Genomic DNA, 96,110 nt, shown 5'->3' on the forward strand with positions numbered 1-96,110 from the left:
GAGATCTCACCGGTGTAGGCACCCGACTGGTACGCCGAGACGTCCTGCGCGCCGTAGACGAGCTCGAGCTTGTCGGCGTCGACCAGCGTCTGCACGCTGCGCAGGTCGGTGAAGGGCGGGAGAACCGCGACCTCGACCTTGGAGAAGTCGTGCTTGCCGTCGCGCAGCGCCCACGCGAGCTTCTGCACGGTGTGCGTGGCCTGGTGGTGGTCCAGGTTCATCTTCCAGTTGCCCGCCATCAGCGGGATGCGAGTCGCCACGATCAGTCCTCCAGAACCGCGATGCCGGGGAGCGTCTTGCCCTCGAGGAACTCGAGGCTCGCGCCACCACCGGTCGAGATGTGTCCGAACCCGGCCTCGTCGAAGCCGAGCGTCCGCACGGCCGCGGCGGAGTCGCCACCGCCGACGATGGTGAAGCCGCCGTTGGTGCCGGCGTCGATCAGGGCCTGCGCGACCGCGCGGGTTCCGCCCGAGAACGCCTCGAACTCGAACACGCCTGCCGGACCGTTCCAGACGACCGTCTTGGCGTCCACGATCTTGCTCGCGAACAGCGCGCTCGACTCGGGACCGATGTCCAGACCGATCTTGCCGTCCGGGATGGCGTCCGCTGCGACGACGAGCGCCGGCGAGTCCGCCTTGAACTCATCAGCGACGACGATGTCCGTGGGCAGGACGATCTCGACGCCGGCCGCCTCGGCCTGTGCCAGGTAGCCCTTGACGGTCTCGATCTGGTCCTGCTCGAGCAGCGAGTTGCCCACCGAGTAGCCCTTGGCCGCGAGGAACGTGAACAGCATCCCGCCGCCGATGAGCAGACGGTCGGCCTTGGTCAGCAGGTTCGCGATGACGCCGAGCTTGTCCGACACCTTCGAGCCGCCGAGCACCACCACGTAGGGACGCGCGGGGTCGTCGGTCGCCTTGCGCAGGGACGCGACCTCCTTGAGGACCAGCTTGCCGACCGCGTGCGGGAGCACGAGCGCGACGTCGTACACCGACGCCTGCTTGCGGTGCACTACGCCGAAGCCGTCGGACACGTACGCGTCCGCAAGAGCCGCGAGCTCGGCGGCCAGCTCGGCACGCTCGGCGTCGACCTTGGACGTCTCGCGCGCGTCGAACCGGATGTTCTCGAGCAGCGCGATCTCGCCGTCCTGCAGTGCCGCGACCGTGGCCTTGGCGGACTCGCCAACGACGTCCTCGGCGAGTGCGACCGGCTGGCCGAGCAGCTCGGACAGACGCTCGGCGACGGGCTTGAGCGAGTACTTGTCCTCGGGCGCACCCTTAGGGCGGCCGAGGTGCGCGGTCACGACGACACGCGCGCCGGCGGACAGCAGCGCCTGCAGCGTCGGCAGCGCCGCGCGGACGCGGCCGTCGTCGGTGATGGTCGTCCCGTCGAGCGGCACGTTGAAGTCGGATCGGACGAGCACGCGCTTGCCGCGCAGGTCTCCGAGGTCCTCGATGGTCTTCATGGGGCTCCTAGCAGAAGGTGAGCAGGGGTGAACACAGCAACGTCCGCGCGGTCCGGGCCCGTGAGGACCCGGACGCACGCGGACGTATGACCGTCACTGCAGCAGCAGCGGAAACGTCAGAGACGCTCGCCGACGTACTCCGTGAGGGCCACGAGGCTGTTCGAGTAGCCCCACTCGTTGTCGTACCAGGCGATGATCTTGACCAGGTCGCCGCTCACCTTGGTGAGCTTCGAGTCGAAGATGCTCTGGTGCGGGTTGGTGACGATGTCGCTCGAGACGATCTCGTCCTCGACGTACTCGAGGACGCCCTTGAGCGGACCCTCGGCGGCTGCCTTGACGGCGGCGTTGACCTCCTCGACCGTGACCTCGCGCGAAGCGGTGAAGGTCAGGTCGGTGGCGGAGCCGGTGATCGTCGGGACGCGGAGCGCGAACCCGTCGAGCTTGCCCTTGAGCTCCGGGAGGACGAGCGCCACGGCCTTGGCCGCACCGGTCGACGTCGGGACGATGTTCTGCGCGGCCGCACGGGCACGACGCAGGTCCTTGTGCGGACCGTCCTGGAGGTTCTGGTCACCCGTGTAGGCGTGGATCGTGGTCATGAGACCGCGCTCGATGCCGATCGCGTCGTTGAGCGCCTTGGCGACGGGGGCCAGGCAGTTCGTGGTGCAGGACGCGTTCGAGATGATGTGCTGCGTCGCGGAGTCGTAGTCCGTGTGGTTCACGCCGACGACGAACGTGCCGTCCTCGTTCTTGGCGGGCGCGGAGATGATGACCTTCTTGGCGCCGGCCTCGATGTGTGCCTTCGCCTTGGTCGCGTCCGTGAAGAACCCGGTGGACTCGATGACGATGTCGGCGCCGAGCTCCTTCCAGGGCAGGTCTGCGGGGTTGCGGACCTCGAGGGCACGGATCTTCTTGCCGTCGACGATGATGTTCTCGTCGTCGTAGTCCACGCTCAGCGGGAAGCGACCCAGAACCGTGTCGTACTTGAGCAGGTGCGCCAGCGTCTTGTTGTCAGTCAAGTCGTTGACACCGACGATCTCGATGTCCGCACCGGACGCCAGGATGGCCCGGTAGAAGTTGCGACCGATACGGCCGAAGCCGTTGATGCCGACCTTGATGGTCACTTGCCCTCCTCGGCAGCGCCGACAAGAGATCGGCGCACACATGGTTTTGATGGGTTCCGCACGCCGCTGTGCGTCCCGACCGTCAATACGCCCTGCCAAACCGTACCTTGGCACAACACGGTAGAACGCGTGGCGATCGGATAACCCAAGTCTATACCCGGGACACCCCTGACGAGGACCGGGCCGCCGGGACCAAAGACCCTTTCTGGTGCGTCAGAGATCGAGGAGATCCGGGCTCAGCCCAGCCTCCGTGTCGGGGATGCCCAGGTCAGCCGCCCGCTTGTCCGCGGTAGCGAGCAGTCGCCGGATCCGTCCGGCCACCGCGTCCTTGGTCAGTGGCGGCACGGCGAGCTTGCCCAGCTCCTCGAGCGACGCCTCCTTGTGCGCGAGCCGCAGCTCACCGGCCTCGCGCAGGTGCTCGGGCAGCTCGTCACCCAGGATCTCGAACGCCCGCTCGACGCGCGCTCCGGCCGCCACAGCGGCCCGGGCCGAGCGCCGAAGGTTCGCGTCGTCGAAGTTGGCCAGCCGGTTGGCCGTGCCACGCACCTCGCGCCGGACGCGTCGCTCCTCCCAGAGCAGCATCGTCTCGTGCGCCCCCAGCCGTGCCAGCATCGCGCTGATCGCGTCACCGTCCCGGATCACCACCCGGTCGACCCCACGCACCTCGCGGGCCTTGGCCGCGATCCCGAGCCGACGCGCAGCACCGACGAGGGCCAGCGCGGCCTCCGGGCCGGGGCAGGTCACCTCGAGGGCCGACGAGCGTCCCGGCTCGGTCAGCGAGCCGTGCGCGAGGAACGCCCCACGCCAGGCCGCCTCGGCCTCGGCCACGCCGGCAGACACCACCTGGGGCGGCAGGCCGCGCACGGGCCGACCCCGGTTGTCGAGCAGGCCCGTCTGCCGAGCGAGCGACTCGCCGTCCTTGACCACCCGCACGACGTACCTGCTGCCGCGACGCAGGCCACCGCCGGACACGACGATGATCTCGCTCTCGTGCCCGTAGACCTCCGAGATCGCCTGCCGGAGCCGGCGGGCCGCGATGCCCGTGTCCAGCTCCGCCTCGATGACGATCCGCCCCGAGATGATGTGCAAGCCCCCAGCGAACCTCAGGGTGGCCGAGACCTCGGCCTTCCGTGAGGACGTCTTGTCCACCTTCAGACGGGCGAGCTCGTCCTTCACCTGTGCCGTCAACGCCATGGCTGCATCCTGCCATCCAGGGCACCTGTCCGGGACCGCACCTTCGAGCTAACTCGACTGCCCTGCCCGCGTACCCACGTCCCCGAGAAAGCCGTCGACGACGTCCGAGTACGCACTGGCAAGACGCAGCGGGTCGTGCCGTGGGGTCCCGTCCCCGCGGCTCACCTGACGCAGCAGGAGCCGCGCGCCGAGGTCGGCGGTGCGCGCAGCCAGCGCCGACACGTCCTCGACGGCCGTGGGATCGGCCACGACGGCGTCCACCGACAGCTCGGGCGCATGCAACTGCAGCACCTGCAGGTAGTCCTCCGCACGCATGCCCGCCGTCTCACCCGACTCACCCGACGCGAGGTTGAGCGTGAGGATCGTCCGCGCCGTCGTTCGCCCGAGTGCCTCCCGCAGGCTCGGGACGAGCAGGTGCGGCAGCACCGACGTGTACCAGGAACCGGGTCCCAAGACGATCCAGTCGGCCCCCTCGATCGCGGCGACCGCCTCCGGGCACGCCGGCGGGTCGGCCGGCTCCAGACGCAGCGACTCGATCGTGCCGCTCGTCACTGCGACGGCGCTCTGCCCGACGACGAGCGACCGACGGCCCGCCTCGTCGAGCACGTCGGCCTCGATCCGCAGGGGCACAGACGCCATCGGCAGCACTCGGCCGCGGGCACCGAGCAGCCGACCGACCCAGTCCAGACCCTCGACGGTGTCGCCCAGCTGCTCCCACAGCGCGACGATCAGCAGGTTGCCCACAGCGTGCTGGTCGAGGTCGCCCGACGACCGGAACCGGTGCTGGAGCAGGTCACGCCAGGTGCGGCCCCACTCGGAGTCGTCGCACAGCGCAGCAAGGGCCATGCGCAGGTCCCCCGGCGGCAGCACGCCGAGCTCCTCGCGCAGACGTCCCGACGATCCGCCGTCGTCGGCGACCGTGACGACCGCGGTGATGCGGTCCGTCATCAGCCGGAGCGCGGACAGTGAGGCCGAGAGCCCATGACCGCCACCCAGGGCTACGACGGCCGGACCCGCCCCCCGCTCTCCTGGGGCCCTCATTCCTTGCCGAGGTCACGTGCGCTGACAGCCACGTGGTGACCCTGGTCTCGCAGGCGTGCCCCGATCGCCTCGCTGATCGCGACCGAACGATGCTTGCCGCCCGTGCACCCGACCGCGATCGTCACGTAGCGCTTCTCCTCGTTCAGGTACCCGGCGAGAACGGGCTCGAGGGCCGCCACGTACCGGTCGACGAAGGTCACCGCCCCGGGCAGGCCGAGCACGTAGTCGCGCACCGGTGCGTCTCTGCCGGTCAGGTGGCGCAGCTCGGTGATCCAGTACGGGTTCGACAGGAACCGGACGTCGACCACGTGGTCCGAGTCGAGCGGCACACCGTACTTGAAGCCGAACGACACCACGGAGACCTGCAGCACGTCCTCGCCGGCGGTCGCCACGACGGCCCGTACCTCACGGGCCAGGTCGTGGACGTTGAGCTCAGAGGTGTCGATCAGGGTGTCAGCGCGTTCTCGCAGGTCGGTGAGTGCGGCGCGCTCCGCTGCGATGCCGTCGAGGATCCTGCCGGCGCCCTGGAGCGGGTGTGGTCTACGGACCTGCTCGAACCGGCGCACGAGGACCTCGTCAGAGGCATCGAGGAACAGGATCCGCGAGTCGACGCCGGAGGCACGCAGGCTCTCGAGCACCGGTGCGAGGTCACGGAAGAACTCGCGCCCGCGGACGTCGATCACGGCCGCCAGTCGCTGCGCGCGCCCCCCGGCGGCCCCGCTCGTCAGCATCCCGACGAGGTGGGTGAGCATCTGCGCGGGGAGGTTGTCGATGACGTACCAGTCGAGGTCCTCGAGCACGGCGGCGGCCCGGGACCGGCCTGCGCCTGACATCCCCGTGATGATCAGGACCTGAGGCTGCACGAGGTACGGCGCCTCGGTCGCTGCCTCGAGCGCGGGGATTCCGGACGGCACCGTGATCGGCGAGGGCTCGTCGTTCATGCGTCAAGCATGCCAGCCGACGCGCCGACCTGGTCCGACGCGCCCACGTCGCCCGACGCGCCCACGCGGTCCGACGCACCCACGCGGTCCGACGCACCCACGTGGTCCGACGCACCCGATTCCGCGGTGCCCGGGTCGAGCACCGGGTTGAGTGCGGCCACGACCGCCGCGGCGGTCCGGTCGCCCATGCCCTGGACCGACGCGATCTCCTCGACCGACGCAGCACGCATGCGCTTGACCGAACCGAAGTGGCGCAGCAGGGCGGCCTGTCGCGCCGGACCCAGTCCCGGGATCTCGTCCAGCGCGGAGGTCGTCATGCCCTTGCTGCGGCGCTTGCGGTGAGCCGTGATGGCGAAGCGGTGCGCCTCGTCGCGCAGCCTCTGCAACAGGTACAGGCCCTCGGACGAGCGCTCCAGGATGACCGGGTAGTCGTCGCCCGGCAGCCAGACCTCCTCCAGCCGCTTCGCCAGCCCGCACAGGGCGACGTCGTCGATGCCGAGCTCGGCCATGGCCGCGGCGGCAGCAGCGACCTGGGGCGGACCGCCGTCCACGACCACGAGGTTGGGCGGGTAGGCGAAACGGACGGGCTTGCCTGTGACCTCGTCGATCGGCCCCGAGCGCATGAGGCGTTCCTCGTCGTCGCCGGTGTCCATCTCGACGTCCCGGGAGTCCGCCCGGTCGGCGAGATACCGCCGGAACCGTCGCGTGATCACCTCGTGCATCGCGGCCGTGTCGTCGCGCGCGCCCTGCCCTTCGGGACCACGGATGTTGAACATCCGGTACTCGCTCTTGCGGGCCAGGCCGTCCTCGAACACCACCATCGAGGCCGACTGGTAAGTGCCCTGGTTGTGCGAGACGTCGTAGCACTCGATGCGCAGCGGCGCCGACGAAAGGTCCAGCGCCTCCTGGATCTCCTGCAGCGCCTGGCTGCGTGTGGTCAGGTCGCCCGCTCTGCGCGTGCGGTGCAGCACCAACGCGTGCTCCGCGTTGCGCTGGACGGTCGCGGCGAGCTCGCGCTTGTCGCCGCGCTGCGGCACGCGGACCGAGACCTTGCTCCCTCGCAGACCCCCGAGCCACGCCTGGACCTGCTCGACGTCGGGCGGCAGAACCGGGACGAGCACCTCGCGCGGGACGGCCGACGAGCCGGCACCTGAGCCATCAGGGGCCCTGGACTCCGACTCGCTGCCGTAGATCTGCTGGAGCAGGTGCTCCACCAGCTCGGCGTCCGTGACGTCCTCGACCTTCTCCACCACCCAGCCACGCTGACCACGGATTCGGCCGTCCCGGACATGGAACACCTGCACGGCGGCCTCGAGCTCGTCGCCCGACAGGGCGAAGATGTCGGCGTCGGTCCCGTCCGCGAGCACCACGGCGTTCTTCTCCGTCGCCTTCTCGAGCGTCTGGATGTCGTCTCGCAGGCGTGCCGCACGCTCGTAGTCGAGCTCGTTGGCAGCCTCCTTCATCCGCACCGTCAGGCGCCGCGTGAACTTCGCCGTGTCCCCCGCCATGAAGTCGCAGAAGTCCTGCGCGAGAGCGTGGTGGTCGTCCGGCGAGATCCGGCCGACGCAGGGAGCCGAGCACTTGTCGATGTAGCCGAGCAGGCACGGCCGGCCCTGCTGCCTCGCGCGCCGGAAGACTCCCGCCGAGCACGTGCGGACGGGGAACACACGCAGGAGCAGGTCGACGGTCTCGCGGATGGCCCACGCGTGCGCGTACGGCCCGAAGTAGCGGGTGCCCTTGCGCTTGGCGCCTCGCATGACCTGGACACGAGGGAACTCGTCGGCCATCGTCACGGCGAGGTACGGGTAGGACTTGTCGTCGCGGTACTTGACGTTGAAGCGGGGGTCGAACTCCTTGATCCAGGAGTACTCGAGGGCCAGCGCCTCGACCTCCGTGCCCACCACCGTCCACTGGACGGAGGACGCCGACGTGACCATCTGCCGGGTCCGCTGGTGGAGTCCGGACAGGTCCTGGAAGTAGCTGTTGAGGCGCTGCCTCAGGCTCTTCGCCTTGCCGACGTAGATGACGCGGCCGTGCTCGTCGCGGAAGCGGTAGACCCCCGGCTCGTCAGGGATCTCCCCTGGCGCGGGACGGTAGGTGGCGGGATCAGCCATACGTTCGAGCCTAGTTCGCGGTACCGACGCCGAGGACCGGACGCCGCAGCCCGGGCGCGGCTACCGTGGGGCGATGGGCCCCCTGCACACGTACTCCGTCGACCTCACCTGGACGGGCGCAGGTGCGAGCGGCACCGCGAGCTACACGTCCTACAGCCGTGACCACGAGGTGCGGATCGGTACCAAGCCGCCGCTGCTCGGTTCGTCCGACCCGGCGTTCCGAGGAGACCCCTCCCGGTACAACCCCGAGGAGCTGCTGGTCAGCGCGCTCGCGCAGTGCCACATGCTGTGGTTCCTCCACCTGGCCTCCGCAGCCGGTGTCGTCGTCGTGGCCTACGAGGACCAGGCCGTGGGCACCATGCGGATCGAGGCCGCCGGGCACGGACAGTTCCGGGAGGTCGTCCTGCGGCCGCGAGTCGTCGTCGGCCGTCCGCGGCTTCCCGACGAGGCGCCGGTCACCGACGCCCTGCTCGCCGACGTGCACCGCAAGGCTCACGAGCACTGCTTCATCTCCCGATCGGTGAACTTCCCGGTCCGCCATGAACCGGTCCCGCTCCGGATCGCGCACGAGGTCCCGACCGCGTCCTGAGCGTCCGCTCAAGGACGACGCAGCGTCAGCCAGCGCGGTTCCAGGACGTAGCCGAGCACCTCGTTCATCCGGAGCGACGCCTCGTTGGCCGGCGAGCCGCCCGTGCCGAACGACCGGTTACCCCGCTGGAGCTGGTCGAGGATCGCGTACGCCTTGACGGCTGTCGCGAGCCCCTGACCTCGGTACCGCTGACGAGTCACCGTGAACTCGGTCTCCATGCGGTCCTCCTCGGGGCGCATGACCGTCGCGCAGTCGAGCCGGCCGTCCGGCGTCCGGGCACCGTAGGCGTGCCACGTCTCGGCGAGATGGCGTCGAAGGTCCTGCTCGCCAGGGACCGTGTGGGCCGTGGCCGGACCCCCGCCCGGATAGTCCTCGATCGAGGCCTGGTCGAGGTCGACGATGATCCGAGCGTTCCGTTCGCTCAGCCGCGACACGGTCCAGCCCTGCTTGCGGACGACGTCGACAAGAGGCTCGAGGTGGGTGGCGAACTCGGCTCCGTCCTGCGGCACGGTGAGCCGGGCGCCCCACGACTCGTGCACGACCACCCAGCCGTCGGCGAGCAGCCGCACGGCCAGCGGGTCGTCCTCGCGCAGGACCCGTTCGCCGGACGTCACGCCGGGACGCGCTCCGCGATCGGCTCGAGGACCTCGGCGAGGAACCGGCCTGTGTGCGAGTCCGGCGACATCGCGATCTGCTCGGGTGTCCCCTCGGCGATCACGAGACCACCGCCGCTGCCGCCTTCCGGGCCCATGTCGATGACCCAGTCCGCGTTCTTGATCACGTCGAGGTTGTGCTCGATGACGATCACGGAGTTGCCCTTGTCGACCAGCGACTGGAGCACCCCGAGCAGCTTGCGGATGTCCTCGAAGTGCAGACCCGTGGTCGGCTCGTCCAGCACGTAGATCGTTCGTCCGGTCGACCGCCGCTGCAGCTCGGCGGCGAGCTTGACGCGCTGCGCCTCACCGCCGGACAGCGTCGGTGCCGGCTGGCCGAGCCGCACGTACCCCAGACCCACGTCGACCAGCGTGCGCAGGTGCCGAGAGATCGCCGGGACCGCTGCGAAGAACTCCGCGGCCTCCTCGATCGGCATAGACAGCACGTCGGCGACCGTCTTGCCCTTGAAGTGCACCTCCAGCGTCTCGCGGTTGTAGCGGTCGCCGTGGCACACCTCGCACGGGACGTAGACGTCCGGAAGGAAGTTCATCTCGATCTTGAGCGTGCCGTCGCCCGAGCACGCCTCGCAGCGGCCGCCCTTGACGTTGAACGAGAACCGGCCAGGCGTGTAGCCGCGGACCTTGGCCTCGGTCGTCTCGGCGAACAGCCGGCGCACGTGGTCCCACACGCCCGTGTAGGTGGCCGGGTTGGACCGTGGCGTCCGACCGATCGGGCCCTGGTCGACGTGCACCACCTTGTCGAGGTGCTCCAAGCCGGTGACGCGCTTGTGCCGACCCGCGACCTGGCGCGCACCGTTCAGCTCGTTCGCCATGACCGTGTAGAGGATGTGGTTCACGAGCGTCGACTTGCCCGAGCCGGACACCCCGGTCACCGCGGTGAGCGTGCCGAGCGGGAACGACACGTCGATCCCCTGCAGGTTGTGCTCGCGCGCGCCGACGACCGTGACCTGCCGCTTCCTGTCGATCGGCCGGCGCACCTGCGGCATCGGGATGCTGCGCCGCCCGGAGAGGTAGGCGCCCGTGACCGACTCAGCAGACGCCAGCAGGCCCTCGAGGTCTCCCGAGTGCACGACGCGACCGCCGTGCTCCCCCGCACCCGGGCCGATGTCCACGATCCAGTCGGCGGTGCGGATGGTGTCCTCGTCGTGCTCGACGACGATCAGGGTGTTGCCCAGGTCCCTCAAACGCGTGAGCGTCTCGATCAACCGTCGGTTGTCGCGCTGGTGGAGGCCGATCGACGGCTCGTCGAGCACGTAGAGCACGCCTACCAGCCCCGAGCCGATCTGCGTGGCCAGCCGGATGCGCTGCGCCTCGCCGCCGGACAGCGTCCCTGCCGGACGCATGAGCGAGAGGTAGTCGAGCCCGACGTCCAGCAGGAAGCCGAGGCGTGCCTGGATCTCCTTCAGGACCTGCGTGGCGATGGCCCGCTCGCGCTCTCCGAGCTCGAGCGCGTCGAGGAACTCCCGCGCCTCCCGGATCGGCAGGGTGCAGACCTCCGCGATCGAGCGCCCGCCCACACGCACGGCCAGCACCTCGGGCTTGAGCCGCGCCCCCTCGCAGACCGGGCACGGGACCTCGCGCATGTAGGCCTCGTACTTCTCCTTGCTCCACTCCGAGTCGGTCTCGTTGTGCCGGCGCTCCAGGAACGTGATGACGCCCTCGAAACCGGTCGAGTACTGCCGCTCGCGACCCCAGCGGTTCTTGTAGCGGACCTTCACCTCGTGGTTCTGTCCGTGCAGCACGGCGTCCTTGGCGCGCTGCGGGAGCGCCCGCCACGGAACGGACGTCGAGAAGCCCATGTCGGCGGCCAACGCACCCAGGACGCGACCGAAGTACTCGCTCGACGTCAGCGACCACGGTGCGACTGCGCCCTCGTCGAGCGAGAGGTCCTCGTTCGGGATGACCAGGTCGGGGTCCACCTCGAGCCGCGAGCCCAGCCCGGTGCACTCCGGGCAGGCGCCGTACGGCGCGTTGAAGGAGAACGTGCGCGGTTCGATCTCGTCGAGCGCCAGCACGTGGTCGTTCGGGCAGGCACGGTGCTCGGAGAAGCGGCGTTCCCGGTTGAGGTCGTCGATGTCGGCGTCGACGAGCTCGATGACCAGCAGGCCGCCGGCCAGGCCCAGTGCCGTCTCGACGGAGTCGGTGAGCCGGCGCTTGACGCCCTCGCGTGCGACGAGCCGGTCGATGACGACCTCGATGTCGTGCTTGAGCTTCTTCTCCAGGGTCGGCGGCTCCGTGAGCTGGACCACCTCGCCGTCCACGCGGGCGCGGGCGAAGCCCTTGCTCTGGAGCTCCTTGAAGAGGTCGGCGTACTCGCCCTTGCGTCCACGGACCACCGGCGCCAGCACCTGGTACCGCGTGCCCTCGGGCAGCTCGAGCAGGCGGTCCACGATCTGCTGCGGCGTCTGTGCCGTGACGCGCTCGCCGCAGATCGGGCAGAACTGGGTGCCCGCCCGCGCGAACAGCAGGCGCAGGTAGTCGTACACCTCGGTGATCGTGCCGACCGTCGAGCGCGGGTTCCGGTTGGTCGACTTCTGGTCGATGGACACCGCCGGCGAGAGGCCCTCGATGAAGTCGACGTCGGGCTTGTCCATCTGCCCCAGGAACTGGCGCGCGTACGCCGAGAGCGACTCGACGTACCTGCGCTGGCCCTCCGCGAAGATCGTGTCGAAGGCCAGCGACGACTTCCCCGAACCGGACAGGCCAGTGAAGACGATGAGCTTGTCGCGCGGGAGATCGAGGTCGACGTTGCGGAGGTTGTGCTCGCGGGCGCCCTGCACCACCAGACGTTCGTTCACGCCCGGGAGTCTACGTCCCGCCACCCACAATCGCACATCTGTTCGACGTGAGTGAACGCACACGGCGCTCGACATGCCGGTCCGTCGGCGACACGCCATGCTCACGCCATGGGCTGCGACGACGACCCCGCAACGGTGCCGATCGAGGAGTACGCGGTCCTCGGGGACGGCTCCACGGCGGTGCTCGTCAGCCGACGTGGGTCGATCGACTGGTTGTGCCTGCCGACCTTCGACTCGGCCGCCTGCTTCGCACGTCTGCTCGGCACGCGCGAGAACGGACGCTGGCTCCTGACGGTCCGTGGCGCGACCACGGCCACCCGCCGCTACCTGCCGGACTCGTTCGTGCTCGAGACGACGTACGAGGCCCCGACGGGCACCGCTGTCACGCTGGAGACCATGCCGCTGAACGACGGTCGTGCCGACCTGGTGCGGCGCCTCGAGTGCACGAGCGGAAGCGTCGAGGTGGACCACGAGTGGATCGTCCGGTTCGGCTACGGCGCCGTCGAGCCGTGGGTGCACCACGTGACGGACGACGACGGTGCCGACACCATCCGTGCGATCGCGGGACCGGACTCGCTCCTGCTCCGCGGCGACCGGCTGCCGGTCGCGCAGGACCACCGGCACGCCGACCGGTTCACGCTGCAGGCCGGGGAGTCGGTCGAGCTGGCACTCACCTGGATCCGGTCGTGGGACCCGGTCCCACCGCGTCTGACGATCCTCGACCGGGTGGACCAGACGAGGATCGCCTGGGGCCTGTGGGCCCGGAGCAGTGCCTACGAGGGGTCCTACCGCGAGGCCGTGGTCCGGTCGCTGCTCGTCCTGCGTCTGCTCACGGACAGTGAGTCGGGCGGGATCGTGGCGGCACCCACCACGTCGTTGCCCGAGGACTTCGGCGGGGAGCGGAACTGGGACTACCGCTACTGCTGGCTGCGGGATGCGGCAATGACGCTGGAGGCGCTGCTCGAGCACGGGTACGTCGACGAGGCGTCGGACTGGCGCGCGTGGCTCCTGCGAGCGGTCGCCGGCAGCCCCCAGGACCTGCAGATCATGTACCGCGTCGACGGCGGGCGGCGACTGCCCGAACGGGTCCTCGACCACCTCGCCGGCTACGCGGGAAGCCGGCCGGTGAGGGTCGGCAACGCGGCCGTCGGGCAGCTCCAGCACGATGTGCTCGGCGAGGTCATGTGCGCCCTGCAGCAGGCGAGGGACGCAGGCATCACCGAGACGGACGACTCCTGGTCGCTGCAACGGCACCTCGTCGACCACCTTGTCGACACCTGGCGCGAGCCGGACCGCGGCATCTGGGAGGTGCGCGGCGACCCGCAGCACTTCACGCACTCCAAGGTCATGTCGTGGGCCGCCGTCGACCGGGCCGTGCGCGCCGCGGAGCGCTACGGGTTCGACGCGCCGCTGGATCGCTGGCGTGCGGAACGCGACGCGATCCACGCGGACGTCCTCGCGAACGCGTGGAACGCAGAGCGCGGGACGTTCGTGCAGTCCTACGGGGCGACGCACACGGACGCGTCGCTGCTGCAGCTGGCCCAGGTCGGCTTCCTCCCCCCCGACGACCCCCGACTGCTCAGCACGGTGCGCACCATCCGTGCCGAGCTGGAGGTGGCTCCCGGACTCCTGCGCCGCTACCGCACGGAGAAGACCGACGACGGGGTGCCGGGCGACGAGCACGCGTTCCTGGCGTGCTCGTTCTGGCTGGCGGACGCGCTGGCACGGGTGGACGACGTCGAGGGCTCGACGGAGGTGCTCGACATCCTCACCGGTCTGGCCAACGACGTCGGACTTCTCGCCGAGCAGTACGACCCGGTCGGCCGGCGCATGGCCGGGAACATGCCGCAGGCGCTGTCACACCTTGCCCTGGTGCGTGCGGTCCACAGCCACGACCTCGCTCTGGAGCGGAGGAGATCATGACCGTCCTGCACACCTCGGACGAGCTGGAGGTCCGGGCGCTCGCGGTCGGGCAGCTCGACAACAACACCTACCTGGTGACGTGCCGCAAGGACGGCGCGCAGCTGCTGGTCGACGCGGCCGACGACCCGGAACGCCTTCTCGGGCTCGTGCGCGAGGGGTCGGGCTCGGCGCGCCTCGACGCGGTCGTCACGACCCATCGGCACCCGGACCACCACCGTGCCCTCGCGTCGCTCGTCGCGCTCACCGGTGCCGCGTCCATGGCGGGTTCCGACGACGCCGATGCGATCCATGACGCGACCGGCGTGCCTGTGGTGCGGCGACTGCACCACGACGACGTCCTGACGGTCGGCCACCTGACGCTCGAGGTCGTCGGGCTCCGGGGGCACACACCCGGCTCCGTCGCCCTCGCCTACCGAGAGCCCGGCGGCCCGGTCCACCTGTTCACCGGAGACTCACTCTTCCCGGGCGGCCCGGGGGCCACCAGGACACCCGCGGACTTCACGTCCCTGATGGCAGACCTGACGGACCGGGTCTTCGACCGTTTCGACGACGACACGATGGTCTACCCCGGCCACGGCAAGGGAACGACGCTGGGCGTCGAACGCCCGCACCTCGACGAGTGGCGCGCGCGCGGCTGGTGACCTACTGCGCGAGCACGAGGTCGCGCACCTGGCGACGCAGAACCTTGCCCACCTGTGAACGAGGCAGGTGATCGAGCACCACGAGCCGCCGCGGCAGCGCGTACCTGGCGACCCGCTGCTCGCACCACGACCGGACGGACTCCAGGTCGATCCCGGTCGCACCCTCGTCAAGGACGACCGCCGCGACGACCGTCTCCCCGAGATCACCTCCGGGGACGCCCACGACCGCGACGTCGGCGACTCCCGGCATCTGCCGCAGGCCGTCCTCGACCTGGGACGGGTAGACCTTGAACCCGCCGCTCACGATGAGCTCCTTGAGGCGGTCGACAAGGACCACCCAGCCGGTCTCGTCGACCGTCACCACGTCACCGGTCCGCAGCCACCCCTCGTCGAGCAGCTGGTCGACGGTCTCCTCGGCCCGCTGCCAGTACCCGGCGAAGACCTGCGGTCCGCGGATCAGCAGCTCGCCGCGCTCACCCTGGGGAACGTCCCGCGAGACGTCCGCGGGGTCGACGACGCGGATGTGCGTGCTCGGGAACGGAAGACCCAACGTGCCGGGGCGTCGGTCATCGGTCAACGGGTTGCCGAGTGCGACCGGCGACGTCTCGGTCATGCCGTACCCCTCGATCACGAGGCCCCCCGACGCGTCCTCCCACCGCTTGGCCGTCTCCGCCGGGAGTGCCATCGCTCCCGAGATCGCGTACCGGAACGAACTGAGATCCCCGGGCCTCGCGGCGCCGGCGAGCCGGTCGAGCATCGGCGGGACCGCCGGGAGGAAGGTGCCGGGCAACCGCTTCTGCGCCTCCAGCACCAGCGCGGGATCGAAGTTCGGGAAGGCGACGAGGGTCGCCCCCACACGAACCGCGTAGTTGAGGCACAGCGTGAGACCGAAGGCGTGGAAGAACGGCAGAACTCCGTAGACCACCTCCTCGTCCAGCTCGGCCGAGGTCCACGCGTGTCCTTGAACAGCGTTGGCGACGAGGTTGCGGTGCGTGAGCATCGCACCCTTCGGCGTGCCGGTCGTCCCGCCCGTGTACTGCAGGAGCGCCAGGTCCGTCGAGACCGGGCTCGGGTGCGCCGGGTCGACCGGGTCAGCCTTCGCCACGAGCCGGTGCCACATCGGGAACGCCGGGGGCAGCGGTCCCCGCATCGCCGCCCGGACCTTGCGCGCGCGCGGAACCGGCAGACGCAGCTTCCACCGGCTCGACCAGGGCAGGTCGGCCGACAGGTCGACGGCGACCACGGCCCGGAGCCGCGTCCGAGTGAGGGAGGAGAGAACAGCCGGGACCGTCTTCTCCCAGACGAGTGCCACCACCGCGCCCGAGTCCGCGAGCTGGTGTGCGAGCTCGGCAGAGGTGTACGTCGGGTTGTGCTCGACCACGACGGCCCCGATGCGCAGGACGGCGTAGAACGCGACGACGTGGGCGGTGCAGTTCGGGATCGCGAGGGCGACACGGTCCCCCGGCTGGACGCCCAGGTCGAGCAGCGCCTGAGCGCCACGCGCGACCGCGTCAGCCAGCTCGCCGTACGTCGTCTGACCGCCGAGGAAGTCGACGGCGACCCTCTCGGGGCACCGGGCGGCCGCTCGGTCCAACGCCGCACCGAGCGGTTCGTCGGGAATCGTGACCTCGCGCGGAGGTTGCCCGGTCGTCATGAGTCCACACCCTAACCTACGGTCCCGTAAGTTACGGACCAGTAACCCACCGCGTGACGGTCGCGCCACCCGGTTCGACGTCGAGCCCGGCGCGCACGAACGACGCACGCTCGAGCACCCTCTCGCTCGCGGTGTTGTCCAGCATCGTGAGCGCGTGGACGTGGGGTTCCCCCTCGGCGAACGCCCACTGCGTGAGTGCCAGGACCGCCGACGTCGCCAGACCGCGACCCCGACCCTCCGGCAGGAACGCGTAGTACAGGTAGGGACCGTCGGTGCGGAGCGCGAACCCGATCGTGCCGACGGCGACGGCGCCGGACTCGACGACGAAGCGGCCACCTCGACCGTCGCGGCGCAGCTCGATGCTGCGGGCGACCCGTTGCTGCGCCTCGACCTCGGTCACGTCAGTGGGGTAGTACGTCCAGCGCGGAACGTCCCGTACACGCGAGAGCGCGTGGTCGAGGCGCCAGTCCGACGGCTCGATCGCGCGCAGGCGACCCCCGGCCAGGTCGAGCTCGTCAGGAAGCCGCACGTCACGCCTCGGGCGGACCGAGCACGGACGTCGCGACCGTCGAGTGCGCCGACTCGTCGTCCGACGGGTGGAAGATCCCGGCCAGGACGTCACGGTAGAGCCTGCCGAGCTCGTTGCCGCTGAAGTACGACCCACCGCCCGATACCCGGATGGCGCCGTCGACGACCACCCGGGCAGACTCCGTCGCGCGGACCTTCAGCCCGACCAGCTGGGCGAACCAGCGCCGGCCGTGGTCCACCTGCTCGTCGACGTCCCGTGCCAGGGCGAAGACCTGCAGCTCGGCACCGTCCTGGGCGAGCACGGCATCGGCGATCCGCCACCTGATGTCGGGGTCCTGCGCGTAGGCACGGCCGTCGTACTTCATCGACGTCCGCCGCTGCGCGGCTGCCACACCCAGCTCGATGGCCCGCCGCCCCACTCCCGTGTAGACGGCGGCGAGCAGGACCTCGAACACGGCGAACAGCGCGAAGACGAACGGGTCGGCGCTCGGCCCGGGCGGCAGCGAACGGTAGACGCGGCCGGCGGGCGCCAGGGCGCCGTCCAGAACCGTGGTGGCAGACTGCGTCGCCCGCATCCCGAGCGTGTCCCAGTCGTCACGGGTGTCGATCCCACCCCCGTCGCGCGGAACGACGCCGTGGACGAGCCGCGGGTCCTGCCCGTCGGACTCGTCGAGACCGAACGTGGCCAGGCGCGTCCACACCGGCGAGAGCGACGTGAAGATCTTCGTCCCGAAGTAGCGGTAGCCGCCGTCGTCCTGACGCTCGGCGCGTGTCCGGGAGCCGAACATCACGAGGTCGTTGCCCGCCTCCGAGTTCCCGAACGCGAAGATCTCGCCCGCGGCGGCATCAGTAAGGATGAACTCCACCGAGTCGTCTCCGCGGGCGACGAGCAGCGCCGCGAGCCCGGTCACGACCAGGTGCATGTTCACGGCCAGCGCGGTCGCGGGTGCGGCCGCACCCAGGCGCACCTGCTCCCGGGCCACCTCTTCGAGCGAGAGACCAGCACCGCCCAAGCGCTCGGGCACGAACGCCGTCAGGTAGCCCGCCGCAACGAGATCGGCCAGGTCGTCGTGCGGGAAGGTGTTGTCGCGGTCATGCCCGGCGGCGCGTTCATGGATCCGCTCCAGCAGGTCGTCGGTGAGAAGTGAGCGCAACGTGCGTGCCATGACAACCACTCTGCCACCCGCGTCCGGCAGGATGGCGCCATGCCTACCTATGCCGTCCAGTACACCTACGACGACCGCACGGACGTGCGCGACCAGGTCCGACCCGCGCACCGCGAGTTCCTGGTCGACCAGAAGCAGCTGCTCGGCTCAGGGCCGTTCGTCGACGGCGCGCCCGGCGCCCTGCTCGTCTTCGGGACTGCCGACAGAGCGGAGCTCGACGCGATCCTGGCCGCCGACCCGTTCGCTGTCGAGGGGATCATCGCCCGGACCGACGTCCGTGAGTGGGACGTCGTCCTGGGGCCCTGGAGCGTCTAGCTCGGCCGCCCGTGCGTCCCGACGTACCTTCCAGAGGCTCGCGATCGTCGTCACACCCAGGATCAGCACGATCGCGGCCAACGACATCCACGTCGGGACCTCGGGCACCCACGGCACCGGCTCGCCGCCGTTGATGAACGGAAGCTCGTTCTCGGACAGGGCGTGCAGGATCAGCTTCACGCCGATGAAGCCCAGCAGGACCGCCAGCCCGATGTTCAGGTACACCAACCGCTTGAGCAGGTCACCGAGCAGGAAGTAGAGCTGGCGCAGTCCCATGAGGGCGAACAGGTTGGCCATGAGCACGAGGTAGGGCTCACTGGTCAGACCGAAGATCGCCGGGATCGAGTCGAACGCGAACAGCAGGTCGGTCGCCCCCAGCGCGACGAGCACGACGAGCATCGGAGTCATGAGCCGCTTGCCACCCTCGACCACGGTGAGCTTCACGCCGTGGTACTCGTCGGTCGAGGGGAACCAGCGCAGGACCAGGCGCAGGAGGAGCGGAGGCTTGAACTCGTCGTCGTCGGACTCCCCCTCACGGCCCACCTTCACGGCGGTCCAGACGAGGAACGCGCCGAACAGGTAGAACACCCAGCTGAACGCGCCGATAGCCGCGGCACCCGCCCAGATGAAGATCCCGCGGAGCACGAGCGCGAGGATGATGCCGACCAGGAGCGCTGTCTGCTGATACTGCCGGGGTACCGCGAACTTGCTCATGATCAGCAGGAACACGAACAGGTTGTCGACCGAGAGCGAGTACTCGGTGATCCAGCCGGCATAGAACTGGCCCGCGAAGTCCGCTCCCCACGCCAGCCCTACGAAGAGGCCGAAGAGCACGGCCAGGCCGATGTAGATCGCCAGGTAGCGCACGCACTCCGAGGTCGTCGGGATGTGCGGTCGGCGTCCGACCACGGCGACGTCGACGACCAGGAGTGCCCCGACGAGGCCCAACGAGACCGCCCAGACGATCGGTGTGACATCCACGCGCGTCTCAGCCCTCGCTCGACGAGACGGAACGCGAGTCGTTCCGGGTCTTGATGAGGCTCGCGACCGTGGCGACCGTCAGCGTCCCGAGGATCACCAGGAGCGAGGCGCCCGTCGAGATCTCCGGGGCCCACTCCACCGGCTCACCGCCGTTGATGAAGGGCAGCTCATTGACGTGCAACGCGTGGAAGACGAGCTTGAGACCGATGAAGCCGAGGATCACTGCCAGTCCCTGCGAGAGGTAGACGAGCCGCTCCAGCAGCCCGCCGATGAGGAAGTACAGCTGGCGCAGGCCGAGCAGCGCGAACGCGTTCGCAGTGAACACGATGTACGGCTCGTCGGTCAGGCCGTAGATCGCCGGGATGGAGTCGAGGGCGAACAGGACGTCGGTGGACCCGATCGCCACCATCACGACGAGCATCGGTGTGAACACCCGCTTGCCGTCGATCCGGACGCTCAGCCGGTCGCCGTGGTACTCCTCCGTGGTCGGCAGGATCCGCTTGAGCGTGCGGACCGCGAACCCGTCCGGCTCGTCCTTGGGCTGATGTTCCGAGTCGTGCTTCTCGGTGGCCAGCTTCACGGCCGTGTACACGAGGAAGGCCCCGAAGATGTAGAAGACCCACGAGAACTGCTCGATCGCCGCTGCCCCCAGCAGGATGAACACGGTCCGCAGGACCAACGCGATCACGACGCCGAACAGCAGGACCTTCTGCTGGTACTCCCGTGGCACCGCGAACTTCGTGATGATGATGAGGAAGACGAAGACGTTGTCGACCGACAGGCTCTTCTCGGTCACGTACCCGGCGTAGTACTCCGTGCCGAAGTCCCAGCCCCAGACCATCCCGACGACGACGCCGAAGGCCAGGGCGAGCGCGACGTAGAAGACCGACCACTTCACGGACTCGGAGAACGTGGGCGCGTGCGGCGTACGTACGTGGGCGAAGAAGTCGAAGGCGATCAGAGCGACAACGAAAGCCGCCGTTGCGGCCCAGGCCCAGCCCGACACGTCCATGGGTACACCTCCGGTACGAAGACATCGTGACCGAAGGTCTCCCCCGCCCGCTCGCTCAGCGCGTCGCGGACCGATCGCGCCGGGCCCTGTGCGGACAGGTCCGTGATGACGACGGATCGTGTCTGGGGTACTCCCCTTCAACGTCGGCAAGCATAGGCCACACGGTCGGCGCCACCCGCCGGGCGGCGGCCAGGCTCACTGCAGGCAGAACTCGTTACCCTCCGGGTCGGCCATGACGATCCAGAGGCTGTCCGGGCCTTCCTCGCCTTCGACCACCTGGAGCTGGGACGCCCCGAGCGCCACGAGCTCCGCAGCCCGCGCTCGCACCACAGCGAGCCGTTCGGGCGCTTCGAGGCCAGCGCCCACGTTGACGTCGAGGTGCACACGGTTCTTCGCTGTCTTGCCCTCCGGTACGCGTTGGAACAGCAGCCGAGGCCCGACACCGTCGGGATCGATCGCCGCGAACGTGTCATGCCATGCCCCCGGCGGCACCCCGACAGACGCAAGGAACGAGTCCCAGCTCGGGTGTCCCTCCGGTGGCGGCTGCGGGACGTAGCCGAGCACCACGACCCAGAACCGGCCGAGCGCCTGGGCGTCCCCCGCGTCGAACGTCACCTGGACCTGAACGGCCACGGTCCGACCTCCTCGCTCGTCGTCAGGCTGTGGCGGCCTGCATCTGCCGCAGCTCCTTCTTCATGCCCGAGATCTCGTCGCGCAGACGTGCCGCGAGCTCGAACTGCAGCTCGGCCGCAGCCGCGTGCATCTGGTCCGACAGCTGCTGGATCAGGTCCGCGAGCTCGCCGGCTGCCGCGCCGGTGAGGCGGGTCCGCTCGTCCCGCGGCCCGCCCTTCGAACCGAACCCAGGCACAGGCGCCTTGCCGCGGCTGGTCTGACGCCCACCGCCACCGAGGAGCTCGGCCGTGTCGGCGTCCTCCCTGGCCAGCAGGTCCGTGATGTCGTTGATCTTCTTGCGCAGCGGGGTCGGGTCGATGCCGTTCTCGAGGTTGTACGCAACCTGCCGCTCACGCCGGCGCGTCGTCTCGTCGATCGCCTGGGCCATGCCGGCAGTGATGCGGTCGGCGTACATGTGGACCTCACCTGACACGTTGCGGGCGGCACGACCGATCGTCTGGATGAGCGACCGACCCGAGCGCAGGAAGCCTTCCTTGTCGGCGTCGAGGATCGCCACGAGAGAGACCTCGGGCAGGTCCAGTCCTTCGCGCAGCAGGTTGATGCCGACCAGCACGTCGTACTCGCCGAGCCGCAGCTCACGCAGCAGCTCCACGCGTCGCAGGGTGTCCACCTCCGAGTGCAGGTACCGGACGCGGACTCCCTTCTCCAAGAAGTAGTCCGTGAGGTCCTCGGCCATCTTCTTGGTCAGCGTGGTGACCAGGACGCGCTCGTCCTTCTCCACACGGTCGTGGATCTCGCCCAGGAGGTCGTCGATCTGGCCGGTGGTCGGCTTGACGATCACCTGCGGATCGACCAGCCCGGTCGGCCGGATGATCTGCTCGACGACGCCGTCGGAGATGGAGCGCTCGTAGTCACCGGGCGTGGCGGACAGGTACACGGTCTGGCCGATCCGCTCGACGAACTCCTCCCACCGCAACGGCCTGTTGTCCGTGGCGCTCGGCAGCCGGAAGCCGTGGTCCACGAGGGCGCGTTTGCGCGACATGTCTCCCTCGAACATCGCGCCGATCTGCGGCACGGTGACGTGGGACTCGTCGATGACCAGCAGGAAGTCCTCGGGGAAGTAGTCGAGCAGCGTGTTGGGGGCCGTGCCCGCCGAGCGCCCGTCGATGTGCCGCGAGTAGTTCTCGATGCCTGAGCAGGAACCGATCTGCCGCATCATCTCGATGTCGTAGGTGGTGCGCATGCGCAGCCGCTGAGCCTCGAGCAGCTTGTTCTGCCGCTCCAGCTCCGTCAGCCGGTCCTCGAGCTCCACCTCGATGCCGGCGATCGCGCGCTCCATGCGCTCAGGGCCGGCGACATAGTGGGTCGCGGGGAAGATGTGGATCTGCTGCTCCGCCCGCACGACGTCGCCGGTGAGCGGGTGCAGCGTGGCGATCGCCTCGATCTCGTCGCCGAAGAACTCGATCCGGATCGCGAGCTCCTCGTACACCGGGATGATCTCGACGGTGTCGCCGCGAACGCGGAAGGTGCCGCGCGTGAACGCCATGTCGTTGCGGGTGTACTGCATGGTGACGAACTGGCGCAGCAGCTGGTCACGGTCCACCCTGTCCCCCACGGACAGCGCGACCATGCGGTCCACGTACTCCTGCGGTGTTCCCAGGCCGTAGATGCAGCTCACCGACGCCACGACGATCACGTCGCGACGCGTGAGCAGCGAGCTCGTCGCCGAGTGACGCAAGCGCTCGACCTCGTCGTTGATCGACGAGTCCTTCTCGATGTAGGTGTCCGTCTGCGCGATGTACGCCTCGGGCTGGTAGTAGTCGTAGTACGAGACGAAGTACTCGACCGCGTTGTTGGGCAGCAGCTCACGGAACTCCGTGGCCAGCTGCGCCGCGAGGGTCTTGTTGGGCGCCATCACGAGCGTGGGTCGCTGCAGCTTCTCGATCAGCCACGCGGTCGTCGCCGACTTTCCCGTTCCGGTGGCCCCGAGCAGCACCACATCCTTCTCGCCTGCGGTGATGCGCGCGGCGAGCTCCTTGATCGCCTTGGGCTGGTCACCCGACGGCGTGTACTCCGAGATGACCTCGAAGGGCGCGACGGTCCGCTGCAGGTCGGTGACGGGACGCATACGACAACCGTACGATCCCCCACCCACACGCGGGTCCCGACCATCGGCCCGGGCGTGCCGGTCGGACGCGAGAGGGCGGACGGCGGTCAGTCGAGCGTGCCCGACGGCACGCGGATGTCGCTCGTGACCGTCCGGGCAGCGTCGAGCACGGCGAGAAGTGCCGTCGCAAGCTGGTCCGTCGTCATCCCCGCGCGCGGCACGTGCACGAATCCGCTGCGGATCTCCGGCCGTGGCGCGAGCAGGTGCTGGAGCGCGTAGAACGTCGCGTTGCACACGTAGGTCCCGGCCGAGTACGAGACCTCGACGGGCACTCCGGAGTCACGCACGGCGGCGAGGCAGGCCTTCACCGGCAGGGTGGAGAAGAACGCCGCCGGCGCTCCCGCGATCACCGGGACGTCCACCGGCGCCGAGCCGTCGTTGTCGGGGATCCGCGCGTCGATCAGGTTCACCGCCACCCTCTCGATGCCCACGGCCGACCGGCCCCCGGCCTCGCCAACGCCGATCACGAGCGTCGGCTCGAGCTCCGCGATCGCGGTCCGGAGCACCTGCCGCGCACCGCGGAACGACACCGGCAGCTCACGGGTCGCGAGCTCGTCGCCGGTCCAGCGAGCCGCGACCTCCTGCACCGCCAGCCAGGACGCGTTGACCGCCTGGGCCTCGAACGGGGCGAACCCCGTCAACAGGATCACGGGCTCTCCGCGGCGAGCTCGTCCGCCCGTTCGACCGCGAGCCGCTCCCAGAGGGCATCCACCTGGACGCGTAGGTCGTCGTCGCTGCCCGTGCCGTCCAGGACGACGTCGGCGACAGCCAGTCGTTCGGCGTCCGTGGCCTGGGCAGCTACGCGCGCCTCGGCGGCCGCGCGATCCATCCCCCGCAGCCGGACGAGGCGCTCGACGCGCAGCAGAGCCGGGGCGTCGACGACGACGACGACGTGGAAGTCGTCCGCCTGGCCTGTTTCGACGAGCAGTGGGATGTCGTGCACGACCACGGCGCCGTGGTCGACCGTGGCCGCGGCCGCCGACCGCTCTGCCGACAGCCGTCGAACGATCGGGTGGACGATCGCGTCGAGGCGTGCCCGGGCCCTCGGATCGGCGAAGACGATCGAGGCCAGGGCACCGCGATCCAACGAGCCGTCCGCGGCCAGCACCGAGGACCCGAACTCCTCGACGACCGCGTCGAGGCCGGCCGATCCAGGAGCAACCGCCTCGCGTGCCAGCACGTCCGAGTCGATCACCACCGCTCCGAGCTCGGCCAGTCGCCGCGCCGCGACGGACTTGCCAGCCGCGATCCCGCCCGTGAGCCCGATGCGTTGCATCCGTCCATACTGCCGTGCCGAGCGCCGGGCGCGCACGGTCGGCCCGCGAATGCACGACGGGCCGGCCACCCGAAGGTGACCGGCCCGCCGTTCAGCGATGTGCTGTGATCAGTTGCCCGTGAGCTTCTCGCGCAGAGCGGCGAGCGCCTCGTCGGACGCGAGGGTGCCCGCGGCCTCCTCGGTGCTCGACGAGTACGAGGACGGGACGGGACCGGCGGACGACGACGAGGACGAGGACGACGTGGCCGTCGGCCCGCCCTCGGCAGCCGTCAGTGCCGCCTCGGCGTCAGCCTTCGCGGCGTCAGCGACCTGCTTGCGGTGCGCCTCCCAGCGCTCGTGGGCCTGCGCGTACTGCGCCTCCCACACCTCGCGCTGTGCCTCGAAGCCCTCGAGCCACTCGTTCGTGGCCGGGTCGAAGCCCTCGGGGTACTTGTAGTTGCCGGCCTCGTCGTACTCCGCCGCCATGCCGTACAGCGCGGGGTCGAAGTCGTCGCTCGTCGGGTCGAAGCCCTCGTTCGCCTGCTTGAGCGAGAGCGAGATGCGGCGACGCTCGAGGTCGATGTCGATGACCTTGACGAAGACGTCGTCGCCGACCTGGACGACCTGCTCCGGGATCTCGACGTGGCGAACGGCCAGCTCCGAGATGTGCACGAGGCCCTCGATGCCGTCCTCGACGCGAACGAACGCACCGAACGGGACGAGCTTGGTGACCTTGCCCGGGACGACCTGGCCGATGGCGTGCGTGCGGGCGAAGGCCTGCCACGGGTCCTCCTGCGTCGCCTTCAGCGACAGGGAGACACGCTCGCGGTCGAAGTCGACGTCGAGAACCTCGACGGTGACCTCCTGGCCGACCTCGACGACCTCGGACGGGTGGTCGATGTGCTTCCAGGACAGCTCGGAGACGTGCACGAGCCCGTCCACGCCACCCAGGTCCACGAACGCACCGAAGTTGACGATCGAGGACACGACGCCGGGGCGGACCTGACCCTTCTGCAGCGTCTGCAGGAAGGTGGAGCGCACCTCGGACTGCGTCTGCTCGAGCCAGGCACGGCGCGACAGGACCACGTTGTTGCGGTTCTTGTCGAGCTCGATGATCTTGGCCTCGATCTCCTTGCCGACGTACGGCTGGAGGTCGCGGACACGACGCATCTCCACCAGCGACGCGGGCAGGAAGCCGCGCAGACCGATGTCGAGGATGAGGCCGCCCTTGACGACCTCGATGACGGTGCCGGTGACGACGCCGTCCTCTTCCTTGATCTTCTCGATCGTGCCCCAGGCGCGCTCGTACTGTGCGCGCTTCTTGGACAGGATCAGGCGGCCTTCCTTGTCCTCCTTCTGGAGGACGAGGGCCTCGACCTGGTCGCCGACCTTGACAACGTCACCGGGGTCCACGTCGTGCTTGATGGACAGCTCACGGGACGGGATGACGCCCTCGGTCTTGTAACCGATGTCGAGAAGGACCTCGTCGCGGTCGACCTTGACGATGGTGCCCTCGACGATGTCGCCATCGTTGAAGTACTTGATGGTGGCGTCGATGGCGGCGAGGAAATCCTCGGCCGAGCCGATGTCGTTGATCGCGACCTGCGGGGAGGCGGGCTTCGCGGGGGTGGTGATGCTCATGTAGGGATGGGCTCCGATGCGGACAGGGAAGTTGTACGGACAAGGATGTGTGCCGGATGGCACGGTTCGGTTCAGGCGGTGACCGCGTCAAGACGGGGCGTCCCCGGCCCTCTCGTGCGGGTGCTGTGCACCAGCTCGAGATCGGACCACGTACGAGCAGTACGTTCGGGATGAGCCGCCGCATCAAGGCGCGCGGCACCGCCGTCTACCTTATCTGGGCAGGGATGGACTGGTCAAAGCGGCGCTGACTCGTCCGTGCGGTCTGAGCCGACCGTCAGCCCAGCGCGCGGGCGACGGCGAGCAGCTCGTCAGGGACGTACTTCACCTTGCCCGCCACCTCGTCCAGCGAGACCATCTGCACCGACTCACCGCGGAGCGCCGTCATGACGTTCGACTGCCCCTCGGTCGCCGCGTCGATGGCCGCGACGCCGAACCGCGACCCGAGGATCCGGTCGACGTGGGATGGGATACCGCCGCGCTGGACGTGACCGAGCACCACGGTCCGCGTGTCGAAGCCGGTGCGCTGCTCGATCTCGAGCTTGAGCCTGTCACCGATGGCGCCCGCGACGATGTCACCGAACTTGCCGTGCTGCGTCTCGTAGCTCATCGAGGTGCCCTCCGCGGGCACGGCGCCCTCCGCGACGACGATGATGGAGAAGCTCGCGTGCGCGCGGTGCCGGTGCTTGAGGAACTTCTCGATCTTGTCGATGTCGAACGGGGCCTCGGGCGCGAGCACGAGCTCGGCGCCGCCCGCGATGCCGGCCTCCGTGGCGATCCAGCCCGCGTGCCGCCCCATGACCTCGACGATCATGACGCGGTTGTGGCTCTCAGCCGTCGTGTGGATGCGGTCGATCGCCTCGGTAGCGATGCCCACGGCAGTGTCGAAGCCGATCGACTTGTCGGTCCCCCACACGTCGTTGTCGATGGTCTTGGGGATCGCGACGATCCGGATGCCCGCCTCGGCCACCTTGCTCGCGGCGTGCAGGGTCCCGTCGCCGCCGATGCAGATGAGCACCTCGATGCGCTCGGAATCGAGCGTCGAGAGCACCGCGTCGAGGCCGCCGTCGTCGGCGTGCGGGTGGTACCGGGCCGTGCCCAGGAGCGTCCCGCCGACCGCGAGCTGGTTGCGGATGTGCTGCCGGGTGATCGGCTCGCTCAATCCGTCGACGACGCCGCGCCACCCGTTGCGGAAGCCGATGATCTGGTGCCCGTACTCGCCCTCTCCTCGCTTCACGACTGCACGTATCGCAGCGTTGAGGCCGGGGACGTCTCCGCCCCCGGTGAGCAGTCCGACTCGCACAGGTACTCCTTCGACTCCAGTGAACAGATGTGCGGAGCGCGTCGTCGGGCCGCCGTGCTCCCACCTTAGCCAGCCCACCATGCGTCCGTCTGTGGACCAACGTCCCTATCGAGCGCGCGACACTGGACGGATGACCGACGACCCCCTCGCCGAGGCCGGCTACCTGGACATCCCGTCGTCCTCCGGCGGCTCCGCCGGACGGGGCTGGTGGGACGCGAACGCGGCCGAGTACCTGCAGGAGCACGGCGACTTCCTCGGCCCCGCCGACTTCTGCTGGTGCCCCGAGGGACTGCGGGAGGCTGATGCGCGACTCCTGGGCGACCTGTCCGGTCGGCGGGTTCTTGAGGTGGGTGCCGGTGCGGCGCAGTGCGCACGCTGGCTCGTGGAGCAGGGTGTCGACGTCGTCGCTACTGACGTGTCGGGCGGGATGCTGGCGGCCGGCGCGGCCTACGACCGGTCGACGGGCGCCAGGACGCCCCTGGTGCAGGCCGACGCGCGACAGCTGCCGTTCGCCGACGGGTCCTTCGACGTCGCGTTCACCGCGTTCGGGGCGCTCCCGTTCGTGCCCGACGCCGGCCGCGTCCACTCCTCGGTCGCACGAGTTCTGCGACCGGGTGGACGGTGGGTGTTCGCCGTGACGCACCCCATCCGCTGGGCGTTCCCCGACGACCCGAGCGAAGCCGGCCTCACGGCGACACGGTCCTACTTCGACCGGACGCCGTATGCCGAGATCGGCGCGTCAGGGTCCGTGCTCTACGCGGAGTACCACCGGACGCTCGGGGACCACGTCGCCGAGCTCACCGCCGCCGGCTTCGTGCTCGACCGCCTCGTCGAGCCCGAGTGGCCCGAGGACCACCACCGGACCTGGGGCGGCTGGGGTCCCGTCCGTGGTGCGCTGCTGCCCGGTACCGCGATCTTCGTGACGCACCTGGGGCGGTGACGACGCCGCCACCGCCCCAGGGCGCTGTCAGTGGACGACGGCCTTCTCCGAGCCTGCTCCGGTCAGCGACCGGACCTCCATCTCGGCGTACTTGGCGGGGTCGCCCTTCACCTTGCTGACGTACGTCCCGACGATGCCCAGCAGGAACCCGAGCGGGATCGAGATCAGGCCGGGGTTCTCGAGCGGGATCAGGTGGAAGTCGATGTCCGTGTTCTTGATCATCGACAGGCTGGCACCGGTGACCGGATCCACCTTGCCCGAGACCACGGGCGAGAACGTGATGAGCACAATGCAGGAGATGAGCCCGCCGTAGATGCTCCACAGGGCTCCGGAGGTGTTGAACCGCTTCCAGAACAGCGAGTAGAGGATCGTCGGCAGGTTGGCGCTCGCCGCGACCGCGAACGCCAGCGCCACGAGGAACGCGACGTTCTGCCCGTTGGCGAAGATGCCGCCGATGATGGCCAGGATGCCGATCACGACGACGGTGATCCGCGCGACCCGCACCTCACCGTCCGGCTTGACCTCGCCGTGCTTGATCACCGACGCGTAGATGTCGTGCGCGAACGACGCCGCCGCAGTGATGGTCAGACCCGCGACGACCGCGAGGATGGTCGCGAACGCGATCGCCGAGATGAGTCCGAGCAGGATCGTGCCGCCCAGCTCGTAGGCGAGCAGCGGGGCCGCCGAGTTGACGCCACCCGGTGCTGCCTTGATCGCCTCAGGACCGACGAGCGCCGCCGCGCCGTAGCCGAGCACCAGGGTGATCAGGTAGAAGATCCCGATCAGCCAGATCGCCCAGACGACCGAACGACGCGCCTCCTTGGCGGTCGGCACCGTGTAGAAGCGCATGAGGACGTGCGGGAGGCCTGCGGTGCCGAGCACGAGCGCGAGCGCCAGAGACAGGAAGTTGAGCTGGCTCATCGAGGTCGCGCCGTACTGCTTCCCGGGTCCGATCAGAGCCTCCCCACCCTCGCCCGCGGTGTCGATCGCGCCCTGCAGGAGGTCGGAGAGGTTGAAGCCGTACTCCGAGAGCACCCACACCGCCATGACCGCGGCACCGATGATCAGGAGCACCGCCTTGATGATCTGGACCCACGTGGTGCCCTTCATGCCGCCGATGAGGACGTACAGGATCATCAGCGCGCCGACGACGGCGATGACGGCGCCCTGCGCGGCGGTGCCCTCGACGCCGAGCAGGAGGGCGACGAGGCCACCGGCACCGGCCATCTGCGCGAGGAGGTAGAAGAACACCACCGTGAGCGTCGCGAGCGCGGCCGCCATGCGGACGGGGCGCTGCTTGAGCCGGAAGGACAGGACGTCCGCCATGGTGAACCGGCCGGTGTTGCGCAGCAACTCGGCGACGAGAAGCAGCGCGACGAGCCACGCGACGAGGAACCCGATCGAGTACAGGAACCCGTCGTAGCCGTTGATCGCGATGGCACCGCAGATGCCGAGGAAGGACGCCGCGGACAGGTAGTCGCCCGCGATCGCGGTGCCGTTCTGGGGGCCGGTGAACGAGCGCCCCGCCGCGTAGTAGTCGGCAGCGGTCTTGTTGTTGCGCGATGCGCGGAACACGATGACCAGCGTGATGGCGACGAAGCCCGCAAAGATCGCGATGTTGACCGCGGGGCTGCCGACGTCTTCGGTCGTCGCGGCGTGGACCAGGGACCGCAGCGAGTCGCTCATGCGCCCTCACCGTCCAGCGAGGCGCCTTCCTCGATGTGCCGACGAAGTCGCTCCGCGACGCGGTCCTGACGCGTGTTCGCCCAGTGCGCGTAGATCATCGTGATCGCGAACGTGCTCACGAACTGGCCGAGTCCGAACAGAAGTCCCACCGTGATGTTGCCCCAGAGCTTCTGGGACATGAAGTCGTGCGCGTAGTCCGCGAGCAGGACGTACAGGAAGTACCAGGCCAGGAAGAAGGCCGTCATCGGGAAGACGAAGCGACGGAACCGCCGCTTGAGCGCCTGGAACTCTGCGCTGTCCTGTACTCGTTCGTAGTCCGTCTGTGGTTGTCCGAGTGTGTCGGTCACGAGCGGCTCCTCGAGAGACGTCGCGGCTCCGTCGCCGCTGTGTGGCCGACACTTTGGCGTAGATCACCCGCGGCCGCACGGCGAAACGCACGCGAAAGCGCGCGAAACACCAGAAACCCTCGTCAGTGGCCAACCCTTGGGACCACTCGTCGGGAGTACCCGATCAGTGACCGGCGTCGTGCCAGGACCCGCCGGCACCGACCGTGACGTCGAGGGCCACGTCCAGCGGTCCGTCGGTGGCACCGTCGCCGGCTGCGCCCATCTGCTCGCGGACCATCGACTCGACCTCGTCGCGCTCGCCGGGCGCGACCTCGAGCACGAGCTCGTCGTGCACCTGGAGCAGCATCCGAGACGCCAAGCCCCGTCGCGTGATCTCGCGGTCGACACCGAGCATCGCGACCTTGATGAGGTCGGCCGCGCTGCCCTGGATCGGTGCGTTGAGGGCCATCCGCTCGGCCATGTCGCGCCGCTGGCGGTTGTCGCTGGTCAGATCCGGCAGGTACCGGCGGCGACCCAGGATCGTGGCGGTGTACCCGGTCGTTCGGGCGACCTTGACCACACCCTCCAGGTAGTCGCGCACGCCACCGAACCGCTCGAAGTAGTCCCGCATCAGCGACGACGCCTCGGACACCTCGATGGCGAGCTGCTGCGACAGCCCGTACGCCGACAGGCCGTAGGCCAAGCCGTAGCTCATCGCCTTGATCTTCGAGCGCATGGCCGGCGTGACCTCGCTCGTCGGCACCCCGAACACGTGCGACCCGACATAGCTGTGCAGGTCCTCGCCCGAGCGGAAGGCCTCGATCAGGCCCTCGTCGCCCGACAGGTGCGCCATGATCCGCATCTCGATCTGCGAGTAGTCCGCGGTCAGCAAGGTCTCGTACCCCTCACCCACGACGAATGCCCGGCGGATCTGCCGGCCCGCCTCGGTGCGGATCGGGATGTTCTGCAGGTTGGGGTCCGCCGACGACAACCGGCCGGTCGCCGCGATCGTCTGCTGGAACGTCGTGTGGATCCGTCCGTCCGGCGCGATCGACCGGAGCAGGCCCTCGACGGTCTGCCGCAGCCGGATCGCGTCGCGGTGGGCGAGAAGGTGCTCGAGGAACGGGTGCTGCGTCCGGGCGAACAGGTCCGTCAGCGCGTTCGCGTCCGTCGTGTACCCGGTCTTGTTCTTCTTGGTCTTGGGCATCCCGAGCTGGTCGAACAGCACCTCCTGGAGCTGCTTGGGCGAGCCCAGGTTCACCTCGCGCCCGATCACCGCGTAGGCATCGGCCGCGGCCTCCTGCACCTGCGCGTCGAACGACTTCTCGAGGCTCGAGAGGTAGGGGTGATCGATCGCGATGCCCGTGCTCTCCATGCGTGCGAGCACGTCGACGAGCGGCAGCTCGAGGTCCGCGAGCAGCCCGGCGGCACCGCGGTCGGCGATCTCGCCGTCCAGCACGTCGGACAGGTCACGAACCGCAGCAGCACGCACCGCAGCACGTCGACCCTCGTCGGTGCCGTCGATCTCGAGGTCGAGGAGGCCCTGACCCCCGTCGGCGGCGTCGGTGGCACCGAGCTCGCGCCGCAGGTACCCGATCGCCAGGTCGGCGAGGTCGTACGCGCGCCTGTCGGGCTGGCACAGGTAGGCCGCCAGCTCGGTGTCGAACGCGACGCCGGCGAGCGGCAGCCCACGCCCGGCCAGGGCGTGCCACGCCTCCTTCGAGGCGTGCACGACCTTCGGCGCGTCCGAGTCTGCGAGCCATGCCGCAAGGGCCTTCTCGTCTGCCGGGTCGATCTGCTGCAGGTCGAACGCGGCGGCGTCCCCGTCCGCGTCCGCCAGGGCGACACCCCACGCATCGCCCCGCCCCGGCGCACCCAGGCCGCGCACGTCGAGCCCGAGCGGCTGCCCCGCCCGCTCAGACAGCCAGGAGGCAAGCTGGCCCGTGCCGAGCACCGTGAGGTTCAGCTCCGCGGCAGCGACCGCCGTGGCGGAGTCCGCCCCCTCGTCGGGAAGCATCGCGAAGAGCCGGTCCCGGATCGCCCGGAACTCGAGCTCCTCGAGGATCGCGTGCAGTGCGTGGCGGTCCCACGGGCGTGCCGCGAGGTCCTCCGGCCCCAAGGGCAGCTCGACGTCCGTGAGGAGCCTGTTGAGCTGCCGGTTGAGCGCCACCTGCTCGAGGTTCTCGCGCAACGACTCCCCCGCCTTGCCGGGAACGTCGCCCGCCGAGCCGAGGATCCCCTGCAGGCCGTCGTACTGGCCGATCCACTTGGCTGCGGTCTTCGGTCCCACCCCCGGGATGCCGGGAAGGTTGTCGCTCGACTCCCCCACCAGCGCCGCAAGATCGGGGTACCGCTCAGGCGGGACGCCGTACTTGGCCTCGACCGCGGCCGGTGTCATCCGCGCCAGCTCCGACACGCCCTTGACCGGGTACAGCACCGTGACGTCCTCGTTGACCAGCTGGAGCGCGTCCCGGTCGCCGGTGCAGATGAGGACCTGCATACCCTGCGCGCGCGCCTGGACCGACAGGGTCGCCAGGATGTCGTCGGCCTCGAACTGCGACTTGGACAGGTACGGGATGTGCATGGTGTCCAGCACCCGCTGGATGACCTCGACCTGGCCGCGGAACGGCGCCGGAGTTGCGTCGCGGTTGCCCTTGTACGCCTCGTAGACCTCGGTCCGGAACGTGGTCCGGCCGGCGTCGAACGCGACCGCGACGTGGGTGGGCGCCTCGTCCCGCAGGAGGTTCGCGATCATCGAGAAGAACCCGAAGACCGCGTTCGTGGGCTCGCCCGCGGAGGTGGCGAACTTGTCCACCGGGAGCGCGAAGAACGCCCGGTAGGCCATCGAGTGCCCGTCGATGAGAAGCAGCCTGGCTGGGGTGGACGTTGTCGTCGGGGGGTTCGCTGGCAATCCGTCGCTCACGGGTGCCAACCTATCTGCCATGACCGACACCGACGCCCTCGCCGCCGTCCCCTCGACCGTGGGCACGCTCATCGAGCGACTGGGCATCGAGCTGACCGAGCTGTCGGCGAACAGGGCGGTCGCCACCATGCCCGTCGAGGGCAACACGCAGCCGTACGGCCTGCTGCACGGGGGCGCCTCCGCAGCGCTCGCCGAGACGCTCGGCTCCTACGCGGCGCAGGTGCACGCGGGTCCAGGGCGCGCGGCCGTCGGGATCGAGATCAGTGCCACGCACCACCGGGCCGCCCGCTCAGGCGTCGTGACCGGTACCGCTACCGCGATCCACCTCGGGAACCGGCTGGCGACCTACCAGGTGGTGGTCGAGGACGACGGCGGACGGTTGCTCTGCACCGCGCGGTTGACGTGCATGGTGATCGAGGCGCGGGACTGATCGGCGCTCGACGCCCTCGCCACCGGCGAAGGAACGTCGTCAGGGGCCCGTCGTGCCTCGCGGACGTGTCGGCGCCGCGCGATGAGGTCCTCGAGCCTGCGCGTGGTGCTCGGTGCGTGGTCCTGCGCGAGCCTGCGCTGCAGCACCGCCGTGGAGACGGCCCGGTGCGACGCAGCCGGAGCGAAGCCGATGCGCGCCAGGAAGCGTTGCATGCCGCGCGCGCCGGGCAGAGGCGACGAGTAGAGCTCGGTGGCGCCAGCCTCCTCGGCCACCGCGACAGCGGCGAGCAGCAGCGCCCGCCCGAGGCCGCGCCGCCTCGCGTCCGGCTGCACGTAGACCGCCTCGATGTCCATCGCGACGACGTCCGTGAACGGACCCGGTCCGACGATGCGCGCGAGCATCAGGCCGGCGGGCTCCCCGTCGAGCTGAGCCAGGAGGATGCGCCCGCCCTCGACGCCCAGGAGCGTGCCGAGCTGGTCATGGAGGCGTGCCGAGTCGTCCGTGCAGAGCTGTGAGCCGACGCCCGCCTCCTGACGGGCGGTCAGGACGAGCGCGACGAGACTGTCAAGGTCACCCGGTTGGGCTCCGCGGACTTGCACACCAATACGCACGGCAGTCAGACCTCCGGACGGGACGAGGGGGATCCGGTCGGGGTGACGAACATCCCTGCCCGCGATGGCGTCGCTCTCGATCATGGACCACTGCGGCCGCCGGTGCCTAGTCCCGGACGGCACCTGGTGTCGCCCGGACGAGTGCATTTCTTGAACATTCGACCAGATTCGCTCGTTCACCCACGGTTCGCCTGTGCGTCGACGCGAACCCGACGGTCGCTACCCGCTGTCCGTCCGCCCGGGCTCCACGTCGGTGCCCGGGCTGAGCCCGACGTCGGTGATGCCCAGCTCGTCGGCAAGGAACAGGAACGCCCGCCCGTACGGATGGGCACCGACATCGGAGCGGACGCGGTCCCAGTCGATCTGCTCACGCAGAGCTCGCACGATGGCCAGCAGGCGCCCGAAGTCGCAGTAGTGCTCGCCGAGCACGCGCAGCTTCGCCGAGACGACATCCGTGGCACCCAGGACGGGCATCCGCACCGAGAGCACCTCGAGCACGTCGCTGCGGTCCAGGAGCTCGTCGGTGATCGGCTCCCCCACCATGCGAAACAGGACGTCGACCAGCTGTCCGTGGTGGTAGGCCTTGAACAGCCAGTTCTCGGCCGGGTCGCTCACCTCCAGCCCCTTGGCGGCGATCGCCTCCTTCGCGCGGTCGATGTCTCGCTCCACGATGGCGAAGTCCGCGTCATGGCTCGGTTCTGGCGCACCCCGGGCCCACGCGGCATAGCCGCCGACGAGCGCGAACGGGATGCCGGCATCCATCAGTGCGACGGCGGTGAGGCGCAGGCCGTCCTGGAGTGCGGAGCGGTCCTCGATGGCGTCCACGGGCGTCATGGCACGCAGGTCTACACCCCGACGCGCACATTCGCAGGACGGAAGGTTGAATCGGCGGCGTGCGCATCGCGACGTTCAACATCCTGCATGGCCGGTCCCTGGCCGACGGTGAGGTGGACCTCGACCGGTTCGCCCGTGCGGTGCGGGACCTGGACGTCGACGTCCTCGCGCTGCAGGAGGTCGACCGGGACCAGCCGCGGTCGCACGGCGCCGACCTCACCACGGTCGCGGCCGAGGCCATGGGCGCCCCGGAGCACCGGTTCGCCGCCGTGCTGCACGGCGAGCCGGGCGTCTGGACCGCTGCGAGCGGCGACCGCCAACCGTCGTCGGCCGCCTACGGGATCGCGCTGCTGAGCCGGTTCCCCGTGCGTTCCTGGCACGTTCTCGACCTGCCGCTGCGCCGTCGTCGTGCCTCCGTGCGATGGCCCGGGAGCCGGTGGCCGACGCTCGTGCGCGACGAGCCACGGGCTGCCCTCGTGGCGTCCGTCCAGACCCCGACCGGCGACCTCACCGTCGTCGCCACGCACCTGACGTTCATCCCCAGCCACACGGTTCGCCAGCTCACCCACCTCGCGAGCCGGGCGCGCGTCCTGCCGCGGCCGCTGGTCCTGGTGGGCGACCTGAACCTCGACGCGGACAAGGCGAGGAGCGTGTCAGGTTTCACGTCCCTGGCGACGGCCTTCACGTACCCCGTCAGACAACCGACGAGACAGCTCGACCACGTCCTCGGCTACGGACCCGTCACGGCGACCGGGGCGGCCGAATCGATAGACACGGGCGTCTCGGACCACCGGGCGCTGCTGGTCGAGCTCGACGTCAGGAAGACGCCATAGGGCGCGCCTGGATCAGGCTGCGCCGCCACCGACCTGCTCGATGACCGCGTCGGCCACCTCACGCATGGTCAGCCGGCGGTCCATCGAGGTCTTCTGGATCCACCGGAACGACTCCGGCTCCGTCAGACCCATCTTCGTCATCAGGAGCCCCTTGGCGCGATCGACCCGCTTGCGCGTCTCGAACCGCTCCGCCAGGTCGGCGACCTCCGACTCGAGCGCTGCGATCTGGGCGTACCGCGAGATGGCGATCTCCACGGCGGGCAGAAGGTCGGCCGGGCTGAACGGCTTGATGACGTACGCCATCGCGCCCGCCTCGTTCGCCCGCTCGACGAGCTCCTTCTGCGAGAAGGCCGTCAGGAGCACCACGGGCGCCAGGTGCGCCTTGCCGATGCGCTCCGCAGCCGAGATCCCATCCAGGATCGGCATCTTGACGTCCATCACGACGACGTCCGGCTTGAGGTCGGTGACGAGCTGCACGGCCGTCTCGCCGTCGCCCGCCTCGCCGACGACGTCGAAGCCGGCGTCACGCAGCGTCTCGACGACGTCCATGCGGATGAGCGCCTCGTCCTCGGCCACCACCGCCCGGCGAGCGGCACGCGCCGGGGCGGGCGTAGTCTCCGCCGCGGCCTCGGTCGAGCTCAGGTCGAGGTCTGCCTGCGTGGGATCGGGATTGGCGTCGGTGCTCACGTGCACAGAGTAATGGCCGTCGCACCTCGGATTGCAGCAGGTGCGCCTGTGAGCCCGCCCACCTGCGTCTTTCCCTCCCCGCTCCGGGTATCCTGCTGCACGGCCCCGATAGCCCAACCGGCAGAGGCGTTCGGCTCAAACCCGATCCAGTGTGGGTTCGAATCCCACTCGGGGCACCCGTCTGACTTGCGACAACACATCGGCGAACGCGCACACGTTGCGCAAGCATCGAAGGCACTCCTGTGGGCGGGCGCGCAAGCCTGGCACGCTGGTGCGCCGCCTCGATGAAGGGTCTCCCGTGCCCGGTGTTCTGGTCCTCTTCATGCTGTCCGTGGCAGCGGTGGTCGTGACGACCGTCGTCGACATCGTCCGGAGCGACAAGGACTTCGGTGCTGCGTGGGGAGACTTCTCGGCGGCGCGCTGGGTGGCGTGGGTGGCAGCCGTCGTCGGCGCCGTGCTCTCGTTCACGTCTCCATCGGTGCGATAGGCCGCGCCGGTCCCCGTCGCCGGGCGCCGGACGCTACGGCCCGCACCTCAGGGGGCCGCCGCACGATGTGAGGGAGCCCGGAGGGCCGTTCCGAGAATCCTCTAAGAACGCGGCGACAGACTCGGACCATGGCAACGACCACGGCCCACCTCGCACCTCCACCGGTCGGCGTCCCGTCGGCCCGGCGGCCGGGACGGCGACCGTCCGGGGTGCTCGCTGCCCTCTGGGTCGGCTCGCTGGCGGTGCTGGCGTTCTGGTGGCTCGGGACCTCGCCGCTGGTCGGTTCGACACCCGGTGGCGCGGCGATGAGCCTCGGTGAGCTGGCCGGCCTGCTCGGGTCGTTCCTGGTCTGCGCGCAGCTGCTGCTGATCGCGAGGGTTCCCTGGTTCGAGCGGTCCGTCGGACTCGACCGCCTCGTCTCGTGGCACCGCTCGCTCGGGACCACCGTCGTCCTGCTGATCGTCACGCACGTGGTCCTGATGGTCCTCGGGGGGGCGTGGCTGGACGGAACGTCGGTCTGGGCCGAGGTGCCCGGGGTCCTGGCGACGCAGCCGTACCTGTGGCCCGCGGTGATCGGGACGGCGCTGTTCGTGGCCTTCGGCCTGTCGAGCGCCCGACTGGCGCGGCAGAACCTCTCCTACGAGGTCTGGTTCACGGTGCACCTGACCAGCTACGTGGCGGTCTTCCTGACGTTCTTCCACCAGATCGCCGGCGGGACGCACTTCGTGTCGAACCCCTTCGCCCGGCTGGCCTGGATCACCCTGTACGCGGGGACCGCCGCGGCGATCCTCACGTGGCGGGTCGCGCTGCCTCTGCTGGACCACGGTCGTCACCGCCTACGGGTGACGAGGGTGGTGCCGGAGGCTCGCGGGCTCGCGAGCGTCTGGCTCGAGGGTGCGGACCTGCAGAGGCTGGGCGCCCGAGGTGGGCAGTACTTCCTGGTCCGCTTCCTGACGAGGGGGCACCTGGTCACCGCGCACCCGTACTCGCTGTCCATGGTCCCGACCGACGACAGCCTGCGCTTCACCATCGGCGCGCTCGGGGACCACTCGTCGGCGGTGGCACAGGTGCGCGCCGGGACGCGCGTCCTCGTCGAGGGACCGTTCGGCCGGTTCACGGCGGAGCGGGCCACCTCCCGCAAGGTGCTCCTCGTGGCCGGCGGCGCAGGCATCGGACCGATCCGAGCACTGGCCGAGGAGCTGTTGCGGCGGGGCCACGAGATCGTGGTCATCCACCGCGCCCACACGGCTGACGGGCTGGCCCTCGCCGGCGAGTTCACGCCGTCGCCCTGGCTGCGCTACCTCGCGGTGCCGGGTCGTCGTGCGGAGCTTCGGCACGACCCGTTGTCCGCCCCTTACCTCCGCCGAGCGGTCCCGGACATCGCCGAGCGGGACGTGTTCGTCTGCGGACCCGACGCGATGATGACCACCGTCACCCGGTCGGCGCGCGCCCTCGGCGTGCCGGCCGGAGCGGTCCACCGAGAGGAGCTGGGCTGATGGCCACCCGACCATGGCGAGGGACGTTGATCTTCGTCGGCACCGCTGCGGCGATGGCGGCCGCGGGCATCAGCCGGTTCGCCGGCGTCGTGCCCCAGCCGGCCGCCCCGGCGTCGGCCTCAGGAGTGCAGAGCGCTGGGTCGACGACCCCGACACCGTCCAGCGGTTCGACGTCGGACGGCTCGAGCGCGACCGGGACGGGCAGCGGCGCGACGTCGGACACGGTGACGATCGTCGGGTCGGTCGTGCAGAACCGCTACGGCGCCGTCCAGGTCGCCGTGACGTTCAGCGGCAGCCAGATCACCTCCGTGCAGACCTTGCAGACGCCGAGCCGTGAGCGCGAGAGCGCTCAGATCTCCGAGCGTGCGGTCCCCGCACTGGCCCAGGAGGTGGTCGCGGCGCAGTCGGCGCACATCGACACCGTCTCGGGCGCTACGTACACGTCTCAGGGGTACCGGGAATCCGTCCAGTCAACGATCGACCAACGGGGCTGAGCGGACATGCCGCCCCGTCGCTGCTGGCGATGGCGCCTGACGCGGTGACGTGGGCGCGCGGACTCGGCGCGTCCGTTGCCGTGGACGCGAGCGCGGGCATTCTCACCGACCGGTCTGGCGCGGAGCTGCTGGTAGCTCGAGGGTGATCACCGCTCCAGCGCCCGCCCCCGGCAGCGACTCCGCCCGCACCGATCCCCCGTGCTGGGAGGCGATCTCGGCGACGAGTGCGAGGCCGATCCCGTAGTGGCGCCGATCCGGGTCGCCGTCGGCCTCGTCACGGTGCGACGCGAACCGCCGGAACAGGTCCGCCTCGTCTCCGGTGAGTCCTGGTCCGTCGTCGCGCACCGACACCAGGACGCGACCCGACCCGACCCGGACGTCAACCTCCACCGTGCCGTCCGCGTGGTCGAGAGCATTGTCGACGAGCGCCGTCAGCGCTCGCCGGACGGACGCGGTCGAGGCCAGGACGACGGCTCGGGTCTCGCCGGACCGGGTCAGCGTGACGCCCCGGCGCTCCCCCGCCGCGCGTGCCGCTTCCACCACGTCGGCTGCCACGTCGGCAACATCCACCGGGACCGGATCGACGGACCGGGCGTCCGCCGCCAGCAGCATGTCGTCCAGGACCGCCGTGAGCGCCGCGGTGTCGGCCAGCAGCCCGTCGACGTCGTGCTGCACGCGGTCCGGCGACGCTGCCCCCCAGTCCGCGGTCATGTGTCGGTCCAACAGCTGGGCCCGCGTGGAGATGAGCGTCAGTGGGGTGCGCAGCTCGTGGCTGGCGTCGGCGACGAAGCGCCGCTGGAGGCTCAGGGCACCGACCATCGGCGCGACCGCGCGACGCGCGAGCCACGCACCGCCGAAGCCGGCCAGCACGACCCCGAGACCGCCCGCGAGCAGCAGTGCCGCCACGAGCCGCTCACGCTCCTCATGGCCGGTGCGCGGGTCCAAGGCCGCCTGCACCACCCGGTCCCCGCTCAGGCCGGTGACGACCGTGACCTCGCCGGCGCTCGTGGGCACCGTCGTGCGCACGTCGCTCCCGCCCGCGGCCACCTCGCGCAGGGCGTCGAGGTCGGGCAGGCCGGTCGGCATGTCGGCCGAGGTCTCCAGTGCACCGTGATGGGCGACCGCGACCCACATGCCGGCGGGCGCGTCGTGGACGTCGTCGACGGAGTGCACCGCCGCAAGTATCTGGGACACCCCCGCCGCGTGCTGCGACCGGATCACGATGACCAGGACCGTGGTGGACACCGCGGCGAGCACGACGAGGACGAGCCCGGCGACCTGTAGACCCAGTCGCCACGACGTGCGACGCACGACGCGCCGCTCGTTCGCCGTCAGGTTCGTCATGCGTCGCCCAGGCGGTACCCGGCGCCTCGCACGGTCGACACGCTCGCGCGACCGAGCTTGCGACGCAGGTAGTAGACGTAGGTGTCGACGACTCCCTCGTCCTCGGCGTCCGGGAAGACCCGGTCCAGGAGGTCCGGGCGACTGAAGACCTGCCGCGGCCGCCGGGCCAGCTCCTCCAGCAGGGCGCTCTCGCGTTCCGTCAGGCTCACGGACGCTCCGCTGCTGAGCGCTACCTCTCGGGAGCCGACGTCCAGCGAGCCGCCCGGCACCCGGATGGTCGTCGCCTCGTCGTGGTTCCGGCGGCGCAGGGCGCGCAACCGGGCGGCCAGCTCGTCGAGGTCGAACGGCTTGCTCATGTAGTCCTCAGCGCCGGCATCCAGGCCCGCCACACGATCCGCGGGGTTCCCGAGCGCGGACAGCACCAACGCGGGCGTCTGGACCCCGCGGGAACGCAGACGGGCCAGCAGGTCGAGACCCTCGATCGCCGGTAGCCCACGGTCGAGCACGAGGACGTCGTAGCGGCGGGTCAGCCCGAGGTGCAGGCCGCGCTGTCCGTCCGGTGCGACGTCTACGTCGTACCCCTCACCCGACAGGATCTGCTCGAGCATCGCCGCGAGCTGGCGGTCGTCCTCGACGAGAAGCAACGGCACCCCTGTCCCCATGCCGCGCCGTCCTACAGGCCCGACACGCCGAGGAGGCGGCCGACGGCGTAGGTCACGGTCATGGCCACCGCTCCCCCGACGACCAGCCGCACGACGGCCGGCAGCCGACGGGCACCGCCCAACCGCGCGCTGATCCCACCGGTGACGGCCAGCGCGACCAGGACCGCAGCGAACGTCACGGCCACCCGTACGGAGGCCGGAGCGAGCGAGACCGCCAGCAAGGGAAGGAGCGCACCGGCGGTGAAGGACAGACCCGACGAGATCGCGGCGTGGACCGCGTTGGTCAGTGCACCGGGGTCGAGCCCGAGCTCCACGTCCAGATGCGCCGCCAGCGGATCGCGGTCGGTCAGCTCTTGGGCCACCGCGCGGGCAGTCTCGTGCGAGAGGCCCTTGGACTCGTACATGCCGATGAGCTCGTCCAGCTCACCCTGAGGGTTGTTCTCGACCTCGCGGCGTTCCTGCTCGATCAGAGCGCGTTCCGCGTCGCGCTGGCTGCTCACCGACACGTACTCACCGAGAGCCATCGAGACCGCACCCGCCACCAACCCCGCGATACCGGCCACCAGGATCGGGCCGATCTGCGTCGTCGCCCCCGCGACGCCCACGACCAGGCCCGCGGTCGAGATGATCCCGTCGTTGGCGCCGAGCACCCCGGCACGCAGCCGGTTCAACCGCGCGGCGTCACGACCCCGACCGTTGTCCACCTGTCGGGCCGTCGATCTTCCGAGCTCGGCCACGTTCTCGACGCTAGGCCGCTCGGGGACCCGGCGCCACGAAGGTGTGGCTGCCCTTTCCCCGTCGGCTGGCGGGCGGTGGACCATGACGGTCCGCCGCCTCAGAGCACCGGGCACGACGACGGTGCGCGTCGCTTTCCGGCACGGGGAACGACGCCCGCCGATGATGCTCAGTCGTCGTCCCCGTCGCCGGACTGCTGGGTGGACACCTTGCCGTCCCAGGTGGCCTGCGCCCCCGAGTCTCCGGCGCGCACCACCGCGACGATCGTGCCCGCGGCCACGGCGACAGTCACGATCGCGCCGGCGATCCCGATCCAGCGGTCTCGGCGGCTGCGCGTTCCGTCGTGGGCGTCGACGTAGCGGCCCCAGAGCCAGACCGCCACCGACAGTGCGGAGAGCGCAAGCGCCCACGGAAGGATCTGGTCTCCCAGCTGGGCGTGCTTCTCCACCAGGTCCGAGTGGGGCACGTGCCCCTCGAGCCATTCGCCGTAGTGGGTCGTGAGCGGCACCAGGACCGTGGCTCCGACCGTGAGCAGCGGTGTGAGCATGCCGAGCTTGCGCCGCAGGGTCGGCCACCACGCGGTCACCCCGACGAGCACCGCCGCGAGCGGCAGCAGGACCACCACGGCGTGGACCAGCAGGACGTGGGTGGGCAGACCGTTGATCTCGTTCACGTGGACCTCCGTCGTTGTGGGGTGCCAGCGGGACGCTACTGACGGAATCTCAGAGGTTTCTCACGATCGACGAGAGCGCACGAGAGTCCGCTCAGGCGTCGGGCGGCGGGCAACGCATCGACCAACGCTTGCGCGCAATGTTAGTTACTAACTAACATTGCTCACATGGCAACTCCGCAGTCGCCCACCGCCCCATCGCGCGCCGTCGGCACCCGACGCTCACTCCAGGCGCACGCCTTGCGCCTCTTCGAGGAGCAGGGCTACGAGCGGACGACCGTCGCGCAGATCGCCGCAGCCGCCGGGGTTTCCCACATGACGTTCTTCCGGAACTTCCCGACGAAGGAGGACGTCGTCCTGGACGACCCGTACGACCCCCTCCTGGCCGACGCGGTCGGCGCCCAACCCAGGGAGCTGTCCGCGCTCGAGCGCACGCGTCTCGGCCTGCTCAGCACGCTCGAGGGACTTCGGTCCGATGACTTCGACGCCGAGTCGCGGCAACGACTGCGGCTCGCGACGAGCGTCCCTGCCGTGCGCGCACGAATCTGGGAGAACATGGCCAAGACGCAGGGCGCGGTCGTCGAGGTGCTCGTCGCGCAGGAGGTCGAGCCAGCAGTCGCCGAGGCGTCGGTCGGGGCGGTCCTCGGTGCCCTGACGTCAGGCCTCCTGCACTGGGGCGCGTCCGACCCGTCAGCCGACGGATCACGGCTTGCCGATGCGCTCGAGGCGGCCCTCGACGTGCTGGCACCGCGGCCATGACGTCGCTTCGGGCCACTGGCCTCGTGCGTCGGTTCGGCCGGCTGACGGCTGTGGCCGGCGTCGACCTGGAGGTCCGCTCGGGCGAGGTGCACGCACTGGTCGGGCTGAACGGCTCAGGCAAGACGACGCTGCTGCGCATGCTCGTCGGCGTCCTGCGACCCGACGAGGGTCAGGTCACCCTGAGCGCCGGGTCCGCCGCAACCGGTGCGCTCGTGGGGCACCTCATCGACCAGCCGGGCGCCTATGCCGAGCTCACCGTCGAGGAGAACCTGCGGGCCGCTGCGCTGCTGCGGGGCGTGCCCCGTGGGGTCGTGCGGGAGGCCGTTGCGGACGCGGCGGCCGCGGTCGGGATCTCCGACCTCGTGGCCCGCAGGGCGGGTGGCCTGTCCCTGGGCAACCGCCAGCGGCTCGGGCTGGCGACGGCCATCGTGCACCGACCGCAGGTCCTCGTGCTGGACGAGCCGACCAATGCGATGGACCCCGCAGGGGTGCTCGCCATACGTCGCCTGGTCCTGGATCGCGCCCGCACCGACGGGTGCGCGGTTCTCCTGTCCAGCCACCACCTCGACGAGCTCGCCCGCATCGCCGACCGGATCACCGTGCTCCACCGCGGCAGGGTTGTCGGCTCCCTCGATCCTCACGGGACGGACCTGGAGGTGGCGCTGTTCGCGATGGCCGCACGCGCAGACGGGATCGATGTCGACACGCGGGTGCCCGCGACCGTCCGGAACGACGCACCAGATGCAGGAGGTGCCCGATGAGTGCCGCGTGGACCGTCGAGATGCTCAAGGTGCGCCGGTCACCGGTGACACGGACCGCGTTCGCTGCGATGGCGCTCGTTGCGGCGTTCTTCTCCGTCGGCGCTGCGGCCCTCGTGGACCAGGGCTCCACGGACGGCTCCCTGGCCGGCGCGAAGATCGCGACCATGGTCGAGGGCACCGGATGGGTCGCCGTGAGCAGCGCGTTCGGCCAGGTCGTCGCCGTGCTGTGGCTGCTGGGCACCGGCGTGGTCGCGGCGTGGACGTGCGGCCGGGAGTTCTCCGACCGGACGCTCGGCCAGCTGCTCGCACTTCCGACACCGGCATCGCGGATCGCTGGCGCCAAGCTCGGCGCGGTCATGCTCGCCTCGTCAGGGACGGTCGTGGTGGCGGCCATGATGGCGCTCGTCGCAGGCGTGGTTGTCGGCATGGGAGCACCCAGCACGGACGAGGTACGGACCTTGGCCGCTGGTGTGCTCGCCGGTGTCGCGAGCGCGTGGCTGGCTCTGCCCTTCGCGTGGGTGGCCACGCGAGGGAAGGGGTACCTGCCCGCGGTCGGGGCCCTGCTCGCAGTGATCATGGTGAGCCAGGTCGTCGTCCTGCTCGGCGGCGGGTCCTGGTTCCCGTGGGCCGTTCCGTCGTTGCTGGTGGGCGCCGGAGGTGGGGAGACCGCAGCGGTGACCGCGCTCGGTGTCGCGCTGGTGGTTGCTGTCGGTGCCGGTGCTTGGGCGGCCACCGTCAGAACCTGGTCCCATCTGCAGCTGGCGTAGAGCGCCTCACCGTCAGGCGCCGCGGGAGAGCCCTCTGCACCCGCGGTCCGGCGTCCGGCCCGTGCGCGAGCTAGAAGTGCGACAGCACAGCCAGGGTGGCGACGATGATTGCCGCGCCCGCGAGCAGTCCGACGCCGATGAGGACCACCGGGCGCCGCCGACCGCTCCGCAGCTCGGTCGCGATCCCCTCTGCCGCCCGGATCCCGGCGCCGTTCGGATCCATGGGGGCGAAGCCGTCGCCCGCGCCCGTCGCGATGCTGTCTCTCTCGGATTCCGTCCCCACGCCCTCACCATGGCACAGGGGCGTCGGGGTCGACAGGGACACCGTGCACCGGCCCGTCATGCCTCGTCGGGACGTCGACCGTGACAACGGCACGGATGCGGCAGTACACGGGCCGCCGGGACCGGCGGCCCATCGGCGAGCAGCGGGCGTGCGATCTGAGAGGCGCCCCGCGGAGCGCGGTGGCACGCTGTGGGGAGCGTTCAGCAGCGCGGCGCCCCGGCCCTCCCCCAGGGTGGTGAGCCCGTGCGAGCAATGGTCTACAGAGGTCCGTACAAGATCCGCGTCGAGGAGAAGGACGTCCCACGGATCGAGCACCCGAACGACGCGATCGTCCGAGTCACGTTGGCGGCCATCTGCGGCTCCGACCTGCACCTTTACCACGGCATGATGCCCGACACCCGTATCGGGCACACGTTCGGGCACGAGTTCATCGGCGTCGTCGACCAGGTCGGGCCGTCCGTCCAGAACCTGTCGGTCGGTGACCGCGTGATGGTCCCGTTCAACGTGTACTGCGGGTCGTGCTTCTTCTGCGCCCGCGGCCTGTACTCGAACTGCCACAACGTCAACCCGAACGCGACCGCGGTCGGCGGGATCTACGGCTACTCGCACACGACCGGCGGGTACGACGGCGGCCAGGCCGAGTACGTCCGGGTGCCGTTCGCGGACGTCGGACCCCAGCGCATCCCGGAGTGGCTGGACGACGAGGACGCGGTGCTCCTGACAGACGCGCTGTCCACCGGGTACTTCGGGGCCCAGCTCGGCGACATCCACGAGGGTGACGTCGTCGTCGTCCTCGGAGCCGGCCCTGTCGGCCTGTTCGCCGCGCGCTCCGCATGGCTGATGGGGGCCGGCCGGGTCATCGTCGTCGACCACCTCGACTACCGGCTGGAGAAGGCCAGGACCTTCGCGTACGCGGAGACGGTCAACTTCGCCGAGCACGACGACCTGGTGGTGCTGCTGAAGAAGATGACCGACCACCTGGGCGCCGACGTCGTCATCGATGCGGTGGGTGCGGAGGCGGACGGCAACCTGATGCAGCACGTCACGAGCGCCAAGCTGAAGCTGCAGGGAGGCTCGCCGGTCGCGCTCAACTGGGCCATCGACTCGGTGCGCAAGGGCGGCACGGTCTCCGTGATGGGCGCCTACGGTCCGCTCTTCAGCGCCGTGAAGTTCGGTGACGCCATGAACAAGGGGCTCACGATCCGCACCAACCAGGCGCCCGTGAAGCGGCAGTGGCCGCGGCTGTTCAAGCACATCCGCAACGGCTACCTCAAGCCCAGCGACATCGTCACCCATCGGATCCCGCTCGAGCACATCGCCGAGGGGTATCACACGTTCTCCGCGAAGCTCGACGGGTGCATCAAGACGCTCGTCGTGCCGGACGCGGCCTGAGGAGAGGACACCATGACCTACACATCCGAGAAGCCGCCGCTCGCCGAGCCGACCGACCAGCTGCGCGCGCGCATCCCCGGCTGGGGTGCCGACCTGGACCCCGCCGACCGCCCGTCCGTCCCGCGCGAACGGTTCGACCTCGATACCGGTGCCCACTGGGACTTCCCCGAGCGGCAAGAGGAGCGGGTACCGCGCGAACGCTCGATCGAGCACGCGTTCCTCACGCCGGTGTTCGGCACGGCTCAACCTCTGCGGGGCGTGTCCGGCGCCGTGCGCGCCTACGCGTACAAGCGGTACAGCGAGGCCCGCGCAGCGCACTGGCTCCTGCTCGTCCTCGGTGACCGGGTCGACGCCATCGAGCATCACGCGTCCTCGCTGCTGACCCTGCGTCCCGACAACCCCGTCACCGAGACCGGGGTGCTCAGCGAGGTCCGTCGGCACGGACTGAGGTCCCGCATGGAGGGCCACCGCGTGGACCGGGTGCACCAGCCCCTCGATCCCGTCCTGGTCGGCGGCCCGTGGGTGGTCGCCGCGGTGGCGGGCGTCGTCGCCGTGACGCTCGTCGGCCGAGCCGCACGCGCTCGGCTCGTGCGGCGTCCGTGAACCGCAGCACAGACGCATGCCGGGGTTGCCGCGGACAGCAACGGGGACGAAGGGACCCCTCGTGAACACCTGGACAGCGGACGAGCTCCGCACGATCGCCCAGGTCGATGAGCTGCAGGTGGCGTCGCGGCGCCCCGACGGGAGCATGCGCCCGTTCGTGACGATCTGGTTCACGGTCCTCGGCGAGGACGTCTACATCCGCTCGGCACACGGGCCGCAGAACGGCTGGTTCCGTCGGTCCAGGGAGTCCCGCACCGGTCGGGTGCGCATCGGCGACGTCGAGAAGGCCGTGGCCTTCCAGACAGGTGACGACGCGCCGCACGACGCCATAGATGCGGCGTTGCACGCCAAGTACGACCGGTACGGACCCGGACCGGTCGGGGCCATCGTCGGTCCGAGCGCCGCTGAGGTGACCCTGCGCGTCCTCCCGACGCGCTGACCGGCAGCACCCGACCCAGGTGCACGACCTGCAGGAGCGCTGACGATGTTCGGACTTGAGCTCGTCGTCGTCCTCGGCGTGACGATCCTGGTGTGCGGGCTCGTCGGGCGGCGCATGCACATCGCGTCGCCGGTCCTGCTGCTGCTCGCCGGTGTGATGCTCGGCTTCGCACCGGCGCTGCGGCAGGCTCAGCTCCCGCCCGAGCTGATGCTCCTGGTGTTCCTGCCGCTCCTGCTCTACTGGGAGTCGCTGACGACGTCCCTGCGCGAGATCCGCGCCAACTTCCGCGGCATCGTGCTCACGAGCACGCTCCTGGTGGTCGTCACCGCGTGGGCGGTCGCCGCGACGGCACACGTGGCCGGCGTCCCGTGGGGACCTGCGTGGGTGCTGGGAGCAGCCCTCGCACCCACCGACGCGACGGCGGTCGGGGCACTGGCCCGGTTGCTCCCCCGCCGCACCGTCACCATCCTGCGGGCCGAGAGCCTCGTCAACGACGGCACCGCGCTGGTCCTCTACGGTGTCGCCGTCGGGGTCACCGTGGGTGAGCAGACCCTCACGGCCGGGCACATCGCGTGGCTCGTGGTCCTGGCCTACGGTGGCGGCCTCCTCGTCGGCGCCCTGGTCGCGCTGCTCGGCGTGCAGGTCCGGCGGCGGGTCACCGACCCGCTGCTCAGCAACGTGGCCGTCCTGCTGCTGCCGTTCACCGCCTACCTGCTCGCCGAGCTCATCGAGGCCTCCGGAGTGCTGGCCGTGGTCGTCTGCGGGCTCGCCATGAGCCAGGTCGGCCCTCGGATCGGCCGCGCGGGGGCCCGCCAGCAGATGACCGCCTTCTGGACCGTGTCCACCTACCTGCTCAACGCCTCCCTGTTCGTCCTCGTGGGTATCGAGGCACAGACGGCCGCGCGCAACCTCGTGAGCATCGAGCCCGCCACCGCGGTCGTGGTCGTTCTGGCCGTCTGCGTCGTGATTCTCACGGTGCGACTGACCTTCCTCGTCGTGTCGGCGTACGCCATCCGGCTGCTCGACCGTCGCCCCGAGCAGCGGCTGCGTCGCATGAGCAACCGTGCGCGCGTGCTGAGCACCGTGGCCGGCGTCCGTGGTGCCGTCTCGCTCGCCGCTGCGCTGGCCGTCCCGACCACCCTGGCGTCCGGCGAGCCCTTCCCTGACCGGGACCTGATCATCTTCGTCACCGCCGGCGTCGTCGCGACGACGCTCGTCGTCCAGGGTCTGCTCCTCGCCCCGACCGCCCGCTGGGCGCATCTTCCGGACGACGACCAGGTCACCACCGAACGGCAGCTGGCTGAGCAGGTGGCGACCGAGGACGCGCTCGCGGCCATGGACGACCTCGCCCTCGAGCTGGGTACCGATGCGCGCATCGTCGGCCGACTGCGCGGCGAGTACGACAAGCACCTGCGCGTCCTGCGGGCCCGGGCATCCGACGACGAGTCGAGCGATCCCATGGTGCGCTACGCCGAGCAGGACACCGCGCTGCGTCTCGCGCTCCTGGGCCACAAGCGCGAGACGGTGCTGCGACTGCGCGACGAACGCAGGATCGACGACACGGTCCTGCGCCAGGTCCAGGCCCGTCTCGACATCGAGGAGCTCCGGCTCGCGCGCGGAGAGTGAACACCGCGGCCTGCCGCCGTCGCGTCACGAGCCAAGGACTCGACCCTGCGTGACTACTCACCGCCCGGTTCGTAGGATGCCTCGGCTCGTCTGTCAGGCAGGCAGCTCGAAGGGCAGGTCGAGCCCGTCCAGGGCGTGGCGGCACGAGCACTCGTCGTCGACCGGCAGTGCAGCGACGACCTCGGTGAGCACCGTGCGCAGCTCGGCGACGCTGCGCGCGAACTGCTCGAGAACGGCCTGGTGGCTGACGGCTCCTGCTGCCTCGACGCCGGCGTCCGCGTCGGTGACCACGGCCAGGCCGGTGTAGCAGAGGGCGAGCTCGCGGGCCAGGACCGTCTCCGGCATCCCGGTCATTCCCACGACGTCACCGCCCGCGACCGCGTTGCGCCGGGACTCGGCGCGCGTCGAGAACCGGGGGCCCTGGATGACCACGAGCGTCCCGCCGTCCACGACCGGCATCGGGCCCGACCGTACGGCCGTGCGTCCCTGCGGGCAGTACGGGTCGGCGAAGCCGACGTGCACGACAGCACCGGGCGCGTCGTAGTACGTGGAGTCGCGGCCCCAGGTCGAGTCGATGATCTGGTCGGGGACGACGAGCGTGCCCGGCGCCAGGTCGGGGCGCAGCGCACCCACCGCGCCGGGCGCCAGGACGCGTCGCACACCGAGGCTGCGCAGCGCCCACAGGTTGGCCCGGTACGGCACACGGTGCGGCGGGAAGCGGTGGTCGGCGCCGTGCCGGGGCAGGAAGGCCACGTCCCGCCCACCGAGCCTGCCCACGTGGATTGAGTCGCTCGGGTCCCCGAACGGCGTCGTCACGGTGACCCGCGACGGGTCGACCAGCAGCTCGTACAGGCCTGATCCGCCGATGATCCCGATAGGCGATGCGTTCATGCGGCGACCGTAGCCCGAGGTGAGAGCCCGAAGCCTTCGCTGCAGCGATCCGTCAGGATCCCGTCATCGTCGCCGGCCTGCCGCACCGGGCGCGACCCGGAGATGCTGGAGGCATGCGCGTCCTCGTCACCGGTGGAGCCGGGTTCATCGGCCGTCCCACCGTCCAGATCCTCGCCGCGGCCGGTCATGACGTGACCGTGCTCGACTCCCTGCGACCCGACGTGCACCCGGCCGCACCGCAGGTCCCCGGCGGGCGGCTGGTGCGCGGCGACGTCCGCGACGAGGATCTCGTCGGGACGCTCACCCACGACGCGGACGTCGTGGTCCACCTGGCCGCGAAGGTCGGCCTCGGGGTCGACCTCGGCGACATCGTTGACTACGTCTCCTCGAACGACCTGGGAACCGCGTGCGTCCTGCGGGTCGCGGCGACCGAGGGTGTGGCCAAGGTCGTGTTCGCGAGCTCGATGGTCGTCTACGGGGAGGGTGCCTACGACTGCCCGGAGCACGGCAGGGTCGCGCCCGGACCGCGCAGACCGACGGACCTGGACGCGGGGATCTTCGACCCGCGCTGCCCCCGCTGCGACGCCGTTCTGGCGCCGACCCTGGTGGCCGAGGACGCGCCCCTCGATCCCCGGAACGTCTACGCAGCGACCAAGGTGCACGGCGAGCACCTGCTGTCCGCGTGGGTGCGGGAGACGGGCGGGAGCGCCGTCGCGCTCCGGTTCCACAACGTCTACGGCCCAGGATCCCCGCGGGACACGCCCTATGCGGGCGTGGCGTCGCTCTTCCGGTCCGAGCTGGCCGCGGGACGGCCTCCACGCGTGTTCGAGGACGGCGGCCAGCGCCGTGACTTCGTGCACGTGCACGACGTGGCGGCAGCCGTCGGCGCCGCAGCTCGCGCGGACACCGCGGGCTTCGCCGCGCTGAACGTGGGATCGGGCACGGTGACCACCGTCGGCGGCCTCGCCGAGGCGCTCGCTCACGCGGTCGGCGGGCCGGAGCCGGTGGTGACCGGGCAGTACCGGCTCGGGGACGTCCGGCACGTCACTGCGTCGTCCGCACGGGCCCGTGAGGTGCTCGGCTGGCACGCGACGACGTCACTGGCGGACGGGCTCGCGCACAGCTAGCTGGCCGGGAGCAGGACCTCGAACAGGCAGCCACCGTCGGTCGCCTCGACGCCCACCCGCCCGCCGTGGGCCGCGACGACGGTGCCGACGATCGCCAGGCCGAGACCCGACGCGCCGACGCCGACGGGGACGCCGTGGCCCTGGAAGCCCTCGTCGAACACGTGCGCCCGGTCGTCGTCGGGGATGCCGCCGCACGTGTCCTCGACGGCGACCCGGACCTGACCGTCGGCGCGGCGACCCGCCACGCGCACCGTCCCGCCCGAGCCGCTGCTGCGCACCGCGTTGCCCACGAGGTTGTCGAGCACCCGGGCCAGCTCCTCGGAGACGCCGCGCACCCGCAGGCCCGGCTGCACGTCGACCTCGAGCGCGACGGACCGCGCGGCCGCACCCGCCGCCGAGTGGGCCAGCACCTCGTTGAGGACCTCGCTGAGCGGGACGTCGGTCGGGAGGGGCTGGGTGGGTACGGCCTCCGTGCGCGACAGCTCGGCGAGGTCGTCGATCATGCGTCCGAGCCGGTCGGTCGCCGCCTCGATCCCGGCGTACGCCGAGCCCGTGTCCACCAGGACCCCGTCGCGCAGCCCGTCGACCGTCGCGCGGATCCCGGACAAGGGCGACCGCAGGTCGTGGCTGACGAACGCCAGCACCTGGCGCCGCGCGGACTCCAGCGCCTGCTCGCGCGCGCGGGACGCCTCGAGGCTCGACCGGGTCCGCGCGAGCTCAGCTCCGAGCTCGGCCAGCTCGGCGGTGACCGGTCCGACGGCAGGCCCGGTGGACCCGGCAGCCAGCGCGCGGGCCTGCTCCCCCACGGACCGCACGTCCGCCAGCAGCATCCGACCGAGCAGCACGGCCAGGACGACGGCCGGCACGGAGGACAGGACGAGGACCAGGCGGGCGACGGCCGCGTCGTGGTCCGACAGGAACATCGCACCGACGTTGATCCACAGGGCCAGCCCGATCACCGCGGCCGGCACGAGCGCCGTCACCACGAGCGCGGCGACCAGCGAGGCGCGACGGACGCGGCTGACGACGAGGGCGCCCACGAGCCCGACGCCGAGCGCGCACAGCGCGGTCATGCCGGCCATGAACCACAGGTCCCGGCTCATCGCACCGCTCCGAGGGCTGCGGCGAGCTCGTCGGCCGTCGCGAGCCGGTAGCCGGTGCCGCGGACCGTCGTCAGGATCACGGGCGAGGCCGGGTCGGGCTCGAACTTGCGGCGCAGGCGCCGGACGTGGACGACGACGGTCGAGTCGTCGCCGAAGTCCCACCCCCACACGCGGCGCAGCAGCTCTCGGGTGCCGAACGTGGACCCGGCGTTCCGGGCGAGGAACATCAGTAGGTCGAACTCGCGCGGCGCGAGCGTCTGGGTGTCCCGGCCGAACGTCGCGGTGCGGATCGTCGGGTCGAGCGTCAGCGGACCGACCGTGAAGGGGCGGGAGCCGTCGCCCGGGTGGATGTCACCGCGTCGCAGCAGGGCGTGCAGCCGGAGCACGAGCTCGCGCGGGCTGAACGGCTTGGTCAGGTAGTCGTCGGCACCGAACTCCAGGCCGACGATCCGGTCGTCGACCGTGTCGAGGCCGGACAGGAGCACCACCGGGGTGCGGTCGGCGTCGAGCCGCATCTTGCGCAGCAGGTCCAGACCCGACGCACCCGGCAGACGCACGTCCAGCACCACGGCGTCGGGGCGCAGCTCGCGCCACAACCGTTCGCCGTCGCGCGCGTCGCCGGCGACCTCGGCGTGCACGCCGTCGGCCTCGAGGTAAGCGGCGATGCTGCGCACCACGAGCTCCTCGTCGTCCACCACCAGAACCGTCGGCATGGGGCAACGCTAGCCCGCAGGCCGTGACGTGCGGTCCGCTGCGAGCGTGGCTCCGGTCGATCCGTCAGGCAACCGTCATCCGGCGCACGACCCCCGGCCGGCGACCCCGTCCTAGCGTGAAGAGATGACCGTGGACGTCGTTCTTCCCTGCCTCGACGAGGCGCCCGCCCTGCGTTGGCTGCTCCCCCGGCTTCCCGAGGGCACCCGCGCGGTCGTCGTCGACAACGGCTCGACCGACGGCAGCGCGGCGGTCGCAGCGGAGCTCGGTGCTCTGGTCGTGCACGAGGACCGGCGGGGGTTCGGCGCGGCCTGCCACGCAGGCCTGCTGGCCGCGACCGCGGACGTCGTCGCGTTCATGGACGCCGACGGGAGCCTGGATCCGGCCCAGCTGCCCCGGGTGCTCGGACCGGTCCTGGACGGCGCCGCCGACCTGGTGCTCGGACGACGTCGCCCGACGACCGCGCGGGCCTGGCCGTGGCACCTGCGCTACGCCAACCAGGTCCTGACACGTCGCCTCGAACGACGCACCGGCCTCAAGCTGCACGACCTGGGTCCCATGCGAGCGGCGCGGCGTACCGCACTGGTGGACCTGGGGCTGACCGACCGCCGCTCCGGGTACCCGCTCGAGATGGTGGTGCGGGCCGCTGACGCGCACTGGCGCGTGGACGAGGTCGACGTCGACTACGCCCCCCGGACCGGCCGCTCGAAGGTCACCGGCACGCCGTTGGGGGTCGTGCGGGCGGTCCGCGACATGTCCGGGGTGCTGGCCTCATGATGGTCGTCGTGCGGGCCGCCGACCGCGCCCGGACCCTGGTCCTGCTGGCGAAGGAACCGGTGCCGGGCCGCGTGAAGACCCGCCTGCACAGCGAGTTCTCGCCCGTCGAGGCGGCCGCGCTGGCGTCGGCGGCCATCGAGGACACCGTGCGCGTCATGGCGGCGGCAGACGCCGAGCACCGGCTCGTGGCGCTCGACGGTCGGGCCGGCCCGTGGCTGCCGGTCGGCTTCGACGTGGTCGCCCAGCCGGACGGCGACCTCGGGGCTCGGCTGACCGCCGCCGTCGATGCCGCGTTCGACCGCGGTGGTCCCGTGCTCCTCGTCGGGATGGACTCACCGCAGCTGTCGCTGGACGTGTCGTTCCAGGGGGCGGACGCCGTCCTCGGGCCGACGGACGACGGAGGTTTCTGGGCCGTCGGCCTGCGCGAACGGTGCCCCGGCGCCTTCGACGGCGTCCCGATGTCCACGGACCACACCGGCGCCGACCAGCTGGCGCGGCTGCGCCAGCTCGGCCTGACCGTGCGGATCCTGCCGACGCTGCGCGACGTAGACGAGCCCGCCGACGCGTGCGCCGTGGCGCTCGCTCACCCGGGCACCCGGTTCGCTGCCGCCTGGCGGCGCCTGACCGCGGTCGACGTCTGATGCGTCCGCACCCGCTGGCCGTCTACGAGTCGGCGCTGGACGGCGCAGCCGTGGTCGCGGTGGGCTCGGCCGGTGCGGTGGCGCTCGCGGTCGCCCGCTGGAGCGACGAGCCCGACGACGTCGACCACCTGATGCTCGCGCGGTGCGAGGCACCCGTGCTCGACGTCGGCTGCGGCCCCGGTCGGCTCGTGGGTGCCCTCAACGCCCGAGGAGTGCCGGCGCTCGGGATCGACGTGTCGCCGCGCGCGGTCGAGCAGACCCGCCGACGCGGTGCGATGGCCCTGCGCCGAGCCGTCGAGCAGCCCGTGCCGGCCGAAGGGCGCTGGGGCACCGTCCTGCTCGCGGACGGCAACATCGGGATCGGAGGTGACCCGGCGGCCCTCCTGCGCCGCTGCCGGCTGCTCGTCGGGCCCCGAGGCCTGGTGCTCGTGGAGACGGACGCCGACCCGGACGCCGACGACACCGAGCCGCTCACCCTCCGGTCTGCCGACGGGCACGTGAGCCGGCCCATGCCCTGGGCACGCGTCGGCGCCCGAGCCATGGCCGTCCTCGCTCCCACTTGCGGCTTCATCGTCCTCGAGCAGTGGCAGCTGAAGGCCCGCACGGTGATGGCGCTCCGGGCGGTGGAACGGTCCTAGTCCGTCTCACGAGGCAGCAGGTCAGGGTCGGGCTCGGCGGGACGCCTCGGGGCCAGCGAGCCGACGACCGCGCCGACGAGCACCGCGAGGAGCAGGGCCGCACCGGCGAGCGCCAGCGAGGTCGTGGGCGCCACCGGTACCACCGAGTCGTTGCGACGACGGCTTGACGCACCCACGATCACCACCGCGAAGATCGCGAGCACTCCTGCGCCCAGCGCACCGGCGCGCAGCGCCGGCCGCCAGGCCGGCCGGACCCGTGGCAGCACGACGAGCCCGAGCAGCACCGCGATCGGCGCGAGCACCGCGTCGTGCACCGCGACGCCGCCGGCCATCCAGAGCACGATGCCCGGCCACTGGCGCTGTGGGATCGACGTCAGCCCGACCACCGCACCGACGCCGACGAGTGCGACGCCGAACCCGAGCAGCGCGAGCCGTCCGGCGGACCACCTCATGCGAGGACCTCGATCCGGTCCACCCACTTGGTCTGCAGGACGCCGGGCCGGTCCGGTGCGATCAGCCGAGCGGGGTACCCATGGTCGAGGTCGAGGTCCTCACCGCCGAGGCGCAGCGCGAGCAGGCTGTCGGGATGCTGCACGAACGACGCCGGCAGGACGGACTGCCGGTACGACCCACCCTGCTGCAGGCTCACGATGCGGACGTCCTGGTCGACCGAGCCGTCCGCGAGCGCCACGAGGTCCCGTACTCGCACGCCCTCCCACGTCGCCGTGGTGCTCCACCCCTCGACGCACGCGATCGGCAGCACGACGGTGACCTGCGGCAGCGCTTCCAGGTCCGCGCGAGTGAGCCGGACCGTCCGTGCGGGTCCCACGAGCGAGAGCCTCCAGGCGGGGTCGGTGGCCGTCGCCTCGACGCCGGCCGCACGAGCCGTCCGGTTCACCGGTAGCCCTTGCGGCCCGTTCCCCGCCTGCCGGGGCGACAGGATCGCGGCGGCGGACAGCGCCGGCACCGTCTGGCCGACGGTCAGCGCCGTGAGTCCGAGCACCGTGACGGCAACTCCTCCCAGGAACCCGCGGCGTGTGGTGCCCTCCTCGGGCGGCTCCGACGGCTCGTCGAGCGGTCGCCGGAACGCCTCGACGATCACGGGCAGCTTCACGGCGACGTGCACGGCGATCGAGCCGACGAGCACCCAGGCGACCGCGAAGTGGACCCGGACGAACGAGAACGACCACGGGTACCACTGGAAGGTGTTCAGCAGGCCGGTGCTCACCTGGAAGATCGCGCTGGCGACGAGCACGGCCACGGAGCCTCGTTCGACGGCGTGCAGCGGGCTCCGCAGCCGGGGCCGCGCGAAGAGTGCCGGGTACGCGGCGTACAGCTTGGCCAGCAGCAGCGGGATCGCGGCCAGGCCGGCGGCGACGTGCAGCCCCTGGGTCACCCGATAGCCCCACGTGGGACCGGGCGGCAGCGGGAGCAGTGGCGTCGGGTTCTGGTGCAGGTGGGAGATCAGCCCGGTGAGGAACGCGACGACGATCGCGCTCGCGAGCAGGACGCCGACCCGCGCGACGACCCGGGGGTCGTGGACCGTCGACGCGAAGTCGTCCTGGTCGGGAGGCCTCGCGAGACGCCGGAGATCCGTCACGCGGCTCATGCTCTCGACCGTAGGCCGGGCTGGCGCTCACGAACGGGGCCGGACGATGACGGCTACCTGACGGTGCCGCTCACCAGGCCGAGACGAGGACGACCTGGAGCACCACGGTGGTGGCGGCCTGGGCGACGAGCCAGCGGCGGTCCGACGCCAGGACCGCCGCGGCGGGCACCACCCAGCAGGCCAGCGGCAGCCAGATCCTCTCGACCTCGCCGCGTTCCACACCCGACAACGCACCCATGAGGGCGGCGCCCAGTGCGACGACGACGAGCAGCCGAGCCTCCTGCGGCAGCCTCGACAGTCCGGTCAGCCCGCCCACGGCTGCCGGACCGACGAGCACGCCGAGGAGCAGGAGGTCCGCGACGACGAAGTACACGTACGGCCGGTCGGCGGCCCGCCCGAGAGACGAGGCGAGATGGGTCACCGCGATCCCGTCGGGCAACCAGAAGCCCGCGACGGCCCAGGCCCCTGCGCTGGCCAGCACGACGCACCCTGCCAGGAGGGTCGGCACCCAGCGCCTCGTGCTGACCCCGACGACGAGCGTGAGCGCACCCATCGGGAGCAGGCCGTAGGACAGGAACGGGCACAGCCCGAGCACGAGCCCGGCGGCCAGCGCCCACGGCCAGGCGCGGTCCCGCGTCGAGGCGAGCGCGAGCAGGGCGATCCCCCACGCGAGCACGCCGGCGAAGAACGCGTCGCCGGTCGTCGCGAGCCAGAGCGCGGCCGGAGCCAGGACCACGGCAGGCAGTGCACGGCGCACGACGTCCTGCCCGGGGGCACCGCCGAGCGCCCTGACCGTGATCGCCACGGCGACGACCGCGCTCGTCCCGACACCGATGACGAGGGCAGCCGCCCACCCGGCGCCACCCAGCCCGACGCGGTCCATCCCGGCGAGCAGCAGCGGGAACCCGGGTGGGTGACCGCGGACGTGGATCGGGTAGTCGAGCGCGCGTTCGGTGAACGTGCGCACGAAGACCCCCGGGGCCTCGCGGACCACCGGCACGACACCGAGGTAGTCGTGCTCGCCGCGCAGCGGGGCGGTCAGGGCGTCCCAGCCGTCGGTCGTCGCGAGCGCCACCGCGAACGCGGCGGTCGTCACCCAGCCCGCCAGCAGCAGCACCCCCCAACGGGCGGACCGCGCGAACGCCGGACCTCGAACGACCACCAGCGTCGCGACGAGCACCGCGACGACCGTCCCGCCCGAGACGCGCAGGCGAACGTGCCCGACGAACGGCGGCGCGCCGCCGTACGTGATCACGGCACCGGCGCGCTCCAGGACGAGGCCGACGGCCCAGACGAGGGCGAGGCACGCAGCCCAGATCGCGACGGCCACGACTGCGCGCCTGGACGCTCGGGGGGGCACGAGGGCCAGCGTAGGTGTGAGGCACCGCCCCGATCAGGTGACGCGGATGAACGTTGCCGGACACCTCGCCCGGCTGGGCCCGACCCGCACACGCAGAGGCGCGTCCGGGTCAGGCACCCTCCGTGACGGAGTAGATCTCGTCGGCCACGAGACCGTGGGCCTCGCGGTGGACGGTGGCGGCGGCCTCCGCATCGGGGGCCTCGACGAGGCAGAAGATCTTGCCCGCCGCCTCGTCGACCCAGTACCGCACGTAGTTGACGCCGTGCGGCCCCTGCGTCGCCAGGTCGGCCTGGTGGGCGGACGCGACATCGCTTGCCGAGACTCCGCCCTCGATGGTGTGGGCGTCCATGAACAGCGCCATTGAAGTCACCTTCCGGTCATTTCTCCGCGAGCCCACGGTGGGCTCGCCATGAGTTGAGACGAGGCGGCGGCCCGGGAGGTTCACCTGTCGGTGCCGGCGCCGACGGGTTCACCCGTCACCGACCAGCACGGTCGAGCTGCGAGCCCCGCTGCGCGAGACCCCGCGGCCGGGCTCAGAGCACAGCGATCGGCGCTCTCCGGGTGCGCGCAACCCGCTGTGCGCGCACGCTTGTCCTACCGCGTCGAGCCGGGGCGCCCTCGTCCTCGGCTCCGTGGGGTGCCGAGGCTGTGTTCTCGGAGGTATCCCATGACCGCACCGGCCCGACAGGCGACGGCCGTCCGCACCAGGTACCCGTTCCAGTGGCTTGCACTCATCATCGGCGTCGTCTACCTGCTCGTCGGGCTGGTCGGCTTCGCCATCACCGGCTTCGACGACTTCACCGAGCACGACCACTCACAGACGCTGATGGGGTTCGCGATCAACCCGCTGCACAACATCGTGCACATCGTCGTCGGGATCCTCGGGATCGCGCTGTGGTCGACCGTCGCCCGGGCCCGGGCGTACGGGTGGATCCTCGCCGTCGGGTACGGCGGAACGTTCGTGTACGGCCTGATCGTGGCCGACGACACGGACGGGAACTTCTTGAACATCAACGGGGCAGACAACGGCCTCCACCTCGTCAGCGCGCTTGCCGGTCTCGCGATCGCCCTGTGGCCCGCGCGGGACGGGACGGCGGGCAGGCGGTAGGTCGCTCGGGTGGGCCGGCGGCGTCCCGTCGCCGCCGGCCCACCCGCAGCGATTGACCAGCGGTGCCGCCTCGCGGGGGCGCCGACGAGACGGAGGAGGAGTGCCATGTCAGACCACCCCGTGCACACCGTCCCCGGGGAGGGCCGGTGGTTCAACGAGGTCGCCGCTCGGCAGATCGGCGAGCGGTACGCGACGCGGGACGAAGCCGTCGCGGAAGGCCGTGCGGAGGCGCTCGCCCGGCACGTCGAGCACCACATCCATGACGAGCACGGCCTGGTCGACCGTACCGAGAGCTACACGGTCGACCAGGCCGAGAGCTGCAGCGCCGTCCAGTAGGGCTGCTCGGCCACCACGCGCCTACTCGGCCACCACGCGCAGGGAGCCCAGCTCCGGGTCCGCAGAGTCGGGGATGAGCATGCCGGCGTCCTTGCCGGTCCGGAGGTACTCGATCACCTCTGCGGTGATGCGCTCCCCCGGCGCCAGGACGGGTACGCCCGGCGGGTAGGGCGAGATCATCTCCGCGACGATCCTGCCGACCGACTCCTTCAGCGGCACCTGCTCCACACGGGCGAAGAAGGCGTCACGCGGTCGCATGACGCTCTCGAGCTCGAGGTCGCCGAGCCCGGGCAGCGCCACCTGCGGAGCACGGTCGATCTCGTCGGAACGCGCGACGAGCTGCTCGAACGCCTCGACGAGCACGGACTCGGACCGGTCGTCGTCACCATGGGTGATGCGTGCGCTGATCCGGCAGGTGTCCGACGCGCTCAGGTCCACGCGGCAGGTGTCGCGCAGCCACTCGGTCGCGGCGTACCCGGTGATCCCGAGGCCGCGGACGTCGACCGTGAGCACCAACGGGTCAATGTCAAACGCCGCCCCCGGCCGCACCACCTCGCGACCCATGAGCGACAGGCCCTCCAGGCCTTCGACAGCCGTTCGGATCCGGCCCGCGCGTGCCAGGGCCTCGCTGAGGAGCTCTTTGCCGCTCTCGACCATGTGGCGACGCCACCCGTCGAGCGTCAGGTAGACCAGGCTCGAGGAGCTGGTGGTCCCGAGCAGGTCCTCCCGCGCCTTCAGGACGGTCGGGTCGACGCGGTCACCCTGGAGGTGGAACACCGAGCTCTGCTCGATCGCGGCACCCATCTTGTGCACGCTGGTGACGACGACGTCGGCACCGGCGTCCATCCCCCACGTGGGCAGCTCGGGGTGGAACGGGAAGTGGGCGCCCCACGCCTCGTCCACGATGAGCGGAACCCCCGCCTCATGGCAGACGGCCGCCACTCCTGCGATGTCCGCGCAGGTCCCCCAGTCGGTCGGCGTGATCAGCAGCATCCCCTTCGCGTCCGGGTGGGCGGCCAGGGCCTTGCGGACGTCGTCGGGCTCGGGCGGGTGGACCAGGTGCAGCTCCTCGTCCGCGTGCGGATGGACCCAGACCGGCCGGATCCCGCCGATGATCAGCGCGGAGACCACCGACTTGTGCGCGTTGCGCGAGACGAGCAGCTCCTCACCCGGTCCGGCGACCGACATCATGGCGCTCTTCACGGACAAGGAGCTGCCGCAGGTCGAGAAGAACGCCTGCTCGGCGTGGACCGCGTCGGCCATGAGCTGCTGAGCCTGCTCGAGGATCCCCTGGGACTGCCGACGATCGTCCAAGCCGTTGAGCGTCAGCACGTCGGCCGCGAACAGCCCTTCGCCGAGCACCTCCAGCAGGCGTGGGTCGACTCCGCGGCCCTGGCGGTGCCCCGGGGGCCCGTATGCGACGTCTCCCCGGCGTCGGAAGTCGACAAGCGCCTCCACCACGGGTGTCCGGCTGTGGTCCACGTCGTTCTCCTCTCCTCAGCGGCCGGGTCACGCTCGCCGGTCGGCGAGAGTGGCATCGACCGCGCGTGCGACGACCGTCGACAGGTCACCACCGCGTGACAGCTGGGCACGCTGCCGGTCGGCACCGGTGCCGCGGGCCAGCAGCGCCGACATCTCCTCACGAGCCCAGGCGAGCTCACCGGCCGCCTCCAACGCGCCCGACACGTGGTGCAGCAACGCGCTCAGGGCGTCCCGCGCCGGCACGAGCCGGTCCTCGACCGGGTGCACCAGGTCTCCTGACAGCCCGAACCTGCTCGCACGCCAGGCCGCCAGCCGCACCACGACGGTGGGCTGCGTGGACGGCGGCACGCCGGTGCGCCACTGGTCCGCGGCGGTCTGCACCAGCGCACGGCAGAGCGAGGCGACCAGCATGGTGTCCCGCACATCCAGGCAGACGTCCGCGACCCGGATCTCGACTGTCGGGTGCCGGTGCGACAGCCGGGCGTCGAAGTACACCATCCCGCCGTCCAGCAGCGTCTGGGTGGCCAGCATCCTGGCGACCACGTCCTGGTAGGCAGCGGCGGAGCCGAAGATGTCCGTCGGCCCCGTGCCGGGCCACCGGCTCCACGCCTGGGTGCGGTAGCTCGCGTACGAGGTGTCGCGTCCACCCCAGAACGGCGAGTTCGCGGCCAGCGCCGTGATCAGCGGGAGCCACGGTCTGATGCGGTCCAGCACGGCGACACCCTCGTCCGCGCTGTCGATCGCGACGTGCACGTGGCACCCGCACGTCAGCTGCTCCTGGCACGTCAGACCCATCTGCGCCTCGATCGCGCGGAAACGGGCCCCGTCGCTGAGGACCGGTCGCACGGGCAGGGGCGACGTCGCGAGCGCCGCGACGCGAGCCCCGGCGGTGCGGGCGGCGACGTCAGCCACCCGACGCAGTGACACGAGCTGCTCGCCGAGGTCCCCGATCGTGCGGGTGGGTGTGGTCGCCGTCTCGACCTGCTGCTCCTGGAGCTCCGACTGCAGGGCGCCGACCGGCAGGGCCGTTCCTGCCGCCAGGACCGAGGACCCTGCGGCGACCGGCGCGCCCGTCGCGTGGTCCACCAGCAGCAGCTCCTCCTCCACGCCGACCGTGCGCAGACGCGGCGAGGCGACCGTGAGCACGTCGAGGTCGACGGCGAGCGACGTGTCCGTGGCCATCAGCGGATCCCGTGCGTCTGGAGCCACAGCTCGAGCACGGCGAGCGGCCACAACCTGGCGACACCGGTCGGCCCCGCGACGGGTTCCGGCTCCGCCAGCAGCGCGTCGACGTACTCACGCCGGAACAGCCCTCGTTGGCGGGCTGTGGGCGAGGTCAGGGTGTCGCGCACGAGCTCCAGCACCGGCCCGTCGAGGTGCGTGACGGCAGGGACCGGGAAGTACCCCTTGGGCCGGTCCACGACGTCGGCAGGCAGCAGGCGTCGAGCGACGGACTTCAGGACCCCTTTGCCCCCGTGAGCGAGCGCGAGCTCCGGGGGGCACGCGGCGGCGAGCTCGACGAGCTCGTGGTCCAGGAACGGCACTCGCGCCTCCAGGCCCGAGGCCATCGTCATGCTGTCGAGCCGCATCACCGGGTCGTCCACGAGCATGACCTCGGTGTCGAGCCGCAGGACGGCATCGACCGTGCTCTGGGCACCCGGCCGGGCCAGGTGCGCGGCCACGAGCGCCCGGGACGGGTCCTCGGCGACGTGCCACTCGGGCGCCAGCAGGCGCGCCATGTCCGCGTGGTCGCGCTCGAAGTAGAGCCCGGCGTAGGTCTCGGCGGCCTCCGACCGAGGCACGTCGGCCAGCGGAGCGTGCCAATGGTAGCCACCGAAGACCTCGTCCGCGCCCTGACCGGACTGCACCACGCGCACGTGGGTGCTGACCTCCTGGGCCAGGAGGTCGAAGGCGACCGTGTCGTGGCTGACCATGGGCTCGGACATCGCCTGCACGGTGTGCGGGAACGCCTCCACGACGTCCTGGGCCGTCGCCGTGACCCTGTGGTGGTCCGTGCCGAAGCGCTGCGCGACGGCGTCGGACCACCGGAACTCGTCCCCCGCAGCACCGGCCCCGCTGGGAAACCCGATCGAGAAGCTGGCCAGGCCGGTCTGACCTGCCTCGGCCAGCAGAGCGACCACGAGGCTCGAGTCCAGGCCACCCGACAGCAGCACGCCGACCGGGACGTCGGCGACCATGCGGCGTCGGACCGCCGTCCGCAGCGCGTCGTGCACGGCGTCTGTCCAGTCGCGCTCGTCCCAGTCGCGTTCCTGTTCCCGTCGCACGTAGTCGGGCGCCCAGTAGACGTGGTCCTGTTCGCGCCCGTCCGGGTGGACCACCCGCACAGTGGCGGGAGGCAGCTTGCGGACGCCTTCCAGGATCGTCCGAGGTGCAGGCCCGACGGCGCGCCACGACAGGTAGTGGTGCAGCGCCACCGGGTCGAGAGCGGTGTCGACGTCGCCCGCCTCGAGCAGCGCAGGCAGCGTCGACGCGAACCGCAGGCGGCCTGGAGCCCGGCTCACGTACAGCGGCTTGATGCCGAGGCGGTCGCGAGCCATGACGACCCGGCCGCTGCGCCGCTCCAGCAGCACCACGGCGAACATGCCGACCAGGTGGTCCACGAAGCTGGTGCCCCACCGGTGGTACGCCTTGACGACCACCTCCGTGTCCGAGGCGGACGAGAAGCGGTAGCCCTCGCGTCGGAGCTGTTCGCGAAGCTCGCGGTAGTTGTAGATGATCCCGTTGAAGACGCACACCAGATCGAGGTCGTCGTCGACCATCGGCTGCAGGCCCGCGTCGCTGACGTCGATGATCGCCAGACGCCGGTGGCCGAGCGCGACGCGGCCCTCGCTCCACGAACCGGAGCCGTCGGGTCCCCGCGCCGCCAACGCCTTGGACATCCGCTCGACGGCCTGCCCATCGGCAGGGCTGCCGTCGAAGGTGATCTCGCCACAGATGCCGCACATGTGAGCCGCTCTCTCGCCCGCTGGGGCCGGGAGCTCGACCAGTGCATCCAAGACTCACACGCGCAGGACCGGTCCGCTCGTCGGTCAGCCCAGGCGGACCGCGACGTGGGCCCGGAGCTCGCTCAGGAGAAGCCGGTCCACCGCACCCTCGAGCAGCAGGTAGTGCAGGTTCTCCGTGATCGCCCAGGCGCGGAGCCGCTGCGCGAGGTCCCCGTCGACCACCCCCAGGACCTGCAGCGCGTCGTCGACCTCTCGCGCGGTCGGCCCGTCCAGCGTCAGCGCGGCCGAGGGGTCCGGATCAGCGACGAGGACCTCGAACCTGGTCAGCAGCCGCCCGAGCTCGCCGACCGGGTCGAGGTGGTCGTCGACCCGCAGATCGACGCGTTCCGCGGTGCGCAGCTTGACGACACCCTGGCCGGACGCCACGAGCAGTGCCGCGCTCTGCCGCCCCCGAACGTCTCCACCGGCGTCCTGACCCGCAGCCAGGCCGACCAGGAGGCGGCGCGCGAGGCTCCCGGTCGCACCCGCGAAGGCGTCAACCATGGACCCGAGCACCTGCTGGTCCGCGAGGAAGTTCCCGACGGCGACGCAGTCCTCTGCGACCAGCTGGCCGGCCGCCGGCCAGCACCCCGAACCGGTCCAGGCTGCCGGCTCCCCGGTGCCGGCGACCACAGCCACCTGCCGCACGTCGCGCTCCTCGTCAGGCTCGACCAGGCCGTGCACTGTCCGGGTTGCCGTCACCCCGGCGCGCAGCAGGCGCATGCCACGCTCGCGGTAGGCGACGTTGGTCCGGGCCTGGGTGGCGAGCGCGCCGATCCCGGCCGACACGGCGGGCACGGTCGAGCCCACCGCGAGGTACTTCGACGCGGTGGCGACACCGAACGTGCGCCCGTCACCGTCGCGCGCCACGAGAGAGAAGGTCACCTTCGAGATCCTGCCGCACGCACGGCGCCGGCATCAGGGCCGAGCCGTCCGGAGACCACGTCGCCCCGCAGTTGCGTCGCCTGGGACCGCGGCTACCGTTGACGGGACGGACCCGTCCCTGACGGCTCCGTCCTCCGATGCAGCAGCGTGTCGGCGCCCAGGTGGGAAACCTGCGGTCGCCCCCGGCACCGCGGCCCCGACGGGCAGATCGTCCCTCCGTCGGCAGTGCCCGACGGCTGACTCCCGGGAGATTCGATGTTCCTGCACCGGCAGACACTCCAGCACCAGGCCAAGCCCGAACGTCCCGACGCCGTGTACGCACGAAAGCTGCAAGAGGTGCTGGGCGGGCAGTACGGCGAGATCACCGTGGCCATGCAGTACGCGTTCCAGTCCTGGAACATCCACGTGCCGGGCAAGTACCGGGACCTGTTGTTCGGCATCGGCACCGAGGAGTTCGGGCATGTCGAGATCCTCGCGACGATGATCGCGCAGCTGCTGGAGAAGGCTCCGGTCGGGGTGACCGAGGGCGCCATGCAGGCGGACCCGACGGTCGCTGCCGTGATCGGCGGCACCGACATCCAGCACGCGATCGTCGCGGGCGCCGGTGCGCGCCCGGTGGACAGCATGGGCAACCCGTGGATGGGCTCGTACATCACCGCCAGCGGCAACCTGCTGGCCGACTTCACGGCCAACGCCAACGCCGAGATGCAGGGCAGGGTCCAGGTAGCGCGCCTCTATCACATGACCGACGACACCGCGGTGCGCGATCTCCTGGGCTTCCTGCTCGCGCGCGACACCATGCACCAGAACCAGTGGCTCGCCGCCGCCGCGGAGCTGCGCGCCGAAGGAGCGGAGGAGCTGCCCGTGCCCAGCAACTTCCCGCTGAACAAGGAGGACCGCGAGGTGGCGTACCAGTACATCAACTTCTCCGACGGCGAGAAGGCCGCCGAGGGGACCTGGGCGTCCGGCGCTACCCCTGACGGGAAGGGCGAGTTCACCTACGTCGCCGAACCGCCGCAGGGCGTGCCGATGCCGGCGCCTACCCGCCCGGACAGCCGGCTCTACGGAACCACCGACCTGCCCAACGCCATGGAGAAGATCGCCGGCACGGTGCAGGACAAGCTGCATCGGGAGTGAGCTCGGGAGGTCGGGCGCCGCTCCGGCGGCGCCCGACCTCTCGGACCCGAGCACTGTCGAGCAACCGCCGTCAGCGGACGAGGCCCTCCTCGGTGGCGGCCCCGCTCGGCCGTGGCCCGACCACGAGACGACGACGCCCCGCCGGGGTGACGTGCCATGACCAGAGGTCGCACCTTCGCGTCCAGGAAGCTGACGTGACGAGCGAGACGGGCCGGGCGTCGGTCTCACGCCGCACGACGAGTCATCGCAGAGGGCGTCGCTGTGCGCCCACATCGCCTTTCCCTTCTGGAGGCAACAATGTCCGTTCGACCGACCATCCCGTCCAACCCGTGCATCTGCGGTGTGTGCGGCAAAGAACATGCCGACCCCGGTATGGCCCGCGCCTGTGAGAGCTACCACGAGCGCAAGAAGTTCGCTGCTGGACCCGGCGTTCTCGCCGGCACCAGCGCGTCGCCGAGCGGCCTCGACTGACGACGGGGCGGCCGACGTCACGAGACCGCCGCCCCCGCGCGACGAGCGGCCGCGTCGTCGCCGCGGCCGCTCGATCTCGTGCCGTGACTCGGTCACGCGAGCTGGCGGGACAGCTCCTCGGGACGGGTCGTGGGCCGGTCGCAGACGAATCCTCGGCAGACGTAGGCCGTCGGCGCGCCGTCCACGAGCGGGCGGTCCACCAGCAGCGCGCGGCCGTCCGAGCCGCCTTGGTCGCCGAGGGCCAGCACCAGACCGGGCGCGCTCGAGGACAACGCGACACGGTGGAGCGCCGCCGTCCGTGCGTCGTCGAGGGGTCCGACGATCGCGACCTCCCGTGGGCCGTCGACCACGGCTTCCGCCACGGCGAGTGCTGCGCCCGCCGCCCGTGGGAACCGTTCAGCGATCGTCAGCGCGTCGCGCAGGGCGAGCTCGGCCGCCTCCCGGTGACGCAGGGAGCCGGTGATCGCGGCGTACGTCAGGAGCGCCCCGGCCGCGGCGGACTGGCCTGCGGGTGTGGGTCCGTCCGCCCGGTCCCGTGGCCGTCCCAGGCGGGCGACGACGAGGTCGGTCTCGTCGTCCGCGGTGTCGTGGAAGCCGCCGTCCGTCGCGGTGAAGTGATCCAGAACCGTGTCGAGCAGGCGTCCCGCGACCGTGAACCACCGGGTCTCGCCGGTGGCTGCCGACAGTGTGAGCAGGCCGTCCGCAACATGGGCGTAGTCCTCCAGGACACCCGGCGCGCGGCCCGGAACCCCCCTGCGCGACGACCGGACCAGCCGGGTCGAGCCGTCGTCGCGCTCGCGCACGTGAATCGCGACGAGGGTGTCGGCGGCAGCCACGGCGGCCTCGAGGAACGCCGGGCGGTCGAGCAGGACACCGGCCTCGGCCAGGGCGGCCACCGCCAGACCGTTCCACCCGGACACGACCTTGTCGTCCAGGCCGGGCCGGTTACGTCGCGACCGCGCCGTGCGCAGGCGCGCACGCACGTCCCCGAAGCGTTCCGCGTCGCCCGGGTCACCTCGACGCTGCAGCACCGAGGTGCCGTTCTCGAACGATCCCTGCGGGGTCACGGCGAACACGCTCGCCGCCCAGGCGCTGTCGGACTCGCCGAGCACCTCGCGCAGCTCGTCAGGGCTCCAGACGTAGAACGCCCCCTCCTGCCCGTCGCTGTCGGCGTCCACCGACGAGGCGAAGCCGCCCTCCGGCGTCCGCAGCTCCTCGCACATCCACTCGGCGGTCTCGAGGGCGACGCGCTGGGTGAGAGGAGCGCCCGCCGCCCGCCAGGCGTGCGTGTACACCCGCAGGAGGAGCGCGTTGTCGTAGAGCATCTTCTCGAAGTGGGGCACCGTCCAGGACTCGTCGACGGCGTACCGGGCGAAGCCACCGGCGAGCTGGTCGTACATCCCGCCGCCCGCCATCGCCTCGAGCGTGCGCGTCGCCATCTCCCACGCGGTGGGGTCGCCCGTGCGCGCGTGGTGGCGCACCAGCCACTCGAGAACCGTCGACGGCGGGAACTTCGGAGCACCCCCGAACCCGCCGTTGCTCACGTCGAACGTCGGCGCGAGTCGCTGCAGAGCCTGCTCCAGCAGCTCGGCGTGCGCGACCTCGGGCGCCCCGCTCGCGGTTGCGCCGCTCGCGAGCGCTTGCGTGATCGCGCCGGCGGCGGACAGCACCTCGTCCCGCCGTGACGTCCACGCGGCCGCCACGGCGGCGAGCACCTCCGAGAACGACGCCATCTGGTGCAGCCGGCGCGGGGGGAAGTACGTCCCGCAGAAGAAGGGCTCCCCCGCCGGCGTGGTGAACACCGTCATGGGCCAACCGCCGGCACCGGTCATGGCCTGGGTCGCTGCCATGTAGACCGCGTCGACGTCGGGACGCTCCTCGCGGTCGACCTTGACGCACACGAAGTGCTCGTTCATGAACGCCGCGACAGCCGCGTCCTCGAACGACTCGTGCGCCATCACGTGGCACCAGTGGCACGCCGCATAGCCCACCGAGACGAGCACCGGCACGTCGCGGGACGTCGCCTCAGCGAATGCGGCGTCGCCCCACTCCTGCCAGTCGACCGGGTTCCCTGCGTGCTGAAGCAGGTACGGGCTCGTCGCACCGGCGAGGCGGTTCGTCACGATGGACACCTTCGGGGGTCGAGGGCGACGGACGCCACCACCGTCCTGCCGGGCGGGCGTGCCCTGAACACGGGGGTGGCGTCCGCCGCCGTGCGGGCACCCGTGCACGGGCACCCTGCGAGACGGCAGTGCGTGCAGTCAGCCGGCGTCGGAGCGCTCGTCCTCCTGCGACTGGTCGGCACCCGTCTTGGCCGGATCGAGCTCGTTCTCGTCCGGACCGGTGCCGTCACCTGCGGGGGTGATGGGTTCCCCGTCCCGTGGCTGCTGAGTCGCGCCGGTCATGGCCCCGCCGATCAGCGGTTGCCGATGTGCTCGTCGGCCGACTTCTCGACCTTGGTGACCTGCTCGTCGTGCGAGCCGCCCGTCACCGACGCCGCCGCGTCGCCGCCCTTGTCCAGAGCGGTGTCGCTCGCCTTCTCGCCCTGGTCGCTGTCGAGCGCGTCGGAGGCCTTGTTCTTGAGGTCGTCGATTCCCATGCTTCACCTGCTTCGGTCGTCCTGCGGGTGCCTGCTTCGCCCGCGTCCTCATGGTGCGTCACGCCGCGTCGGCCCGCATCCGACAGCTCGCGGATCGGCCCTCCGTGGCGTGCGCACGCGCCGCCGAGCGCCCGGGGCCAGCGGTTGCGGGCTCCGCCATGACGCCTAGCCTCGTGGGACGGGTCCAGCAGCGGCCGGACCCGCCGCTCGCGACGGGCGTCCCACCCCCGATCGGAGCTGCGCGTCGTGCACCCCATCCGTCGCACCGCCCTGACCGGTGTCGCCGAAGTGAGGTCCGGGCCGGGCGTGGTCCCCCGGCACCACGTCGCCACCACGTCGCGTGAGGACTGAGGCGTGACCACCCAGACGTGTGACGCCGTCGTCATCGGCGCGGGCCCGAACGGTCTCGTCGCGGCGAACGCACTGGTCGACGCCGGGTGGGACGTCCTCGTGCTGGAGGAGCAAGGCGTCCCGGGTGGCGCGGTGCGCACCGAGGAGGTGATCGCGCCGGGGTTCCGCACCGACCTGTTCAGCGCCTTCTACCCGCTCGCCGCAGCGTCACCGGTCATCGCAGGTCTGCATCTCGGTGACCACGGGCTGCGCTGGGTGCACGCCCCGACGGTGCTCGCGCACGCGCTCGACGACGGCCGGGCTGCCGTCCTGCACCGCAGGGCGCAGGACACCGCCGAGGGCCTCGAGGAGTTCGCCCCCGGCGACGGCGACGCGTGGATGCGCGTGGTGCAGACCTGGCGGATGGTCCGCGACCCGCTGCTCGACGCCCTGTTCACGCCCCTGCCCCCGGTCGTCCCGCTGGTCCGGCTCCTGCGCCGCACAGGCGTCTCCGGGGCCCTCGACCTGGCCCGCATCGGCGTGCTCCCCGTACGACGTCTGGCCGACGAGAACTTCCGCGGCGAGGGTGGCGGGCTGCTCCTGGCCGGAAACGCGATGCATGCGGACGTCCCTCCGGATGCTGCCGGCAGCGGGGTGTTCGGGTGGTTGCTCGCGATGCTCGGGCAGGATGTCGGCTTCCCGGTCCCCCGTGGCGGCGCGGGAGAGCTCGCCGGAGCGCTCGTGCGCCGCCTCGAGGCCGGTGGCGGCCAGGTGCAGACGGGAGCTCGCGTGGACCGGGTTCTCGTGTCGGGCGGGCGGGCCGTCGGCGTGCGCACCCGCGACGGTCGGCAGGTCCGTGCTCGCCGCGCCGTGCTCGCCGACGTGACTGCGCCGTCGCTCTACCTCGACCTGGTCGGCCGTGAGCACCTCCCCGCACGTCTGGGCCGCGACCTCGAGCGGTTCCAGTGGGACCACCCCACGTTCAAGGTCAACTGGGCCCTCCGGACGTCCGTGCCGTGGACAGCCCCCGGCGTCCGGGGCGCGGGAACCGTCCACCTCGGCAGCGACATGCTGGGCTTCGTCGACATGGCGGCCGACCTGTCCGTGGGGCGCACACCGTCGCGGCCCTTCATGCTCTTCGGCCAGATGACGACCGCCGACCCCACCCGCTCGCCCGACGGCACCGAGTCCGCGTGGGCCTACACGCACGTCCCGCGCGGCACGGACTGGTCAGGCGCCGCGGTGGCCGAGGAGGTCGAGCGCATGGAGGCGGCGGTCGAACGGGTCGCGCCAGGCTTCCGGGACGCGGTCCTCGGTCGGCACGTGCAGAGCCCGCTCGACCTCGAGGCATCGGACGGAAACCTCGTGGGTGGCGCGGTCAACGGTGGGACCTCGGCCCTCCACCAGCAGCTCGTGTTCAGACCGACCACCGGCCTCGGGCGCCCCGAGACGCCGATCGCGGGCCTGTTCCTCGCGAGCGCCTCGGCACACCCCGGGGGCGGCGTGCACGGTGCGTGCGGGTGGAACGCGGCCCGCGCCGCGCTCGGCGCCGCGAGCCGCACAGGACGCGTGCGGACGTCACTCGCCCGCACCGCCTGGGAGCGCGTGCTGCGGGAACGCTGACGGCGTCATGCCGCGCGCCGCAGTGCGCGCACGACCGCGATCCCCGAGACCGCGACGCCGGCGGCGAGCGGTAGCCGCAGCCACTGCCGGCCCCACCGGCCGTGCACCGCCTCGCCCTCGGGGGTCGGGCTCCAGACGTTGCCGCTGTGCGGGGCGACCTTGTCCCGGGAGAGCCCGAGGACCGACATGAGCGGCGTGACGAGCGCGTCGAACAGCCGAGGCAGCAGCCGGAACGCGGTGACCATCAGCGCGTTCCCCGCCCCGACGGAGACCATCGGGCGGGGGTGCTCGAGCACACGCTCGACGGCGCGCGCGACGGCCTCGGGCCGTACGACCGGCGGCGGTGGCCGACCCACTCGCCCGGAATAGCTCCCCGCCTGCGAGTAGACGGGCGTGTCGACGCTCCCCGGTGCCACCAACGACACGTGGACGCCGGCCTCGCGCCGCATCTCCTGCTGGAGCGTGCGCGTCAGGCCGTGCACGCCCCACTTGCCGGCCACGTAGGAGCTCATCCACGGCGTGGTGATCCTGCCCAAGAGCGAGCCCACGACGACCAGGTGGCCCCCGCGGCCACCCGTGAACAGGTCGAGCGCCGCCCGGGCCACGTTCGCCGTGCCGAGCAGGTTCACCAGCTGCGCCCGGTCGAACACGTCGGCGGGCACGTCGACGAAGCGGCCGTACGCCACCACGGCCGCCGAGACCATCACGGCATCGACCCGCCCGAACCGGTCCACCGCCCGGCGCAGCAGCACCTCGACCGCGTCGCGGTCCGTGACATCGGTCGGGAGGACGTACGCACCCGGCCACCCGGGCGGAGCCACGTCCTGGCACTCGCGGGCGACGACGTCCAGGACGGCGCGCGAGCGCGAGGACAGCACGAGCGCATCACCACGACGCGCCAGCCGGTGCGCCGTGGCCCGGCCGATGCCGCTCGACGCTCCCACGAGGACCACGACACGGCCGTCACGCGCGGCCCTCACGTGCTCTCCGACTGCGCGGAACGTCCCTCGGCCAGGTGCGCGAGGCGCCGGAGCGTCTCGCGGTTGCGGGGTATGAGCAGCGCGGTGCGCACGAGGCGTGGGATGAGCAACCCGGGTCCGCGGACCACGTCCTCGACGATCCTCACGGAGCAGCCCTCACCGTGCGGCATCACCTCGATGCGGACGTGGGCCTCACCGGCCGGCCAGCCGCGGGCCTGCAGCTCGATGCCGCGGTCCGGGCGCCAGGCAAGCACGACGGTCTTGTCGTCGATCACCGCGGGCCACACCCCGAACGAGTGGCTGATGGTGGACCCGGGTGCGGGGAAGCTCACGTCGACGCCCCGCAGACGTGAGGTGCCGACGACCCACGTGGCGTAGCTCCAGCCGTCGGCAAGAACAGCCAGCACCGCGTCCGGGCGGCAGCTCATCCGTGCTGCGACGGTCGCCATCAGCGCGGGTCCAGGACGACCTTGATGCAGCCGTCCTCCTTGGCCTGGAACATGGCGTACGCCTTCGGTGCCTGCTCGAGCGGGAGCCGGTGCGTGCGCAGGTCGAGGACGCCGAGCGGGTCCGCGTCGCCCGAGATGAGCGGCAGGAGGTCGTCGACCCACCGACGGACGTTCGCCTGTCCCATCCGCAGCGTGATCTGCCGGTCGAACAGGTCCATCATCGGCATCGGGTCGACCGCACCGCCGTACACGCCCGAGATCGACACGGTGCCGCCGCGCCGCGCGAGCTGGATGGCCGTCTGCAGTGCCGCCAGCCGGTCAACTCCGGCCTTCTCGATGACGGGCCGTGCAAGGGCGTCCGGGAGGAAACCGGCGAGCTTCTGAGCGCTCGCGGCCCCGGTGGACCCGTGCGCCTCCATCCCCACGGCGTCGATCGTGGAGTCGGCACCCCGGCCGCCCGTGAGGTCCCGGACCGCGGCCTCGAGGTCGTCCACCGCCGTCACGTCGATCACGTCGATGCCGTGCCGCTGCGCCATGGCGAGCCTCTCCTTGACCAGGTCGAGGCCGATGACCCGTGAGGCCCCGCGGTGCGCCGCGATGCGCGCGGACATCTGCCCGATCGGTCCGAGTCCCACGACGACCACGGTGCCGCCCGGGGGGACGTGGGCGTACTCGACGGCCTGCCACGCGGTGGGCAGGACGTCGGACAGGTACAGGTAGCGCTCGTCCGGCGACCCGTCGTCCGGGACCACCACCGGTCCGTACTGGGCCTGCGGCACCCGCAGGTACTGCGCCTGCCCGCCCGGCACCTGCCCGTAGAGCTTCGTGTACCCGAAGAGCGCCGCGCCCTTGTCCTGGGCGCGGACCTGCGTCGTCTCGCACTGCGACATCAGCCCGTGCGTGCACATCCAGCACGTCCCGCAGGCGATCCCGAACGGCACGACCACGCGGTCGCCGACGTTCAGCCGTGCGGCACCCGGCCCGACCTCCTCGACGACGCCCATGGCCTCGTGCCCGAGGACGTCGCCCTTGTCCAGGTACATCCCCAGCACGCCGTACAGGTGCAGGTCGGAGCCGCAGATCGCGGTGGACGTGACGCGCACGATCGCGTCCGTCGGTTCTTCGATGCGCGGGTCCGGGACGGTCTCGGCCCGGACGTCCTCGCGTCCCTGCCAGGTGAGTGCTCGCACGTCGGTCCTCCTGGTCGTGCTCCCGGCGACGCGTCTGCACCTAGCTGGACATGGTGCGCTCCCCGGGAACATGCCGCGACCGGAGCCTTCGACCGGTCGAGCGGTCCCGGACGGGGCGCCCGTGCGTCACGCGAGCGCGTCGATGCGCGCCATCTCCTGCTCCGTGAGCTCGAACCCCACGACGTCGAGGTTGGCGGCGAGCCGTTGCCGGTCGGTCGACTTGGGGATGACGACCACGTCGTGCTGGAGGTGCCAGCGGAGCACCACCTGCGCGGGCGTCACGCCGTGGGCGGCGGCCGCGTCGACCAGCGCCGGAGCACGCAGGTCGGAGCGCTTCAACGGGCTGTACCCCTCGACCACGACCCCGCGGTCGCGGTGGGCCGCGAGGAGTCCGGGGTCGTGGTCGGCCGGGCTGTACGGGATCTGGTTCACCGCGGGCGCCTCGCCGGTCGCCTCGACCAGCTGGTCGATCTGGGCCACGGAGTAGTTGGAGACGCCGATCGAACGCACCAGACCCTCGTCCCGCGCAGCGCGGAACGCCTCCCACGTGCGCGGCGCCGCGTCTCCCCCGGGCGGCCAGTGGATGAGCCACAGGTCGAGATGGTCGAGGTTCAGCGCCACCAGCGACTCGGTCAGCGTCCTGCGCTCGCGGCCGACGCGCTCCGGCGGGAGCTTGGTGGTGACGAAAACGTCGTCCCGGTCGATGCCGACCGTGGACAGCGCGCGCCCGACCTCCTCCTCGTTGCGGTACATGGTCGCGGTGTCGATGTGCCGGTAGCCCAGCTGGAGGGCCGCACTGACCGCACGCTCGGCCGCGGTGCCCTGGGCCTGCCAGGTGCCGAGCCCGAGCACAGGGATCGCACCACCGGGCAGTGCCAGCGTGGGCATGTCGACCTGGATCACCGGTCCAGGATGCGCGGCCCGTCGACACCCCGCACGTCGGAGACCCCCTGCGTTTGACACCTTGGGGTCACGCGCGATGATCGGGAGGACCCGTTCGGAAGCGTGCGGTCCCGCGAGCGTCGCTGGAGCACCGATGATCACCTCCGAGGTCGCCGACCGCGTCTACCGTCTCGGGCACGCGTTCGTGAACTGCTACGTGGTCGAGGACGACGGCCGGGTGCTGGTCGTCGATACCGGGCTCCCCGCGATGTGGCCGCTCCTCGCGGAAGCGCTGCGCGAGCGCGGGCTGCGGCCCGGGGACGTCGCCGCGATCGTCCTGACGCACGCCCACTTCGACCACACCGGGTTCGCCGCGCGGGCGCAGGCGCGTCTGGACGTCCCGATCTGGGCTCACGTCGACGACTTCGGGCTCGCCGAGCACCCCTACCGCTACGCGCACGAGAACCCCCGAGCCTTCTACCCGGTCCGGCACCCGCGCGCCCTGCGGATCCTGGGTGCGATGGCGTTCGCCGGTGCCCTCCGCGTCCCGGGCGTGCGCGGACTGCGGCCGCTGCCGTCCGGGGGCGCGCTTCTGGTCCCCGGTCAGCCCGTCGTCGTCCCGACGCCCGGACACACCGCCGGGCACTGCGCGCTGCACCTGCCCGACCGCGACGTGGTGCTCAGCGGCGACGCGCTGGTCACCCTGGACCCGTACACCGGTGTCCGGGGTCCGCAGATCGTCGCGGGCGCTGCGACCGCGGACAGCGCACAGGCGCTGGAGTCGCTGGCGGCGCTTGCCGCGACCGGCGCGGGCACCGTGCTGCCCGGCCACGGCGACCCCTGGACCAGGGGCGTCGCCACCGCCGTCGAGCAGGCACGCGAGGTCGGCGCGCACTGACGACCGGAGAAGCGGTTCGGCGTGCGGCTCTCGGAGAAGTGCTCCACAGTGGCCCTCAGAGGCGCCAAGAAAACGCGCACCACGCATCGTGTGCAGCAGTCGCACGACTCGGGACCACCGATGATTGGTCGCCGCCCATGCGCGTCCTCGGCGTCAACGCCATCTACCACGACCCGTCCGCAGCCCTCGTCGTCGACGGCGAGGTCGTCGCCGCCGCGGAGGAAGAGCGGTTCAGCCGCCGCAAGCACGGCAAGCGTCCCGTGCCGTTCTCCGCCTGGGAGCTGCCTGACCTGTCGATGCGCTGGTGCCTCGCGCACGCCGGGCTGCGACCGCAGGACCTCGACGCGGTCGCCTACGGGTGGGACCCCGCCCTCGCCAAGAACGCCGAGGACCTGGGCCTGGACGATCCCTGGGACTACCTGCGCACCACCTACGCCGAACGCGTCCCGGGGTTCCTTGCCACCGCTCTTCCGGGGATCGACCCGTCGATCGTGCGGTATGTGCCGCACCACGTGGCGCACGCCGCCTCGGCGGCGCTGGCCTCACCCTTCCAGGACAGCAGCGTCCTCGTCCTCGACGGCCGCGGGGAGCGCGCCTCCCACCTCGCAGGGAGGTACACCGGCGGCAAGCTCGACATCCTGGCGACGCAGGAGCTGCCGAGCTCGCTCGGACTCCTCTACGAGTCGCTGACCGAGCACCTCGGCTTCCTGCGGTCGAGCGACGAGTACAAGGTCATGGCGCTCGCCTCGTACGGCACGCCGGCGTTCCTCGACGACCTCCGGCCGCTGGTCTACACGACCGGGGACGGCGGTTTCGTCGCCGAGCCGCTCGACTGGGAACGGTGGGCGCCACGACGGGTCGACGACGGCACCTGGGGCGGCGCCCACGCGGACCTCGCGTGCTCGGTGCAGGCACGTCTCGAGGAGGTCCTCGTCGAGCTGGCCCGCTGGCTGCACGACCGGACGGGCGACCGGGTGCTGACGCTGGCCGGCGGGGTCGCGCTCAACTGCGTCGCGAACTCGCGGATCTGGCGCGAGGCCGGCTTCGAGGACGTCTGGGTCCAGCCCGCGGCGGGCGACGCCGGCACCTCGCTGGGCGCGGCCATGCAGCTCGCGGCCGAGCTCGGCGACACGCCGCAGCCGATGCCGGGCGCGTCTCTGGGCCGCACGTGGAGCGACGACGCGCTGGCGGAGTGGCTGCGCGCCGCCGCCGTCCCCTTCTCCACCCCGCACGACCACGCCGGTGAGGTGGCCGACGTGCTCGCCGCCGACGGGGTGGTCGCCTGGTTCGACGGGCGCAGCGAGTTCGGCCCCCGCGCCCTGGGGCACCGGTCGCTGCTCGCGCACCCCGGCCACGCCGAGAACCTCGAACGGCTCAACGACGTCAAGGGCCGCGAGCAGTTCCGCCCGGTCGCCCCCATGGTTCTGGTCGAGCACGCCGAAGAGATCTTCTCCGACGGCCCCCTGCCCAGCCCCTACATGCTCTTCGTCCACCGGGTCGCGCCCGCGTGGCGCGACCGCATCCCCGCCGCGGTGCATGTCGACGGGACGGCCCGCATCCAGACGGTCGACCCCGTCGCGATGCCCCGCCTGGGGGCGGCGATCGAGGCCTTCCGTGACCGCACCGGGCTACCCGTGGTGATCAACACGAGCCTCAACACCGCCGGCCGCCCCATGGTCGACGACCCACGGGACGCGCTCGAGCTGTTCGGGTCCGCACCGGTCGACCTGCTCGTGCTGGGGCCGCACCTGGTCCGTCGCGCCGAGCTCTTCAGGGCGCCGAGCCGGTGACCGCGGCGCCGACCTGGTCAGTTGTCGTCCCGACGGTGGGACGGCCCTCGCTTGATGCGCTGCTGCTCAGCCTCGTCAGGCAGGACTGGTCACAGGTTCCGCAGCAGCCCTCGTCCGTCGTGATCTGCGACGACCGCCCCCTGACCTCGACGCTGCCGTTGGCTCCGCCGGACCTGCCGTGGCCCAGCCGTGTCGTTCGGACGGGCGGGCGGGGTCCCGCCGCTGCCCGGAACGCGGGGTGGCGGGCCACCCGTCAGTCGTGGGTCGCGTTCCTCGACGACGACGTGGTCCTGCCAGCCGGGTGGGCGCGGGCGTTCGTCGACGACCTGTGCGCCGCAGACCGTGACGGCTCCGTGGCGGGCACGCAGGCCCGCCTGCACGTCCCTCTTCCGCAGGGCCGCAGACCCACCGACTGGGAGCGCAGCACGGCGGGACTGGAGCGTGCCCGGTGGGCCACCGCGGACATGGCCTTCCGGCGCGCCGCGCTGGAGCAGGTGCACGGGTTCGACGAGAGGTTCCCTCGTGCGTACCGGGAGGACGCCGACCTCGCACTGCGGCTGCGGGCCGCCGGCTGGCGTCTGGTCCGCGGCGAGCGCACCACGCACCACCCCGTGCGGCCCGCCGACGACCGCGTGAGCATCCGGGTGCAGGCGGGTGCCCGGGACGACGCCCTGATGCGCGTGCTGCACGGGCGCCGGTGGCGCGAGCTGGCTGAGACCGGGCGAGGACGGTTCCCGTGGCACGTGGTGACCGTCGCCGCGGCAGCAGCGGGCGCGCTCCTCGCCGTCGGTGGCAGAGGCCGGGCCGCTCGAGCCGCGCTGGCGGTGTGGTCGGTCCTGACGGCCGACTTCGCGGTCCGCCGCGTCCTGCCCGGCCCACGGCCCGGTGAACCGGGTGCCGCCGCCGAGTGGCGCCGGATGGCGCTGACCAGCGTCGCGATCCCGTTCGCCGCCGTCGCCCATCGGCTGCGGGGCGCCGTGGCCCACCGCCGCGCAGCACCCTGGCGGCCGGCCGTCCGTGCAGTCCTGTTCGACCGGGACGGCACCCTGGTGACGGACGTGCCGTACAACGGCGACCCGGACCGGGTGGAGCCGGCCGAGGGTGCGCACGAGTCCCTGGAGCTCCTGCGGCGCGAGCGCGTCGCAGTCGGCCTGATCACCAACCAGTCAGGGGTCGCCCGTGGGCTGCTCAGCAGGGCGCAGGTCGACGCCGTGAACGGGCGGGTCGCCGAGCTCCTCGGCCCGTTCGCGACCGTGCAGGTGTGCCCGCACGGACCCGAGTCGAGCTGCCCGTGCCGCAAGCCTGCGGGCGGGATGGTGCTGCGGGCGGCGCACGAGCTCGGGGTGTCGCCCTGGGAGGTCGCCGTCGTCGGCGACATCGGCGACGACATGGGTGCCGCGCTCGCGGCGGGTTCACGCGCGGTGCTCGTGCCGACGCCCGCCACACGACCGGAGGAGGTCCAGCGGGCCGAGGTCGTGGCCACCGACCTGCGCGCGGCCGTCGCGCTGCTCGTCCCCGGGGCGGAGCAGGGCGCATGAGCGGGGTGCTGGCGGTCCGTCTCGACTCCGACGGCGACGTCCTGCTGACAGGCCCCGCGATCCGGGCGCTGGGGCGGCTCGGCGACGTCGACCTCCTGGTGTCCCCCGCCGGCCTGCAGGCCGCAGAGCTGCTGCCCGGTGTGCGGTCGGTCCGGACGTTCGACGCGCCGTGGAGCGGCCTGTCTCCGGCACCGGTCGACCCGGCGCTCGTGCACGAGCTCGTCGACAGGCTCCGCGCGGCCGCCTACGACCGGGCCGTCGTGTTCACGTCGTTCCACCAGAGCCCGTTGCCGACGGCGCTCGTCCTGCGGCTCGCGGGCGTGCCCTTCGTCGCCGCCACCAGCGAGGACTACCCCGGAAGCCTGCTCGACGTCCGGCACGCTCGCCCCGACGGCCTGCACGAGGTCGACGCCGCGCTGCGTCTCGCGGAGGCCGCCGGGGGCGCCCTGCGCATGGACGACGACGGTCACCTCGCGGTGCGCGGTCCGCTCCCCGACGTCCGTGACCTGGTGCCCTCCGGCCCGTACGTCGTGGTGCACCCGTCGGCGTCCGTACCGGCGCGGGCACCCTCGCCGGCCCAGGCGATCGAGATCGTCGGCTCGTTGGTCGACGCCGGGCGGGTGGTGGTGGTCACCGGCGGACCGAAGGACACCCGTCTCAGCGCGGACGTGGCGCACGGGTCGCCGGCCGCCGTCGACCTGGGTGGCCGGACCAGCCTGGCCGAGCTCGCGAGCGTCCTGGCGGGCGCCGACGCCGTCGTCGTGGGCAACACCGGTCCGGCGCACCTCGCCGCCGCGGTGGGCACGCCCGTCGTGTCGCTCTTCTCGCCCGTGGTGCCCGCCGAGCGCTGGGCGCCGTTCGGTGTGCCGCACGTGGTCCTCGGCGACCAGTCCGCGGCCTGCGCCGACTCCCGGGCGCGGCTCTGCCCGCTCGTCGGGCACCCGTGCCTCACGTCGGTCTCCACCGACGAGGTCGTCTCAGCGGTCGACCTGCTGGCCGGTCACGTCCGTCACGAGGTGGTCGCATGAGGATCCTGGTGTGGCACGTGCACGGGTCGTGGATGACCTCGTTCGTCCAGGGCCCCGACGAGTACGTCATCCCCGTCGACGACGCGCGCTCGCCCGACGGTCGGGGCCGCGCCCGCACGTGGGACTGGCCCCGGTCGGCCCGGGAGGTACCGCTGGCGGCCCTGCGCGACGAGGACCTGGACGTCGTGGTCCTGCAGCGTCCCGCCGACCTCGAGCTCGCCGAGCGGTGGACCGGTCGACGCCCCGGTGCCGACCTTCCGGCCGTCTACGTCGAGCACAACACGCCGACGGGTCCCGCGGCGGCGACCCGTCACCTGCTCGCCGAGCGGGACGACGTCCCGGTCGCGCACGTCAGCGACTTCAACGCCCTGATGTGGGACAACGGCCGCGCACCGACGTTCGTCGTGGACCACGGGATCCCCGACCCCGGCTACCGCTACACCGGGGAGCGCGCCCGCGTCGCGGCGGTCGTCAACGAACCTGTGCGGCGGTGGCGCGTGGCCGGGACGGACGTGCTCCTCGACATGGCGGCCCGCGTGCCGGTCGAGGTCTACGGGATGGGCGTCGACGCCCTGAGCCAGCACCGGCCGGAGCTGGGCGAGCACCTGCACAAGCTGCCCCAGGCGCAGCTGCACGACGCGCTCCCCCGGGCGCGCGCCTACCTGCACCCTTACCGCTGGACGAGCCTCGGCCTGTCGCTGATCGAGGCGATGACGCTCGGCATGCCGGTGCTGGCGCTGGCGACGACGGCCGCCCCGTACGCCGTCCCACCCGAGACCGGGGTCGTCAGCGCCCGACCGGACCGCCTGGTCGAGGCCGCCCGCCGCTGGCTGCACGACCCGCAGGACGCACTCGCGCACGGGCGCGCCGCACGCGAGCACGCCCTGCGCGTCTTCGGCCTCGACCGGTTCCTGTCCGACTGGCAGTCCCTGCTCAAGGAGGTGACGCGATGAGGATCGCGATGGTGTCCGAGCACGCAAGCCCGCTGGCGACGCTCGGCGGTGTCGACGCGGGCGGGCAGAACGTCCACGTCGCTGCCCTGAGCACCGCACTGGCGCTGCGGGGCCACGAGGTCGACGTCTACACGCGCCGCGACGACCCGGACCTGCCGGAGTGCGTCGAGCTCGCACCGGGGGTCACGGTGGTCCATGTGCCCGCGGGGCCCGCCCGCGAGATCGCCAAGGACGACCTGCTCCCCTACATGGGGGTGTTCGGGGACGTGCTGGCCCAGTGGTGGAGCGCGAACCGGCCCCCTGACGTGGCGCACGCGCACTTCTGGATGTCCGGGCTGGCCGGGCTGCAGGCCGCGGCAGTCACGGGCGTTCCCCTCGCGCAGACGTTCCACGCGCTCGGCTCGGTCAAGCGTCGGCACCAGGGGGCCCACGACACCAGCCCGCCCGGACGGATCCCCGCCGAGGCGTCGATCGGGCGCCGCGTCGACGTCGTCGTCGCCACCTGCTCCGACGAGGTCACCGAGCTGGTCCGCCTCGGTGTTCCCGAGCAACGGATCCGCGTCGTGCCGTGCGGTGTCGACGTCGAGCGCTTCCGGCCCGGCTGCACCGGGGTGGTGGAGCCGCCCCGGCGCGCGACCTACCGGCTGCTGTGCGTGGGCCGGCTCGTCGAGCGCAAGGGCATCGAGACGGTCGTCCATGCGCTGGCGGACCTGCCCGACACCGAGCTCGTCGTCGCCGGCGGACCGGCGGCGGACCTGCTCGACGCCGACGACGAGGCCCGACGCCTGCGTGCGATCGCCCGGCAGGAGGGGGTCGACGACCGCGTCCACCTCGTCGGCCGGGTGGACCACGACGACCTGCCTGCGCTCGTCGACTCTGCAGACGCGGTCGTGGCGACGCCCTGGTACGAGCCGTTCGGGATCGTGCCGGTCGAGGCCGCAGCCTGCGGCGTACCGGTGGTCGGCTCGGCCGTCGGCGGGCTGGTCGACACCGTCCAGGACGGCAGGACGGGGGTGCTCGTGCCGCCTCGGGACCCGGCGGCGCTCGCCGCGGCGCTGCGTGGGCTGCTCGACCACCCGGAACGGCGTGCCGCCCTCGGGGCGGCGGCGCGGCGTCGTGCGGTCGCCCGCTACGGCTGGGACCGGATCGCTGCGCAGACCGAGCTGATCTACCGGACGGTGGTCCGTCGCTCGGTGCTCACCGAGGTGGCAGCGGGATGACGACGACCGGTTGGCTGGACGAGCACCTGGCGGAGCTGACGTCGGCGCTCGCGGCGGTCGGCGACGAGGCGGAGACGGTCGAGGGCTGGGGCCGGGTGCTGGCCGAGCGGCTCGTCGCCGGCGGTCGCCTGCTCGCCGCGGGGAACGGCGGGAGCGCCGCCGAGGCCCAGCACCTCACCGCCGAGCTGGTGGGTCGGTTCGTGGCCGAGCGCCGGCCGTACTCGGCGATCGCCCTGTGCGCGGAGAGCTCGAGCCTGACGGCGATCGTCAACGACTACGGCGCCGAGGAGATGTTCGCCCGGCAGGTGGAGGCGCACGGGCGCGCCGGTGATGTCCTCGTCCTGCTCTCGACGTCGGGCCGGAGCCCGAACGTGCTCGCGGCCGCGGCGCGGGGACGGTCGCTCGGGATGCAGGTGTGGGCGCTCACGGGCGCGGCACCGAACCCGCTCGCGGACGCCTGCGACAGCGCCGTGTGCGTCCCCGCGACGTCGACCGCAGCCGTCCAGGCCGGACATCTCGTGCTCGTGCACGCGCTGTGCGCGGCGGTCGACGCCCACCTCGAACGGATCGAGCGCGCCGGGGCCGACGAGGTCCGCGACGACCGCCCGCACGTCGTGGTCGTCGGTGACCTGCTCCTGGACCGCGACGTCTTCGGCACCACCGAGCGGCTGTGTCCGGACGCCCCGGCTCCGGTGCTCGACGTGACGGCCGTGCGGGACTCACCGGGAGGGGCGGGCCTGGCCGCGCTCCTGTGCGCACAGGGCGGCGCCCGCGTCACGCTCGTCGCACCCGTGGCGCGGGATGCCGACGGCCGGACGCTGGCCCGTGACCTGCGCGCGAAGGTCGAGCTCCTGCCGCTCGGTCACGAGGGTCCGACGCGGCGCAAGGTGCGCGTCCGCAGCGACGGGCACTCGATCGTGCGCCTCGACGACGGTGGGCCGGGCACACCGACCACCCTCCCCGAGGACGCCGTCCAGGCGGCGCTCGCCTGCGCCGACGCCGTCCTGGTGTCCGACTACGGCGCGGGGGTCACCTGGGACGCGCGGCTGCGCGCGCTGCTCGCCGACGCGGCCCGACGGTGTCCCGTCGTCTGGGACCCCCACCCACGCGGCGGTCCCCCGGTCCCTCATGCCGCGCTCGTCACCCCGAACCTGGCGGAGGCGCGCACCGCGGCACCCGGCGCAGAGGTGCCTGCGGACGAGGTCGCCGAGGTGCTGCGGGCCGCGTGGGACGCGCGCGCCGTCGCGGTGACGGCGGGTGACCGCGGAGCGTTCGTGGCGACCACGGGGGCCGAGCCGACGTTCGTGCCGGCGGTCCCCGCGCACGGAGGTGACACGTGCGGTGCGGGCGACCGGTTCGCCGCCTCGGCGGTGGTGTCCCTGGCCCTCGGCGCGTTGCCGACGACGGCCGTCGGCCGCGCCGTCGCCGACGCCACGGCCTGGGTCGCCTCGGGTGGCGCAGAGGCGTTCCGGACGCGTCGCGGCGCCTCACCGCACGACCCCGCCCCGGCAGATCCCGACGAGGACCTCGGCGCGCTCGCGGCACGTCTTCGGGTCGGCGGGCGCACGCTCGTGGCCACCGGTGGCTGCTTCGACATCGTGCACGCCGGGCACGTGGCCACGCTCCAGGCCGCGCGCAGGCTCGGTGACGCGCTCGTCGTGGTCATGAACTCCGACGACTCGGTCCGCCGGCTCAAAGGGCCGGGCCGGCCGGTGGTCGGCGCAGGCGACCGCGCACGCGTGCTGCAGGCGCTCGACTGCGTCGATGCCGTCGTCGTGTTCGACGAGGACGACCCCCGCGCGGTCCTGGCCGTGCTGCAGCCCGATGTCTGGGCCAAGGGCGGCGACTACGGCGGGCAGCCGCTGCCGGAGGCCGAGGTGGTGCGTGACGGCGGGGGTCGCGTGGTGCTTCTCCCCTACCTGGACGGTCGATCCACGACGTCCATCATCGAGCGGTCGACGCACGGCCGCTCACCCCTGGCCGAGGAGGTCTCATGACCAGCACGCTCAGCACGACCGCGCCGCGTGGCACCTCGCCACGCGCCGTGGGCACCGTGGTCGTCACCGGCGGGGCCAGTGGCCTCGGCGCTGCGGTGGTCGACGCCATCACCGCGGCCGGAGGCACCCCCGCGGTCCTGGACCGGGTCGCACCGCGGGACGGTGTCGCGCACGCCCTCGTGGACCTGGCCGACTCGACGGCGACCGCACGCGCGGTCGAGGAGATCGTCGACCGGGTAGGCGCACCGACCGGGCTCGTCACGGCTGCCGGGATCGACGCGTGCGGGCGGCTCGACCAGATCGACGCGGACACGTGGGAGCACGTCGTGCGGGTCAACCTGTTCGGCACGGTCGCCGTGGTGCGCGCCTGCCTGCCGTACCTCGAGCAGACGCATGGGACGGTCGTCACGGTGGCCTCGACGCTGGCCCTGCGGGGCGTCAGCGACGCCACCGCCTACTGCGCGTCCAAGTTCGCCGTCCGCGGGTTCACGCAGGCGCTCGCCGCGGAGCTGGCGGGGCGCGTCGGCGTGACGCTCCTGGTCCCCGGCGGCATGCAGACGCCGTTCTTCGACGGCCGCGCCGAGCAGTACCGGCCCGGGCCGGACGCCCAGCTGAACGACCCCGCCGCCACGGCGAGCGCCGTCCTGACGGCGCTGACCCAGCCGGTGGGCAGCGAGATCCGGGAGATGCTCGTCATGTCGTCCGGGGAGAGCTCCTGGCCGTGACCTCCGGGGGCGGGGACGTCCTGGTGCTGCGAGCGCTCGGCCTGGGCGACGCGCTGACCGGCGTCCCCGCGCTGCGGGGCGTGCGCCGAGCGTGGCCGGGAAGGTGGCTGACCCTGGCGGCACCGCTGGCGGTCGGCTCCTGGCTGCGCGACCTGGGCGTCGTCGACGACGTCCTGGACACGCACGGCCTCGACGCGGCGCTTCCATGGCGGCGCTCCGGGCACGTCGCGGTCAACCTGCACGGGAGCGGGCCCCAGAGCCATGAGCTCCTGCGGGCCACCCGTCCGGTCCGACTCGTGGGCTTCGGCGGCGACGGGCCGCCGTGGCGTTCCGGCGAGCACGAGGTGGACCGGTGGTGCCGGCTCGTCCGCTCCGCGGGCGGCGCGTGCGACCGGGAGGACCTGCGCCTGGAGGCCACCGGGGCGCCGCGGTCCGAGGAGGTGCTGCTGCATCCCGGGGCGGCGTCCGCCGCGCGACGCTGGCCGGCCGAACGGTGGGCGGCCCTCGCGCGGATCCTCGTGGCCGGCGGCGCCCCGGTGCTCCTCACGGGCGGCCCGGGCGAGGCGCGCCTGTGCCGGCAGGTCCGGGACCTCGCGGGCCCGGAGGTCGGCGTGGCCGGGCAGACGTCCCTCGCGCAGCTTGCGGAACGCGTGGCCCGGGCGCGGCTCGTCGTGTGCGGTGACACGGGTGTGGCCCATGTCGCGACGGCGACCGGGACCCCGTCGGTCCTGCTGTTCGGGCCGACGTCACCGCGGCTGTGGGGACCGGCGATCGACACGGATCTGCACACGGTCCTCTGGCACGGGTCCGACGCCGCGCCCGGCGATCCGCACGGCGCGGTCATCGACCCCGCGCTCGCGGCCATCAGCGTGGACGAGGTCGCCGAGGCGGCCGCTGCGCTTCTCGCGCATCACCCGGACACGGCCTCCCGAGCGTCAGGCTGACACGCTCGACACCTGGCGGAACCAGCTCACGGTGCGGTCCAGACCCTCGGCCCACGGCACCTCCGGGGACCATCCGAGCTCGCGGGCCGCGAGCGACGTGTCCGGGCGACGGACCTCGGGGTCGTCGACGGGTCGCTCGATGAAGGTCAGGCCGGCGCGCGAACCGGTGGCGGCAACGACGTCCTCGGCGATCTGCCGGACCGTGAGCTCCGTCGGGTTCCCGATGTTCATGGGTCCGCTGTGCCCGTGCGCGGCCAGCGCGAGGATGCCCCGGACCAGGTCGTCGACATAGCAGACCGAGCGCGTCTGGGTTCCGTCACCGGCGACCGTGACGGGCTCACCCGCGAGCGCCTGCCGGATGAACGTCGGGATCGCGCGGCCGTCGTGCGGTCGCATCCGCGGACCGTACGTGTTGAAGATCCGGACGATGCCCGTGTCCACACCGTGGGTCGACCGGTACGCGGTGGTGATCGCCTCGCCGAAGCGCTTGGCCTCGTCGTAGACGCCGCGCGGTCCTACCGGGTTGACGTGGCCCCAGTAGTCCTCGGTCTGCGGGTGCACCTGCGGGTCGCCGTACACCTCCGACGTGGACGCCAGGACGAACCGCGCACCCTTCTCCTTGGCCAGCCCGAGCGCGTGGCTCGTGCCGATCGAGCCGACCTTCAGGGTCTCGATGGGGAGCTGGAGATAGTCCACGGGTGACGCCGGCGACGCGAAGTGCAGGACCAGATCCACCGGTCCCGGGACGTGCACGAAGTCGGTGACGTCGCACCTGACCAGCCGGAAGGTCCGCCGGTCCATCAGGTGGGCCACGTTCGCCGGCGTGCCGGTCAGGAAGCTGTCGAGGCACACGACCTCGGCTCCGCGGTCGAGGAGCTCGGTGCACAGGTGGCTTCCGAGGAAGCCGGCCCCGCCGGTCACGACGACTCGACCGGTCGTCGGGTCTGCAGCATCAGGTCGGGCAAGGACGGTACGCATCCGGGCACCCCTCGTCGGGATCGTCCGCGTCGTCGGCCCTGTCTTCGCCGGCAGGTCGTTCCAGAACAGTCCTACCGTCCCGAGAGCCCGGCCGCGCGCCGAGCCAGCAGTTGCACAGCGCGCGAGGCGGTCTAGCGTCGGTGCGACGAAAGGACGGAGCGGATCTGGAGGGGGCCCATCCTCATGGACGACGCCTCGGCACCCCGGCTGCCGGTCGAGTACGTCCTGCCCCTGCGCTGGGCCCGGGACGACGGTCTCGACGAGCTGTCGACGTACCTGCTGGACCTGGCTGACCATGTCGATGTCACGGTGGTGGACGGCTCCCCCGGCGTCGTGTTCGACGCACACGCCCGGCGCTGGGGAACGCACGTCCGGCACGTCCGGCCGCAGCGCTGGCCGGGGGCCAACGGCAAGGTCGCGGGGGTGATGACCGGCATCCGCCTCGCCCGGCACGAGGTGGTCGTGGTCGCCGATGACGACGTGCGCTGGAGCGCCGTGCAGCTGCACGAGTCGCTGAGCCGGCTCGGCCGCGGCGACGTGCTGCGGGTGCAGAACGTCTTCGCGCCCGCACCGTGGCATGCCCGCTGGGACACGGGCCGCATCCTGGTGAACCGAGGTCTGGGGTCGGACTACCCCGGCACCCTGGTGGTGCGTCGGTCGGCCGTGCTGCGGGCGGGCGGCTACGACGGTGACGTGCTGTTCGAGAACCTGGAGCTGATCCGCACGATCCGAGCGCACGGGGGCACCGAGGTTCGCGCGGACGACCTGTTCGTGGAGCGTCGGCCGCCGTCTGCGGGGCACTTCTGGTCACAGCGCGTCCGGCAGGCGTACGACAGCTTCGCGCAGCCGCGGCGTCTCGCGGTCGAGTCCGCGGTGCTGCCGGTGCTGCTCTGGGCCCTTCGGCGCCGCCGCACGACACCCGCCCTGGCCTTGATGACGGCCGCCGTGCTCGTGGCCAGACACGGGGCGAGGCGAGCAGGCGGACGCGAGCACTTTCCCCCGTCGAGCGTGCTGTGGGCGCCTCTGTGGCTCCTGGAGCGTGCCGTCTGCTCGTGGCTCGCGATCGTGCTCCGGGTCCGTGGTGGCGTCCCCTACCGCGGACGCCGGCTCGTCAGGTCAGCCTCGCCCGAGGCCGTCCTGCGCACCCGCGCGACGCTCTGACGCCGAGGTCGAGCCGGTGGACCGGGTGCGAGGCTGGTCGCTGATCACGCGGAGACGTCAGGCTCCAGGGCGAGCTGCCCCTGCGTGGTCCAGTGGACGATGACGAGCGTCGCGTCGTCCTGCAGGATGCCGCCCTGGTGCTCGAGGATCCGACCGCGGATGCGGCGCAGCACCTCGGGGAGCGGAAGGTCGTCGGCGGCCGAGCGCTCCAGGATGCCCGCGAGCCGGTCGAGCCCGAACATCGCTCCCGCGGTGTCCCGTGCCTCGACGATCCCGTCGGTGTACGTCAGGACCATGTCTCCCGGCTCGAGCCACTCGTACGCGACCTCGGTGTGCCGCGCCTCCAGACCGAACAGGGGCCGGCGACCGGCGTCGAGCTCCCTGACCACCCGCCCGCCGCGCAGCAGCAGCGGGTTGGGGTGGCCGGCGTTGACGTAGCGCAGCTCCCCCGTGTTCAGGTCGAGCTGCGCGAGCACGCCCGTCGCGTACATGGCGCCCCGGAACTGCTCCGAGATGACCGTGTCGACGGCCTCCGCCTGCTGGAGCAGCCCGTGCCCCGCCCGGCGTGCGTTCCTGTACGCGGCCAGTGCTGCGGCAGCAGCCAGTCCGGCGTGCAGGTCGTGACCGGTGGCGTCGGCCACCATGAGCTGCAGGTGGTCGGTGGCGATCGCGTAGTCGAAGACGTCGCCACCCACCGCGTCCGCGGGCTCGAGACGGCCGCTGATCAGCACCTTGTCCGAGCCGGCTGTCAGGGGCGGGAGCAGGGAGCGCACGAGCTCCGCCTGGACCTCACGGCGGCCTTGCCGGCGGATCGTGTCGATGCTGTCGCCGTACGCGTCCAGCACGGTGACCAGGTGCCCGAGGTAGTGCGTGAACCACCAGCACTGCCGGCGCAGCACAGGGTCCTCCAGGTCGCGGACGTCCTCGACCTCCACCTCGAGGACGCCCAGCCGCTCGGCCCCGTCGAGGATGGGGATCCACAGCCGCGGTCCGTCGGCGCTGGTGACCTGGGTCTCGACCAGACGGTAGGCACGTCCGGCGAGCGTGGCGTCGACCGCCTGCATCCTGCGGCGGTCGGATGCGCCGTCCACCGGGACCAGGACCTCGTCCGTGTCGTCGACCAGGTACGCGGACGCGCGCACCCCGAGCTCTCGGGCGCCCAGCTCGACCGCACGGGCCAGGACGTCCGGGGCCGCGAGGTGAGTGGCCTGCAGGAGCTGGGTGAGCGAGGCGAGCGGCCCACCTGGACCGTCCAGCTGCCGGACCGTGCGTGCGTACGGCGCTCGCTGCCGGGTGTGCATGTGGTCGAGGCGCTCGTTCACGGCCAGCGCCACACGGTCCGCCTCGTCGGCGGGCAGCGCGACGTCGCCGGCGAGGTAGGCGGTGAGGTCGAGCGGCCCGACGGTGGCTCCCAGGGCGAAGCACCGCAGCCAGAGCTCGTCCGTCGACAGCTGCGCCCGTGCCTGCGCGACGACGATCTGCTGCCTCTGCCGCTCCACCGTCACGGCGTCACCGGTCATCGACGTGCCCTGCCCGCCCGCCTGACCAGCTGTGCTGCGGTCTCGTGGACGGTGCGGCCGTCGCGCTCCGACAGGCTCATCAGGTAGGTGTAGGCCGTCTCGGAAGAGACACCCTGACGCTCCATGACCACGCCACAGGCACGGTTGACGTCGTCGCGCTGGCGCAGCATCGCGCCCAGCTGCTGCCCGAGGTCGGCGGCCCTCGCGTACGCCTGCCCGTGCGCGACGAGGACGGCCGCCTGCGCGGCGAAGACACGCAGGGTCGCCTCGTCGTCCTCGTCGAAGCTCCCCGCGGTGTGCGCGTAGACCTTGACCGCCCCGAGCACGGTGTCACCGACCACCAGGGGGGCGCTGAGCGAGCACCCCAAATCGAGCTGGGCGGCGGCCGGGCACCACGCGGGCCACCGTCGCTCCGTGGTCACGTCGTCGATCCGGACGACGACCCGGTCCCGCGTCGCCGTCAGGCAGGGACCCTCGTCCAGCTCGTACTGGAGCGCGTCGAGCGCCTCGACCTCGCCGTCGGTGGCGGCGACGGAGATCATCCGGGAGCCGGGGCCCATGACGCTCAGGCCCGCACCGGAGGCGGTCGGGACGACGCGTTGGGCGGCGGTCGTCAGCAGCCGGAGCAACGTGTCGACGGTGGCGTCGCTCATGGTCCTCGCGGACGATCCGTCGACCAGCGCTCGCAGGTCCTGGGGCACCGCCTGCGCGGTCACGAGGGGTCACGCTCTCGCGCGAGCCGCTGTCGCCGGGACCGGACGGCGAGCGTCGCGATGATGCCCAGCGTGACCACGGCGACGGTCACCATGAGCGCCAAGCGGGCTGGAGTGACGGCCCGGCCGGTCTGTTCCGCGGGCGTGTCCTGGTGCGGTCCGCCCACCTTGTCGTCGTAGTCGGTCGTCTGCGGGAGCGGCTCCTGCGACGCGGTGCCCTGGACCAGGCCGGCGGGTGGACCGCCGAGGGCGGGACCCCCGAGGAGGACCACGGTCACAGGAACGAGGAGCGCGAGGAGCACCGTCGTGAGGACCGACGGACGTCGGGCTCGCACCGGGGCGCGACGCGCGTCCGACGCCGACCGCTGGGCACCGCCGTTCGATGCGACCCTGAGCGAGGTGAACCTCACGAGTGGCCGGCCGTGAGTCTGCGGTTCGAGTGCGGTGACGGCCGGGGCACCTCGCCCGGTTGCAGGTCTAGGGTCCGTCGGCCGGAGCCTGCGCCGACGACGGCGGCGCGCAGCGGTCGTTCGGCCGCCTGCCGCGGGGCCTCGACCGCTGGGGTGCCTCCCGCCGGACGGGGGGTCTCCTTCGGGACGGTCACGGCATTCTCTCGGAGCACGGTCAGCAGGAGCTGGTCCATGGCGGCTCCGGAACCCGGACCCATCCCACCCAGCGACTGCGCGGCCCGGATCAGACGCTCAGCCAGAACGCGCAGGCGGACGTTGTGCTGCTGGGACGCCGATCGCAGCACCTCGAACGCCGAGCCGTCGTCGACGCCGTAGACCATCATCAGCATGCCCTTGGCCTGGTCGATGACGGCATGCGACTCGAGCGCCACCTTGAGCTGGTCGTTGACGGCCGCGGCGACCGTCCGGGCCTGACGTGGCGAGTCGTCGACCACGAAGCCCTCGACGGCGCCCGGCTCACCGGCACCGGCGCGGGCTGCGGCGACCAGCACCTCGTGCTCGGTTCCTGCCAGGTCGATCAGGCGGTAGGCACAGCCCTGCGTGTCGGCGTCGGCGTCCAGGACCGCGGCGACCCGTTCCCGGTCCTCCGGGTGCACGTGGCTGAGGAACAGGGCACGGGTCGGGACCACGTCGCCCACCGACATGCCGTGCAGCGCGAACATCTCGTCAGACCAGAACCACCGGCTCATCGCCGGGGAGAAGGTGAATCGACCGACTCTCATCGAGGTAGTCACAGGGCCCCCATGACACCGCCGCAAGGTCGGCCCCAGATCGAGGCTCCCAGCTGAACCCGCGAGGCCGTACATGTCGACCAGTGACCGGATCGACGGAAGGCGCCTCAATCAGGCTATGCCGTACTCGCGCGAGCCGCTACACCACACGTCGGCCGGCACGTCGAGCGCCCCTGTGCGCCGCAGCTGCGCCCTGCCGCGACGTCTCGCGAGTCGTGCGGGGGCGTGGGATGGTGGAGGTGCTGGAGAAGGCGGCTGCGCGACGACCGCGAAGGAACGCCCTTGCCCGCTGACACGATCCACCGGATCGACTGCCCAGGAACCCCGAGCGCGGTGTGGTCGGCCCTCCTCGAGGCCGGCCTCTGCGACGAGGAGAGCCGCACGCTGCACCTGCAGCATGCCGACGTGCGCCTCCACCGGCGCTCCACGGGCGTGGGCGTCCGCGGCCGGGCGCGCTGGATGGGCGTCCCCTACCGCGTCACGGCGCACCTGCTCCCCGTCGGCGCGAGCACCCGCCTGGTGATCACCGGGAGGGAGGACGCCCGGGCGGTCGCCCTGAGCGCTCTCCTGCGCAGACGCGCTCGGCGCCTCGCGAGCCGGGACCTGCGGCGGCTCGCTCGGGCCACGTGCGTGCAGTCCGCGCGCACCGCCGTGCTCGTGCGGGACTGACGGCGATGGAGTCGGCCGAAGGGCTGGAGACGTACCGGTCGATGCGTGACTTCGCACGGACGTCGGAGCCGCCGGGCGGGCGGTCGTCAGCCGGCGCGGCCCGTGGCGGGCGACGGTTCGTGGTCCAACGCCACCGCGCCCGCAGGCTCCACTACGACCTGCGGTTCGAGATCGACGGCGTGCTGGTCAGCTGGGCGGTGCCCCGCGGGCCCACCCTCGACCCGGGCGCGCGCCGGATGGCCGTGCACGTCGAGGACCATCCGCTGGAGTACATGGACTTCGAGGGTGTGATCCCGGCGGGCGAGTACGGCGGCGGTGACGTGATCGTCTGGGACCAGGGCACGTGGGAGCCGTACAAGAGCGCGGACCCGAGGGCGGAGCTCGACTCGGGCGAGCTGCACGCCGAGCTCCACGGGTCCAAGCTCCGAGGGCGTGTGGTCCTCATCCGTCGCGGGCAGAGCGACCGGCGCGGAAAGGAGCAGTGGCTGCTCCTGCACAAGCGCGACGCGCACGCGGTGCCCGGCTGGGACCCGGAGGAGCACGCTCGCTCGGTGCTCAGCGGACGCACCAACGACGAGGTGCGTGCCGACCCGGACCGGCTCTGGCGCTCGGACCTCCCGGCCGCCGAGGCGTCCATCGACCTGCGTCCCGCCACGTTCGCGAGCCCGTCGCCGGACGAGCTCGCCGCCCTCGCCGCACTGGGAACCTCGGGGACGTGGGAGGTCTTCGGACGACGCCTGCGCCTGACCAACCTCGACAAGGTGCTGTTCCCGGCGGGTGCGGGCGAGGCGGTGGTGACCAAGCGGGACCTGGTCGGGTACGCGGCGCGCATCGCCCCGGTGGTGCTGCCCTACCTCGCCGGGCGGCCGCTCAACATGCACCGGTACCCGGACGGCGTGGACCGCCAGGGCTTCTGGCACAAGCAGCTGCCGCGGCACGCTCCGGACTGGGTCGAGCGATGGGACAACCCCGAGGCGGAGGGCGACGAGACCACGACCTACCTGGTGGTCGACGAGCCGGCGGCGCTGGTGTGGGCGGCGAACTTCGGTGCGGTCGAGTGGCACCCGTGGACCTCTCGGACCTCCGACCCGCACCTGCCCACGTACGCCCTGATCGACATCGATCCTGGACCCTCGACCTCGTGGGACGACGTGCTCCTGCTGGCCCGGCTGCACCGCGACGCCTTGGCGCACCTGGGCGTCCAGGCGCAGCCCAAGCTCACGGGGCGCCGCGGCATCCAGGTCTGGGTGCCGATCGCCACCGGCCCCGGGTTCGAGGAGACGCGGGCCTGGGTGGAGAAGCTCTCACGCACCATCGGCAAGGTCGTCCCCGATCTGGTGAGCTGGCGGTGGGAGGTGCGCGAGCGCGGCGGCCAGGCGCGACTCGACTACACGCAGAACGCGATCAACAAGACGCTGGTGGCGCCCTACAGCCCCAGAGCGGCCGCGGGAGCACCCGTCTCCGCCCCGATCACCTGGGAGGAGCTGGACGAGCCGTGGCTCCGGCCGGACGCGTTCACCGTGCGGACGATCCTCGAGCGGCTCGCCGAGCGCGGGGACCCGTTCCGGGCGGTGCTCGCGACCGACCAGGAGCTGCCCCCGCTGGGCTAGGCATCAGTTCCGCTGGGCCCGTGCCGTCGTCAGCTCGCGCAGACCGGCCTCGTGCAGCACCCAGCCGCCGACGAGCAAGGCGGCGCTGACCGCCAGGAACCCGAGGTCCCAGGACAGCGGACCCCCGAGGTCGTCGCGGACGTGGTGGATGCCGAGCACCTGGTGGTCGACGATCCCCTCCACCAGGTTGAAGGCGCCCCACCCGGCCAGGAGGAGCCCGACCTGGAACCGCCACGTCGGAGCGAGCCGCCCGCGCCGCCACGAGACGATGGTCAGCACGACACCGAGGACCACGACCACCCAGGCGAGCGAGTGGAAGATGCCGTCGGCGAGCGTGTTGGCACGCAGCCCGGCGACGGTGGTGACCGGATGGCCCGGCGTGTCACTGACCATGTGGTGCCACTGCAGCAGCTGGTGGACGACGATGCCGTCGACGAACCCGCCCAGACCGACCCCGAGCAGGAACGCGGGCGCGCGGTCGGGTCGGTCGAGGCGGGTGCCGGTCGGAGGGGCACTCTCGCGCGTGACCATCCGGCTCAGCCGTTCGGCAGGAACACGGACCGGATGTTCTCGTCCTGCTTCTCCTTGAACATCGTGTAGCCGGCGGGTCCGTCGCTCAGCGGCATCGTGTGCGTGGCCAGGTGCTCGGTCACCAGCTCCCCACGCTCCATGCGCTCGAGCAGCATCGGGATGTAGCGGTGCCCGTGCATCTGCGCGCTGCGCAGGGTGAGTCCCTTGTTCATGACGGCGCCGAGCGGGAACTTGTCGACGAGACCGGCGAACACACCGAGCACGAAGACGGTGCCGCCCTTGCGGCAGTTGTAGATGGCCTCGCGCACGGCGGTCGGGCGGTCCGTCTGCAAGCGCAGCTGGTGCTTGGCCTGGTCGTACGCCTGGACGATCGACGACTTGCTGTGGGCCTCCATGCCCACGGCCTCGATGCACACGTCCGGGCCTCGCCCGCCAGACCGCTCGCGCAGCTCCTCGACGATGTCGTCACGCTCGTAGTTCAGGGTCTCGCACCCGATGTGCCGCTCCGCGGCCCGCAGACGGTAGTCGAACCGGTCGATCGTGATCACCCGCTCGGCACCCAGCAGCATCGCGGCCCGTGCTGCCATCTGACCGACGGCACCCGCACCCCAGACGGCCACCACGTCGCCCGGCCGCACGTTCCCGAGATCGGCGCCCATCCACCCCGTCGGCGCCGAGTCCGACGCGAAGAGCGCACGCTCGTCGCTGACGCCGTCGGGGACAGGGAACGCGCCGATGTCGGCGTAGGGGACGCGCACGTACTCGGCGTGACTCCCCGCGAAGCCGCCCATGGCGTGGGAGTAGCCGAAGCAGCCGCCCGGGTTCGCACCCCACAGCGTCTCGGTGATCGCGGGGTTGGTGTTGCCGTTGTCGCACAGCGAGTAGAGCTCGTTCGCGCAGTACCAGCACCGGCCGCAGGAGATGAACGAGCACACGACCACCCGGTCCCCCACCCTGTGGCGGCGCACGTCCGCGCCGACCTCGACCACCTCGCCCACGAACTCGTGACCGAGGACGTCCCCCTTCTGCATGAAGGGGATGTACCCGCCCAGGAGGTGCAGGTCGGAACCGCACGTCACCGTCCGCGTCACCTTGACGATGACGTCCTCGGGATTCTGGATCCTCGGGTCCGGGACCTCCTCGACCGAGGTCTCGTTCACGCCCGTCCACAGCAGCGCCTTCACAGCAGACCCTCCCCTCGCGCCGCCTTGACCGCTCTGCGCAACGGCGCGTTCAGCGGCGTCTCCTGCGTCGTGACGTTGTGGTCCGGCTCGAGCACCCAGCCCACCTCGAGAAGCTGCTTGGACTGCCGGAGCGCGGAGCGCAGCACCTGCAGCGGGTCGCCGTCGTCGGGGACCTCGGCCCCCGGCCGCCACCTGGCGCGCAGCTCGGTCCCCTTGTCACCGGGCGCGGCGCTGGTGTGGACCTCCACCGCGCTGCCGAGGACGGCCAGCGGCTCAGGTGTGCGGTCCACCTGCTCGGGTGACCGGTTCACTGTCACGACCCGCCACCCGTGCAGGCCGGACCCGTCCCGGGTGGACCTTCTGCGCCGGGCGACCGTCCCTGCAGCAACTCCGGCGGCCACACTCGTCATCGCGACCACGGTCGCTGTCTTCCTCGCCATGCGGACTCCCGTCCACGTCCCGCGACGGTCGGCCGTGGTCCATAGCCGGTCGGCGCCAGCGTGGCGCTCGGTCGAGTCGCGATCTCGGGCGGCGTCGTCTTCACCGAGAAGGTCCGCCCACGCTACGGCGACGGTGAGGCGACCGCCATCGGGCGGCGAGACCGGGACGTGCGGTCTGGGACCCCCAGGAGAGCGGGCGACGGGTTGCGCGCGACCACGGGCCGGTTACCGTGAAAGTCGGTCAAGCAGCGGGCTGGTATCGAGGGCGCCGCAGCAGCGCTCGGCGTCCCCCACGTCGAGGAGACCACACATGGCCACAGGTGAGACCGGGTTCGACGACGTCACGTTCGACCTCATCTCCGTGCAGTACCACTCCCTCAAAGCAGGGCACGACTACGGCCAGTACGTGCGCGACGCACGCAACGCCGGCAAGGACGACATCGCCACGTTCTTCGAGCAGGTCATGAGCGAGGACTCCCAGCGCGCCCAGCGCTGCCACGAGTTCCTCTCCGAGCTGACCAAGAACGGGACCTCCGCCACCTCACCGCGCGACGGCGACGGCGCCACGAGCAGCGGCGCCCTGCAGGACGTGGCTTCCGCCGAGTGAGACCCCGGGCGGTGGGCACCCCGTGCCCACCGCCCCGGCCTGGTCAACTCACGACCAGACCCTCAGCCCGGGCCCGGCCCGGGCCTGGGCCCGGACGGGACCGCTCCGTGCTCGGGCGACCAAGGACGTCG

The 96,110-nt window shown here is 71.8% G+C and carries 95 protein-coding genes, 1 tRNA gene and 1 pseudogene (1 of these 97 only partly in view); 40 read left to right on the top strand and 57 right to left on the bottom strand.

The window, feature by feature from the left end; all coding sequences use genetic code 11:
- From tpiA to uvrC, 7 genes are all read right to left on the bottom strand, one after another.
- A protein-coding gene (gene tpiA, locus N553_RS0119555; protein ID WP_028047925.1) for a triose-phosphate isomerase crosses the window boundary here: on the bottom strand, positions 1-260 show its 5' end (the start). The gene continues 535 nt to the left of window position 1, outside the view; the window shows 260 of its 795 coding nt (coding positions 1-260); the start codon lies at positions 258-260; its stop codon lies beyond the left edge, outside the window.
- Between the two features lie 2 nt (positions 261-262).
- The gene (gene pgk / locus N553_RS0119560; RefSeq protein WP_028047926.1) at positions 263-1,462 is read right to left on the bottom strand and encodes a phosphoglycerate kinase; all 1,200 of its coding nucleotides are present in this window, start codon (positions 1,460-1,462) and stop codon (positions 263-265) included.
- Between the two features lie 116 nt (positions 1,463-1,578).
- Complete coding sequence (gene gap / locus N553_RS0119565) at positions 1,579-2,583, bottom strand: type I glyceraldehyde-3-phosphate dehydrogenase (protein ID WP_028047927.1); 1,005 nt, start codon at positions 2,581-2,583, stop codon at positions 1,579-1,581.
- A 213-nt stretch (positions 2,584-2,796) separates the two neighbouring features.
- Positions 2,797-3,777: a DNA-binding protein WhiA gene (gene whiA / locus N553_RS0119570; protein ID WP_028047928.1), complete on the bottom strand. Its 981-nt coding sequence runs from the start codon at positions 3,775-3,777 to the stop codon at positions 2,797-2,799.
- A gap of 48 nt (positions 3,778-3,825) precedes the next feature.
- Positions 3,826-4,818: a uridine diphosphate-N-acetylglucosamine-binding protein YvcK gene (yvcK, locus tag N553_RS0119575; RefSeq protein WP_028047929.1), complete on the bottom strand. Its 993-nt coding sequence runs from the start codon at positions 4,816-4,818 to the stop codon at positions 3,826-3,828.
- Entirely contained in the window at positions 4,815-5,759 is a 945-nt protein-coding gene (rapZ, locus tag N553_RS0119580) for an RNase adapter RapZ (RefSeq protein WP_028047930.1), read from the bottom strand. Before rapZ ends, yvcK begins: the two co-directional genes overlap by 4 nt.
- Positions 5,756-7,873, bottom strand: coding sequence for an excinuclease ABC subunit UvrC (uvrC, locus tag N553_RS23850; RefSeq protein ID WP_081844786.1), 2,118 nt, complete (start codon positions 7,871-7,873; stop codon positions 5,756-5,758). The genes rapZ and uvrC overlap by 4 nt, the downstream gene beginning before the upstream one ends.
- Positions 7,874-7,946: 73 nt before the next feature.
- Here uvrC and N553_RS23855 point away from each other — a divergent pair, with 73 nt between their 5' ends.
- The gene (locus N553_RS23855; RefSeq protein WP_034623566.1) at positions 7,947-8,462 is read left to right on the top strand and encodes an OsmC family protein; all 516 of its coding nucleotides are present in this window, start codon (positions 7,947-7,949) and stop codon (positions 8,460-8,462) included.
- A gap of 8 nt (positions 8,463-8,470) precedes the next feature.
- Here the strand turns inward: N553_RS23855 and N553_RS23860 are convergent, their stop codons facing one another.
- Both N553_RS23860 and uvrA read right to left on the bottom strand, forming a co-directional pair.
- Positions 8,471-9,076, bottom strand: coding sequence for a hypothetical protein (locus tag N553_RS23860; RefSeq protein WP_051640392.1), 606 nt, complete (start codon positions 9,074-9,076; stop codon positions 8,471-8,473).
- On the bottom strand, positions 9,073-11,934 hold the full coding sequence (gene uvrA, locus N553_RS23865) for an excinuclease ABC subunit UvrA (RefSeq protein ID WP_034623569.1): 2,862 nt from the start codon (positions 11,932-11,934) through the stop codon (positions 9,073-9,075). Before uvrA ends, N553_RS23860 begins: the two co-directional genes overlap by 4 nt.
- 108 nt (positions 11,935-12,042) lie before the next feature.
- On the opposite strand from uvrA, the gene N553_RS0119605 reads away from it, so the two are divergent.
- Together N553_RS0119605 and N553_RS0119610 are read left to right on the top strand one after the other, a co-directional pair.
- Positions 12,043-13,857, top strand: a complete 1,815-nt coding sequence (locus N553_RS0119605; RefSeq protein ID WP_028047931.1) for a glycoside hydrolase family 15 protein — start codon at positions 12,043-12,045, stop codon at positions 13,855-13,857.
- Entirely contained in the window at positions 13,854-14,498 is a 645-nt protein-coding gene (locus tag N553_RS0119610) for an MBL fold metallo-hydrolase (protein ID WP_034623571.1), read from the top strand. Before N553_RS0119605 ends, N553_RS0119610 begins: the two co-directional genes overlap by 4 nt.
- Position 14,499: 1 nt before the next feature.
- Here N553_RS0119610 and N553_RS0119615 read toward each other — a convergent pair whose 3' ends face one another.
- Genes N553_RS0119615 through N553_RS0119625 form a run of 3 tightly spaced genes read right to left on the bottom strand, consistent with a single transcriptional unit; the run spans position 14,500 to position 17,846 of the window.
- On the bottom strand, positions 14,500-16,152 hold the full coding sequence (locus tag N553_RS0119615) for an AMP-binding protein (protein ID WP_028047933.1): 1,653 nt from the start codon (positions 16,150-16,152) through the stop codon (positions 14,500-14,502).
- Positions 16,153-16,183: 31 nt separating this feature from the next.
- Complete coding sequence (locus tag N553_RS24530; RefSeq protein WP_051640393.1) at positions 16,184-16,681, bottom strand: GNAT family N-acetyltransferase; 498 nt, start codon at positions 16,679-16,681, stop codon at positions 16,184-16,186.
- A 1-nt stretch (position 16,682) separates the two neighbouring features.
- The gene (locus tag N553_RS0119625; protein WP_028047934.1) at positions 16,683-17,846 is read right to left on the bottom strand and encodes an acyl-CoA dehydrogenase family protein; all 1,164 of its coding nucleotides are present in this window, start codon (positions 17,844-17,846) and stop codon (positions 16,683-16,685) included.
- Between the two features lie 39 nt (positions 17,847-17,885).
- Between N553_RS0119625 and N553_RS25745 the strand changes: the two are divergent.
- Positions 17,886-18,071 (top strand): annotated as a pseudogene (locus tag N553_RS25745) (YciI family protein); the annotation flags it as partial.
- Here the strand turns inward: N553_RS25745 and N553_RS23880 are convergent.
- The 8 genes from N553_RS23880 to N553_RS0119670 all read right to left on the bottom strand — a co-directional run bounded on the left by N553_RS23880 (position 17,994) and on the right by N553_RS0119670 (position 27,150).
- Complete coding sequence (locus N553_RS23880) at positions 17,994-19,142, bottom strand: TerC/Alx family metal homeostasis membrane protein (RefSeq protein ID WP_034623573.1); 1,149 nt, start codon at positions 19,140-19,142, stop codon at positions 17,994-17,996. The pseudogene N553_RS25745 and the gene N553_RS23880 overlap by 78 nt on opposite strands.
- A 7-nt stretch (positions 19,143-19,149) precedes the next feature.
- Complete coding sequence (locus N553_RS0119640) at positions 19,150-20,154, bottom strand: TerC family protein (RefSeq protein WP_028047936.1); 1,005 nt, start codon at positions 20,152-20,154, stop codon at positions 19,150-19,152.
- A gap of 195 nt (positions 20,155-20,349) precedes the next feature.
- On the bottom strand, positions 20,350-20,787 hold the full coding sequence (locus N553_RS0119645) for a VOC family protein (RefSeq protein WP_028047937.1): 438 nt from the start codon (positions 20,785-20,787) through the stop codon (positions 20,350-20,352).
- Positions 20,788-20,809: 22 nt separating this feature from the next.
- On the bottom strand, positions 20,810-22,915 hold the full coding sequence (gene uvrB / locus N553_RS0119650) for an excinuclease ABC subunit UvrB (protein ID WP_028047938.1): 2,106 nt from the start codon (positions 22,913-22,915) through the stop codon (positions 20,810-20,812).
- Positions 22,916-23,001: 86 nt separating this feature from the next.
- Complete coding sequence (locus tag N553_RS0119655; RefSeq protein ID WP_028047939.1) at positions 23,002-23,604, bottom strand: peptidase C15; 603 nt, start codon at positions 23,602-23,604, stop codon at positions 23,002-23,004.
- Entirely contained in the window at positions 23,601-24,230 is a 630-nt protein-coding gene (coaE, locus tag N553_RS0119660; RefSeq protein WP_028047940.1) for a dephospho-CoA kinase, read from the bottom strand. Before coaE ends, N553_RS0119655 begins: the two co-directional genes overlap by 4 nt.
- Before the next feature lie 108 nt (positions 24,231-24,338).
- Positions 24,339-25,850 (bottom strand): 30S ribosomal protein S1, encoded by a 1,512-nt coding sequence (gene rpsA / locus N553_RS0119665; RefSeq protein ID WP_028047941.1) that lies wholly within the window; start codon positions 25,848-25,850, stop codon positions 24,339-24,341.
- A gap of 274 nt (positions 25,851-26,124) precedes the next feature.
- Positions 26,125-27,150, bottom strand: a complete 1,026-nt coding sequence (locus N553_RS0119670; RefSeq protein WP_028047942.1) for a 6-phosphofructokinase — start codon at positions 27,148-27,150, stop codon at positions 26,125-26,127.
- 130 nt (positions 27,151-27,280) lie between these two features.
- Here N553_RS0119670 and N553_RS0119675 point away from each other — a divergent pair, with 130 nt between their 5' ends.
- On the top strand, positions 27,281-28,090 hold the full coding sequence (locus N553_RS0119675; RefSeq protein WP_028047943.1) for a class I SAM-dependent methyltransferase: 810 nt from the start codon (positions 27,281-27,283) through the stop codon (positions 28,088-28,090).
- 27 nt (positions 28,091-28,117) lie between these two features.
- Here the strand turns inward: N553_RS0119675 and N553_RS0119680 are convergent, their stop codons facing one another.
- The 3 genes from N553_RS0119680 to polA all read right to left on the bottom strand — a co-directional run bounded on the left by N553_RS0119680 (position 28,118) and on the right by polA (position 33,046).
- A complete protein-coding gene (locus N553_RS0119680) occupies positions 28,118-29,776 on the bottom strand; it encodes a cation acetate symporter (protein ID WP_028047944.1) in 1,659 nt (552 codons plus the stop codon).
- A complete protein-coding gene (locus N553_RS0119685; RefSeq protein ID WP_028047945.1) occupies positions 29,773-30,123 on the bottom strand; it encodes a DUF485 domain-containing protein in 351 nt (116 codons plus the stop codon). The genes N553_RS0119680 and N553_RS0119685 overlap by 4 nt, the downstream gene beginning before the upstream one ends.
- Before the next feature lie 163 nt (positions 30,124-30,286).
- A complete protein-coding gene (polA, locus tag N553_RS0119690; protein ID WP_028047946.1) occupies positions 30,287-33,046 on the bottom strand; it encodes a DNA polymerase I in 2,760 nt (919 codons plus the stop codon).
- Between polA and N553_RS0119695 the strand changes: the two genes are divergently transcribed.
- The gene (locus N553_RS0119695) at positions 33,045-33,455 is read left to right on the top strand and encodes a PaaI family thioesterase (RefSeq protein WP_028047947.1); all 411 of its coding nucleotides are present in this window, start codon (positions 33,045-33,047) and stop codon (positions 33,453-33,455) included. The genes polA and N553_RS0119695 overlap by 2 nt on opposite strands.
- Here the strand turns inward: N553_RS0119695 and N553_RS0119700 are convergent.
- Both N553_RS0119700 and N553_RS0119705 read right to left on the bottom strand, forming a co-directional pair.
- Positions 33,371-34,150 carry a GNAT family N-acetyltransferase gene (locus N553_RS0119700; RefSeq protein ID WP_081844788.1) on the bottom strand — a complete coding sequence of 260 codons (780 nt, stop codon included), beginning with the start codon at positions 34,148-34,150 and terminating at the stop codon, positions 33,371-33,373. The two genes, N553_RS0119695 and N553_RS0119700, sit on opposite strands and share 85 nt — an antisense overlap.
- A 135-nt stretch (positions 34,151-34,285) precedes the next feature.
- Positions 34,286-34,900 (bottom strand): hypothetical protein, encoded by a 615-nt coding sequence (locus N553_RS0119705; RefSeq protein ID WP_028047949.1) that lies wholly within the window; start codon positions 34,898-34,900, stop codon positions 34,286-34,288.
- Between the two features lie 59 nt (positions 34,901-34,959).
- On the opposite strand from N553_RS0119705, the gene N553_RS0119710 reads away from it, so the two are divergent.
- Entirely contained in the window at positions 34,960-35,733 is a 774-nt protein-coding gene (locus N553_RS0119710) for an endonuclease/exonuclease/phosphatase family protein (protein ID WP_028047950.1), read from the top strand.
- A gap of 12 nt (positions 35,734-35,745) precedes the next feature.
- Here the strand turns inward: N553_RS0119710 and N553_RS0119715 are convergent, their stop codons facing one another.
- A complete protein-coding gene (locus tag N553_RS0119715; RefSeq protein ID WP_231505335.1) occupies positions 35,746-36,375 on the bottom strand; it encodes an ANTAR domain-containing response regulator in 630 nt (209 codons plus the stop codon).
- A gap of 147 nt (positions 36,376-36,522) precedes the next feature.
- Between N553_RS0119715 and N553_RS0119720 the strand changes: the two genes are divergently transcribed.
- The 4 genes from N553_RS0119720 to N553_RS0119735 all read left to right on the top strand — a co-directional run bounded on the left by N553_RS0119720 (position 36,523) and on the right by N553_RS0119735 (position 38,897).
- Positions 36,523-36,596 (top strand) — tRNA-Leu (locus N553_RS0119720).
- Between the two features lie 122 nt (positions 36,597-36,718).
- Positions 36,719-36,907: a hypothetical protein gene (locus N553_RS0119725; RefSeq protein WP_028047952.1), complete on the top strand. Its 189-nt coding sequence runs from the start codon at positions 36,719-36,721 to the stop codon at positions 36,905-36,907.
- 128 nt (positions 36,908-37,035) lie between these two features.
- Complete coding sequence (locus N553_RS0119730; RefSeq protein ID WP_028047953.1) at positions 37,036-38,403, top strand: ferric reductase-like transmembrane domain-containing protein; 1,368 nt, start codon at positions 37,036-37,038, stop codon at positions 38,401-38,403.
- A complete protein-coding gene (locus N553_RS0119735; RefSeq protein WP_028047954.1) occupies positions 38,403-38,897 on the top strand; it encodes an FMN-binding protein in 495 nt (164 codons plus the stop codon). The genes N553_RS0119730 and N553_RS0119735 overlap by 1 nt, the downstream gene beginning before the upstream one ends.
- 102 nt (positions 38,898-38,999) lie before the next feature.
- Here the strand turns inward: N553_RS0119735 and N553_RS23885 are convergent, their stop codons facing one another.
- The 4 genes from N553_RS23885 to N553_RS0119755 form a co-directional block, all read right to left on the bottom strand.
- The gene (locus N553_RS23885) at positions 39,000-40,241 is read right to left on the bottom strand and encodes a cell wall metabolism sensor histidine kinase WalK (RefSeq protein WP_051640395.1); all 1,242 of its coding nucleotides are present in this window, start codon (positions 40,239-40,241) and stop codon (positions 39,000-39,002) included.
- The gene (locus N553_RS0119745; RefSeq protein ID WP_197030138.1) at positions 40,238-40,903 is read right to left on the bottom strand and encodes a response regulator transcription factor; all 666 of its coding nucleotides are present in this window, start codon (positions 40,901-40,903) and stop codon (positions 40,238-40,240) included. Before N553_RS0119745 ends, N553_RS23885 begins: the two co-directional genes overlap by 4 nt.
- A gap of 11 nt (positions 40,904-40,914) precedes the next feature.
- Complete coding sequence (locus tag N553_RS0119750) at positions 40,915-41,640, bottom strand: VIT family protein (protein WP_369796731.1); 726 nt, start codon at positions 41,638-41,640, stop codon at positions 40,915-40,917.
- A 167-nt stretch (positions 41,641-41,807) separates the two neighbouring features.
- The gene (locus N553_RS0119755; RefSeq protein WP_028047957.1) at positions 41,808-42,311 is read right to left on the bottom strand and encodes a DUF2231 domain-containing protein; all 504 of its coding nucleotides are present in this window, start codon (positions 42,309-42,311) and stop codon (positions 41,808-41,810) included.
- A 165-nt stretch (positions 42,312-42,476) separates the two neighbouring features.
- On the opposite strand from N553_RS0119755, the gene N553_RS23890 reads away from it, so the two are divergent.
- From N553_RS23890 to N553_RS0119770, 3 genes are read left to right on the top strand one after another with little or no spacing between them, the layout of a single operon-like run.
- Entirely contained in the window at positions 42,477-43,067 is a 591-nt protein-coding gene (locus N553_RS23890; RefSeq protein ID WP_034623578.1) for a TetR/AcrR family transcriptional regulator, read from the top strand.
- Complete coding sequence (locus N553_RS23895) at positions 43,064-43,828, top strand: ABC transporter ATP-binding protein (protein WP_081844790.1); 765 nt, start codon at positions 43,064-43,066, stop codon at positions 43,826-43,828. Before N553_RS23890 ends, N553_RS23895 begins: the two co-directional genes overlap by 4 nt.
- Entirely contained in the window at positions 43,825-44,595 is a 771-nt protein-coding gene (locus N553_RS0119770) for an ABC transporter permease (protein ID WP_028047958.1), read from the top strand. The genes N553_RS23895 and N553_RS0119770 overlap by 4 nt, the downstream gene beginning before the upstream one ends.
- A gap of 70 nt (positions 44,596-44,665) precedes the next feature.
- Here N553_RS0119770 and N553_RS0119775 read toward each other — a convergent pair whose 3' ends face one another.
- Positions 44,666-44,878, bottom strand: coding sequence for a hypothetical protein (locus N553_RS0119775; RefSeq protein WP_156043924.1), 213 nt, complete (start codon positions 44,876-44,878; stop codon positions 44,666-44,668).
- Positions 44,879-45,121: 243 nt separating this feature from the next.
- On the opposite strand from N553_RS0119775, the gene N553_RS0119780 reads away from it, so the two are divergent.
- From N553_RS0119780 to N553_RS0119795, 4 genes are all read left to right on the top strand, one after another.
- Entirely contained in the window at positions 45,122-46,270 is a 1,149-nt protein-coding gene (locus tag N553_RS0119780) for a zinc-dependent alcohol dehydrogenase (RefSeq protein WP_028047960.1), read from the top strand.
- 12 nt (positions 46,271-46,282) lie between these two features.
- The gene (locus tag N553_RS0119785; protein ID WP_028047961.1) at positions 46,283-46,873 is read left to right on the top strand and encodes a hypothetical protein; all 591 of its coding nucleotides are present in this window, start codon (positions 46,283-46,285) and stop codon (positions 46,871-46,873) included.
- A gap of 61 nt (positions 46,874-46,934) precedes the next feature.
- Positions 46,935-47,312, top strand: coding sequence for a DUF2255 family protein (locus N553_RS0119790; protein ID WP_028047962.1), 378 nt, complete (start codon positions 46,935-46,937; stop codon positions 47,310-47,312).
- Positions 47,313-47,357: 45 nt separating this feature from the next.
- On the top strand, positions 47,358-48,938 hold the full coding sequence (locus tag N553_RS0119795; RefSeq protein WP_028047963.1) for a Na+/H+ antiporter: 1,581 nt from the start codon (positions 47,358-47,360) through the stop codon (positions 48,936-48,938).
- Between the two features lie 93 nt (positions 48,939-49,031).
- On the opposite strand, the gene N553_RS0119800 is transcribed toward N553_RS0119795, so the two are convergent.
- The gene (locus tag N553_RS0119800) at positions 49,032-49,829 is read right to left on the bottom strand and encodes an S-methyl-5'-thioadenosine phosphorylase (protein ID WP_028047964.1); all 798 of its coding nucleotides are present in this window, start codon (positions 49,827-49,829) and stop codon (positions 49,032-49,034) included.
- A gap of 113 nt (positions 49,830-49,942) precedes the next feature.
- Here N553_RS0119800 and N553_RS0119805 point away from each other — a divergent pair, with 113 nt between their 5' ends.
- The gene (locus tag N553_RS0119805) at positions 49,943-50,956 is read left to right on the top strand and encodes an NAD(P)-dependent oxidoreductase (RefSeq protein ID WP_028047965.1); all 1,014 of its coding nucleotides are present in this window, start codon (positions 49,943-49,945) and stop codon (positions 50,954-50,956) included.
- On the opposite strand, the gene N553_RS0119810 is transcribed toward N553_RS0119805, so the two are convergent.
- Together N553_RS0119810 and N553_RS0119815 are read right to left on the bottom strand one after the other, a co-directional pair.
- Positions 50,953-52,059, bottom strand: coding sequence for a sensor histidine kinase KdpD (locus tag N553_RS0119810; RefSeq protein ID WP_028047966.1), 1,107 nt, complete (start codon positions 52,057-52,059; stop codon positions 50,953-50,955). The two genes, N553_RS0119805 and N553_RS0119810, sit on opposite strands and share 4 nt — an antisense overlap.
- Positions 52,056-52,772: a response regulator transcription factor gene (locus N553_RS0119815; protein ID WP_028047967.1), complete on the bottom strand. Its 717-nt coding sequence runs from the start codon at positions 52,770-52,772 to the stop codon at positions 52,056-52,058. The genes N553_RS0119810 and N553_RS0119815 overlap by 4 nt, the downstream gene beginning before the upstream one ends.
- Before the next feature lie 124 nt (positions 52,773-52,896).
- Between N553_RS0119815 and N553_RS0119820 the strand changes: the two genes are divergently transcribed.
- From N553_RS0119820 to N553_RS23900, 3 genes are read left to right on the top strand one after another with little or no spacing between them, the layout of a single operon-like run.
- The gene (locus N553_RS0119820) at positions 52,897-53,547 is read left to right on the top strand and encodes a glycosyltransferase family 2 protein (RefSeq protein WP_081844791.1); all 651 of its coding nucleotides are present in this window, start codon (positions 52,897-52,899) and stop codon (positions 53,545-53,547) included.
- The gene (locus N553_RS0119825; protein ID WP_197030139.1) at positions 53,544-54,188 is read left to right on the top strand and encodes a DUF2064 domain-containing protein; all 645 of its coding nucleotides are present in this window, start codon (positions 53,544-53,546) and stop codon (positions 54,186-54,188) included. Before N553_RS0119820 ends, N553_RS0119825 begins: the two co-directional genes overlap by 4 nt.
- Positions 54,188-54,826: a bifunctional 2-polyprenyl-6-hydroxyphenol methylase/3-demethylubiquinol 3-O-methyltransferase UbiG gene (locus tag N553_RS23900; RefSeq protein WP_156043925.1), complete on the top strand. Its 639-nt coding sequence runs from the start codon at positions 54,188-54,190 to the stop codon at positions 54,824-54,826. Before N553_RS0119825 ends, N553_RS23900 begins: the two co-directional genes overlap by 1 nt.
- Here N553_RS23900 and N553_RS23905 read toward each other — a convergent pair.
- The 4 genes from N553_RS23905 to N553_RS0119850 form a co-directional block, all read right to left on the bottom strand.
- Complete coding sequence (locus N553_RS23905; RefSeq protein ID WP_051640396.1) at positions 54,823-55,278, bottom strand: hypothetical protein; 456 nt, start codon at positions 55,276-55,278, stop codon at positions 54,823-54,825. The two genes, N553_RS23900 and N553_RS23905, sit on opposite strands and share 4 nt — an antisense overlap.
- Positions 55,275-56,435, bottom strand: coding sequence for a molybdopterin-dependent oxidoreductase (locus N553_RS0119840; RefSeq protein WP_034623583.1), 1,161 nt, complete (start codon positions 56,433-56,435; stop codon positions 55,275-55,277). The genes N553_RS23905 and N553_RS0119840 overlap by 4 nt, the downstream gene beginning before the upstream one ends.
- 70 nt (positions 56,436-56,505) lie before the next feature.
- The gene (locus tag N553_RS0119845; protein ID WP_156043926.1) at positions 56,506-57,795 is read right to left on the bottom strand and encodes a hypothetical protein; all 1,290 of its coding nucleotides are present in this window, start codon (positions 57,793-57,795) and stop codon (positions 56,506-56,508) included.
- Between the two features lie 109 nt (positions 57,796-57,904).
- Positions 57,905-58,156 (bottom strand): DUF4242 domain-containing protein, encoded by a 252-nt coding sequence (locus N553_RS0119850; protein ID WP_028047972.1) that lies wholly within the window; start codon positions 58,154-58,156, stop codon positions 57,905-57,907.
- 306 nt (positions 58,157-58,462) lie between these two features.
- On the opposite strand from N553_RS0119850, the gene N553_RS0119855 reads away from it, so the two are divergent.
- Together N553_RS0119855 and N553_RS0119860 are read left to right on the top strand one after the other, a co-directional pair.
- Positions 58,463-58,903 (top strand): DUF4383 domain-containing protein, encoded by a 441-nt coding sequence (locus N553_RS0119855; RefSeq protein ID WP_028047973.1) that lies wholly within the window; start codon positions 58,463-58,465, stop codon positions 58,901-58,903.
- Between the two features lie 105 nt (positions 58,904-59,008).
- Positions 59,009-59,239 (top strand): DUF2188 domain-containing protein, encoded by a 231-nt coding sequence (locus N553_RS0119860; protein WP_028047974.1) that lies wholly within the window; start codon positions 59,009-59,011, stop codon positions 59,237-59,239.
- Positions 59,240-59,260: 21 nt separating this feature from the next.
- Here the strand turns inward: N553_RS0119860 and N553_RS0119865 are convergent, their stop codons facing one another.
- The 4 genes from N553_RS0119865 to N553_RS0119880 form a co-directional block, all read right to left on the bottom strand.
- Entirely contained in the window at positions 59,261-60,721 is a 1,461-nt protein-coding gene (locus tag N553_RS0119865) for an aminotransferase class I/II-fold pyridoxal phosphate-dependent enzyme (protein WP_028047975.1), read from the bottom strand.
- Positions 60,722-60,748: 27 nt separating this feature from the next.
- A complete protein-coding gene (locus N553_RS0119870; protein ID WP_197030140.1) occupies positions 60,749-61,903 on the bottom strand; it encodes a glutamate--cysteine ligase in 1,155 nt (384 codons plus the stop codon).
- Positions 61,903-63,687 carry an N-acetylglutaminylglutamine amidotransferase gene (locus tag N553_RS0119875; protein ID WP_028047977.1) on the bottom strand — a complete coding sequence of 595 codons (1,785 nt, stop codon included), beginning with the start codon at positions 63,685-63,687 and terminating at the stop codon, positions 61,903-61,905. Before N553_RS0119875 ends, N553_RS0119870 begins: the two co-directional genes overlap by 1 nt.
- A gap of 84 nt (positions 63,688-63,771) precedes the next feature.
- Positions 63,772-64,611, bottom strand: a complete 840-nt coding sequence (locus N553_RS0119880) for a DUF1028 domain-containing protein (RefSeq protein WP_028047978.1) — start codon at positions 64,609-64,611, stop codon at positions 63,772-63,774.
- A gap of 255 nt (positions 64,612-64,866) precedes the next feature.
- On the opposite strand from N553_RS0119880, the gene N553_RS0119885 reads away from it, so the two are divergent.
- Positions 64,867-65,748 carry a manganese catalase family protein gene (locus tag N553_RS0119885; RefSeq protein ID WP_028047979.1) on the top strand — a complete coding sequence of 294 codons (882 nt, stop codon included), beginning with the start codon at positions 64,867-64,869 and terminating at the stop codon, positions 65,746-65,748.
- Between the two features lie 297 nt (positions 65,749-66,045).
- A complete protein-coding gene (locus N553_RS25230; RefSeq protein ID WP_156043927.1) occupies positions 66,046-66,219 on the top strand; it encodes a hypothetical protein in 174 nt (57 codons plus the stop codon).
- 92 nt (positions 66,220-66,311) lie between these two features.
- On the opposite strand, the gene N553_RS0119895 is transcribed toward N553_RS25230, so the two are convergent.
- From N553_RS0119895 to N553_RS0119905, 3 genes are all read right to left on the bottom strand, one after another.
- A complete protein-coding gene (locus tag N553_RS0119895) occupies positions 66,312-68,342 on the bottom strand; it encodes a thioredoxin domain-containing protein (protein ID WP_028047980.1) in 2,031 nt (676 codons plus the stop codon).
- A 138-nt stretch (positions 68,343-68,480) separates the two neighbouring features.
- Positions 68,481-68,624, bottom strand: a complete 144-nt coding sequence (locus N553_RS25235) for a hypothetical protein (protein ID WP_156043928.1) — start codon at positions 68,622-68,624, stop codon at positions 68,481-68,483.
- An 11-nt stretch (positions 68,625-68,635) separates the two neighbouring features.
- Positions 68,636-68,818, bottom strand: a complete 183-nt coding sequence (locus N553_RS0119905; protein WP_028047981.1) for an Rv0909 family putative TA system antitoxin — start codon at positions 68,816-68,818, stop codon at positions 68,636-68,638.
- Between the two features lie 354 nt (positions 68,819-69,172).
- On the opposite strand from N553_RS0119905, the gene N553_RS0119910 reads away from it, so the two are divergent.
- On the top strand, positions 69,173-70,771 hold the full coding sequence (locus tag N553_RS0119910) for an NAD(P)/FAD-dependent oxidoreductase (RefSeq protein WP_028047982.1): 1,599 nt from the start codon (positions 69,173-69,175) through the stop codon (positions 70,769-70,771).
- A 5-nt stretch (positions 70,772-70,776) separates the two neighbouring features.
- Here N553_RS0119910 and N553_RS0119915 read toward each other — a convergent pair whose 3' ends face one another.
- From N553_RS0119915 to N553_RS0119930, 4 genes are all read right to left on the bottom strand, one after another.
- On the bottom strand, positions 70,777-71,751 hold the full coding sequence (locus N553_RS0119915) for an SDR family oxidoreductase (RefSeq protein ID WP_028047983.1): 975 nt from the start codon (positions 71,749-71,751) through the stop codon (positions 70,777-70,779).
- Positions 71,748-72,200 carry an SRPBCC family protein gene (locus N553_RS0119920; protein WP_028047984.1) on the bottom strand — a complete coding sequence of 151 codons (453 nt, stop codon included), beginning with the start codon at positions 72,198-72,200 and terminating at the stop codon, positions 71,748-71,750. Before N553_RS0119920 ends, N553_RS0119915 begins: the two co-directional genes overlap by 4 nt.
- Complete coding sequence (locus N553_RS0119925; RefSeq protein ID WP_028047985.1) at positions 72,200-73,390, bottom strand: Zn-dependent alcohol dehydrogenase; 1,191 nt, start codon at positions 73,388-73,390, stop codon at positions 72,200-72,202. Before N553_RS0119925 ends, N553_RS0119920 begins: the two co-directional genes overlap by 1 nt.
- Positions 73,391-73,516: 126 nt before the next feature.
- Positions 73,517-74,293, bottom strand: coding sequence for an aldo/keto reductase (locus N553_RS0119930; RefSeq protein ID WP_231505332.1), 777 nt, complete (start codon positions 74,291-74,293; stop codon positions 73,517-73,519).
- A gap of 133 nt (positions 74,294-74,426) precedes the next feature.
- Between N553_RS0119930 and N553_RS0119935 the strand changes: the two genes are divergently transcribed.
- The 9 genes from N553_RS0119935 (at position 74,427) to N553_RS23920 (ending at position 85,365) form a co-directional block, all read left to right on the top strand.
- A complete protein-coding gene (locus N553_RS0119935) occupies positions 74,427-75,170 on the top strand; it encodes an MBL fold metallo-hydrolase (protein WP_028047987.1) in 744 nt (247 codons plus the stop codon).
- Between the two features lie 137 nt (positions 75,171-75,307).
- Positions 75,308-76,960, top strand: a complete 1,653-nt coding sequence (locus tag N553_RS0119940) for a carbamoyltransferase C-terminal domain-containing protein (RefSeq protein WP_028047988.1) — start codon at positions 75,308-75,310, stop codon at positions 76,958-76,960.
- Positions 76,957-78,498: an HAD-IIIA family hydrolase gene (locus N553_RS25880; protein WP_034623587.1), complete on the top strand. Its 1,542-nt coding sequence runs from the start codon at positions 76,957-76,959 to the stop codon at positions 78,496-78,498. Before N553_RS0119940 ends, N553_RS25880 begins: the two co-directional genes overlap by 4 nt.
- Positions 78,495-79,526, top strand: coding sequence for a glycosyltransferase family 9 protein (locus N553_RS0119950; RefSeq protein ID WP_028047989.1), 1,032 nt, complete (start codon positions 78,495-78,497; stop codon positions 79,524-79,526). Before N553_RS25880 ends, N553_RS0119950 begins: the two co-directional genes overlap by 4 nt.
- On the top strand, positions 79,523-80,479 hold the full coding sequence (locus N553_RS0119955; RefSeq protein ID WP_028047990.1) for a glycosyltransferase family 4 protein: 957 nt from the start codon (positions 79,523-79,525) through the stop codon (positions 80,477-80,479). The genes N553_RS0119950 and N553_RS0119955 overlap by 4 nt, the downstream gene beginning before the upstream one ends.
- Complete coding sequence (locus tag N553_RS0119960; protein WP_028047991.1) at positions 80,476-81,699, top strand: glycosyltransferase; 1,224 nt, start codon at positions 80,476-80,478, stop codon at positions 81,697-81,699. Before N553_RS0119955 ends, N553_RS0119960 begins: the two co-directional genes overlap by 4 nt.
- On the top strand, positions 81,696-83,696 hold the full coding sequence (locus tag N553_RS23915; protein ID WP_081844793.1) for a PfkB family carbohydrate kinase: 2,001 nt from the start codon (positions 81,696-81,698) through the stop codon (positions 83,694-83,696). The genes N553_RS0119960 and N553_RS23915 overlap by 4 nt, the downstream gene beginning before the upstream one ends.
- Positions 83,693-84,421: an SDR family oxidoreductase gene (locus tag N553_RS0119970; protein ID WP_051640398.1), complete on the top strand. Its 729-nt coding sequence runs from the start codon at positions 83,693-83,695 to the stop codon at positions 84,419-84,421. Before N553_RS23915 ends, N553_RS0119970 begins: the two co-directional genes overlap by 4 nt.
- Positions 84,418-85,365, top strand: a complete 948-nt coding sequence (locus N553_RS23920; RefSeq protein WP_081844794.1) for a glycosyltransferase family 9 protein — start codon at positions 84,418-84,420, stop codon at positions 85,363-85,365. Before N553_RS0119970 ends, N553_RS23920 begins: the two co-directional genes overlap by 4 nt.
- On the opposite strand, the gene N553_RS23925 is transcribed toward N553_RS23920, so the two are convergent.
- The gene (locus N553_RS23925; protein ID WP_051640399.1) at positions 85,357-86,343 is read right to left on the bottom strand and encodes a UDP-glucuronic acid decarboxylase family protein; all 987 of its coding nucleotides are present in this window, start codon (positions 86,341-86,343) and stop codon (positions 85,357-85,359) included. The genes N553_RS23920 and N553_RS23925 overlap by 9 nt on opposite strands.
- Before the next feature lie 183 nt (positions 86,344-86,526).
- On the opposite strand from N553_RS23925, the gene N553_RS0119985 reads away from it, so the two are divergent.
- On the top strand, positions 86,527-87,504 hold the full coding sequence (locus N553_RS0119985; RefSeq protein ID WP_028047993.1) for a glycosyltransferase family 2 protein: 978 nt from the start codon (positions 86,527-86,529) through the stop codon (positions 87,502-87,504).
- Between the two features lie 44 nt (positions 87,505-87,548).
- On the opposite strand, the gene N553_RS0119990 is transcribed toward N553_RS0119985, so the two are convergent.
- Genes N553_RS0119990 through N553_RS23930 form a run of 4 tightly spaced genes read right to left on the bottom strand, consistent with a single transcriptional unit; the run spans position 87,549 to position 90,929 of the window.
- Positions 87,549-89,024: a PP2C family protein-serine/threonine phosphatase gene (locus tag N553_RS0119990; protein WP_051640400.1), complete on the bottom strand. Its 1,476-nt coding sequence runs from the start codon at positions 89,022-89,024 to the stop codon at positions 87,549-87,551.
- Positions 89,021-89,677 carry a GAF and ANTAR domain-containing protein gene (locus tag N553_RS0119995; RefSeq protein ID WP_197030141.1) on the bottom strand — a complete coding sequence of 219 codons (657 nt, stop codon included), beginning with the start codon at positions 89,675-89,677 and terminating at the stop codon, positions 89,021-89,023. Before N553_RS0119995 ends, N553_RS0119990 begins: the two co-directional genes overlap by 4 nt.
- A 59-nt stretch (positions 89,678-89,736) precedes the next feature.
- Positions 89,737-90,147, bottom strand: a complete 411-nt coding sequence (locus N553_RS0120000; RefSeq protein ID WP_028047996.1) for a hypothetical protein — start codon at positions 90,145-90,147, stop codon at positions 89,737-89,739.
- Entirely contained in the window at positions 90,144-90,929 is a 786-nt protein-coding gene (locus tag N553_RS23930) for a PAS and ANTAR domain-containing protein (protein WP_197030142.1), read from the bottom strand. Before N553_RS23930 ends, N553_RS0120000 begins: the two co-directional genes overlap by 4 nt.
- Before the next feature lie 291 nt (positions 90,930-91,220).
- Here N553_RS23930 and N553_RS0120010 point away from each other — a divergent pair, with 291 nt between their 5' ends.
- Positions 91,221-91,607, top strand: coding sequence for a hypothetical protein (locus N553_RS0120010; RefSeq protein WP_156043929.1), 387 nt, complete (start codon positions 91,221-91,223; stop codon positions 91,605-91,607).
- 5 nt (positions 91,608-91,612) lie between these two features.
- A complete protein-coding gene (gene ligD / locus N553_RS0120015) occupies positions 91,613-93,217 on the top strand; it encodes a non-homologous end-joining DNA ligase (RefSeq protein ID WP_028047998.1) in 1,605 nt (534 codons plus the stop codon).
- Positions 93,218-93,220: 3 nt separating this feature from the next.
- Here ligD and N553_RS0120020 read toward each other — a convergent pair whose 3' ends face one another.
- Genes N553_RS0120020 through N553_RS23935 form a run of 3 tightly spaced genes read right to left on the bottom strand, consistent with a single transcriptional unit; the run spans position 93,221 to position 95,372 of the window.
- Positions 93,221-93,748 (bottom strand): DUF2243 domain-containing protein, encoded by a 528-nt coding sequence (locus tag N553_RS0120020; RefSeq protein ID WP_028047999.1) that lies wholly within the window; start codon positions 93,746-93,748, stop codon positions 93,221-93,223.
- Positions 93,749-93,753: 5 nt separating this feature from the next.
- Positions 93,754-94,932, bottom strand: a complete 1,179-nt coding sequence (locus tag N553_RS0120025; RefSeq protein WP_028048000.1) for a zinc-dependent alcohol dehydrogenase — start codon at positions 94,930-94,932, stop codon at positions 93,754-93,756.
- The gene (locus tag N553_RS23935) at positions 94,929-95,372 is read right to left on the bottom strand and encodes a hypothetical protein (protein WP_197030143.1); all 444 of its coding nucleotides are present in this window, start codon (positions 95,370-95,372) and stop codon (positions 94,929-94,931) included. The genes N553_RS0120025 and N553_RS23935 overlap by 4 nt, the downstream gene beginning before the upstream one ends.
- Before the next feature lie 310 nt (positions 95,373-95,682).
- Between N553_RS23935 and N553_RS23940 the strand changes: the two genes are divergently transcribed.
- Entirely contained in the window at positions 95,683-95,979 is a 297-nt protein-coding gene (locus tag N553_RS23940; protein ID WP_051640349.1) for a hypothetical protein, read from the top strand.
- The last annotated feature ends 131 nt before the right edge of the window (positions 95,980-96,110 follow it).

Origin of the sequence: Cellulomonas sp. URHE0023 (genome assembly GCF_000688475.1) — a bacterium.
Lineage (GTDB): Bacteria > Actinomycetota > Actinomycetes > Actinomycetales > Cellulomonadaceae > Cellulomonas.

Excerpts from the sequence above, each read along its gene's own strand:
- rapZ (WP_028047930.1), bottom strand. The coding sequence starts at position 5,759 with ATGAACGACGAGCCCTCGCCGATCACGGTGCCGTCCGGAATCCCCGCG.
- N553_RS23900 (WP_156043925.1), top strand. The coding sequence starts at position 54,188 with ATGCGTCCGCACCCGCTGGCCGTCTACGAGTCGGCGCTGGACGGCGCA.
- N553_RS0120020 (WP_028047999.1), bottom strand. The coding sequence starts at position 93,748 with ATGGTCACGCGCGAGAGTGCCCCTCCGACCGGCACCCGCCTCGACCGA.
- N553_RS0119860 (WP_028047974.1), top strand. The coding sequence starts at position 59,009 with ATGTCAGACCACCCCGTGCACACCGTCCCCGGGGAGGGCCGGTGGTTC.
- N553_RS23935 (WP_197030143.1), bottom strand. The coding sequence starts at position 95,372 with ATGGCGAGGAAGACAGCGACCGTGGTCGCGATGACGAGTGTGGCCGCC.
- N553_RS0119840 (WP_034623583.1), bottom strand. The coding sequence starts at position 56,435 with ATGAGCCGCGTGACGGATCTCCGGCGTCTCGCGAGGCCTCCCGACCAG.
- N553_RS0119810 (WP_028047966.1), bottom strand. The coding sequence starts at position 52,059 with ATGAGCCGGGACCTGTGGTTCATGGCCGGCATGACCGCGCTGTGCGCG.
- N553_RS0119700 (WP_081844788.1), bottom strand. The coding sequence starts at position 34,150 with ATGATCGAGAGCGACGCCATCGCGGGCAGGGATGTTCGTCACCCCGAC.
- N553_RS0119990 (WP_051640400.1), bottom strand. The coding sequence starts at position 89,024 with ATGACCGGTGACGCCGTGACGGTGGAGCGGCAGAGGCAGCAGATCGTC.
- N553_RS0119695 (WP_028047947.1), top strand. The coding sequence starts at position 33,045 with ATGACCGACACCGACGCCCTCGCCGCCGTCCCCTCGACCGTGGGCACG.
- N553_RS23930 (WP_197030142.1), bottom strand. The coding sequence starts at position 90,929 with ATGAGAGTCGGTCGATTCACCTTCTCCCCGGCGATGAGCCGGTGGTTC.
- N553_RS0119730 (WP_028047953.1), top strand. The coding sequence starts at position 37,036 with ATGGCAACGACCACGGCCCACCTCGCACCTCCACCGGTCGGCGTCCCG.
- N553_RS0119735 (WP_028047954.1), top strand. The coding sequence starts at position 38,403 with ATGGCCACCCGACCATGGCGAGGGACGTTGATCTTCGTCGGCACCGCT.
- N553_RS0119815 (WP_028047967.1), bottom strand. The coding sequence starts at position 52,772 with ATGCCGACGGTTCTGGTGGTGGACGACGAGGAGCTCGTGGTGCGCAGC.
- N553_RS0119905 (WP_028047981.1), bottom strand. The coding sequence starts at position 68,818 with ATGGGAATCGACGACCTCAAGAACAAGGCCTCCGACGCGCTCGACAGC.
- N553_RS0119825 (WP_197030139.1), top strand. The coding sequence starts at position 53,544 with ATGATGGTCGTCGTGCGGGCCGCCGACCGCGCCCGGACCCTGGTCCTG.
- N553_RS0119995 (WP_197030141.1), bottom strand. The coding sequence starts at position 89,677 with ATGAGCGACGCCACCGTCGACACGTTGCTCCGGCTGCTGACGACCGCC.
- N553_RS0119850 (WP_028047972.1), bottom strand. The coding sequence starts at position 58,156 with ATGGCGCTGTTCATGGACGCCCACACCATCGAGGGCGGAGTCTCGGCA.
- whiA (WP_028047928.1), bottom strand. The coding sequence starts at position 3,777 with ATGGCGTTGACGGCACAGGTGAAGGACGAGCTCGCCCGTCTGAAGGTG.
- N553_RS25230 (WP_156043927.1), top strand. The coding sequence starts at position 66,046 with ATGTCCGTTCGACCGACCATCCCGTCCAACCCGTGCATCTGCGGTGTG.
- N553_RS0119805 (WP_028047965.1), top strand. The coding sequence starts at position 49,943 with ATGCGCGTCCTCGTCACCGGTGGAGCCGGGTTCATCGGCCGTCCCACC.
- N553_RS23890 (WP_034623578.1), top strand. The coding sequence starts at position 42,477 with ATGGCAACTCCGCAGTCGCCCACCGCCCCATCGCGCGCCGTCGGCACC.
- N553_RS0119675 (WP_028047943.1), top strand. The coding sequence starts at position 27,281 with ATGACCGACGACCCCCTCGCCGAGGCCGGCTACCTGGACATCCCGTCG.
- N553_RS23925 (WP_051640399.1), bottom strand. The coding sequence starts at position 86,343 with ATGCGTACCGTCCTTGCCCGACCTGATGCTGCAGACCCGACGACCGGT.
- N553_RS0119770 (WP_028047958.1), top strand. The coding sequence starts at position 43,825 with ATGAGTGCCGCGTGGACCGTCGAGATGCTCAAGGTGCGCCGGTCACCG.
- N553_RS0119940 (WP_028047988.1), top strand. The coding sequence starts at position 75,308 with ATGCGCGTCCTCGGCGTCAACGCCATCTACCACGACCCGTCCGCAGCC.
- coaE (WP_028047940.1), bottom strand. The coding sequence starts at position 24,230 with ATGCAACGCATCGGGCTCACGGGCGGGATCGCGGCTGGCAAGTCCGTC.
- polA (WP_028047946.1), bottom strand. The coding sequence starts at position 33,046 with ATGGCAGATAGGTTGGCACCCGTGAGCGACGGATTGCCAGCGAACCCC.
- N553_RS0119640 (WP_028047936.1), bottom strand. The coding sequence starts at position 20,154 with ATGGACGTGTCGGGCTGGGCCTGGGCCGCAACGGCGGCTTTCGTTGTC.
- N553_RS0119970 (WP_051640398.1), top strand. The coding sequence starts at position 83,693 with ATGACCAGCACGCTCAGCACGACCGCGCCGCGTGGCACCTCGCCACGC.
- N553_RS0119745 (WP_197030138.1), bottom strand. The coding sequence starts at position 40,903 with ATGGGGACAGGGGTGCCGTTGCTTCTCGTCGAGGACGACCGCCAGCTC.
- pgk (WP_028047926.1), bottom strand. The coding sequence starts at position 1,462 with ATGAAGACCATCGAGGACCTCGGAGACCTGCGCGGCAAGCGCGTGCTC.
- N553_RS23895 (WP_081844790.1), top strand. The coding sequence starts at position 43,064 with ATGACGTCGCTTCGGGCCACTGGCCTCGTGCGTCGGTTCGGCCGGCTG.
- N553_RS0119625 (WP_028047934.1), bottom strand. The coding sequence starts at position 17,846 with ATGGCACGCACGTTGCGCTCACTTCTCACCGACGACCTGCTGGAGCGG.
- N553_RS23905 (WP_051640396.1), bottom strand. The coding sequence starts at position 55,278 with ATGAGGTGGTCCGCCGGACGGCTCGCGCTGCTCGGGTTCGGCGTCGCA.
- N553_RS0119985 (WP_028047993.1), top strand. The coding sequence starts at position 86,527 with ATGGACGACGCCTCGGCACCCCGGCTGCCGGTCGAGTACGTCCTGCCC.
- N553_RS0119795 (WP_028047963.1), top strand. The coding sequence starts at position 47,358 with ATGTTCGGACTTGAGCTCGTCGTCGTCCTCGGCGTGACGATCCTGGTG.
- rpsA (WP_028047941.1), bottom strand. The coding sequence starts at position 25,850 with ATGAGCATCACCACCCCCGCGAAGCCCGCCTCCCCGCAGGTCGCGATC.
- N553_RS23855 (WP_034623566.1), top strand. The coding sequence starts at position 7,947 with ATGGGCCCCCTGCACACGTACTCCGTCGACCTCACCTGGACGGGCGCA.
- N553_RS0119955 (WP_028047990.1), top strand. The coding sequence starts at position 79,523 with ATGAGGATCCTGGTGTGGCACGTGCACGGGTCGTGGATGACCTCGTTC.
- N553_RS0119855 (WP_028047973.1), top strand. The coding sequence starts at position 58,463 with ATGACCGCACCGGCCCGACAGGCGACGGCCGTCCGCACCAGGTACCCG.
- N553_RS0119610 (WP_034623571.1), top strand. The coding sequence starts at position 13,854 with ATGACCGTCCTGCACACCTCGGACGAGCTGGAGGTCCGGGCGCTCGCG.
- N553_RS0119605 (WP_028047931.1), top strand. The coding sequence starts at position 12,043 with ATGGGCTGCGACGACGACCCCGCAACGGTGCCGATCGAGGAGTACGCG.
- N553_RS0119960 (WP_028047991.1), top strand. The coding sequence starts at position 80,476 with ATGAGGATCGCGATGGTGTCCGAGCACGCAAGCCCGCTGGCGACGCTC.
- uvrC (WP_081844786.1), bottom strand. The coding sequence starts at position 7,873 with ATGGCTGATCCCGCCACCTACCGTCCCGCGCCAGGGGAGATCCCTGAC.
- N553_RS0119785 (WP_028047961.1), top strand. The coding sequence starts at position 46,283 with ATGACCTACACATCCGAGAAGCCGCCGCTCGCCGAGCCGACCGACCAG.
- N553_RS23940 (WP_051640349.1), top strand. The coding sequence starts at position 95,683 with ATGGCCACAGGTGAGACCGGGTTCGACGACGTCACGTTCGACCTCATC.
- N553_RS0119800 (WP_028047964.1), bottom strand. The coding sequence starts at position 49,829 with ATGAACGCATCGCCTATCGGGATCATCGGCGGATCAGGCCTGTACGAG.
- N553_RS0119680 (WP_028047944.1), bottom strand. The coding sequence starts at position 29,776 with ATGAGCGACTCGCTGCGGTCCCTGGTCCACGCCGCGACGACCGAAGAC.
- N553_RS0119920 (WP_028047984.1), bottom strand. The coding sequence starts at position 72,200 with ATGGCGACCGTCGCAGCACGGATGAGCTGCCGCCCGGACGCGGTGCTG.
- N553_RS0119820 (WP_081844791.1), top strand. The coding sequence starts at position 52,897 with ATGACCGTGGACGTCGTTCTTCCCTGCCTCGACGAGGCGCCCGCCCTG.
- N553_RS0119615 (WP_028047933.1), bottom strand. The coding sequence starts at position 16,152 with ATGACGACCGGGCAACCTCCGCGCGAGGTCACGATTCCCGACGAACCG.
- N553_RS0119950 (WP_028047989.1), top strand. The coding sequence starts at position 78,495 with ATGAGCGGGGTGCTGGCGGTCCGTCTCGACTCCGACGGCGACGTCCTG.
- N553_RS0119705 (WP_028047949.1), bottom strand. The coding sequence starts at position 34,900 with ATGACGCCCGTGGACGCCATCGAGGACCGCTCCGCACTCCAGGACGGC.
- N553_RS0119870 (WP_197030140.1), bottom strand. The coding sequence starts at position 61,903 with ATGGCCACGGACACGTCGCTCGCCGTCGACCTCGACGTGCTCACGGTC.
- N553_RS0119885 (WP_028047979.1), top strand. The coding sequence starts at position 64,867 with ATGTTCCTGCACCGGCAGACACTCCAGCACCAGGCCAAGCCCGAACGT.
- N553_RS23915 (WP_081844793.1), top strand. The coding sequence starts at position 81,696 with ATGACGACGACCGGTTGGCTGGACGAGCACCTGGCGGAGCTGACGTCG.
- yvcK (WP_028047929.1), bottom strand. The coding sequence starts at position 4,818 with ATGAGGGCCCCAGGAGAGCGGGGGGCGGGTCCGGCCGTCGTAGCCCTG.
- N553_RS25235 (WP_156043928.1), bottom strand. The coding sequence starts at position 68,624 with ATGACCGGCGCGACTCAGCAGCCACGGGACGGGGAACCCATCACCCCC.
- ligD (WP_028047998.1), top strand. The coding sequence starts at position 91,613 with ATGGAGTCGGCCGAAGGGCTGGAGACGTACCGGTCGATGCGTGACTTC.
- N553_RS0119935 (WP_028047987.1), top strand. The coding sequence starts at position 74,427 with ATGATCACCTCCGAGGTCGCCGACCGCGTCTACCGTCTCGGGCACGCG.
- N553_RS0119875 (WP_028047977.1), bottom strand. The coding sequence starts at position 63,687 with ATGTGCGGCATCTGTGGCGAGATCACCTTCGACGGCAGCCCTGCCGAT.
- N553_RS23885 (WP_051640395.1), bottom strand. The coding sequence starts at position 40,241 with ATGACGAACCTGACGGCGAACGAGCGGCGCGTCGTGCGTCGCACGTCG.
- uvrB (WP_028047938.1), bottom strand. The coding sequence starts at position 22,915 with ATGCGTCCCGTCACCGACCTGCAGCGGACCGTCGCGCCCTTCGAGGTC.